118 protein-coding genes (2 of these 118 running past the window's edge) are annotated in these 115,343 nt (G+C 49.7%); 94 read left to right on the top strand and 24 right to left on the bottom strand.

What is annotated here, in order from left to right; all coding sequences use genetic code 11:
* The 9 genes from AC0YN0_RS22890 to AC0YN0_RS22850 form a co-directional block, all read left to right on the top strand.
* Positions 1 to 106, top strand: partial view of a cysteine peptidase family C39 domain-containing protein gene (locus tag AC0YN0_RS22890; RefSeq protein WP_475823337.1) — the final stretch only. 545 nt of this gene lie to the left of the window's left edge; 106 of the gene's 651 nt are visible here — the last part of the coding sequence; its start codon lies beyond the left edge, outside the window; it ends in the stop codon at positions 104 to 106.
* Entirely contained in the window at positions 103 to 768 is a 666-nt protein-coding gene (locus AC0YN0_RS22885) for a hypothetical protein (protein ID WP_475823336.1), read from the top strand. The genes AC0YN0_RS22890 and AC0YN0_RS22885 overlap by 4 nt, the downstream gene beginning before the upstream one ends.
* Positions 769 to 787: 19 nt before the next feature.
* On the top strand, positions 788 to 1,267 hold the full coding sequence (locus AC0YN0_RS22880; protein WP_475823335.1) for an arsenate reductase/protein-tyrosine-phosphatase family protein: 480 nt from the start codon (positions 788 to 790) through the stop codon (positions 1,265 to 1,267).
* A 266-nt stretch (positions 1,268 to 1,533) separates the two neighbouring features.
* Positions 1,534 to 1,986, top strand: a complete 453-nt coding sequence (locus AC0YN0_RS22875) for a VOC family protein (protein WP_475823334.1) — start codon at positions 1,534 to 1,536, stop codon at positions 1,984 to 1,986.
* A 30-nt stretch (positions 1,987 to 2,016) separates the two neighbouring features.
* Entirely contained in the window at positions 2,017 to 2,502 is a 486-nt protein-coding gene (locus AC0YN0_RS22870; RefSeq protein ID WP_475823333.1) for an NUDIX hydrolase, read from the top strand.
* A gap of 16 nt (positions 2,503 to 2,518) precedes the next feature.
* A complete protein-coding gene (locus tag AC0YN0_RS22865; protein WP_475823332.1) occupies positions 2,519 to 2,998 on the top strand; it encodes a DinB family protein in 480 nt (159 codons plus the stop codon).
* A gap of 35 nt (positions 2,999 to 3,033) precedes the next feature.
* Positions 3,034 to 3,561 carry a GNAT family N-acetyltransferase gene (locus AC0YN0_RS22860; protein ID WP_475823331.1) on the top strand — a complete coding sequence of 176 codons (528 nt, stop codon included), beginning with the start codon at positions 3,034 to 3,036 and terminating at the stop codon, positions 3,559 to 3,561.
* A 35-nt stretch (positions 3,562 to 3,596) separates the two neighbouring features.
* Positions 3,597 to 4,133, top strand: a complete 537-nt coding sequence (locus AC0YN0_RS22855) for a histidine phosphatase family protein (protein ID WP_475823330.1) — start codon at positions 3,597 to 3,599, stop codon at positions 4,131 to 4,133.
* A 352-nt stretch (positions 4,134 to 4,485) separates the two neighbouring features.
* Positions 4,486 to 5,145 (top strand): SGNH/GDSL hydrolase family protein, encoded by a 660-nt coding sequence (locus tag AC0YN0_RS22850; RefSeq protein WP_475823329.1) that lies wholly within the window; start codon positions 4,486 to 4,488, stop codon positions 5,143 to 5,145.
* Positions 5,146 to 5,253: 108 nt separating this feature from the next.
* Here AC0YN0_RS22850 and AC0YN0_RS22845 read toward each other — a convergent pair whose 3' ends face one another.
* Positions 5,254 to 5,907, bottom strand: coding sequence for a suppressor of fused domain protein (locus AC0YN0_RS22845; protein ID WP_475823328.1), 654 nt, complete (start codon positions 5,905 to 5,907; stop codon positions 5,254 to 5,256).
* Positions 5,908 to 6,009: 102 nt separating this feature from the next.
* On the opposite strand from AC0YN0_RS22845, the gene AC0YN0_RS22840 reads away from it, so the two are divergent.
* The 5 genes from AC0YN0_RS22840 to AC0YN0_RS22820 all read left to right on the top strand — a co-directional run bounded on the left by AC0YN0_RS22840 (position 6,010) and on the right by AC0YN0_RS22820 (position 9,611).
* A complete protein-coding gene (locus tag AC0YN0_RS22840; protein ID WP_475823327.1) occupies positions 6,010 to 6,402 on the top strand; it encodes a VOC family protein in 393 nt (130 codons plus the stop codon).
* 69 nt (positions 6,403 to 6,471) lie between these two features.
* Positions 6,472 to 7,206: a hypothetical protein gene (locus tag AC0YN0_RS22835; RefSeq protein ID WP_475823326.1), complete on the top strand. Its 735-nt coding sequence runs from the start codon at positions 6,472 to 6,474 to the stop codon at positions 7,204 to 7,206.
* 55 nt (positions 7,207 to 7,261) lie between these two features.
* On the top strand, positions 7,262 to 7,759 hold the full coding sequence (locus AC0YN0_RS22830) for a YcxB family protein (protein ID WP_475823325.1): 498 nt from the start codon (positions 7,262 to 7,264) through the stop codon (positions 7,757 to 7,759).
* 621 nt (positions 7,760 to 8,380) lie between these two features.
* Positions 8,381 to 8,941 carry an AAA family ATPase gene (locus tag AC0YN0_RS22825; RefSeq protein WP_475823324.1) on the top strand — a complete coding sequence of 187 codons (561 nt, stop codon included), beginning with the start codon at positions 8,381 to 8,383 and terminating at the stop codon, positions 8,939 to 8,941.
* A 25-nt stretch (positions 8,942 to 8,966) separates the two neighbouring features.
* Positions 8,967 to 9,611, top strand: a complete 645-nt coding sequence (locus tag AC0YN0_RS22820) for a pyridoxamine 5'-phosphate oxidase family protein (RefSeq protein WP_475823323.1) — start codon at positions 8,967 to 8,969, stop codon at positions 9,609 to 9,611.
* 68 nt (positions 9,612 to 9,679) lie between these two features.
* Here AC0YN0_RS22820 and AC0YN0_RS22815 read toward each other — a convergent pair whose 3' ends face one another.
* Positions 9,680 to 10,453 (bottom strand): VWA domain-containing protein, encoded by a 774-nt coding sequence (locus tag AC0YN0_RS22815; protein WP_475823322.1) that lies wholly within the window; start codon positions 10,451 to 10,453, stop codon positions 9,680 to 9,682.
* A 346-nt stretch (positions 10,454 to 10,799) separates the two neighbouring features.
* Complete coding sequence (locus tag AC0YN0_RS22810) at positions 10,800 to 11,738, bottom strand: helix-turn-helix domain-containing protein (RefSeq protein ID WP_475823321.1); 939 nt, start codon at positions 11,736 to 11,738, stop codon at positions 10,800 to 10,802.
* Positions 11,739 to 11,838: 100 nt separating this feature from the next.
* Here AC0YN0_RS22810 and AC0YN0_RS22805 point away from each other — a divergent pair, with 100 nt between their 5' ends.
* From AC0YN0_RS22805 to AC0YN0_RS22775, 7 genes are all read left to right on the top strand, one after another.
* Positions 11,839 to 12,897: a Gfo/Idh/MocA family protein gene (locus tag AC0YN0_RS22805; protein ID WP_475823320.1), complete on the top strand. Its 1,059-nt coding sequence runs from the start codon at positions 11,839 to 11,841 to the stop codon at positions 12,895 to 12,897.
* Positions 12,894 to 13,751, top strand: a complete 858-nt coding sequence (locus AC0YN0_RS22800) for a sugar phosphate isomerase/epimerase family protein (protein ID WP_475823319.1) — start codon at positions 12,894 to 12,896, stop codon at positions 13,749 to 13,751. Before AC0YN0_RS22805 ends, AC0YN0_RS22800 begins: the two co-directional genes overlap by 4 nt.
* A gap of 27 nt (positions 13,752 to 13,778) precedes the next feature.
* Entirely contained in the window at positions 13,779 to 14,669 is an 891-nt protein-coding gene (locus tag AC0YN0_RS22795; protein ID WP_475823318.1) for a sugar phosphate isomerase/epimerase family protein, read from the top strand.
* A 163-nt stretch (positions 14,670 to 14,832) separates the two neighbouring features.
* A complete protein-coding gene (locus AC0YN0_RS22790; protein ID WP_475823317.1) occupies positions 14,833 to 16,557 on the top strand; it encodes a methyl-accepting chemotaxis protein in 1,725 nt (574 codons plus the stop codon).
* A gap of 184 nt (positions 16,558 to 16,741) precedes the next feature.
* Positions 16,742 to 17,674, top strand: a complete 933-nt coding sequence (locus tag AC0YN0_RS22785) for a manganese-dependent inorganic pyrophosphatase (protein WP_475823316.1) — start codon at positions 16,742 to 16,744, stop codon at positions 17,672 to 17,674.
* 95 nt (positions 17,675 to 17,769) lie between these two features.
* Positions 17,770 to 18,078 (top strand): DUF6509 family protein, encoded by a 309-nt coding sequence (locus tag AC0YN0_RS22780; RefSeq protein ID WP_475823315.1) that lies wholly within the window; start codon positions 17,770 to 17,772, stop codon positions 18,076 to 18,078.
* A gap of 186 nt (positions 18,079 to 18,264) precedes the next feature.
* On the top strand, positions 18,265 to 19,233 hold the full coding sequence (locus tag AC0YN0_RS22775; protein WP_475823314.1) for a phosphotransferase family protein: 969 nt from the start codon (positions 18,265 to 18,267) through the stop codon (positions 19,231 to 19,233).
* A gap of 15 nt (positions 19,234 to 19,248) precedes the next feature.
* Here AC0YN0_RS22775 and AC0YN0_RS22770 read toward each other — a convergent pair whose 3' ends face one another.
* Positions 19,249 to 19,560, bottom strand: a complete 312-nt coding sequence (locus tag AC0YN0_RS22770) for a hypothetical protein (RefSeq protein WP_475823313.1) — start codon at positions 19,558 to 19,560, stop codon at positions 19,249 to 19,251.
* An 86-nt stretch (positions 19,561 to 19,646) separates the two neighbouring features.
* Between AC0YN0_RS22770 and AC0YN0_RS22765 the strand changes: the two genes are divergently transcribed.
* Positions 19,647 to 20,141: an SRPBCC family protein gene (locus tag AC0YN0_RS22765; protein ID WP_475823312.1), complete on the top strand. Its 495-nt coding sequence runs from the start codon at positions 19,647 to 19,649 to the stop codon at positions 20,139 to 20,141.
* Positions 20,142 to 20,246: 105 nt separating this feature from the next.
* On the opposite strand, the gene AC0YN0_RS22760 is transcribed toward AC0YN0_RS22765, so the two are convergent.
* Positions 20,247 to 24,368, bottom strand: coding sequence for an S-layer homology domain-containing protein (locus tag AC0YN0_RS22760; protein WP_475823311.1), 4,122 nt, complete (start codon positions 24,366 to 24,368; stop codon positions 20,247 to 20,249).
* Positions 24,369 to 24,705: 337 nt separating this feature from the next.
* Between AC0YN0_RS22760 and AC0YN0_RS22755 the strand changes: the two genes are divergently transcribed.
* Genes AC0YN0_RS22755 through pruA form a run of 3 tightly spaced genes read left to right on the top strand, consistent with a single transcriptional unit; the run spans position 24,706 to position 28,430 of the window.
* Positions 24,706 to 25,935, top strand: coding sequence for an ornithine--oxo-acid transaminase (locus AC0YN0_RS22755; protein WP_475823310.1), 1,230 nt, complete (start codon positions 24,706 to 24,708; stop codon positions 25,933 to 25,935).
* Positions 25,932 to 26,846, top strand: a complete 915-nt coding sequence (gene rocF, locus AC0YN0_RS22750) for an arginase (protein ID WP_475823309.1) — start codon at positions 25,932 to 25,934, stop codon at positions 26,844 to 26,846. The genes AC0YN0_RS22755 and rocF overlap by 4 nt, the downstream gene beginning before the upstream one ends.
* 36 nt (positions 26,847 to 26,882) lie before the next feature.
* Entirely contained in the window at positions 26,883 to 28,430 is a 1,548-nt protein-coding gene (pruA, locus tag AC0YN0_RS22745; RefSeq protein WP_475823308.1) for an L-glutamate gamma-semialdehyde dehydrogenase, read from the top strand.
* A gap of 215 nt (positions 28,431 to 28,645) precedes the next feature.
* Here pruA and AC0YN0_RS22740 read toward each other — a convergent pair whose 3' ends face one another.
* On the bottom strand, positions 28,646 to 29,290 hold the full coding sequence (locus AC0YN0_RS22740) for a metal-dependent hydrolase (RefSeq protein ID WP_475823307.1): 645 nt from the start codon (positions 29,288 to 29,290) through the stop codon (positions 28,646 to 28,648).
* A gap of 36 nt (positions 29,291 to 29,326) precedes the next feature.
* Positions 29,327 to 29,488, bottom strand: coding sequence for a hypothetical protein (locus AC0YN0_RS22735; protein WP_337100056.1), 162 nt, complete (start codon positions 29,486 to 29,488; stop codon positions 29,327 to 29,329).
* Positions 29,489 to 29,634: 146 nt separating this feature from the next.
* On the opposite strand from AC0YN0_RS22735, the gene AC0YN0_RS22730 reads away from it, so the two are divergent.
* The 6 genes from AC0YN0_RS22730 (at position 29,635) to AC0YN0_RS22705 (ending at position 36,506) form a co-directional block, all read left to right on the top strand.
* Positions 29,635 to 30,000 (top strand): ArsR/SmtB family transcription factor, encoded by a 366-nt coding sequence (locus AC0YN0_RS22730; RefSeq protein ID WP_337100055.1) that lies wholly within the window; start codon positions 29,635 to 29,637, stop codon positions 29,998 to 30,000.
* Positions 30,001 to 30,209: 209 nt separating this feature from the next.
* Positions 30,210 to 31,241, top strand: coding sequence for a LacI family DNA-binding transcriptional regulator (locus tag AC0YN0_RS22725; protein ID WP_475823306.1), 1,032 nt, complete (start codon positions 30,210 to 30,212; stop codon positions 31,239 to 31,241).
* A 30-nt stretch (positions 31,242 to 31,271) separates the two neighbouring features.
* Entirely contained in the window at positions 31,272 to 31,847 is a 576-nt protein-coding gene (locus tag AC0YN0_RS22720) for a glycerol-3-phosphate responsive antiterminator (protein ID WP_442052176.1), read from the top strand.
* A gap of 24 nt (positions 31,848 to 31,871) precedes the next feature.
* Positions 31,872 to 33,362 carry a glycerol kinase GlpK gene (gene glpK, locus AC0YN0_RS22715; RefSeq protein WP_475823305.1) on the top strand — a complete coding sequence of 497 codons (1,491 nt, stop codon included), beginning with the start codon at positions 31,872 to 31,874 and terminating at the stop codon, positions 33,360 to 33,362.
* A gap of 185 nt (positions 33,363 to 33,547) precedes the next feature.
* Positions 33,548 to 35,236 carry a glycerol-3-phosphate dehydrogenase/oxidase gene (locus tag AC0YN0_RS22710; RefSeq protein WP_475823304.1) on the top strand — a complete coding sequence of 563 codons (1,689 nt, stop codon included), beginning with the start codon at positions 33,548 to 33,550 and terminating at the stop codon, positions 35,234 to 35,236.
* Between the two features lie 169 nt (positions 35,237 to 35,405).
* The gene (locus AC0YN0_RS22705) at positions 35,406 to 36,506 is read left to right on the top strand and encodes a cation diffusion facilitator family transporter (RefSeq protein ID WP_475823303.1); all 1,101 of its coding nucleotides are present in this window, start codon (positions 35,406 to 35,408) and stop codon (positions 36,504 to 36,506) included.
* A gap of 123 nt (positions 36,507 to 36,629) precedes the next feature.
* Here AC0YN0_RS22705 and AC0YN0_RS22700 read toward each other — a convergent pair whose 3' ends face one another.
* Positions 36,630 to 37,760 carry an ABC transporter permease gene (locus tag AC0YN0_RS22700; RefSeq protein ID WP_475823302.1) on the bottom strand — a complete coding sequence of 377 codons (1,131 nt, stop codon included), beginning with the start codon at positions 37,758 to 37,760 and terminating at the stop codon, positions 36,630 to 36,632.
* A 1-nt stretch (position 37,761) separates the two neighbouring features.
* A complete protein-coding gene (locus AC0YN0_RS22695; RefSeq protein WP_475823301.1) occupies positions 37,762 to 38,691 on the bottom strand; it encodes an ABC transporter ATP-binding protein in 930 nt (309 codons plus the stop codon).
* Positions 38,692 to 39,128: 437 nt separating this feature from the next.
* Between AC0YN0_RS22695 and AC0YN0_RS22690 the strand changes: the two genes are divergently transcribed.
* From AC0YN0_RS22690 to AC0YN0_RS22490, 41 genes are all read left to right on the top strand, one after another.
* Positions 39,129 to 40,760, top strand: coding sequence for a type 2 periplasmic-binding domain-containing protein (locus AC0YN0_RS22690; RefSeq protein ID WP_475823300.1), 1,632 nt, complete (start codon positions 39,129 to 39,131; stop codon positions 40,758 to 40,760).
* A 26-nt stretch (positions 40,761 to 40,786) separates the two neighbouring features.
* Positions 40,787 to 41,746, top strand: coding sequence for an ABC transporter permease (locus AC0YN0_RS22685; protein ID WP_475823299.1), 960 nt, complete (start codon positions 40,787 to 40,789; stop codon positions 41,744 to 41,746).
* Positions 41,747 to 41,759: 13 nt separating this feature from the next.
* Complete coding sequence (locus AC0YN0_RS22680; protein WP_475823298.1) at positions 41,760 to 42,635, top strand: carbohydrate ABC transporter permease; 876 nt, start codon at positions 41,760 to 41,762, stop codon at positions 42,633 to 42,635.
* 54 nt (positions 42,636 to 42,689) lie between these two features.
* Positions 42,690 to 48,545 carry an S-layer homology domain-containing protein gene (locus tag AC0YN0_RS22675; RefSeq protein ID WP_475823297.1) on the top strand — a complete coding sequence of 1,952 codons (5,856 nt, stop codon included), beginning with the start codon at positions 42,690 to 42,692 and terminating at the stop codon, positions 48,543 to 48,545.
* Between the two features lie 538 nt (positions 48,546 to 49,083).
* Positions 49,084 to 50,142 (top strand): LacI family DNA-binding transcriptional regulator, encoded by a 1,059-nt coding sequence (locus AC0YN0_RS22670; protein WP_475823296.1) that lies wholly within the window; start codon positions 49,084 to 49,086, stop codon positions 50,140 to 50,142.
* A gap of 442 nt (positions 50,143 to 50,584) precedes the next feature.
* Positions 50,585 to 51,922, top strand: a complete 1,338-nt coding sequence (locus tag AC0YN0_RS22665) for an ABC transporter substrate-binding protein (protein ID WP_475823295.1) — start codon at positions 50,585 to 50,587, stop codon at positions 51,920 to 51,922.
* Between the two features lie 135 nt (positions 51,923 to 52,057).
* Positions 52,058 to 52,942 (top strand): carbohydrate ABC transporter permease, encoded by an 885-nt coding sequence (locus AC0YN0_RS22660; protein ID WP_475823294.1) that lies wholly within the window; start codon positions 52,058 to 52,060, stop codon positions 52,940 to 52,942.
* 3 nt (positions 52,943 to 52,945) lie between these two features.
* Positions 52,946 to 53,776, top strand: coding sequence for a carbohydrate ABC transporter permease (locus tag AC0YN0_RS22655; RefSeq protein WP_475823293.1), 831 nt, complete (start codon positions 52,946 to 52,948; stop codon positions 53,774 to 53,776).
* A gap of 12 nt (positions 53,777 to 53,788) precedes the next feature.
* On the top strand, positions 53,789 to 56,431 hold the full coding sequence (locus AC0YN0_RS22650; protein ID WP_475823292.1) for a glycoside hydrolase family 2 protein: 2,643 nt from the start codon (positions 53,789 to 53,791) through the stop codon (positions 56,429 to 56,431).
* A 26-nt stretch (positions 56,432 to 56,457) separates the two neighbouring features.
* The gene (locus AC0YN0_RS22645) at positions 56,458 to 57,738 is read left to right on the top strand and encodes a glycoside hydrolase 5 family protein (protein ID WP_475823291.1); all 1,281 of its coding nucleotides are present in this window, start codon (positions 56,458 to 56,460) and stop codon (positions 57,736 to 57,738) included.
* A 50-nt stretch (positions 57,739 to 57,788) separates the two neighbouring features.
* Positions 57,789 to 58,574 (top strand): alpha/beta hydrolase, encoded by a 786-nt coding sequence (locus tag AC0YN0_RS22640; RefSeq protein WP_475823482.1) that lies wholly within the window; start codon positions 57,789 to 57,791, stop codon positions 58,572 to 58,574.
* Positions 58,575 to 59,181: 607 nt separating this feature from the next.
* Positions 59,182 to 59,637 carry a hypothetical protein gene (locus AC0YN0_RS22635; protein WP_475823290.1) on the top strand — a complete coding sequence of 152 codons (456 nt, stop codon included), beginning with the start codon at positions 59,182 to 59,184 and terminating at the stop codon, positions 59,635 to 59,637.
* 15 nt (positions 59,638 to 59,652) lie between these two features.
* Complete coding sequence (locus AC0YN0_RS22630; RefSeq protein ID WP_475823289.1) at positions 59,653 to 60,279, top strand: hypothetical protein; 627 nt, start codon at positions 59,653 to 59,655, stop codon at positions 60,277 to 60,279.
* On the top strand, positions 60,276 to 60,830 hold the full coding sequence (locus tag AC0YN0_RS22625; protein ID WP_475823288.1) for a histidine phosphatase family protein: 555 nt from the start codon (positions 60,276 to 60,278) through the stop codon (positions 60,828 to 60,830). The genes AC0YN0_RS22630 and AC0YN0_RS22625 overlap by 4 nt, the downstream gene beginning before the upstream one ends.
* Complete coding sequence (locus tag AC0YN0_RS22620) at positions 60,805 to 61,302, top strand: HIT family protein (RefSeq protein ID WP_475823287.1); 498 nt, start codon at positions 60,805 to 60,807, stop codon at positions 61,300 to 61,302. Before AC0YN0_RS22625 ends, AC0YN0_RS22620 begins: the two co-directional genes overlap by 26 nt.
* A gap of 38 nt (positions 61,303 to 61,340) precedes the next feature.
* Positions 61,341 to 61,793 carry an NUDIX domain-containing protein gene (locus AC0YN0_RS22615; RefSeq protein ID WP_475823286.1) on the top strand — a complete coding sequence of 151 codons (453 nt, stop codon included), beginning with the start codon at positions 61,341 to 61,343 and terminating at the stop codon, positions 61,791 to 61,793.
* Between the two features lie 244 nt (positions 61,794 to 62,037).
* Positions 62,038 to 62,244: a hypothetical protein gene (locus tag AC0YN0_RS22610; RefSeq protein WP_475823285.1), complete on the top strand. Its 207-nt coding sequence runs from the start codon at positions 62,038 to 62,040 to the stop codon at positions 62,242 to 62,244.
* A gap of 220 nt (positions 62,245 to 62,464) precedes the next feature.
* Positions 62,465 to 62,830 (top strand): DUF1801 domain-containing protein, encoded by a 366-nt coding sequence (locus AC0YN0_RS22605; protein WP_475823284.1) that lies wholly within the window; start codon positions 62,465 to 62,467, stop codon positions 62,828 to 62,830.
* 21 nt (positions 62,831 to 62,851) lie between these two features.
* On the top strand, positions 62,852 to 63,379 hold the full coding sequence (locus AC0YN0_RS22600; RefSeq protein ID WP_475823282.1) for a GNAT family N-acetyltransferase: 528 nt from the start codon (positions 62,852 to 62,854) through the stop codon (positions 63,377 to 63,379).
* A gap of 59 nt (positions 63,380 to 63,438) precedes the next feature.
* Positions 63,439 to 63,867 carry a GNAT family N-acetyltransferase gene (locus tag AC0YN0_RS22595; protein WP_475823281.1) on the top strand — a complete coding sequence of 143 codons (429 nt, stop codon included), beginning with the start codon at positions 63,439 to 63,441 and terminating at the stop codon, positions 63,865 to 63,867.
* Between the two features lie 14 nt (positions 63,868 to 63,881).
* Positions 63,882 to 64,754 carry an aminoglycoside phosphotransferase family protein gene (locus AC0YN0_RS22590; RefSeq protein ID WP_475823280.1) on the top strand — a complete coding sequence of 291 codons (873 nt, stop codon included), beginning with the start codon at positions 63,882 to 63,884 and terminating at the stop codon, positions 64,752 to 64,754.
* Positions 64,755 to 64,860: 106 nt separating this feature from the next.
* Positions 64,861 to 65,349 carry a GNAT family N-acetyltransferase gene (locus tag AC0YN0_RS22585; protein ID WP_475823279.1) on the top strand — a complete coding sequence of 163 codons (489 nt, stop codon included), beginning with the start codon at positions 64,861 to 64,863 and terminating at the stop codon, positions 65,347 to 65,349.
* Between the two features lie 297 nt (positions 65,350 to 65,646).
* Positions 65,647 to 66,123, top strand: coding sequence for a hypothetical protein (locus AC0YN0_RS22580; RefSeq protein ID WP_475823278.1), 477 nt, complete (start codon positions 65,647 to 65,649; stop codon positions 66,121 to 66,123).
* 114 nt (positions 66,124 to 66,237) lie between these two features.
* The gene (locus AC0YN0_RS22575) at positions 66,238 to 66,744 is read left to right on the top strand and encodes a hypothetical protein (RefSeq protein WP_475823277.1); all 507 of its coding nucleotides are present in this window, start codon (positions 66,238 to 66,240) and stop codon (positions 66,742 to 66,744) included.
* Positions 66,745 to 66,761: 17 nt separating this feature from the next.
* Positions 66,762 to 67,166, top strand: a complete 405-nt coding sequence (locus AC0YN0_RS22570) for a GNAT family N-acetyltransferase (RefSeq protein ID WP_475823276.1) — start codon at positions 66,762 to 66,764, stop codon at positions 67,164 to 67,166.
* A 25-nt stretch (positions 67,167 to 67,191) separates the two neighbouring features.
* The gene (locus tag AC0YN0_RS22565) at positions 67,192 to 67,515 is read left to right on the top strand and encodes a hypothetical protein (RefSeq protein WP_475823275.1); all 324 of its coding nucleotides are present in this window, start codon (positions 67,192 to 67,194) and stop codon (positions 67,513 to 67,515) included.
* A gap of 30 nt (positions 67,516 to 67,545) precedes the next feature.
* Positions 67,546 to 68,094: a nucleotidyltransferase family protein gene (locus tag AC0YN0_RS22560; protein ID WP_475823481.1), complete on the top strand. Its 549-nt coding sequence runs from the start codon at positions 67,546 to 67,548 to the stop codon at positions 68,092 to 68,094.
* Between the two features lie 25 nt (positions 68,095 to 68,119).
* Positions 68,120 to 68,752: a hypothetical protein gene (locus AC0YN0_RS22555; RefSeq protein ID WP_475823274.1), complete on the top strand. Its 633-nt coding sequence runs from the start codon at positions 68,120 to 68,122 to the stop codon at positions 68,750 to 68,752.
* 17 nt (positions 68,753 to 68,769) lie between these two features.
* Positions 68,770 to 69,354 (top strand): hypothetical protein, encoded by a 585-nt coding sequence (locus tag AC0YN0_RS22550; RefSeq protein WP_475823273.1) that lies wholly within the window; start codon positions 68,770 to 68,772, stop codon positions 69,352 to 69,354.
* A 41-nt stretch (positions 69,355 to 69,395) separates the two neighbouring features.
* Positions 69,396 to 70,052, top strand: a complete 657-nt coding sequence (locus AC0YN0_RS22545) for an HAD family hydrolase (protein WP_475823272.1) — start codon at positions 69,396 to 69,398, stop codon at positions 70,050 to 70,052.
* 21 nt (positions 70,053 to 70,073) lie between these two features.
* The gene (locus AC0YN0_RS22540) at positions 70,074 to 70,202 is read left to right on the top strand and encodes a hypothetical protein (protein WP_475823271.1); all 129 of its coding nucleotides are present in this window, start codon (positions 70,074 to 70,076) and stop codon (positions 70,200 to 70,202) included.
* A 27-nt stretch (positions 70,203 to 70,229) separates the two neighbouring features.
* Positions 70,230 to 70,574, top strand: a complete 345-nt coding sequence (locus AC0YN0_RS22535) for a GNAT family N-acetyltransferase (RefSeq protein ID WP_475823270.1) — start codon at positions 70,230 to 70,232, stop codon at positions 70,572 to 70,574.
* A 26-nt stretch (positions 70,575 to 70,600) separates the two neighbouring features.
* Positions 70,601 to 71,182 carry a DJ-1/PfpI family protein gene (locus AC0YN0_RS22530; protein ID WP_475823269.1) on the top strand — a complete coding sequence of 194 codons (582 nt, stop codon included), beginning with the start codon at positions 70,601 to 70,603 and terminating at the stop codon, positions 71,180 to 71,182.
* A gap of 66 nt (positions 71,183 to 71,248) precedes the next feature.
* Positions 71,249 to 71,761, top strand: coding sequence for a P-loop NTPase family protein (locus AC0YN0_RS22525; protein WP_475823268.1), 513 nt, complete (start codon positions 71,249 to 71,251; stop codon positions 71,759 to 71,761).
* A 27-nt stretch (positions 71,762 to 71,788) separates the two neighbouring features.
* Positions 71,789 to 72,376 carry a CDP-diacylglycerol--glycerol-3-phosphate 3-phosphatidyltransferase gene (pgsA, locus tag AC0YN0_RS22520; RefSeq protein ID WP_475823267.1) on the top strand — a complete coding sequence of 196 codons (588 nt, stop codon included), beginning with the start codon at positions 71,789 to 71,791 and terminating at the stop codon, positions 72,374 to 72,376.
* Positions 72,377 to 72,412: 36 nt separating this feature from the next.
* A complete protein-coding gene (locus AC0YN0_RS22515) occupies positions 72,413 to 73,114 on the top strand; it encodes a class I SAM-dependent methyltransferase (RefSeq protein ID WP_475823266.1) in 702 nt (233 codons plus the stop codon).
* 19 nt (positions 73,115 to 73,133) lie between these two features.
* The gene (locus AC0YN0_RS22510; RefSeq protein WP_475823265.1) at positions 73,134 to 73,679 is read left to right on the top strand and encodes a GNAT family N-acetyltransferase; all 546 of its coding nucleotides are present in this window, start codon (positions 73,134 to 73,136) and stop codon (positions 73,677 to 73,679) included.
* A 160-nt stretch (positions 73,680 to 73,839) separates the two neighbouring features.
* Positions 73,840 to 74,775: an acetamidase/formamidase family protein gene (locus tag AC0YN0_RS22505; RefSeq protein WP_475823264.1), complete on the top strand. Its 936-nt coding sequence runs from the start codon at positions 73,840 to 73,842 to the stop codon at positions 74,773 to 74,775.
* Between the two features lie 32 nt (positions 74,776 to 74,807).
* Entirely contained in the window at positions 74,808 to 75,218 is a 411-nt protein-coding gene (locus tag AC0YN0_RS22500) for an NUDIX hydrolase (protein ID WP_475823263.1), read from the top strand.
* 12 nt (positions 75,219 to 75,230) lie between these two features.
* Positions 75,231 to 75,806, top strand: coding sequence for a GNAT family N-acetyltransferase (locus tag AC0YN0_RS22495; RefSeq protein WP_475823262.1), 576 nt, complete (start codon positions 75,231 to 75,233; stop codon positions 75,804 to 75,806).
* Between the two features lie 44 nt (positions 75,807 to 75,850).
* The gene (locus tag AC0YN0_RS22490; protein ID WP_475823261.1) at positions 75,851 to 76,267 is read left to right on the top strand and encodes a hypothetical protein; all 417 of its coding nucleotides are present in this window, start codon (positions 75,851 to 75,853) and stop codon (positions 76,265 to 76,267) included.
* A 79-nt stretch (positions 76,268 to 76,346) separates the two neighbouring features.
* On the opposite strand, the gene AC0YN0_RS22485 is transcribed toward AC0YN0_RS22490, so the two are convergent.
* Entirely contained in the window at positions 76,347 to 77,243 is an 897-nt protein-coding gene (locus AC0YN0_RS22485) for a hypothetical protein (RefSeq protein ID WP_475823260.1), read from the bottom strand.
* Positions 77,244 to 77,393: 150 nt separating this feature from the next.
* A complete protein-coding gene (locus AC0YN0_RS22480; protein WP_475823259.1) occupies positions 77,394 to 78,335 on the bottom strand; it encodes a ribose-phosphate diphosphokinase in 942 nt (313 codons plus the stop codon).
* Between the two features lie 74 nt (positions 78,336 to 78,409).
* Between AC0YN0_RS22480 and AC0YN0_RS22475 the strand changes: the two genes are divergently transcribed.
* Genes AC0YN0_RS22475 through AC0YN0_RS22465 form a run of 3 tightly spaced genes read left to right on the top strand, consistent with a single transcriptional unit; the run spans position 78,410 to position 79,536 of the window.
* On the top strand, positions 78,410 to 78,811 hold the full coding sequence (locus AC0YN0_RS22475) for a zinc ribbon domain-containing protein (RefSeq protein ID WP_475823258.1): 402 nt from the start codon (positions 78,410 to 78,412) through the stop codon (positions 78,809 to 78,811).
* A gap of 12 nt (positions 78,812 to 78,823) precedes the next feature.
* Positions 78,824 to 78,985: a hypothetical protein gene (locus tag AC0YN0_RS22470; RefSeq protein WP_475823257.1), complete on the top strand. Its 162-nt coding sequence runs from the start codon at positions 78,824 to 78,826 to the stop codon at positions 78,983 to 78,985.
* A 26-nt stretch (positions 78,986 to 79,011) separates the two neighbouring features.
* Positions 79,012 to 79,536 carry a YfiT family bacillithiol transferase gene (locus AC0YN0_RS22465; RefSeq protein WP_475823256.1) on the top strand — a complete coding sequence of 175 codons (525 nt, stop codon included), beginning with the start codon at positions 79,012 to 79,014 and terminating at the stop codon, positions 79,534 to 79,536.
* 560 nt (positions 79,537 to 80,096) lie between these two features.
* Here the strand turns inward: AC0YN0_RS22465 and AC0YN0_RS22460 are convergent.
* Complete coding sequence (locus tag AC0YN0_RS22460) at positions 80,097 to 82,181, bottom strand: beta-galactosidase (RefSeq protein ID WP_475823255.1); 2,085 nt, start codon at positions 82,179 to 82,181, stop codon at positions 80,097 to 80,099.
* Positions 82,182 to 82,330: 149 nt separating this feature from the next.
* Between AC0YN0_RS22460 and AC0YN0_RS22455 the strand changes: the two genes are divergently transcribed.
* The gene (locus AC0YN0_RS22455; RefSeq protein ID WP_475823254.1) at positions 82,331 to 83,188 is read left to right on the top strand and encodes a helix-turn-helix transcriptional regulator; all 858 of its coding nucleotides are present in this window, start codon (positions 82,331 to 82,333) and stop codon (positions 83,186 to 83,188) included.
* Positions 83,189 to 83,203: 15 nt separating this feature from the next.
* On the opposite strand, the gene AC0YN0_RS22450 is transcribed toward AC0YN0_RS22455, so the two are convergent.
* On the bottom strand, positions 83,204 to 84,091 hold the full coding sequence (locus AC0YN0_RS22450; RefSeq protein ID WP_475823253.1) for a VOC family protein: 888 nt from the start codon (positions 84,089 to 84,091) through the stop codon (positions 83,204 to 83,206).
* Positions 84,092 to 84,323: 232 nt separating this feature from the next.
* Positions 84,324 to 85,310, bottom strand: a complete 987-nt coding sequence (locus AC0YN0_RS22445) for a CapA family protein (RefSeq protein WP_475823252.1) — start codon at positions 85,308 to 85,310, stop codon at positions 84,324 to 84,326.
* A gap of 188 nt (positions 85,311 to 85,498) precedes the next feature.
* Here AC0YN0_RS22445 and AC0YN0_RS22440 point away from each other — a divergent pair, with 188 nt between their 5' ends.
* Positions 85,499 to 86,161, top strand: coding sequence for an SIMPL domain-containing protein (locus AC0YN0_RS22440; protein ID WP_475823251.1), 663 nt, complete (start codon positions 85,499 to 85,501; stop codon positions 86,159 to 86,161).
* Positions 86,162 to 86,257: 96 nt separating this feature from the next.
* On the opposite strand, the gene AC0YN0_RS22435 is transcribed toward AC0YN0_RS22440, so the two are convergent.
* Complete coding sequence (locus AC0YN0_RS22435) at positions 86,258 to 87,457, bottom strand: acyltransferase (protein WP_475823250.1); 1,200 nt, start codon at positions 87,455 to 87,457, stop codon at positions 86,258 to 86,260.
* A 168-nt stretch (positions 87,458 to 87,625) separates the two neighbouring features.
* Between AC0YN0_RS22435 and AC0YN0_RS22430 the strand changes: the two genes are divergently transcribed.
* Positions 87,626 to 88,537 carry an EamA family transporter gene (locus AC0YN0_RS22430; RefSeq protein WP_475823249.1) on the top strand — a complete coding sequence of 304 codons (912 nt, stop codon included), beginning with the start codon at positions 87,626 to 87,628 and terminating at the stop codon, positions 88,535 to 88,537.
* Between the two features lie 82 nt (positions 88,538 to 88,619).
* Here the strand turns inward: AC0YN0_RS22430 and AC0YN0_RS22425 are convergent, their stop codons facing one another.
* The 3 genes from AC0YN0_RS22425 to AC0YN0_RS22415 all read right to left on the bottom strand — a co-directional run bounded on the left by AC0YN0_RS22425 (position 88,620) and on the right by AC0YN0_RS22415 (position 90,137).
* Positions 88,620 to 88,814: a hypothetical protein gene (locus AC0YN0_RS22425; RefSeq protein ID WP_475823248.1), complete on the bottom strand. Its 195-nt coding sequence runs from the start codon at positions 88,812 to 88,814 to the stop codon at positions 88,620 to 88,622.
* Positions 88,815 to 88,997: 183 nt separating this feature from the next.
* Positions 88,998 to 89,165 carry a hypothetical protein gene (locus AC0YN0_RS22420; RefSeq protein WP_442050180.1) on the bottom strand — a complete coding sequence of 56 codons (168 nt, stop codon included), beginning with the start codon at positions 89,163 to 89,165 and terminating at the stop codon, positions 88,998 to 89,000.
* Between the two features lie 117 nt (positions 89,166 to 89,282).
* Entirely contained in the window at positions 89,283 to 90,137 is an 855-nt protein-coding gene (locus tag AC0YN0_RS22415; RefSeq protein ID WP_475823247.1) for a helix-turn-helix domain-containing protein, read from the bottom strand.
* A gap of 188 nt (positions 90,138 to 90,325) precedes the next feature.
* Between AC0YN0_RS22415 and AC0YN0_RS22410 the strand changes: the two genes are divergently transcribed.
* The 3 genes from AC0YN0_RS22410 to AC0YN0_RS22400 are packed head-to-tail and all read left to right on the top strand — an operon-like array spanning position 90,326 to position 94,402.
* Positions 90,326 to 91,813 carry a tagaturonate reductase gene (locus AC0YN0_RS22410; RefSeq protein WP_475823246.1) on the top strand — a complete coding sequence of 496 codons (1,488 nt, stop codon included), beginning with the start codon at positions 90,326 to 90,328 and terminating at the stop codon, positions 91,811 to 91,813.
* 3 nt (positions 91,814 to 91,816) lie between these two features.
* Entirely contained in the window at positions 91,817 to 93,337 is a 1,521-nt protein-coding gene (locus tag AC0YN0_RS22405) for a UxaA family hydrolase (RefSeq protein ID WP_475823245.1), read from the top strand.
* A 51-nt stretch (positions 93,338 to 93,388) separates the two neighbouring features.
* Positions 93,389 to 94,402: a zinc-binding alcohol dehydrogenase family protein gene (locus tag AC0YN0_RS22400; protein WP_475823244.1), complete on the top strand. Its 1,014-nt coding sequence runs from the start codon at positions 93,389 to 93,391 to the stop codon at positions 94,400 to 94,402.
* Between the two features lie 242 nt (positions 94,403 to 94,644).
* Here AC0YN0_RS22400 and AC0YN0_RS22395 read toward each other — a convergent pair whose 3' ends face one another.
* Together AC0YN0_RS22395 and AC0YN0_RS22390 are read right to left on the bottom strand one after the other, a co-directional pair.
* Positions 94,645 to 96,441: an ABC transporter ATP-binding protein gene (locus AC0YN0_RS22395; protein ID WP_475823243.1), complete on the bottom strand. Its 1,797-nt coding sequence runs from the start codon at positions 96,439 to 96,441 to the stop codon at positions 94,645 to 94,647.
* Between the two features lie 41 nt (positions 96,442 to 96,482).
* The gene (locus AC0YN0_RS22390) at positions 96,483 to 97,001 is read right to left on the bottom strand and encodes an N-acetyltransferase family protein (protein ID WP_475823242.1); all 519 of its coding nucleotides are present in this window, start codon (positions 96,999 to 97,001) and stop codon (positions 96,483 to 96,485) included.
* Positions 97,002 to 97,222: 221 nt separating this feature from the next.
* On the opposite strand from AC0YN0_RS22390, the gene AC0YN0_RS22385 reads away from it, so the two are divergent.
* The 7 genes from AC0YN0_RS22385 to AC0YN0_RS22355 all read left to right on the top strand — a co-directional run bounded on the left by AC0YN0_RS22385 (position 97,223) and on the right by AC0YN0_RS22355 (position 106,749).
* The gene (locus AC0YN0_RS22385; RefSeq protein WP_475823241.1) at positions 97,223 to 99,067 is read left to right on the top strand and encodes an ABC transporter ATP-binding protein; all 1,845 of its coding nucleotides are present in this window, start codon (positions 97,223 to 97,225) and stop codon (positions 99,065 to 99,067) included.
* Positions 99,051 to 100,763, top strand: a complete 1,713-nt coding sequence (locus AC0YN0_RS22380) for an ABC transporter ATP-binding protein (RefSeq protein ID WP_475823240.1) — start codon at positions 99,051 to 99,053, stop codon at positions 100,761 to 100,763. The genes AC0YN0_RS22385 and AC0YN0_RS22380 overlap by 17 nt, the downstream gene beginning before the upstream one ends.
* 173 nt (positions 100,764 to 100,936) lie before the next feature.
* Positions 100,937 to 103,231, top strand: coding sequence for an SBBP repeat-containing protein (locus tag AC0YN0_RS22375; protein WP_475823239.1), 2,295 nt, complete (start codon positions 100,937 to 100,939; stop codon positions 103,229 to 103,231).
* Between the two features lie 180 nt (positions 103,232 to 103,411).
* The gene (locus AC0YN0_RS22370; protein WP_475823238.1) at positions 103,412 to 104,329 is read left to right on the top strand and encodes a DUF4275 family protein; all 918 of its coding nucleotides are present in this window, start codon (positions 103,412 to 103,414) and stop codon (positions 104,327 to 104,329) included.
* Between the two features lie 66 nt (positions 104,330 to 104,395).
* Positions 104,396 to 105,133, top strand: coding sequence for an ABC transporter ATP-binding protein (locus AC0YN0_RS22365; protein ID WP_475823237.1), 738 nt, complete (start codon positions 104,396 to 104,398; stop codon positions 105,131 to 105,133).
* A gap of 3 nt (positions 105,134 to 105,136) precedes the next feature.
* Entirely contained in the window at positions 105,137 to 105,898 is a 762-nt protein-coding gene (locus AC0YN0_RS22360; RefSeq protein ID WP_475823236.1) for an ABC transporter permease, read from the top strand.
* A gap of 8 nt (positions 105,899 to 105,906) precedes the next feature.
* On the top strand, positions 105,907 to 106,749 hold the full coding sequence (locus AC0YN0_RS22355; RefSeq protein ID WP_475823235.1) for an MBL fold metallo-hydrolase: 843 nt from the start codon (positions 105,907 to 105,909) through the stop codon (positions 106,747 to 106,749).
* 40 nt (positions 106,750 to 106,789) lie between these two features.
* Here the strand turns inward: AC0YN0_RS22355 and AC0YN0_RS22350 are convergent, their stop codons facing one another.
* The gene (locus AC0YN0_RS22350) at positions 106,790 to 107,218 is read right to left on the bottom strand and encodes a DMT family transporter (RefSeq protein WP_475823234.1); all 429 of its coding nucleotides are present in this window, start codon (positions 107,216 to 107,218) and stop codon (positions 106,790 to 106,792) included.
* 65 nt (positions 107,219 to 107,283) lie between these two features.
* Complete coding sequence (locus AC0YN0_RS22345; protein ID WP_475823233.1) at positions 107,284 to 107,976, bottom strand: Crp/Fnr family transcriptional regulator; 693 nt, start codon at positions 107,974 to 107,976, stop codon at positions 107,284 to 107,286.
* 205 nt (positions 107,977 to 108,181) lie between these two features.
* Between AC0YN0_RS22345 and AC0YN0_RS22340 the strand changes: the two genes are divergently transcribed.
* The 3 genes from AC0YN0_RS22340 (at position 108,182) to AC0YN0_RS22330 (ending at position 111,567) form a co-directional block, all read left to right on the top strand.
* Positions 108,182 to 108,646 (top strand): divergent PAP2 family protein, encoded by a 465-nt coding sequence (locus tag AC0YN0_RS22340; RefSeq protein WP_442050194.1) that lies wholly within the window; start codon positions 108,182 to 108,184, stop codon positions 108,644 to 108,646.
* 98 nt (positions 108,647 to 108,744) lie between these two features.
* Positions 108,745 to 110,712, top strand: a complete 1,968-nt coding sequence (locus AC0YN0_RS22335) for a methyl-accepting chemotaxis protein (RefSeq protein ID WP_475823232.1) — start codon at positions 108,745 to 108,747, stop codon at positions 110,710 to 110,712.
* Between the two features lie 39 nt (positions 110,713 to 110,751).
* On the top strand, positions 110,752 to 111,567 hold the full coding sequence (locus AC0YN0_RS22330; RefSeq protein WP_475823231.1) for an alpha/beta hydrolase: 816 nt from the start codon (positions 110,752 to 110,754) through the stop codon (positions 111,565 to 111,567).
* A gap of 11 nt (positions 111,568 to 111,578) precedes the next feature.
* On the opposite strand, the gene AC0YN0_RS22325 is transcribed toward AC0YN0_RS22330, so the two are convergent.
* The gene (locus AC0YN0_RS22325) at positions 111,579 to 112,532 is read right to left on the bottom strand and encodes a TRM11 family SAM-dependent methyltransferase (protein ID WP_475823230.1); all 954 of its coding nucleotides are present in this window, start codon (positions 112,530 to 112,532) and stop codon (positions 111,579 to 111,581) included.
* Between the two features lie 169 nt (positions 112,533 to 112,701).
* Positions 112,702 to 113,136 (bottom strand): Lrp/AsnC family transcriptional regulator, encoded by a 435-nt coding sequence (locus AC0YN0_RS22320; RefSeq protein ID WP_475823229.1) that lies wholly within the window; start codon positions 113,134 to 113,136, stop codon positions 112,702 to 112,704.
* Between the two features lie 148 nt (positions 113,137 to 113,284).
* On the opposite strand from AC0YN0_RS22320, the gene AC0YN0_RS22315 reads away from it, so the two are divergent.
* From AC0YN0_RS22315 to AC0YN0_RS22305, 3 genes are all read left to right on the top strand, one after another.
* The gene (locus AC0YN0_RS22315; protein ID WP_475823228.1) at positions 113,285 to 114,112 is read left to right on the top strand and encodes an alpha/beta fold hydrolase; all 828 of its coding nucleotides are present in this window, start codon (positions 113,285 to 113,287) and stop codon (positions 114,110 to 114,112) included.
* A 72-nt stretch (positions 114,113 to 114,184) separates the two neighbouring features.
* Positions 114,185 to 114,478 carry a hypothetical protein gene (locus tag AC0YN0_RS22310; RefSeq protein ID WP_442050200.1) on the top strand — a complete coding sequence of 98 codons (294 nt, stop codon included), beginning with the start codon at positions 114,185 to 114,187 and terminating at the stop codon, positions 114,476 to 114,478.
* Between the two features lie 195 nt (positions 114,479 to 114,673).
* Positions 114,674 to 115,343 carry the start of a spore germination protein gene (locus tag AC0YN0_RS22305; RefSeq protein WP_475823227.1) on the top strand. 749 nt of this gene lie beyond the right edge of the window, so only the first 670 of its 1,419 coding nucleotides appear in the window; it begins with the start codon at positions 114,674 to 114,676; its stop codon lies beyond the right edge, outside the window.

The raw sequence follows: 115,343 nt of genomic DNA, 5'->3' as shown, positions 1-115,343 counted from the left end.
AACCTGGATGCCTTTTTGCAAGAACTCGTACATCGTAATACACCAAAAACAATCTAGTATGACGATGAGCCAAGAACAGAATAAGAAGGTGAGTCCAAATAGATGATTTCATTTCTGTTATCGATTTTGTTATATTCATCTCCCAGAATGGTATTTTCCAGTGATGAGATTGCTCAATTCGAAGAATTAACTCTAACCATTAAAGAGGGGCGTTTGATTAATGATCAGTTACCATTTCAAAAGTCTCGATTCCTAATGTATTTATCTTTGAATGGTAACTATGTTTTTCATGGCTCTAACAATCATAATATTGAATGCTTCGAACCCCGCGAACAAACTCTATATAACGGTAAAATGACGAAGGCCGTTTTTTCATCCTCAGACCCGATCTGGTCCATTTTTTTTGCCATATTCAATCGTAGCAGGTTAATCGGAAGTTTTAGAAATGGCTGTATTGTTGGCCGAAGCAAGAAATATCATTTTTATTCCATAAATGAATCCACCATGAAGAACAAGCCTTGGACAGAAGGGATGGTATACATCCTTCCAAAAGATAAATTCGTAACGTCAGGCCATGGGAAAATTCAATTTGATGAATGGATCTGTCATGAGCCAGTTGTACCAACCGGTAAGCTAAAAGTATCATTGGAAGATTTCCATTATCGGAATAGAATAGCGACACATAAAGATAAAGAATCATTGTTAAAGACATGGATATTTTATAAGGCAAGAGCCTCTCGGAGTCCTGAACACACAACGACGGTATAAGAAGATCGAAGCAATAAACGTGAAAGGGTTGATTCGTGTGAAAATTTTGTTCTTATGCACAGATAATTTTACTCGCAGTGTGATAGCTGAGTTTTGCGCTAAAAGTTATTTTAAGCAGAACAATATTACTGATGTTTTTATTGCTTCTTCAGGAATAAGAGCTAGCAGTGATATCAGTAAGTACTCAAATCTTCATTTTCAAATTATGAAGGACATGGGTATAGATACATCAGAGTTTAAGAGAACTCAGTTCAACGAAGATTCATTTATTAACTATGAGTACATCATCGGGATGAGCGATTTACATAAGGAGTATGTAAGGGAAGAGTACAACAAGGAAATTTATCTGTTCAATGAAATTTATAATGGGCGGAATACTCCTGTAAAGATTGGAGCTCCGGATAGCGTTGATTTTGAGGATAAGATGAAAGAACTAATTCTTTATTTTTATAATGCGATACCAGTATTATTGAACAATTTAAATAAGTTAAGAGCATGAGGAGATCTTCATACAGCAATAAAGGTGGCCGATCTGGAAAGATTAATAAAGATACAAATATACCATTACCAATATTTACAGGTAGTGGTATATTTGTATTGTCTGGAAGAACTGGCGTTCTATCAATAAAAATATAGGAGCTGATATTGGTAAGCTCGATTTCTAAGATAACTTGACTACAATGATTTGATAGATCACAAACACATTTGGCATCTTACTAATAAAGAAAGTAAAACTTTAAACCATAAGACCAAGGAGTGATTTCAGTGGAGCGTGAATTTTCATTTTCTCGTATTGGATATGTATATGTACCTACAACAAGAATCGATGCATCCATTGCATGGTACACGGAGAATTTGGATTTTAAGATAATGCAGAAGTTTCAGGACCGAGGTTCCTATTTAGCCGTTTTACATCATCCTCATTTGAATTCAATAGCTTTATTACTAATTGAAACCATAGATAAACAACCATTGGAAATAAAAAGGAATGGAAACTCATTTCCGATAATGGCACTAAACTGCCCGGATATCGAAAGAACCCATAAGTTGTTAAAGAACAAAGGAATTAACGTTGAAGATTTACATAGCCTTGGAGCTGGAGAAGCCAAATATTTTTATTTTAGAGATAATGAAGGCAACCTATTAGAAGCTGCTTGGTCGATATGGGATCCACAAGATGAATATAAAGAAGAATTTGTAGGACAAAGGAATTTATAAGATAAAAGACTTACTGAGAGGTTGATTATTATGTTTTATGTGAATACAAGAGCAATCATTGAAAGACATATTGATGGCCATATAGAAATCGTAGTTCAAAATAGAGTAAAACCGAATGAGCCAGTAACAATTGAACTTCCTGGCGGGCGAATTGAACCATTCGAATCATTAATACAAGCTTTGAAAAGAGAAGTGAAAGAAGAAACCGGCTTGGATCTTTCGGAAATTGAAGGAGAAGAATTAAGAATCGTTACTGAAGGAAATTACTTCGAGGTAGAATGTGTTAAACCTTTTGTAGCATTTCAAACTGTAAAAGGTCCGGTAGATTCCCTTGGTTACTATTTCAGATGTAAAGCAACCGGAGAATTGCTGGAATCAGGAGACGAAACAGCAGGCATTAGGTGGATCAAGCTAAGAGATTTAGTAGAGATGTTGGAAGATAATCCTCTACAATTTTCAGATATAGATCGAGCCGGTATTCAATATTATATAAACCAAATAACTCTGAATGAATAGTTAAGGAGGCTGCAGCATGTTGAAGCTATTCGAGTATAACTGGCAAGTCCGCCATGATTGGTTCAAATGGTGCGAAACGGTGAGTGAAGAAGAACTGCTGAAGAAACGTACAGGCGGCATAGGATATATCCTTCCTACGCTGTATCACATTGTTGCGGTCGAGTACGGCTGGATCTGCGGTGGAATACAAGAAAAAGCGATTGAAATTCCACCGTTCGAGGAAGTGGCTAGTGTGCAGCATATTATAGATTTCTCTGACCGTTGCCACGCGGAAGTTGCTAAATTTGTCTATGCTTGGAATGACAGCATGGAAGACCGCATTATGATTGATATCACGGATGAAGGGGAACGTGAGGCCCATAAATACGGCGAAGTCATGCGACATGTGATTGCCCACGAAATTCATCACATCGGCCAATTGTCTATATGGTCACGGGAAATCGGAAAGCAACCAGTTAATGCAAACTTTATTGGCAGAGGTTTATTCAATAATTAACGTCAGATCAATGCACTAGCAGCAGGGGGACAACGATGATAACGTATCAAACGATGCAACAGGTTGAGGTAGATAGATTGCTTGAAATAGACCGATCCGAATATATTGATTTAATTTACGAGCTAAGAAATGGTTCATTATTGGAGATTGAGTCAGGTCATGAGTGTCCGACTTGGACCAAAGAGATGATGGATGAAATACAAGAACGTTTTCTATTTGAGTTAGACAACGGCGGCATGGCTATAGGTGCATTTGATGAGGATAGACTAATCGGATTTGGTGTTCTTGCGCATAAATTTAGGGGAAAAGAATTAAATCAGCTTCAAGTCGACCTCATGTTTGTAACTAGAAATTATAGAAGACAAGGTATTGGAAGAAGAATTTTCAATATACTTAGCGAGGAAGCGAGAAGAAGAGGAGCTAAATATTTATATATATCTTCGACAGAAACAAGATCCGCAGTATCTTTTTATAAAAGCAACGGAAGCAAGATAACTTCTGAAATTGATGAAGAATTATATAATAAGGAGCCTAATGATATTCATATGGTAGTAGATCTTTGACTGCATAATTAACATTATTAGGAGGGGGACTTACTATGATTTATGTTGTAAGACATGGACAGACCGATTTGAACAAAGAAGGAAGACTTCAAGGAAGACAGGGCTTGCCACTAAATGAACAAGGCATTAAGCAAGCGGAATGTTTAAGAGATAAAATCGGGAATATTAAATTTGATTATGTCTATTCTTCCCCTCAAGAAAGGGCTATTCAAACGGCAGAGATTGTAACTGGAATGAGAACGAGGATTGACCAAAGACTTGATGTATTTGATTTGGGCGAGGCTGATAAACAACTTAAAGACGAGGTGAAAATGTCCGGGTTAGTACCTGACTCAGGTATTTATAATGGTGTAGAAGATATTAATGATTTCGTTAAGAGAGTTTTTGGATTTATGAAAGAACTTGAGATTGAATATGGAACAAGAGAAGTTAATATTGTAATTGCTGGACACAGATGTACGACTGGTTGTATTGGCGCATATTTTCGAGGGATCCCGGAGAATGGCAATGTACTGAAGTACTCTTCGGATAATGGCGACTATAAAATATATAATTTCAAATCGATCGGCTGACTTTTTTAGCTTAGGAGGAGAGTACGCTGGAATATATCTTTCCAATCCTGATTGTATTGGCTTTTCTTTTTACACTTGTAAGAATTGAAATTAATACAAAGAAAAAACTAGATAACGATGAAAGAATTATTGAACGTCTTGATTTGATTATAAAGGATCTTAAACAATCAAGAAGTGATGGTGATTGATATCTGATAATACCATGGATGGAGATATATTATTTTTCAAAAGACATTATACGTATTTCCTTCTATTACAGTATCATGGAAAGAGAGTGGCCTGAAGTAAGGTTGCGACTTGAAGGATTTATGGGACAAAAAAATCGGCAAACCAAAAGGAGGCATTTATAACGATGTTATTACAACCAAAATCAAAGCTCGTTATGATTGGAGATTCGATTACGGACTGTGACCGGGCTAGACCGCGTGGGGAAGGGCTTTTCGGAGCGATCGGGAAAGGTTATGTATCACTTGTTGATGCGCTGCTGACGGCGGCTTATCCGGAGTTTGGGATCCGTGTTGTGAATATGGGGACGGGCGGCAATACGGTGCGTGATTTGAATGAGCGTTGGCAGACGGACGTGCTGGATTTAAAACCGGACTGGCTATCGATCATGATCGGTATCAATGATGTTTGGCGTCAATACGATCTGCCTGCGCAGACTGAGCAGCATGTCTATATCGATGAATATGAAGACACACTTGAACAATTGGTCTCTAGCACGAGATCACAACTGCAAGGACTTGTATTGATGACTCCTTTCTATATCGAGCCGAACGAGGCAGATGCGATGCGCAGCACGATGGATCAGTATGGTAAGGTTGTCAAAAAGATCGCAGATAAGTATGATGCTCATTTCGTCGATACGCAGGCGGCATTTAACCAAGTCCTAACCCATATTTATCCGGGAACACTTGCTTGGGATCGCGTGCATCCGAACATGGCGGGACATGCAGTGATCGCGCGTGCTTTCCTAAAGGCGATCGGTTATGACTATAACCATACTCTATAAGAAGGTTAGCTTAAATTTTATATGATGGGAAGGCAGCGGCAGTTAGGAGATTTTTATTCTCGTCCATAACTTCCGCTGTTGTGATAAAGGTGATCGTCTAAATGAGTTCTAGAAGAGACCAAAAACTTTTTTACAAGTATTTTTGCGGTTTAGATTAACGACATCGTCCGTAGCTGCTTTTATTAGCTTCCCAAACAAAGCCTCCATACCATGTTTTAGCTTGTAGTCCATTTCCTCTTGGTAGATTGGGATCAAGGTGAAGAAGTGTACGACTTTTTCATTGGATAGATCCAAATTGAAAAAACCTTGTTTATCTTCAACGTCTGGTAGTGAAAGCAGCATACCTTGAAACTTCGAGTCTTCGCTATATGGTTTTATCGGATTACCGTTCGCGAGTGTATGCCCCAAGTATAGCCAGGTATCATGTTCATGTGGAAATCTGGCAAGTGTTTTGAGAGCGCGAATAGGCCAGTAATTGCGTTCGTCTTTAAAGGCTTCGTCCGATATCTTCCAAGAAGGCGGCAAGCAGATCATAAGCTCGGAATAACGGAATTCCTCCGCTCCATCAGGAACAGTCATAGGCAATTCGCTCATCCCATAAGTCACCAGTGTATAATAATTCCGTTTCGAGGTAGGTCCCACAACTATAATATCAATCGATACAATATCCGAAACGATTTCCCGAAAAACACCTTCGATTGGGCCGATATATTTTTCAACATGGCTACACATTATTTCATAGTTTTCTGTAGAATGAACCATAAGAATACCTCCACATTCAATATCATACTTATATGCTAAGTTTCGACAATTTAATTGATTATCCTTCCTTTTTATAGAAAACAGTATAAAGGAGTGATTAGGATGAAAGATGCTTTTCTAACAAAGTTAGAACATATGCAAATCCCAGTCAAAAACTTAAGCGAATCTATCAATTGGTATGTATCGAATCTCGGCTTCCAATTAGAAGGAAGGTCTGATGAACATCATCATGCTTTTTTGACATTGGAAGAAGGGCCTATGTTGATGCTGTGGGAAACCAAGGAAGAAACAAATGCTAACTTTATATTCAAAGGACAATTGATGCCTGTGTTGCTTTACAGCACCAATGACATACATAAATTACATGATCATTTGAAAGAAACTGGGGTAGAAATAACGTTTTATCAAGATGAAGGATTTGGGTGGGTTCTTAAATTCATTGATCTAAATGGGAACATGTGGGGAGTCATTCAAATTACTAATTCTGTGAATTGAGGAATTTTACTGATATCTCACAAGAGCAATAAAGGGGGGTTGAGTAAACCCTTCATTAGGAGCGAATACATGGACAGTATCTTTTCGAAGTGGAAGCAGTATTTTCTAAGCAATAATCAGAATCTCAATTATATTCATTGGGAGGATAACTATAGATTAGCACCAAATGAACGTGAAGTAATTACTAAGTCAATTCAACAATTTCAATTAGGTGAAAATTCAGAAGGAAAGTATTTAATAAAATGTGCAAAAAAATATGTGCTCAAAACTCAAGATCAGGATTACTATTATGCCCTGATAGAATTTATTAAAGAAGAGCAGCGACATGCTAGAGATTTAGGACGGTTCATGAGATTACAGGAAATATCACTCATTCGTAGTCATTGGGTGGATAATGCTTTTAGAAAGCTGCGTAGGTATGCAGGTTTAGAACTATCAGTTATTGTTTTGATAACTGCAGAAATTATTGCGAAGGTTTATTATAAAGCGTTAAAAAAATCTACAAATTCGGTAATATTAATAGATTTATGTAATCAAATATTAAATGATGAGGAGAAACATGTCCGATTCCAATCCGAAACGCTTTACCAAATTTCGAAAAATAGAATCTTAATCCTTAAAAATATATCAAGAGAATTTCATAGATTCCTATTTGAAGGAACGTTGATTGTAGTATGGCGTCAACATAAGTCTGTACTTAAGGCTGGAGGCTATACCTTCAAAAGTTACATTCAAGAATGTCGTCAAGAGTTTAAAGCGTCGAGGAAGATTGTTCTTAACTATAACTCAAACTGTCGTAGTTAAGGATAAGTTGATTGAGAGTTAATAAAGAACTTGAAATGTAGAAGGAGCTAGAGGGATGGAGAGTATTAAATTCACGTATGGAAATCATTTTAGCAGTGTTGCTAAGTTAATCTTATTCAATTCAATAAAGTATAGAATCATCCTGTCGTTAGAATTATTATTGTTTATTTGCTGTTTTGTGATTGCGATATGGTCTGACTCCCACACCTTACTTTACATTTCATTTGGCGTGTTAGCAACGATGCTCCTGAATGTCGTTTCCCAACTTGTAATCATACCTAACAAGATGGCAAAGGACCCGAAGTTTAATCAGCAAATTGAGATGAGTTTTGATTTGGAGAGCATTGAGTTGAGAGTGGATGAAGCTGCTTCTAAAGTGAAATGGAATTACTTTGAGAAGGTATGGGAGAATAACGATTACTACTTATTATTTCATAATAAAAAACAGTACTGGATCATACCAAAGAGGTCTATTAAAGATAGTGAGCAACATGTTCTTTTGAGGAATCACATCGCGATGAACCATCAAATTCGTTCTGGGATTATTCGCTGAAAGAATTAGTGATCTCAAGAAATTATAGTGAAGTAAGCCATTATTGAAGGAGGGAATGAGGAGCGTTGATCAATAGAAAATCGATTGGCGGCTTTGATTTTATTTTGTTTTCTATTGGAAAGAGCTCAAGTTGCATTTCGCATTTGCAGACATAGAAACAGATCATTATCCCTCAATTTCGTTCATCGTTCATGTAATTGACCACTCGTTCAGAGGATCAATAGATATATGGATAGAAAAGGATATCTTGCAGGAGTTTTATGATGATCTTAAACAAATGATAATGACTAGGGAAGGTAGATTGAACTTAACATCTATGAGTCCTGAAGAACTAGAGCTATCAATAATCAGTGAGAATAAAAAACAATTCTATATTAAATACTCAATAAAGAAAACTCGACCTGCCAATAATAAATTGTTGAATGAAACCTTATTGAGCGGATCATTTGAATATGATTCAGAATATTTATACGAATTGGAACAAGATGTACGAAACATAATGAAGTTATTTAAATGACAAATGTAAAACGGATATAAGGAGACTTATATGATCCAATCTGATGATTGGTTTTCTGAAAAAGAAGCTGGAATCTATGAATTTTTGAAAGGAGGACTACTACTATGAAACTTGTGATTATATTCGGGCCACAAGCGGTTGGTAAAATGACGGTAGGACAAGAGCTGGCCAAACGAACAAATTTGAAATTATTTCATAATCATATGACGATAGAGCTCGTTTCGCCGTTCTTCAGTTACGGGAGTCAGACTGGCAAACGATTGGTTGGTCTTTTTCGAGAAGAAATTTTCAAGGAAGTAGCGGCTAGTGAATTGGAAGGTTTGATTTTCACATATGTATGGGGTTTAGATATTCCCGCTGACTGGGAGTATATTGAGAACGTGAGCCGTATATTTGAATCTAAAGGCGGATCTGTGTGTTTCGTTGAGCTTGAAGCAGACGTTGAAGTAAGGCTGGAACGGAACAAGAGTGAAAATCGCTTATTGCACAAGCCTACTAAACAAAACGTTGAACGATCAGAACAGGATTTGTTAAGAACGATGGAATTGCATAGACTGAACTCGCATCCGGGTGAATTTGATGATCGCAATTACATGAAAATCAATAACACCAATCTTACCCCCGAAACGGTTGCTCGAATGATAGTAGAGAGATTTGGATTATAAAGAATGTAGTAATGAGGTGGAGAAAATGAAAGCCGTATTTAGCAATCAAATAACGTCGATTGATGAACTAGAATCATTGCGGTCTGAGATTGGTTACCCCGGTACGCTTGCTTCTAATAAAGTCATCCATGCTTTGGATTCTAATAGTATAGAGTTAATTAACAAGTCCTCTTTCATCGTGTTAGCAACATCTAATCATGAAGGCTTATGCGATGCTTCGCCAAGAGGAGATGCGCCTGGTTTTGTGCATGTGGTTGATGAGAAACACCTGTTCATCCCAGAACGACCGGGAAATAAGCGGATGGATTCCATACAAAATATTTTACAAAATCCCCACATCGGGATCATCTTTATGATTCCAGGTATGGAAGAGACTTTTCGGATAAACGGCAAAGCTTGTGTTACTCGAGATCCGGCATTACTAAGCGAAACGGCTGTGAATGGAAAGCTTCCGATAATGGGGATCGGAGTTGAAATCGAAGAGTGTTATATGCACTGCGCCAAAGCTTTTAAGCGTTCTGGATTATGGACACCGGAAAGCTGGCTGCCAACAAGTGAGTTGCCTTCTGCTTCAAAAATAATTGCTGCTCATGTTAGAGATAAAATGGCAGTTACAGAAGAGCAAGTTATGGATTCGCTAGAGGAGACTTATACGAAACGTTTGTATTAGCAATATAACCGTAAACAAATCCCCTCGGTCGACTGTCGACTACAAGGGGATTTGTTCGTTTATTGTGTTTACTGAATAAGCTGTTTGCTGCGCGCCTCGTTGATCCATGAAGGGAATTCACCGAGCAGCTTGTCGTACAGCTCGTCGTCGTTCATGCGGTCCAAGCTTCTGACGCTGAAGAAGTTGGCGTTGTCGATGAAGCGGCCGGACAAGTTGTCGAGCTTGTCCAGGAACGCGAACCTCTCGTTGCCGACGCCGACGAATTGGAAGAAGAGTCCGAGCTCGGAGGCAAGTCGTATCATTTCTTCGGTGTCGGCATCATCGAAGCAGTTGCCGTCCGTTACGAAGATCACATAGACCGGCACCTGATTGCGATAGGCCGATGCATCGATCGTGTAGTTCTGCTTGCCGCCGAGGCCGAAGAAGGAGCCGGTCTTGCCGCTCTTGCGGAGCGCCTTCGGGAAGTAGAAGTCAATAATGCGGCGAATGACGCCCGCATAGTTCGTGCCCGGTTCTAGCGGATACTTGCGAATGATCTCGCGGTCTACGAACTCGTAGAAATTGCTTTTGGCAATCTCGCCTGCAGCATGATCACGAACGCCGAACAGGAATACATCGGCTGCCTGATTGTCGTCGAAGTTCATTGCTAGTCCAAGCGTCCGCTCGCAGGTGCGCTGTACGACGCCTTTGCGGAACAGATCGCTCATCGAGCCTGAGATGTCGAGCGCTAGCGCCACGCGGGCGCGAACGCCGTTTAATCCTTTTTTGGTAAGAGAGATGGTAGCTTTCTTGGATAGGTCGATCAGACTTTCTTCTGCGCGTTTCCTTAGATCGATACTCATATGTGTCCTCCCTTGGAACGATTATGGTTCATCGTTACAGTACTACGGACAAATGATGATAGGGATGCAACAAATATGGAAAATACAGAACACAATGGAGAAGAAGTTGGAGTAGGGGAGCAGATAGTGAGGGGGTTCACTGATTGGTGAGGCTAATCTCACTAAATGGGGCTGTTATAAGTTGATCGCGGAAAATAGTGAGCCAAACCTCACTCGCCGTGAAGCTAGGTTCATGGCGAATGAGGTTTAACTCACTAATAGGCGAGCTAGACGTGAAAGCAGGGGAAAATAGTGAGGATGGGTCCATAAATAGTGAGGTCAACCTCACTATGTCACACTAGGTCTGCTAATTGCGTCGAAGCGAAGACGGGGACACCTTTTTGTTGCGCTTGAACGTGCGGCTGAAGTAGTAGATATCGCTGAAGCCGGTCGCTGCCGCAATCTCGGAGACGGTAAGCGACGTATGGCGCAGCAGATGGTCGGCCTGGTTCAACCGGGTAGCGGTCACGTATTCGGTGACCGTCTTGCCGCTAAGCTCCTTGAATAAGCGGCTGAAGTGATAGCGGCTGAGACCCGCCATATCCGAGAGCTGCTCTACGGTCAGCGCTTCCTGGTAATTGTCATCGATGTAGCTGAAGATCGGAGCGAATCGCTCGATGTTCTTCAAGCGCTCGTCGGATTCGTTCTCGGTCAGCACCGTGGCGACATGGCTGCGCAGCAGCAGCGTCAGCAGCCGGTACAGCTCGGACTTGATCGCCAGCTCATAGCCGAACTCGCGATGCTGAAGCTCGTGGATGATCGCAAGCATGCAAGCCGATGCCAGCTTGTCGTCGCGGATATGGTTATGCAGCAGAAGCCTGTTCTGCAGCATCGGAGTGATGAACTTGGTTTCGGCGTCGTCAACGGACTGGCTGTGCAGCAGAGAAACATCGGCGATGAGAGCATAGTAGAACAAATGGTCAGACATGCTGATCCCGGAGTGCAGTTCATTGCTATTGACGACGATGAGGTCGCCCTCGGCAGCGTGAATGGCCGTCCCGCCGCATTCAATGATTGCTTCGCCGGATACAAAATAAAGAAACTCCAAATGCTCATGCCAATGGCTCGTAAACAGCGTTTCGCCATTTTCGTTGAACGTCGTTCGATGTACCTTGATTGGAAAATGGGGGTTCGGCATGTCCATAGGCTCTCGCAGCGATTCGAAAAGATCCGTCAAGGTTTCATTCCACTCCCTCATGATTATGTAGATAATGCCTGCTGTCATATCGGCAGCACGATTGTACAAAAAAACCGCACACACTTGCATTGGTGAACTGCTATATTTTCATTATAATACGAAATTATAAGCTAGTCATACTACACAACAATTAGAGGAGAGATTGGCAATGAAAGCGGTCAAAATTGGAGTTATCGGAACAGGCTCTATCTCATCATGTCATCTTCAATCTTATCAAAATAATCCAAACGCCGAGCTTTACGCGGTATGCGATCTGAATGAGGAGCGTGCACAGAAGGCTGCCGACAAATACGGCGCTTCCAAAGTGTACACGGACTATCGCGAGCTGCTTGCCGATCCTGCGATTGAAGCGGTCAGCATCTGTACGTGGAACAACACGCATGCTGAGATCAGCATCGCTGCGCTTAACGCCGGCAAGCATGTGCTCGTTGAGAAGCCGCTCTGCCGCACGGTGGAAGACGCGCTTCTTGTTCAGGAGGCAGTTGCTTCATCCGGCAAGCTGCTGCAGGTCGGCTTCGTCCGCCGCTACGACTCCAATGCGCAATTGCTGCGCTCGATGGTCGATAAAGGCGAGTTCGGCGAGCTGTATTACGCGAAAGCGACAACAATCAGACGTCTTGGCAACCCAGGCGGCTGGTTCGCTGACAAGGAACGCTCCGGCGGCGGTCCGCTGATCGACATCGGCGTCCATGTCATCGACCTTTGCTGGTACATGATGGGCAGACCGAAAGCTGTATCTGTCAGCGCCAATACGTATCGCAAGCTGGGCAACCGCTCCAACGTGAAGAACCTGAGCTTCTACAAAGCGGCTGACTATGATCCGACGCAAAACACGGTGGAAGATCTCGCGAATGCGCTTATCCGCTTCGAAAATGGTGCTTCGCTGCTTGTTGATGTCAGCTTCACGCTTCATGCGAAGGACAATGAAGGCGCAGTTAAGCTATATGGCGACAAAGGCGGCTTTGAGATCGATCCGGAGATGGTGATCGTTACGGAGAAAGACGATACGATCCTGAATATTTATCCGCAAACCGATCACAAAGGATTCAACTTCGATAGCGCGTTCCAAAATGAAATCAATCATTTCGTCGATTGCGTGCAGCATGGTAAAACCCCGATCAGCCCGGTTGAAGACGGCGTTGAAATTATGAAAATTTTGTGCGGCATCTACGAATCCGCAGCAAAAGGTGCGGAGGTTCGTCTATGAAGCTAGGAATTAGCACATACAGTTTATACCAAGCACTGGGCTCCGGTGCGATGTCGGTCACGGACGTGATCGATTATGTTGCCGATCTGGGAGCGGAGCATGTCGAGATCGTCCCTCTTGGCTTCGATCTGACCAATAACCCAGAGCTGGTCGATACGATCCGCAATCATGCGGAGTCACGCGGCATTGAGCTTTCCAACTACGCGATCGGCGCGAACTTCGCCGATCTGGACGACGATGCTTTCGCGGCCGAGGTGGAACGCGTGAAGCGCGAGGTGGATATCGCGGCTGCCCTCGGCGTGAAGCGGATGCGTCATGATGTCGCTTCGTCGCCCGACACTTCGATCGGACATTTCCTGCAGCAGCTTCCGCGTCTAACGGAAGCTTGCCGCCAAGTTGCCGACTATGCGTTACAATACGGCATCACAACAAGCGTGGAGAATCATGGCTACTTCATTCAACATAGCGACCGCGTGAAGGCGCTCGTGCAAGCGGTTGACCGTCCGAACTTCAAGACGACGCTTGATGTCGGAAACTTCCTATGCGTGGACGAGAATCCCGTTGTAGCGGTAGCAAGCAATATCGGTCTCGCATCGATGCTGCATGTGAAGGACTTCTATTACCGTCCAGCGTCATACTCGGCGAGAGACGGCTGGTTCGGAACATCCGGCGGCAATTGGCTGCGCGGCGCTATCTCCGGTCACGGCGATATTGATATTCCGGAGGCGCTACGCAAAGTGAAGGAAGCCGGTTATGATGGTTATATATCGATTGAGTTCGAGGGTATGGAAGAGTGCCGTCTTGGCACAAGACTTGGCTTCGAATATGTGAAGCGTATATGGAATGAGCAATAATCCAATGAATAGCGAGGAGGAATCTTAATGGCTGCACCAATTATGACGAATAAAATTGGCGTTATCGTCGACAGCTTCCAGCTTGGCGTTAAGGAGGGCTTGCTTAAGGCGAAGCAGGTGGGAGCGGACGGCGTGCAAATGTATGCCGTATCGGGCGAGCTTGATCCTGCCAATCTATCTCCAGCTGCAAGACGCGAATGGCGTGCTTATATCGATTCGCTTGGCCTAGATGTATCGGCTTTGGTCGGTGATCTTGGCGGCCACGGCTTCCAAGACCCGGCGGCGAATCCGGCGAAAATCGAGAAGTCGAAGCGCATTATGGAGCTGGCGCTGGAGCTCGGTACGAACATCGTAACCACTCATATCGGCATCGTACCCGATGATACGAACAGCCGCATCTACGAAACGATGCATAAGGCTTGTGTAGAGCTAAGCGAATATGCCAACAGCATGAACAGTCACTTCGCTATTGAGACGGGTCCTGAGACGTCCGCACATTTGAAGTCGTTCCTTGATAGCCTTGGTTCGAGGGGCGTTGCGGTAAACTTCGATCCAGCCAACATGGTCATGGTGACCGGAGACGATCCAGTAGAGGGAGTCTATACGCTTAAAGATTATATCGTGCATACGCATGCGAAGGACGGCGTAAAGCTAGGGGATATCGATCCGCGCGATGTGTATGGGCAATTCGGCTACGAGAAGGAGCTCAATCACGAAGAGATCGCGAATATGGCCGAGTCGGGCTCTTCATTCCGCGAAGTTCCGCTCGGCGAGGGCGGAGTGAATTGGGACGGTTATTTGAAGGCGCTGCATGACATTGGATATAAGGGCTATCTGACGATCGAACGAGAGGTTGGCACGAATCCGGAAGCCGACATTAGCAAGGCTGTACAATTCCTTAAGCGCTACAGAGGATAATCAGATTTTGTTCGAAAAAAGATATTCGGTCGGCTTTCAATTGAGGAGCTGATTGAGTATCTTTTTTTTTGCGCATATCCTTTTGGAAAGAACGATAGCGTAAATGCCGTTGAATCTTGTAAAATAGTGTCAAACAGATGAAAGAAAGAACGGGGGATCTTTGTTGAATCGGTTATTAACGAGAATGGTCTTATTTTTCTCAAGCTTGATCGTGTTAGCGGGCGCAATACTAGGTTATACGATTTATGGGTCGGCTTCGGGATTAGTAGAAAATTCGTTAGGCGCACAGGCGCAGCTCGTGGCCGAGAGTGCGGCCCGTCTTGTCGATCCAGACGCCTATGCCGCCCTTAGTGCCGAGTCGGGCGAAACGGATTATTATTTCGAGCTTCGCGAGAAGATGAATGCGCTTCGAGAGACGAACGGACTTAAATATTTGTATACGCTTGCACAAACAGAGGGAGAGAACGGAGACAAGACGTATTATTATGTCGTCGATGGCGCACCGATGGATGTAGTGGAGGACGACTTCTCGCCGCTCGGCGAGCCGGAGGACAACCATTATCCGGGCATGGTAAAGGCGTTTGCCGAAGGCAAGACGCAGGTTGGCGAACTGACGAACGATGAAGAATACGGCGCTACGATTACCGCTTATGTGCCACTCTTGGCGAAGGACGGTACGATGCTCGGCATTGTAGGAGCCGACTTCGACGCTACGAACGTCTATGCGCTTATGGCCGACAATCGTCGGACGACCATCCTAGTGACGATCGGCATTATCGTTGCCGGCATTTTGCTCGTTGTCGTACTGGCCAGCTATTTGACAAGGCCGCTTATTCAATTGACTTCACATGTGGCAAAAGTAAGAGAAGGGGATATGACGGTAGAAATCCCTGTGAATCGCAAGGACGAGATCGGGCATTTGGCAAGCACCTTCCAGCAGCTCGTGACGAATACGCGTACCGTCATTCAGAGTATGCGAGACAGCTCGGAGCGGCTGCTGTCTGTCTCGGAGGACGTATCCAGCCATGCGCGCAGCACGGAGGAAGCAAGCCGCCTTATTTCGGCCAGCATCCATGAGGCTTCTGGCGGGGCCGACATTCAGGTTGTTCGCGCCGCCGATATGACCAAGGCTGTAGAGAGCATGACGCACAGCATGCTTCGCATTACGGAATCGTCGCAGGTCGTGGCGGACGTGGCCAGCGAGACGATGAAGCAGACGACGCGCGGCGGCGAATTGATCATCGACGTGACGGAAGAGATGAATGAGCTGCACCAGTCTGCGACGAAGATGCTTGCCGCGACGAAGCATCTTGAGAGCCGATCGGGTGAGATCGGCGAGATTACTTCGGTCATGGCCGACATCGCGGCGCAGACGAACCTGCTCGCCTTGAATGCGGCGATTGAGGCTGCCCACGCAGGAGAGAACGGACGGGGCTTCGCGGTTGTCGCCGAGCAAGTGCGCAAGCTTGCGAATCAATCGCAGGATTTCGCAACGCAGATATCGGTAATGATCAGCGATATTCTTGAGCAGACGACAAGCCTGTCGTCGGATATGGAGTCGAACGCGTCTCGCGTCGAGACGGGGCTTCAGCTTGTGAAGGACGCAGGCGATGCATTCCGCTTCATCGTGGACGGACTGGAGACGGTGAACGAGCAGCTCCAGGAAGTGTCCGCCGCTTCGGAGGAAGTATCGGCGGAATCGCAGGAAGTGGCGGCCTCCGTAGAAGAGATGGAGCGCATCTCCCGTCAATCGGCGCAGCATTTCGGAGGCATTGCCGACAATTCCGGCAACCAGATCGTATCGATGGAAGAGGTTCGTTCATCCTCGGAATCGATGCGGGCGTTATCTGCTGAATTGACATCACTTAACAAACGTTTTAGGGTGTAATTAAGGCGATCGGTCCTCCGTATCGGGTTTGGATTGTTATTTTTCGGTCATAATTCTGTGTATAAGTATAGGAATAAGATGGACTTAGCGGTATAATGTTGGTTAAATGCAGATCAGGTCGGGTAATGCCTCTCAGTATGGGGGCATCAGCCCGGCCTAATATAATGATTAAGGAGTATTCGAAATGACTAAAACGCTTATTTTCGGGCATAAAAACCCAGACACTGACACAATCACTTCGGCGATCGCTTACGCGGAACTGAAAGCAAAATTGGGTAAAGACGTTGAAGCTGTTCGCCTTGGCGAAGTTAACGGCGAAACGCAATACGCTCTGAACTATTTCGGTATCGAAGCACCGCGTCTTGTTGAGAATGTGGCTGACGAAGCGAAAGAAGTTATCTTGGTCGATCATAACGAGCGCCAACAAAGCGCGAATGACATTGATAAAGTACGTGTCGTAGAAGTTATCGATCACCACCGCATCGCTAACTTTGAGACAAGCGCACCGCTTTACTTCCGCGCTGAGCCTGTTGGCTGCACAGCTACAATCCTTAACAAATTGTATAAAGAGAACGGCGTAGCGATCCGCAAGGAAATCGCAGGGCTGATGCTTTCTGCTATCGTATCGGATTCCCTGTTGTTCAAGTCGCCGACTTGCACGGACGAGGACGTTGCAGCAGCTAACGAATTGGCGGCAATCGCAGGCGTTGACCCGCAAGTATACGGTCTTGCTATGTTGAAAGCCGGAGCTGACCTGAGCGACAAGTCGGTAGCGCAATTGATTTCCCTCGATGCGAAAGAATTCGCAATGGGCAGCTACAAAGTGGAGATCGCGCAAGTGAACGCGGTTGACGTGAACGACGTTCTTTCGAAACAAGCAGAAGTAGAAGCGGCTCTTAACGACATTATGGCGTCCAAAGGTCTTGACCTGTTCGTGTTCGTCGTAACAGACATCCTTAACAACGATTCCGTAGCGCTTGCGCTCGGCAACAAAGCCGGTGCGGTTGAGAAAGCTTACAATGTTACGCTTGCTGATAACAAAGCTGTACTTAAAGGCGTAGTTTCCCGCAAATCGCAAATCGTTCCTGTGCTGACAGAAACGCTTAGCAACCTGTAATCGTTTCGTATGATTAGCGACAGTCCGATGCTTGCTTCGCAAGTATTGGACTGCTTTTCTTTTTTGGATCGTAGACACACCTAGGAGTGGATGAGATGTTTGAAGTAACGGAATATAGCGTGGAGTTATTGAAGGATCCATTTGGTATTTTGACAGGGCAGCGTTATGAGTTCGTGCTTGACTTGGATATCGATGAAGAAGATGAGTTGTATTCGCCGGAGGGCGTCAGCCTTCGCGTGATTTACGTGGTCGATGGCGAGCAGTCGCGTATTGCGAAATACGAGTTTCTGACGCTCACGACCAATACGTATATCGACTTCGAATTGGAAGAGGACGAGCATGCATGGGTGGAAGCTTACTGCAAAGAATGCTTGGAAAATCCAGGCGAAGAGCAAAAGCAATAAGCGTATATAACGAGGACGTTTCATTCGTTAGCCTTCGGGCGGCTGATGGGGCGTTTTTTTGTGCTTTTTGGAAGGAATCCCACTGGCATTGGAGAATGAGTCAAGTAGCGCTAGTTAAGGTAAGAGCAGCAGACGACGGAGCAGGCAGCCATGCGCAACTATGAGCGAGGCAGGAGAGAGATCGCTATGGATAACGGAATGAAGCATAAGGTAACGAATGAACAATTGTCGCGCTTGATAGAGAGAACCTTCGGCGTTAACACTTTGCAAGTGGAGGAGCTATCGGACGGCTGGGCCAATACGGCTTACAGGATGGAGCTATCGAACGGGAAAACGGTTATTATGAAGGTTGCGCCGCTAGCAAGCGTGAAGATGATGAGCTATGAGAAGGGCTTAATGAAGACGGAAGTCGAGACCTTAAGACGGATGAAGGAGCTTGGCGGCATCCCGGTGCCTGACGTGCTAGCTTATGGCGTGGATGACGACATTGTTGGCAGTGATTTTTTTGTCATGGAGAAGCTGGAGGGCACAACTTATAACAAGCTGAAGGAAAGCATGTCTGAGGTGGAGCGTTATAGGATTGAGTTCGAGCTTGGACAATATAATTGGCGGATTAATGAGTTGACGGGCGAATGGTTCGGTTTATATGCGGACGATCAGGAGGGCGGGAGACAGAATCGCTCTTGGCGGGAAACGTTTCATAAGCTGATCCTGGACGTGCTGGAGGACGGGCGTGCTGCGGGATTTGCGTTGCCTATCGCTTATGAGGTGATCGAACAAGAAATCGCTGCCCGCTTGGATTGTTTGGATGAGGTCACCGTGCCGCGTCTGGTCCACTGGGATCTATGGTCTGGCAATGTGTTCGTTCAGGATGGACGAATTACCGGTATTATCGATTTTGAACGGGCATTATGGGGCGACCCGCTGATGGAGGTTTACTTTGGCCGCCTCAATCTATCCGAAGCTTTCCTGAAAGGGTATGGAAAGGACGGACTGACGGATGCCGAGAACAGCCGGAGAGCCCTGTACAGCCTATATTTGGACCTCATTCTAGCAATCGAATGCGCTTACCGTCTCTATGAGGAAAACGGTCACGTGGAGTGGACGAGGAACAACTTCGAGCAGGGCTGGGAGCAATTTTTGAAGTCAACGTAGCGGTAGAGCTTGAACTTAGGACAGCATAGCGTACCCAATAAGACCTATGATCGGGAGAACCCACACGAGAGGTACGAGGCCAACGATTACGGCAGCTTTCATTTTGTGAAAATGGTAGAACACCCAGCTTCCGCCAACGGAGAGCAGCAGCGGCAGAGGATAGATCCAGATGTAGATCGAGAGCAGCCACGGCCACAGCAATTTCTCCGAGCCAGGCGAATCGAACAACATAACCGACATGGCGGCTATGAACAGCCACGGCAACATAAAAATAATAAATACGATTTGACTTGTAATGAGCGTGATAAAAGCTTTCTTGCTTTTCAAATGAAACGACTCCCTTTGTTGTTTGGTCGTATTCCTTAACTTATTATGGCATTAAGCTATCATTACGTGAAGAGGAGAGATATTGCATGTTAGCTGTCATACAGAAAGCGGAAGCGGGTTATACGGCTAGATTCGAGCGTTACTGGACGCATTCCACGGAGGAGGTATGGTCCTGGCTGACGGACAACGATAAGCTGCCCATATGGTTTTCTGAGCTGCGGGTGGATGAACTGCGCGAAGGCGGAGTAATCAAGTTCGATATGCAGGACGGAACCTTCGAAGATATGGTTATTACGGAGCTGCGGACTGGCTCTGTGCTGGAGTATACGTGGGATACAGACCGCGTCCGATTCGAGCTTTATGAAGATGGCGTTGGCGGATGCAAGTTGGTTTTTACCGAGATTATAAAGTCGATTACGAGCCATACGCCGCGAGATATTGCCGGTTGGGACGTTTGTCTGGATGTCGTCGGTATGCTGCTGGACGGTGAAAAAGATGCCGTAACGTCCGAATTCCGCAAAGGAAAATGGGAAGTCAGGTATGAGCAATACGTCCGGATATTCGCAGAGCTGAACAATTGAATTAAATGCGTCGAATCGATTGAATGCTCAGGCTCAATATCAAAAAACGCCAGGATCTAGATAGATCCCGGCGTTTTTTTATGAGCAGTAAGAATACAGAAAACATTATTTAGATTTGTCTAGCATTCTAAGCAATAGAGTGACTGCCTCTGCGCGGCTCGTAAATTTGTTCGGAGCAAACAGGTTGCCAGGATAACCGGTGATCAATTCATTTTGCTCAGCGATTGCAATGATTTCGATTGCCCAAGGTTGGAAGTCACTTCGATCTGCAAAATGGCTGGTTGATGCATTATTTTTTGCTTCGAGTCCAAGTGCCCTTACGATCATGGCAACCATTTCCGTACGAGTTATTTCTCTGTTCGGCTGGAAACTTCCGTCTGCATATCCGCTTATAATACCGGCTTTGACTGAAATAGCAATCTCATCTTTCGCCCAATCGCCGATTTGCTCGGCATCAGTAAATGTGAGCTGAGATTCCGAGCCTTGAAGCTTCAAAGCGCGGACTAGCATAACCGCAAATTCAGCTCTAGTAACTGATTGCCCAGGCCGAAAAGTGCCATCCGAATTTCCTTCAACAATGCCTAGTGAAATGGCTTTCTCAATATTGTTCTGCGCCCAATGTCCAAGAACATCCTTCGGCGTTACAGGCGTTGTCGGTTCCGGTTCTTCTGGAGTAGGTGTTGGAGTTGGAGTTGGGGTTGGAGTAGGCGTAGGTGTAGGTGTAGGTGTAGTTCCACCGCTATTCCCATTTCCGTTCTCGTTCCCGTTCGAATTCGAGTCTCCAGACGCTTTCGCCCTTTTGACAATTAAGGTGTATGTTTTAGTTGTGCCGTCTTCGGCCGTTACGATCAGCGTTACGGTGTTATTGCCGACAGTGAGCCTCTCGCCGCCCGTCAAGGTCACCGTTGCTCTTGCGTCTACAAGCTGATAGGCAATATTGGCTACGGTCGTGCTGTGCGAAACCTGCACGTTATAGTTTATTTTGTCCGCAGTGAAGTTTGGTACAGCTTTTCCATTGACCTTCAGGTTAAGCAGATCAGCATTAGATGAAAGCGCGGCGCTCGCTCTGTTAACGGTGATCTGGTAATGCCTTTCTGTAGCATCAGGTCCCGCTACATCTACTCTCACCAAATTATCACCAACCTCGAGATTGTCGCCTCCGGTGATCGTGACGATGGCTCTTGAATCTGCAAGCATATAGGTGATTTCGGTTACTGTCGTGCTGTTAGGTACATGGACTGTATACATGAATTGATCGGTGGCAAATCCCTCGATTGACGTGCCGTTAACCTTCAGGTCAAGCAGGTCTGCGCCAGTTGGACGGTTTACTGTAATCGTAGTTGCTGCATGGAAGCCGCCTTCTGCTGTTGTAGCGGTGATCGTAGCGGTGCCAGCTGTGATTGCGGTAACAAATGCTTTGCCCGCTAGAACTTCTACGGTTGCAACTTCAGCATCGCTTGTTGTCCAAGCTACATTTTGATTGGTCGCATTGGAAGGAAGTACTGCTGCAATTAGCTCTGCCGTCTGGCCTTCAAGCAGGTCAAGCTGCTCGCTGCCCATCTCGATGCCGGTAACAGGTACTTCCAGCTCTTCTTGAACGTCATAGTGGAAGTTGGGAAGCGACTCTTTCCCTAATGAATCGGAAACCATAGCTTGAGAAAGCAGTAGTTCCGGGTTCGAACCGTTAGCTTCAACATGTAAGTTAACGATCGGAGCATCTGGTTCAATAGCAGTAACGGACGAGAGAATGATTCTTGTGTTGCCGTTATCGGTTTCATTACGAAGTACCGTTACGCCCTCTTGCGCAGGCACGATTGCTGTAATCGCAAGCTCGGAGCTTGTAAGCTCCAGGTCAATTGCTTTGGTGTCCAAGGCAAGGGTATCCAGCGAAACAGTATAGCTTTGTATTTCTTTACTCGTCCGATTGATAATTTTCGTAAGCATTAGATTGGAAGCATCTGCTTTGTTCTGATCCTGCTGTGGAACGAACATGCCGTTAATTACTTTGGAATCGCCGATCGGTTTATCTACTCCGAGTGCGGTTAGAATGGTGGCAGCAAGATCCTTTGTCGCTCCGCCTTGGAGCACCTTTTCTTTTCCCGAGTCATTAGCCACTGTGCGGCCGTTGGCAGCAAAGAAAATGGTTTTGGACAGCGGAGATTCAATAGCGTGATCGTATTGGTTGCCGCCTAATGTGTGATCGTCGTTTTCTACAGCGCCACCGTGGTCGGGAAGCATGACAATCAATGTATCGTCCAGTAGGTCATTTGTTTTTAACGTATTGTAGATTGAAGCTACATTTTTGTCTGTTTTGGTCCATTGCTCATAATATTTTTTGGTATAAAATCCGTAAGAATGCCCAGCATGATCAACATCATCGAATTGGAAAAAAATGAGCGATGTATCTTTTGCTTTGCCGCTGGCTGCATATTCAGCGAAAGCTTCCACATTAGCTTCATCGCTAATAGAGGTGCCCTCAACGCCAACCGAAGGCTCGATATGGCCGTTGATGACGTTGTTCCACGTAGCAAAAGCCGCTTGTTTCGTCCCCGGAAGCGCTTCTCTCAATTTTTTGAAAACAGTAGGATAAGAGGAAGTTTCGCTGTAAGTATAATTGCCGCTTTCGTAATTGCCAATCTTATGCTTGCTGTAGTCGACGCCGGTCATCATAGAACCCCAGTTAGGAGATGATACGGTAGGGATCGTCGTTTGAGCCGTATAGCTGGCAGCTCCGTTCTCGATAAGGCTTCGAATCGTCGGAATCGATAGACGCGCTCCGACCTCTTCTTTGACAGAGGTGAACGTTTCCCAATAAGGGGCAGTTGGAGTAACCGATACGCCACCTCCGTCAATTCCAATGACAACAACACGTTTGTAAGGTTGATACGTTGCTTTGTCTGCAATAGCCTGAGCGCTGTCTTGGTCGCCGTCCCCTGCAAGGGCGACATCACCGATCGTAACGTATCCGTCTTCGTTCAAATCCTCTGTATCCTTCGGGTGGATCTGGATGAGGGACGGCTGTGTGTTAAACGATTCAATTACGAGCGGAGTCGTGCCGTTCATAAATTCCGCTCTGCTGATCTCGAACTCACCTTGCCCTTCAGCAGCTTTGGTCACAAATTTGATCTCGGAAACCGTAGCGTTTTTGAATTCCAACGGGTTCGTCTGGTTGTAAACCTTGCCTGCCGTTAACTGCAGCTTGACTACTCCTGGTACGGAAGTATCTGCATCAATAGCGTTAGTCGCACTGTCAAATTCGAATAGATCGCTGTCATAGGCAAGCTCGACATTTACTTTATCGATTCTTGTACTCATAGCAGGGGTACGAAGGTCCAAGAGATAACGGAAAGTAGATCCTTGCACCGCATGCTGCGCTCCTTTCAAAATCATAGTGCCGTTGAATGGATCAAGCGCGACAGGAGGAGCCGAATTATAGATTTCCGCAACCTCATTGCTTGTAACGGCGCGCCGTAAAATTTGTACATCGTCCAGCGATACGTCTAAGTTGGAGGCGTAGTTGCCGGTACCGTCATTGCCGAGCATCGTGCTGAGGCCTGCATCGATTGTTCCTTTTAGTCCTTGAATGTCCATCGTGCTTGGAATGCTGTTGTAGTTATTTCCTCGTACTTTGGTGACATTAACGGGGCTTCCATCTTTATAAAAGTCGACTCGACCGCTTGTCCGATCATGTGAAATAACAATATGATGCCAACTGCCGTCAGCGACGTTAGGAATATCCGCGTCAAGCCGGCTTTCGCCTGCAGTTCGGTAATTCCAGCTTAACGTACTGTTTTTGAGGACAAGGGCATAGCCGGTATTTCCGCCGGTGCTCCAGTTCTTGTTAGCGATAACGGCTGGATCGGATGTAAGGCCGGGCGATTTGATCCAAAAGGACAAGGAGAAATTATCACTTGTGCCGAATTGAAGCGCGGCTGGGTTTCCCAAATTAACGTATTGTTTGATGGAATCTGTTTTTTTGAGATTGATTGCTTTTCCATTTCGACCCGTGACGTAAGTTGGATTACCGACTGCTGCAGCAGTAAGTGGGCTGGACGAGTTGTCTGTCAGATTGTTCTCGAATGGCATGTTCAAAACGAAATCTGAATTTGGAATTGCGGCGTGCGCGGTCTGCAAATAGGATTGCGGCAGATAGGGAAGGGTTGGCACTGTGAATGTAACTGCAGCGACTAGAGTAGCGGCAAGCAGCTTTTTTAGTGGTGCTTCCAAAACAGAATCACTCCTCAAAAGGTTATGGTTATCTAGAGTGATCATAGAGATGTTTTGTTAACTTAAGATTAAAAACACATTAAGATATTGTTTATTGTTGATTTTTATTGTTTTTAGTTTGTTTTCATGCGTGAAGCATAGTCATACATATAGTGTCTAATCATTGAAGCACCACTAGTGGGATGATTGGGGGATAGGGAGTATATGATTTCATGTTTGGAACCAAACTTTCTCATGTGGAAACAACTAGGCGCATAAAATGACAAAAAGAGCTCATGATGATTAGGTTTAGGAAAAGTGTTTGCTTCGCAAACACTGGAGGAGAGTGGAGTGGGAGATGAACAGGGCACATAATGGGATTGAACTGGCAGAGCGCTACGGAGCCCGCAATTATCACCCTTTACCGATTGTCATCAGCAGCGCCGAAGGCGTGTGGGTGCAGGATACGAGCGGCGCGCGTTACTTGGATATGCTTAGCGCCTACTCTGCTCTGAACCAAGGCCATCGCCATCCGCGGATCATTGCGGCTCTGAAGGAGCAAGCCGACAAAGTCACGATCACTTCAAGGGCGTTCCATAATGAAATGCTCGGTTTATTTTATGAGAAGCTTGCCGCTTATACGGGCAAGGAGCGTATTCTGCCGATGAACACTGGGGCAGAGGCCGTGGAGACGGCGGTGAAGGCAGCTAGGCGCTACGCCTATGATGTGAGAGGCATTGCCGACTCGAAGGCGGAAATTATCGTGTTCGAAGGCAACTTCCACGGCAGGACGCTGACGGCAACCTCTTTCTCGTCAACGCCGGAGTACCAGCGAGCGTTCGGGCCATTCACCCCCGGCTTCCGCATCATTCCTTACGGCGACCCGGACGCGCTAGCCGCCGCCTTCAGCGAGAATACGGCGGCTGTGCTCATCGAGCCGATCCAAGGCGAGGCGGGAATTCGAATCCCGCCGAACGGTTTCCTGCGGCATGCCGCGAGGTTATGCGCGGAGCATGGCGCGCTGCTGATCGCCGACGAGATCCAGACGGGCTTCGGCAGAACCGGGCAACGGTTCGCCTGCGACTGGGAGCAAGTCGTGCCGGATATTTATGTGCTCGGCAAAGCGCTCGGCGGCGGCGTGACGCCAATCTCTGCAATCGCCGCTGATGGGGCGATTATGGATGTGTTCGAGCCCGGCTCGCACGGCTCGACGTTCGGCGGCAATCCGCTCAGCTGCGCTGTCGCGACCGCGGCAATCGCCGTCATCGAGGAGGAGAAGCTTGCTGAACGTTCCGCCGAGCTAGGCGACTACATGCTGCAGAAGCTGAGCAGCATGTCCCACCCGGAAATTAAGGATATTAGAGGGCGGGGGCTGTTCATAGGCATCGAGCTTCATACATCAGCGCGTCCCTATTGCGAGAAGCTGATGCAGCTGGGCTTATTATGCAAGGAAACGCATGACTCGGTTATTCGCCTTGCTCCGCCGCTCATTATTACCGAAGCGGAGCTCGATTATGCGATCGAAAGATTGAGATCCGTATTCGGAAACGATTCTCTGTCCGAGGCGGGAGGTGACGAAGCATCATGACGCTGTCCCGCGTTGCCATTATTAAAGTTCCGTTCGATCTAGGCGCTGGAACGAGAGGGGCATCGTTAGGCCCTGATTGTCTGCTGCAGGATGCGGGATTAACCGAGAAGCTGAATTCGCTCTCGATTCCGTACGAAATCGCTGCAGAGGTCGTCGCGAGTATGGTGCCGGATGCATTCGACCCGGCTCAGCTGCCGCCTAATATGAAGCACACGGCCGAAGTGTATGCGATGAGCGACAGCCTTGCGGGGCAGGTGTCGGCCGCGGTCGCAAGCGGCGCCTTCCCGTTAGTGCTTGGGGGCGATCATAGTATCGCGATCGGCACGATTGCCGGACTCGCCGAGCATTACGCCAATATGGGCGTCATCTGGTTCGATGCCCACTCGGACATGAACACGGAGCATACGAGTCCGTCGGGCAATATCCACGGGATGTCGCTTGGCATCAGCTTAGGGAGAGGGTTCGATCCGCTTACGAAGCTTAGGGGCATCTGTCCGAAAATAAAACCGGAGCATGTCGCGATCGTCGGGGCCAGATCGCTTGATCCGGACGAGAAGCAGTTCATACGGTCGCTTGGCATCGCATGTTACACGATGCATGATATTGACCGGATGGGCATTGCCAGAGTCATGGATGAAGTCATCCGCCGCATGCAGCGCGAGACGGACGGCGTGCATATCAGCTTCGACATCGACAGCGTAGATCCGAGGGAAGCGCCCGGAACGGGAACTCCCGTCAAGGGGGGCTTAAGCTACCGGGAAGCGCATCTGGCGATGGAGCTGCTGTACCAAGCAGGGATCGCAACATCGGCCGAGCTGGTCGAGGTGAATCCGAGCCTTGATCAAGGGCTCAAAACAGCAACGCTTGCCGTAGAATTAATCGGATCTTTACTCGGTGATCAGATTTTGTAAGATGATTAGATTCTGTCCAGCAAGGGGGAAATGCTGATGCGGGAGCCTTATCAGAACGAACCGTTTACCGATTTCACGATTAGCGACCGAATTGACGAATTTCAAGAGGCGCTCCGCAAAGTAGAGTCGGAGCTAGGCAAGGAGTATTTGATTAAGATCGGCGCCGACCGGATCGAGACGACTACGAAGCGTCGTTCGATCAATCCGTCCCAGACGACCCAACTCGTCGGCATCGTATCGCAGGCCGATCAGGCACTCGCTAATAAAGCCATTCTAGCAGCGGCAGCGGCGTTCGATAACTGGAAACGCGTCGCGCCTTCGGCCCGTTCAAGAATGCTCTACAAGGCGGCAGCCAGCTTGCGCCGCCGCAAGCACGAATTCTCCGCATGGCTTGTCTACGAGGCGGGCAAAAGCTGGGCCGAGGCGGATGCGGATACGGCAGAAACGATCGACTTCATGGAGTATTACGGCCGGGAGATGGAGCGGCTGTCGGAACGGCAACCGATCGTTCCGTATCCCGGCGAGGATAATGAAGTGTTCTATATACCGTTAGGCGTGGGCGTTATTATCCCGCCGTGGAATTTTCCGCTGGCGATTATGGCCGGCATGACGATGGCGGCGATCGTGGCCGGCAACACGGTCGTATTGAAGCCGGCGAGCGCAACGGCAGTCGTTGCGGCGAAGTTCATTGAGCTGTTGGAGGAAGCGGGACTTCCGGACGGCGTCGTTAATTTTTTGCCGGGATCAGGCACGGAAATTGGCGATTACTTGGTGGAGCATCCGCTGACAAGATTTATTGGCTTCACCGGCTCGCGCGAAGTCGGGCTGCGCATTAATGAAAGGGCGGCAACCGTGCAGCAGGATCAGAAGTGGATTAAGCGCGTCGTCGCCGAGATGGGCGGCAAGGATACGATCATCGTCGACGAGGACTGCGATCTCGACTTGGCGGCGGAGGCTATAACGGTGTCGGCGTTCGGCTATGCCGGACAGAAATGCTCGGCTTGCTCAAGGGCAGTCGTCCTCGAAGCAGTGTATGATGCGGTCATCGCCAAAGTTATCGAACGGACGAAGCAGCTTAAGGTCGGCAAGGCTAATGAGCTTACTTCGCACATTGGACCGGTCATAGACGAGCGGGCTTACTTCAGTATCCTGAAATATATCGAGGTTGGGCGCAGCGAAGGCACTGTTGTCTACGGAGGAAGCAAAGGCGGGAACGGCGGATACTTTATCGAGCCGACGATTATTAAAGATGTTGAGCCGTATGCGCGCATCGCGCAGGAGGAGATATTCGGTCCGGTGCTGTCTTTCATCCGTGCCGCCAACTTCGAGGCGGCGATCGATATCGCCAACAATACGGAATACGGGCTGACGGGAGCGGTTATCTCCCGCAATCGCAGCAAGCTGGAGCAAGCGCGGGAACAGTTCCATGTCGGCAATCTCTACTTCAACCGCAAATGTACCGGCGCTCTCGTCGGTGTCCAGCCCTTCGGCGGTTTCAATATGTCGGGAACCAACTCGAAGGCGGGGGGACGCGATTACTTGCTGTTGTTCATGCAGTCGAAGGTGGTGACGGAACGGTTCTAGCTAGCGGGATCATACGTTGGCGGTTGCGGTCAGGAGGAGTAGAGTGAGTGAGGTAAATCTCATGCAGAGTGAGGCTAACCTCACTCTTTATGGAGGTTCTGAAGTGTTATAAACAAATAGTGAGGCAAATCTCACTCGCCATGATGCTAGGTTCATGGGAAATGAGGTTTGCCTCACTATTTGGCTTACCCCGAGTTGCCGAAGTCCTAAGTACGCTACACGCGCAGCTTGATCGATTTCTTATATAACGGATACAGCCATTTTACTCCGCTTGGCGTGAGGGAGTCCGCAACGAGATGAGACAAATAGCCAAGCGTGGCAACGACGGCGATCCCTTCTATCTGCAGATGCTGTTCCAAGCCCCAGCCGATCGCAGCCCAGATGAGCGTCGCCCATACGGTATGCGTCATGCCGCGATGCTTCAGCCAAGGGACCCATGCGACAAACAAACCGAAGCCGATGAGCCAATTCATCTGATAGGTGAAGCCGACATACATCAGGATACAGCCGACTACGCTCACAAGCGCGTTACGGATGGCGCCTTGTTTCATAACGAGGCCGAGCAGAAGCGCAGCAGCGCTGCTTCCAATGAGGATAGGGGAAACGGGATGACCCGTAAAAAATAAGTAAGCGATAATGCCGATAAACACGACGCCGCCCCATAACATAAGCTCGCGAATGAGCTTCGACAGCTTGCCAAGCTTGCTGCTCAGCATGCTTGTGCCGTCAAGATCGGCAGCTAATGCCGAGAAACCCGCAATACCGATGAATAACGCGGCATGCTGAAGCGTGAACGGATAATAGATTGATGCGGCTCCGCCAATTGCCGCTCCGATGGTTAGATGTGTTTTACCTGTCATAATTCCTCCTGTGACTGACTAGTCGCTGCTTGCTGTTCATAAATGTTCGTGGTTGACGCGTTCATTGCGTACCATCTGCTCCAGCTTCTCTACAATTTGATCATGCAGCGGGTCGCGCTTCAATAAGCCGAAGAACCGTCTGCGTTTTTGCTTTTTTAGAAGCTGCAGCAAATAGAGCTTTTCTTTAAGCGTGAACATAGGTCCACTTCCTTTCGCCTTGCTCGCTAGGGATAGCGATTACGCTTCATTATAGAGGAAAGATAAGCCGTTATGGAAGCGGTACACGGTACGAAACGAAACATGGTATAATAGCCTCACGAAATGATGGAGCGGGTGGGATGAAAATGGATAATCAATTAGCCGCTGCCTGCGAGGATACATGCGCCGGGACGGAAGCCGATATTGCGGACGTAAAAAGCAAGCTCGTGAGCGACGGGACAGCCGTGGAGCTGGCTGATCTGTTCAAGGCGCTCGGCGACCCGACGCGGGTGAAAATCATTCATGCGCTGCTGCAGTCGGAGCTATGCGTCCATGATTTGACCGAAGTGCTGGAGATGGGGCAGTCCGCGATCTCCCATCAGCTTAGGCTGCTGCGGAATATGCGGATCGTGAAGCGCAGAAAAGTAGGGAAAACGGTATTTTACTCGTTGGATGACGATCATGTGGAGCAAGTTTTCACGCTAACGCTACAACATTTAAAGCATGAATAAACGAAGAGGCGACCCGAAGGTAAGGGGTTTGCCTCTTTTTTAGTGGCGCTAGACTGCGGGGGGATCTATCTTTGGCAGGAACATAACAGCCGGTGGGTAAAATTATGAGTGATAATTTTACTTGATTTTTAGTAAAATAATCGTATATTTGTAGGTAGAGAAGTAGCGACGGCTGCGAACTGAACCGAAATGCAGGAAGGAAAGTTAGCATGGCTACCATAAAAGATATTGCGCAGCAAGCGAATGTGTCTATCGCAACCGTATCGCGCGTGCTCAATTATGATCCGGGCATTTCCGTTACGGATGAGACGCGGAAGCGGATTTTCGAGGTTGCGCAGAAGCTGAACTATAAGACGCTCCGAGAGCGAAACGGGAGCGGGCAAGCGCAGACTAAGGAACGTTACCGGATTGGCCTCGTAAGCTGGTACTCGGAGCAAGAGGAGATGCTGGATCCGTATTACTTGGCGATTCGGCTTGGCGCGGAGAAGGAATGCTTCCAGCGGCAGATCGAGATGGTGAAGCTGTTCGTCCAAGGCGGCGACTCGACTTCTGATTGGTTAGGCGAGCCGCTCGACGGCATTGTCGCGATCGGTCGTTTCGAGAAGGATGATCTGGAGCGTTTTCCCGAAGGCATGACGAATATCGTGTTCGTTGATTCGTCGCCGGAGGAGAATCGATTCGATTCGGTTGTTATCGACCTGCGCAAATCGGTGTTCGAGGTGCTCGACTATTTGGTTGGGCTAGGCCATACGGAAATTGGTTATATTGGCGGGCATAATAAGGTGAACAACAAGCGGGTGCAGGATGAGAGAGAGCTTGCATTCGTAGAGCGGCTTACCGTACAAGACATTTATAATCCGGCATTTGTATATACGGGCGACAATCTGTACGCCGAAGAAGGCTACAAGCTAATGAAAGCTGCGATAGAAGGCGGCAAGCTGCCGACGGCTTTTTTTATCGAAAACGATTCGATGGCTGTTGGCGCGCTGAGAGCGCTGCACGAGGCCAAGCTGCAAGCTCCGCATGATATCTCGATCGTTGGCTGCAACGACATTCCCATCTCCGCATATATGCAGCCGCCGCTGACAACCGTTAAGGTGCACATGGAGCATATGGGCGAGACAGCAGTGGAATTGCTTGCGGATCGGATGGCTGGGGGCAGGGATATTGCAAGAAAAATCGTTTTGCCCGCCAGACTGTTGGAGCGGGAGAGCAGCGGTCGTCCGAGGCGGAATGACTAGCGGATATCGCATAAGAACGGAGTCGATTACATGCCATTATTGACAGTAGGCCAGAGCGTTCTGCCGGCTGTGCGCAAACAGAAGGATGTGGAGGCGGTTCTTGCCACTCCTTATACGTATATGGTGCTTCTAGGCGGCCATCTGGGTCAATTAAAGCCGCTTGTCGACCTGGCTGGTCAGCATGGCAAGAAGGTGCTGCTGCACGCCGATCTGATCGATGGACTGAAAAACGATGAGTATGCAGCGGAGTTTCTATGCCAATCCATTAGACCGGCAGGTCTGATCTCGACGCGTTCCACCGTGATCGGAAGGACGAAAAAAAACGGGCTGATTGCTATACAGCGGCTGTTTCTCATAGATTCGGATGCGATCGAGCACAGCTATACGCTGCTCGAGAAGACGCAGCCCGATTACATCGAAGTACTGCCGGGCATTATGCCCGATATGATACGCGAGGTTAAGGAACGGAGCGGGATTCCGATCATTGCCGGCGGGCTTATTCGGACTGCGGGCGACGTATCGAATGCGCTCGCGGCAGGCGCTTCCGCGATTACGACTTCACGCAAGGAGCTTTGGCAAAATTTCAGTACAGGCAATGAACTATAGATACTTCTTGGGGAGGAATATCGGATGGACAAATACATGCTGGCGCTCGACCAAGGCACGACGAGCACAAGGGCGCTGCTGGTCGATCACAGCGGCCATATTGTCGATATGGTACGCGAGGAGCTTCCGCTCGTATACCCGGAGCCTGGCTCCGTAGAAGCCGATGCGTCATTTATATGGGAATCAGCTAAAAAAGTAATTACAGGCTTGCTTGCGAAGACAGGTATTGCAGTGGGACAGATTGCCGGCATCGGCATTACGAATCAGCGGGAGACAACCGTCGTCTGGGATAAGGCGACAGGTGAGCCGATTCATCACGCCATTGTATGGCAATCTCGCCAAACGACGCCGATATGCGAGCAGCTCAAGGCAGACGGCCATGAGCGCGCGTTCCATACGCGGACTGGCTTGCTGATCGACGCCTACTTCTCCGGCACGAAGGTGAAGTGGCTGCTTGATCACGTGGATGGAGCAAGAGAGCGAGCGGAACGCGGAGAGCTGCTGTTCGGCACAATCGATAGCTGGCTCGTCTGGAAGCTGACAGGCGGAGCTGTACATGTGACGGATGTGACGAATGCGTCCCGTACGATGGTGTTCAATATACACGATCGCCGCTGGGACGATGAGCTGCTGCGCATACTGGATATTCCGGCTTCTATGCTGCCCGAGGTTCGCTCCTCGTCGGAAGTTTATGGTCATGTTGCCCCCGAGCTATTCGGAGCGTCGATTCCAATTGCGGGCATGGCCGGGGATCAGCAAGCGGCTTTGTTCGGACAGACGGCGTTCGATAAAGGCTGCACGAAAAATACGTACGGCACAGGTTGCTTCATGTTGATGAACACGGGCGAGCAAGCGATCGTGTCCGATCGCGGCTTGCTGACGACCATCGCATGGGAAGTCGACGGCAAGCTGGAATACGCGCTTGAAGGCAGCGTATTCGTAGCGGGCGCAGCCATTCAATGGCTGCGTGACGGGCTGGAGTTGATTGAATCGGCAAGCGAAACCGAGGCGCTGGCCGAGCAGGTGGAATCGACGGACGGTGTCTACGTCGTACCCGCATTCGTTGGACTCGGCACGCCGTATTGGAACAGCGATGTCCGCGGTGCGGCATTCGGGCTGACGCGCGGGACGTCGAAGGCTCATTTTGTACGCGCCGTACTGGAATCGCTCGCTTATCAAACGAAGGACGTGCTCTCGGTCATGATCGAGGAGTCGGGTCTTGAGCTGCAAGCACTATCGGTCGATGGCGGCGCGATCGGCAACAACCTGCTTATGCAGTTCCAAAGCGATCTTCTAGGAGTACCGGTGGAGCGGCCGCTCGTGAGCGAGTCGACGGCGCTTGGCGCAGCTTACTTGGCAGGGCTCGCTACCGGCTTCTGGAGCAGCAAGGAGGAGCTTGCTGCCCTTCGTCAAGTGGAGCGGGTGTTCGAACCGGGCATGGAACATTCGAGAAGGCAAGAGCTGTACGATGGTTGGCACCGCGCGGTAAAGGCTGCCATGGCATTTGCCAAGTAATCATGTTATAATAACGACAAGTTAATAACGGTTGGAGACACGGAGAAACCATGATAGCCGCTTTCGTACCCTCGTTTGAGGGGGAGAGCGGTTAACGTGGTTTCTTTTTTTGTTGCATTTAGGAGTAACGAAATGCGATCAACAGAACAATAATAGGTATAGAGCGCTGGGAGGCTGCGGAAAATATGAATACGGATACGAAAGAAACGGCTTTTGCCGCGCAAAATAGGGAACTTCGATTAGAAGAGATGACACGCATGGAGCTGGACCTGCTCGTCATTGGCGGCGGCATTACAGGCGCCGGCATCGCGCTTGATGCGGTAACGAGAGGGCTTCGCGTTGCTGTCGTGGAAATGCAGGATTTTGCGGCTGGCACATCGAGTCGTTCGACGAAGCTTGTGCATGGCGGTCTTCGCTACTTGAAGCAATTGGAGATTAACGTCGTGGCCGAGGTGGGCAAGGAGCGGGCGATCGTATATGAGAACGGGCCGCATGTGACGACGCCGGAGTGGATGCTGCTGCCGCTTTACAAAGGGGGCACATTCGGCAAGTTCTCGACGTCCATCGGACTGCGCGTCTATGATTTTCTAGCTGGCGTCAAGAGGCAAGAGCGCCGCAAAATGCTTAGCGCCGAGGAAGCGCTGCGCAGAGAGCCGTTATTGAAGCGCGACGGATTAAAGGGCGGCGGCTACTATGTGGAATATAGAACGGACGATGCTCGCCTGACGATCGAAGTAATGAAAAGAGCGTTTGAGCTAGGGGCGCTTGCCGTTAACTATGCCAAAGTGGATAACCTGCTCTACAACAGCGGCGGCGTAGTAGAAGGCGCTGCGGTACGGGATATGATCAGCGGCAAGACGTATGACGTCCGGGCGGCGAAAGTGATTAATGCGACAGGTCCGTGGGTAGATGAGCTGCGGGAAAAAGACGGCTCCAAACAAGGCAAGACGCTGCGTCTGACGAAAGGCGTCCATCTTGTATTCGACGGCGAACGATTCCCGCTTAAGCAAGCGGTGTACTTCGACACTCCGGACGGACGGATGGTATTCGCGATTCCGCGCGAGGGCAAAACGTACTTCGGTACGACCGATACGAATTATAAGGGAGATACGGCAACGCCTGTCATGACGATGGAGGATCGAGACTACTTGCTGCAAGCGGCGAACTTCATGTTCCCGCAAATGAAGCTTGTCGTTGCCGACGTGGAATCAAGCTGGGCCGGGCTAAGGCCGTTAATTCAGCAAGAAGGCAAGTCGCCTTCGGAAATATCGCGCCGCGACGAGATCTTCGTATCGAACTCGGGTTTCATTTCAATTGCGGGCGGCAAGCTGACGGGCTATCGTAAGATGGCTGAGACGGTCGTAGATAAAGCGGTCGAGCTGCTGCGCAAGGACGGAGGGGCTATCGGCATAGGCCGCAGCGATACGAAGGAGCTGCGCATGTCGGGCGGCGATACGGGCGGATCGGCTGGATTCGCAGCCTATGTAGCTGCTCAGGTGAAGAAAGGGATGGCTGCAGGCTTGAAGGAAAGCGAAGCGCGTATGATTGCGGAAAAATACGGCTCGAACGCCGAGAAGCTATACGCACTCGCTAATGTAGTCACGGCGAAGTGGGCAACCTCCCACAAGCTGCCGCTAGTGCTTGCCATACAGCTCCGTTATTCGATGGAGGAAGAAATGACGGTGAAGCCGGAGGATTTCTTCATCCGCAGAACCGGCGATCTATTCTTCCGGATTGGGGAAGTACGCAAGTGGAAAGGCGCTGTAATTCCCGCAATGGCTCAGCAATTGGGATGGACGGCAGAGCAGCAGGCGCAGTACAGCAAGGATCTGGAGCGGAAGCTGGCTGAGGCAGTCGAAGCGCCGAAGCAATAACAATAGGGGAGAGGCTGGCGCATTTGAGCGTCGGCTTCTTTTTTTTTATTGTGTGAAATTGGGCAATATAAGTTGCGGAACAAGCAAATTATTCATATAATACATATGAGCATGTATTCATATATTATTCAATGTCGAATTCATAAGAGCAAGTTGGGGGAGATTTAACATGGGCGAGAAACCGCGTGAACGATTAAGCAGCAGCAAGGCCGGCAATAAAGAGGAAGGTTGTGCAGAGAGCCACGAGCACTCGCATGAGTCTCATGAACATAGCGATGGATGCAATCATAGCGCTGATCATGCTCATAAGCCAAGTAAGGACCGTAGTCACAATCATAACCACAGTCATAGTCACGGCGGACATAGCCATCACGGACACAGCCACCATGGGCATTCCCATGGACCGAACAATAAAGCGGGGCTGCTGTTCGCCTTCGTCATAACGGCGGGCATTATGGTGCTGGAATTCGTCGGCGGCCTCGTGACGAATTCGCTGGCGCTGCTCTCCGATTCCGGGCATATGCTTAGCGATGCGGCTGCGCTTGCGCTTAGTCTCGCCGCGATGTGGTTCGCCGCAAGACCGTCCTCTGCCAAGCGAACATTCGGCTTCCATCGCTTCGAAATATTAGCTGCCCTGCTTAACGGCGTATCGCTGTTCGTCATCTCCGGCTTCATTATCGCGGAAGCGATCAAGCGTTTCTGGGAACCGCCGACTGTAGCGAGCGGATCGATGATGATCATCGCAGGTATCGGCTTGCTGGCGAACCTTGCGAGCGCATGGTTCCTCATGCGCAAAGGCGACGTAAAGGATAATCTGAATGTTCGCAGCGCCTACTTGCATGTCATCGGCGACGCGATTGGCTCCGTAGGCGCGATAATTGCCGGGCTGCTTATGCTGTTGTTCTCGTGGTACATCGCCGATCCGATTATAAGCGTTATTGTCGCGCTGCTCATTCTGAAAAGCGCATGGGGCATCATCAACTCCACCGTTCATATTCTGATGGAAGGCACGCCGCACAGTATTGATGCGGATGAAGTTAAAGCAACTTTGCTCGGCGTAACAGGCGTTAGCGATGTGCATGATCTTCATATCTGGACGATTACGTCCGGCATCGATTCGTTAAGCTGCCATCTTATTATTCGCGATGATGCGGACAGTCAGGCCGTCCTGCGCGAGGCATTGAAGCTAATCGAGGAGCGATACGGCATCGACCACGCCACGATTCAGGTGGAGAACTCATCCTTACGGCATGCCGAGCTGCGGGTATAAAAAAGACAAACGCCTCTCTTCCCATCGCATAGCAGCGATGAGGAAGAGGGGCGTTTTTGGCATCGGCATGTTTAACTGGAATTTCTCCCGTTAATTAAAGCGATTACGGTTACGGCTTTACGCTCATCGCGCTTCTTCGCTAATCGATTTCGTTCGGTATACCTGAGCGCCGACAAGGAAGGAAACGACGCCCCATAGCGCCATGATGCCCATGCCCAACCAGAAGGCGCCGTTCGTAACGCTCTCCGCATAGATGAGGCCGTCGCGTATGCCGTCCACAAAGTAAGTAAGCGGAAGCACCTGCGTCACCGGCTGCAGCCATTGCGGCAATTGCTCAAGCGGGAAGAAGACGCCGCTTAGGAACATCATAAGCATGCTGGCGATATTCGCCATGCCCATATAGGCTTCGATCGTCTTGCTGAACGACGAGAATAAGTAGCCCATCGCATTGAAGACGAGAGCGCCGGCGAAGAAAGCGACAGCAAGACTGAAAATATTAATATGCAAGGAAGCGCCGAAGCCGTATACACCGATCAGTGACAAAATGACGATCTGCACGATGCCGAGCATCAAGCGCACAAGCATGCTGGCGAGACCGTACAGGCCCATCTTGGCCGGCGTCATTCGAAGCCTCTTCAACAATCCGCGCCTGCGTAAGTCGACGAGCTCAACCATGCCGAACAATCCGCCCTGCGCGACGGATAAGCCGATCATGCCCGTAAGCAGGAAGTCCTCGTATTTCAAGTCTGCTGCGCCGGAAGTGACGGAAGAAATCGTCATGCCGATTACCGGCTCTGCTCCCGCTGCCTCTAGATTGGCTTGTTGAATGAACTTATCCAATACGCCGGAGACAACCTGAGTCGTTACGCTTCGTTCGTTCTTCGTATTGACGATGAGCTCCAGGTTGGAAGCATCCTCCGATTCCGGCAATATGATCAATGCGTCTACATCCTCGTTTTTCAGCCAATCCAGTCCCTGCTCCTTGCTGACCGGCGTTTCTTCCTTCAGCTCAAACACGGGAACTTGGCGCAGCTGTTCGAGCAATTGCCCGGATTCGGTTGTCTGAGCAGGCTGAGATACAGCGATGGTCGCCTTGAAATCATCGTCCCCGCCGCCAGTGAAGATGATCATAAACAGCACCATTAGAATAATGGGGAAGAAAATATTCCAAAACCATACCTGCTTCTCGCGGAACATCATCTTAATCTGAGCAACGAACATTTTGTTGAATTGCTTCACGCCGTTACCGTTCAACTCAATCCCTCCATTCCTTGCCGGTGAAGGCGATGAATACGTCCTCGAGGCTCATCTCTCGAATGGAGATTTGCTGAGTGCGATAGCCGCGATCCTTCGTGAAGCCGAACAGATCGTACAACGTCTCCTCCGGCTGCGCCGTCCATATGCACAAGGTTGAACCTTCCCGACTCACCCGTGCGACCGCAGGATGCAAGAGTGCCATCTGCTCGGTCACCGCCGCTGCCTTCTCCCCGTCCAATAGCGACAGCCGCACCTCGCGTTCCTTCGTCAGCCGATCGATCAGCGCCGATGGTGTATCGAGCGATACGATCTTCCCTTGGTCGACGATACAGACCCGGTCGCTAAGCTTCTCGGCCTCTTCCATGTAGTGAGTCGTAAGTATTGTCGTCTTGCCGAGCTCCTTCAGCTTCAGGATGATGTCCCAAATATTGCGCCGCGCCTGCGGATCAAGCCCCGTTGTCGGTTCATCGAGGAAAATGACAGTCGGATCGTTGATCATGGCGAGGCCGATCGCGAGCCTCTGCCGCTGTCCGCCGGACAGTTTTTTCACATGTTTATTGCGTTGGTCGGTCAAGTTAATCATTTCGAGCACTTCTGCAGTCGGAGTCGCTTTGGGGTAAAAGGAGGCGAATAAGTCGAGGTTTTCCTGGACGGTCAATAGATCAAATAGAGCCCCGGACTGCGGCTGTACGCCGATCGTCATTTTGATCTGGTCGCTGTTGCGCTTCCAGTCGAGCGAGCCGAAGGCAATGCTGCCTCTATCGGGCGTCTGGAGCCCTTCAATCATCTCGAGCGTCGTCGTCTTGCCTGCGCCATTCGGTCCGATGATCGTAAATATTTCTCCGGCTTCGACCGAGAAGCTAATGTCCTCGACCGCCGTAACCGCCCCGAACGTCTTGTGCAGGTGGTTCACTTCCAATACGGGCATAAGGCTTACCTCTCCTTCATGTTCGATTGGCTATACAGAACGATTGTAAAATAACCCAGCAACTCCTCCCAGCGTCCACAGGACGTTATTTGACTCCGTCTGTAGGAGGAGAGAGGGGATAGGGTATATAACTTAAATTTCAACTAAATTCAACTTAAAGTTAACGACATAAAATTTAGCAAACAAGATGAATCGATTTGAAAGTTGTTTTCAAGCGGCGTTTTGATTGATACACCCCGTGTAATAAGGGATTTCCATCAATGAATTGGTATTTAGCTATATAAACAAAATTACAACTTAAATAAATTTGTTAAAATATTTGTTTACAAATACGAAACGAAATAATACAATGAAGTTGCTAATGTAAGCGTGTTCAATTAAAAGTTGAAACTTTTGTTGAAATGCTTGCTCAATACGAACGAAGCGGGGGATTGGCAATGAAGAAGAGGAATGCAGTTATTACGGCGTCGCTGGCGGCTATGCTGGCGTTGTCGGCGTGCTCGGGCAACTCAGGTTCAGGCAATAATGTAAACGGTAACAAGAATGGCAACGATCCAGCCGCAACGAATGATGCGGCAACGGATAAGCCGGCCGCGCCGCTTGCCATCAGCATGGCGCTGATGGCCGGGCCGAAGACGCCGGATTCGTGGGCCGAGAAGACGCTGGAGGAACAGCTTGCGGCTAGTATGGGCAGAAAGGTTGACGTGCAGCCGGTGTTCCTGCCGGATTGGTCGGAGCTTAATACGAAGATCAACCTGCTCATGAGCGCGAAGGATACGCGCCCCGGCATTCTATGGACGGGCGATACGAAGGAGTTTTTGAAGTGGATCGACGCGGGCGTCGTTCAAGACGTAACGCCTTCGCTTCAGAAGTACGGCAAAGAAATCATTAATTATTATTCGAAGGATACGTTGTTCTACCACTGGGACAGCAGCGGCAAAATGTTCCGCATTCCCGGCGACGTACCGGAAGCGAGCTACATGACAACGATTCTGCGCAAGGATTGGCTCGATAACCTCGGCTTGCAAGTGCCTAAGACGCTGGACGAGTACGTCGCGGTGCTGCGCGCGTTCGCGAACGACGATCCGGACGGCAACGGCAAGAAGGACACCTACGGCTTGTCCGGCGACAACTATTACCGCAGTCTTGCTCCCTTCTTCTATGCCTACGGCGTCGATGTGGAAAACTTCATTAAACAAGAAGACGGAAGCGTGAAGTTCGGCTCGGTTATGCCGGAAGTGAAGCCTGTGCTGGAGCTGCTGCAGACGCTCTATAAGGAAGGCGTTATCGACCCGCGCATGTCGACGGCGGCGAACAGCGACGACGAGAAGGTTAACGAGATTTTCGCATCGGGCAAGGTCGGTTCGTTCTACCGCTTCGTCGATTATTTCAATCCGGGCAACTCGGCAGCCATTTCGTTCAAGAAGCTGAACCCGACAGGCGAATATATCGCGATCGATCCCGTTACAGGACCAGACGGCTTCGGTTCGGATCAACCCGATCCGCGCATTGGCTGGTGTTACTTGGTCGTAACGGATGGGGCCGATGCGGACAGCGCCGTTCAAGTGCTGAACACGATGGCAACACCGGATACATTCAAGCTCCTCGCGTTCGGCAAGGAAGGCGAGCATTACGAGATGAAGGACGGCATCTTCACGCCGACCATTACGCCGGACGAAGGCAATAAGCTCGGACTTGGCAACTTCGGCTGGTATATTCAGCGCAAGGACGCGGCGAATATCAAGAACGTACCTGCCGTTACGGAGCTGTTCGAGAAGAAGCTGGAGACGTCGCAGCCGATGCGCGACAAGATCGTTGTATTCAAAGCGCTCGACAGACCGGAGTGGGACAAATATTCGGCGGACATCAAGAAAGCGCGCGACGAGTTGTTCTGGCTCATCATTACGGGCAAGAAGCCGGCAAGCGCGTTCGACGACTTCGTGAAGCAATACGAGAAGCTCGGCGGCAAACAGATCGACGAGGAAGCTGCCGGCCTATTCGAGAAGCAGCAGCAGGATTATGTCGAGTACGACAAATGGTATGAGACGAACATTGAGCCGTTCAAATAAACCGGCAAGGCAGGAGGGGAAGCGGAATGGAGGCATTAAGAGAGACGTCGCCTATCGTCAGTAAGACCAGCGTTGCCTCCAGAAGGACGCTGTGGAAGGACCTGGTACGGGACAAATATTTGTATCTGCTTCTGTTGCCGGGTCTGCTGCTCATTCTCGTATTTCGGTATGCGCCGATGTACGGCATTGTCATCGCCTTTCAGGATTACAACATTTTCAAGGGAGTAGGAGGGAGCGAGTGGGTTGAATTGGATCAATTCACCCGCTTGTTCAGTTCCCCCGATTTCTACGAAATATTGCGCAACACGGTGCTCATCAGCCTATACAAGCTGGCAGCCTCCTTCACGATTCCGATCGTGCTGTCGCTGCTGCTGAACGAGCTGAGGCATCTCGCGTTCAAACGAGTGACGCAATCGATCATCTATTTGCCGCATTTCGTGTCCTGGGTTATTTTCTCGGGCGTCATCATTTCTTTCCTGAATCCGGTAGACGGCCTGATTAATACGGTGATTGCGAAGTTTGGCGGGAATCCGATCGATTTTCTCGGGAACACCTCCTACTTCCGCTCGATACTCGTCATTAGCGACGTGTACAAAGAGGTAGGTTGGGGAACGATCATCTATCTGGCGGCGATTGCCGGGGTGAACGCCGATCTGTACGAGGCGGCCCGCATGGACGGCGCGAACAAAGCTCGCCAAATGTGGCATGTGACGCTGCCGGCTATCCGACCCGTCATTATTATTTTGGTCATCCTCAGTCTCGCGAACATCCTGGAGGCCGGCTTCCAGCAAGTGTTCTTGCTCTACAGCCCGCTCGTCTACGAGGTTGGCGACATTATCGATACGTATGTGTATAGGGTCGGCATACAGGAAGCGAACTACAGCTATGCAACGGCGGCCGGCCTGTTCAAGTCGCTTGTGGCTATGGTGCTGATCGTGTCCGTCAACAAGCTGGTGAAGCTGAGCGGGCAGGATGGCCTGTGGTAAAGGAGGAGCAAACTTGAGTCTATCTGTAGGCGAGAAAATTTTTTCGTACGTGAACTATTTGTTCTTCATCGCAGTCATGCTGCTGATGCTTTATCCGTTCTGGTATATGGTAATGGGCTCGTTCAGCGATCCGGTATATGTGGCAGACGGCGGCTTCTTCTTGAAGCCGGCCGGCTTCTCGGTCTCGGCTTATGAGGCGGTGCTGCAAAATGTGTCGATCTTGTCGGGCTTCAAAGTAACGGTTATTACGACGATCGGCGGAACGGTTATCGGTACGTTCCTTACGGCGACGACCGCTTATGCGATCTCGAAGCGGAGGCTTCGCGGCAGAATGCTCTTCTCGTTCCTCATTCTGTTCACGATGCTGTTCAGCGGCGGTCTTATTCCGTCTTATCTGCTGATTAAGGAACTGCATATGATCGATACCTATTGGGCGCTTATACTGCCGGCTGCGATAGGGGCGTGGAATATTTTCGTCATGCAGAGCTTCTTCCGCGGCATTCCCGATGAGTTGGAGGAAGCGGCGAAGATCGACGGGGCGAATGACTTGACCGTCTTCTTCCGCATCGTGCTTCCGCTGTCGAATGCGGTAATGGCCACGATTGGGCTATTCATTGCGGTCTGGTATTGGAACGACTTCTTCTCGTCGGTGCTGTATGTGACGGAGAAGGATATGTGGCAGTTGCAGATGGTGCTGAAGGATCTGATCAGCAATACGTCCGCTGCCATTATGCAGGCGGGCATATCGGTCAGTTACCAAGGAGACGTGAACGAGTTCACGATTAAGATGGCTTCGATTATCGTGTCGAGCATCCCGATTCTGCTCGTGTACCCTTTTTTGCAAAAACATTTTGTCAAAGGGGCGCTTATCGGGTCGGTGAAAGGTTGAGATGGCGGATTGCGGCTTATGCGGATAGAAAGGCAATAAAGGAGGAATACGGTTTTGAGAAAAATAACATGGTTAACGCTTATCGTGCTTTTGTTCAATACGATTGCAGTAGGGGCGGTTTCTGCGGCCGAGGAGCAGGGGGAGACCGGAGAAGCGTGGAGATCGGTGCTGGACGGCTTCGTCGAGGTTGATGCGGAGACGAAAGATACGCTGACGCTGAACGGAGAACTGTTCCGGTTCGCGTCGCTCAATTATCCGGGAGGCATTAGCGATACGCCGTTCGCGCAGGAGGATGCGATTCGCACGCTGGCGGAGATGGGCGGCAAAGTGACGCGCAGCTATGTGCTGCCGGTTAAGCGATATGACAATTCGAATGTTTCGAGCGCTTATGTGCTGGGACCGGACGAGGACGGGGTCATGCAGTTCGACGAAGAGAACTTCAAGAAGCTCGACCGTTTGCTTGCCTTGGCGAATCAATACGGCGTGCGGGTCATCATCCCGTTCGTTGACCAATGGCAGTGGACCGGCGGCATCGAGAGCTATGCGGCGTTCCGCGGCTACCCGATCTCGGGCGATGCGGCGAACGACCCTGACGCATGGAATTTCTACACGGATCCTGCGATCAAAGCGGATTTCAAGCAGGTCATCAGCTATACGATGAACCGCGTCAACTCATACACGGGCGTGGTGTACAAGGAAGATCCGGCGATTCTTGCCTGGGAGACGGGCAACGAGCTTGGCGGCTACAACCAGGATAAATTCCCGCAGGCGTGGACGACCGAGATGGCGGCGTATATTCAGTCTGAGCAGCCGGAGCAGCTAGTGTTGGACGGACGGTTCGCGATCCATCCGGATTCGCTCGCGGATCCGAATATCGACGTGGTGGGGAACCATTTTTATACGGGCAATTTTATCGATAAAATCAATGCGGACCGCGCTTCGGCGACGGGCAAGAAACCTTATATTCTCGGCGAATTCGGCTTGTATACGAAGGCGGCTCCGGTCGACGCGCTGTTCAATACGGCGCTGCAGAACGGTACGAGCGGCGTCATGATTTGGAGTCTTCGCCCGCATAAGGACGACGGCGGCTTCCTTTGGCATGACGAGGACCCGGGCAACTGGTCTTCCTATCATTGGCCTGGCTTCTCTTCCGGCGATTGGTATGACGAGACGAACATTATACGCACGGTTTATAAGTACGCGCACTATATGAATATCGATGATAGAGAGAAAGATAGCGACGTACCGGCTATTCCCGTCCCTGCGAATGCGCCCGTGCTGTTCGATATCGATTCGGTCGCGAATATGAAATGGATGGGCTCGGTCGGTGCGGCGGGCTACGAGGTTCAGCGCTCTAGAGACGGTAACGATTGGGTAACGGTGGAGGAGAGCTTCTCCGATGGCGGCAGAGCGGGAACGCCTGCGTTCCATGACGAGTTGGCGATTACCGGCGAGCATTACTACTACCGCGTAAGAGGCGTTAATGAGAGCGGGGCGTCCGATTGGTCGAATGTCGTAGAGACGACGGCGACGCATATCGTAACGGATGAGCTTAGCTTGCTCTATAACGATAACGAGAAGCGGAAAGTATATGCTTACGATCATTCTGCAAATCTCGTAACGAATGCAGATGTATGGAATGAGCAAGGTGTCGGCTTCAAGGCTTCGGTAACGGGAGCCGAGTTCGGATATTTGACTTACGGCTCGCCTGTGCCGATTCATCGTCTTGCGGTGAAAACGCTTGGAGGCGGCGTGCCGCAGTTTATGATCTCCGCGACGAATGGCGGGTTTGCAGAGGCGCCCGAGGAGAGTGTCTCCGTAGCTGATGATGCGGATGGAAAAGTGTATACGCTGTCGGATTTGCCAGCGGATACACGTTTCGTGAAGCTGCTCATCCCGGGAAATTCCTCGCTTCGCGTAGATCGCGTGGAACTGGAGTATTTGTATGACGGGGAAGGTTATGTGCCGCTTGAACCGATAACGCGCGGCGGCTTTATCGTGGATTCCGAATTTGCGGAGTTACCAGATGCGATGAGCGCGAATATGGCAGTGGTGGATGGAGCGCTGACGGTAGAAGACGCCGAGGCGGGATATGTGCAGTACCGTACGGGCGGCGACATTAATTCGTATCGGGTCATGAGTAAATCCGCGGCGGCTGGCGCTGCTCCGCTAACCTTCGAGGCTTCGCTTGACGGCGTGCACTTCACGGAGGTGCAGTCTGCGGTACAGTCGATCGTGAACGAGGATGACAGCGTAACGACGATTTATTCCGATTTTGCCGTGAAGACGGGCACTCGTTACTTGAAAGTGAGTTTCCCGGCAGGATCGGGGGACGATGGGTTGACCGTTACGCGGGTGGAAATCGGTTATGGCAAGCATATGATTCCGCTCACCGATAAACCGCCAGTTAACGTGCTGGAGGATGGGGAGTATTACTTCGGCAACGATGAGAAGTTGAAGGAAGCCTATACGGCAGATGCCGGCGGCGACGCTATTGAAGCATCCATTGAGAGTGTCGTCAAAAACGGTGGAAGCTACGGCATGAAGGTGGAATACGGCTTTGACGCCAATTATTATGCCGGATTGACGAAGGAGCTCGGAGGAGCGGATTTGTCCGGCTTCGATGCCTTGCAGGCATGGGTAACACCGGATGACTCAGGCAACAAGCTGCGTTTCAGATTCAAGCTGGGCGACAATTCCGTATGGGAAGCGGAGAAGGCGCTGTCCGGAACGGAAGGGCGCACGATTCAGATCAAGTATGATGAATTCGAGCAGACTTCTTGGGATACGCCGGTCGCGGGTATGGATATGGGCGACGTTCAGTCGTTCTCCATCTATGTCAGCTCCGATGCTGCGGCAAGCGCGAACGGCGGCACGATCTACTTGGACGACATTCGGGTGGCGAGCGCGACGAAGCTGGACAATTACGAGAGCTACGGCGGCTACGATACGCTTGTGCAGAAGGCATACAGCCGGAATTCGGGCGGCGGCAAGTTCGATGTGTCGCTTACGGGCGAGCACAAATCGGAAGGCGCTTACGGGCTTAAGCTCGATTACGATGTAGCTGCGGCCGGTTATGCTGGCGCCACGCTGAACCCGAATTACTTGAACCTGTCGGGTTATGACGGATTCTCGATGTGGTTCAAACCGGACGACTCGTATAACAAGCTCGTCATTCAGTTCACGACGGAGGACGGGAAGTTCTGGGAGACGTCGACGACGATCAAAGGAACGGACGCAAGGCTGATGTACGTGCCGTTCGCGAAGTTCAGACATCCGAGCTGGTATGGCGGGGACGCAAATGCCGTGCCGGATGCCAGCAAGAACATTATTGCATTCTCCATCTATATCAACAAGGATGAAGGGAAAACGAAAGCGACCTCGGGCACGGTGTATATCGACGACATTAACGGCGCTCTGTTCAACGAGCGATTGGCGGATGCGTCGGTGACGATTAACGATGCGGAAGAGGCAGAGGTAGTAGCAGCGTTTCCTTACACGGTAAGCGGAACAGGTCCAGCGGGCGAGTATGTCACGATCCGAGTCGGACAGCAGCAGTTCAATGCTCTGATTAATGAAGAAGGTGCTTGGAGCTATGACATTCCGCGTATGGTGAACGGGGAAGGCCGCGAGATTCGCGCGGCGATCGAGCTGTATGACGAGACGGCTATTGTCTCGGATAGGATAACGGTGAATGTGAACGTACCGGGCAATACGTATCAGGAAATCGAGAACGGCGGCGGCACGGAAGAGCCTCCGGTCGATACGACCAATTACAGCTTGAACGGCAGCTTCGATGAAGTCGTCGATGCGGCCGCATGGCCATTGCTGCCTAAGCATTGGACGCATAAGGATGCAGAGGGTAATAATATCACGAACGGCATCGTGAAGCTGGAGGGCAACGCGCGTACGGGCGACTACAAGCTCGTTCATTATAACGGCAGCCCTTATGAGGCCATCTCTTCGCAGAAGGTGACGGGCTTGGCTGAAGGAATCTATGAGCTGACCGCTTGGACGCGCTCGAAGGACGGCAATCCCCAGCTTGCGGAGATGACGGCTGCGGCGTCTGGTGAGGCTGCGGTGAGCGAACCGATCGAAGCGGGTGAAGGCGCATGGTTGAAGCAGACGATAACGGGCATCGCAGTTACGGATGGCGAGCTTACGATCGCGTTCCGCTCGAAGAGCACCGCGGGCGACTTCTGGATCTCCGTCGACGATGTGTCGCTGACGAAGATCGGCAACATCAACTACGCGGTTAACGGCGGCTTCGAGAGCTTCACGGTAGACGCGTCGTCTGGCGCGATGCTGCCAGACTCATGGGTTAGCGTGAATGAAGCGGGAGATGTTGTGACGGACGGCACGGCCAAGACGGAAGCATCGGCGTCCAGCCATTCCGGCAGCTATCAGCTCGCTCATTGGAAAGACGTTGCCTATAAGATTATGACGTCGCAGGAAGTGACGGGTTTGAAGGAAGGCACGTATGAGCTGCGGGCTTGGACGAGATCGAAGGGCGGCCAGGCGAAGGCGGAAATGAGAGCGAGCGGTTACGGCGGCGCGATGCTTAGCGATGCCATTGAGCAAGGTGAATCCACTTGGGTACAGCAGCGTATTAGCGGCATTCAGGTGAAGAATGGCAAGCTTACGATTTCGTTCTACTCGGATTCGGTTGCGGGAAGCTGGATCGTTGCCGACGATGTAGAGCTGATCCGTACCGGTAATCTGACGGGCGGCGGACCTGGGGACGGCGAAGGCGAAGAGTCCGGCGGAGGCAACTCGGGCGGGGGAACAGCGCCTGAAGAGACCGGCAAGCCAAAAGCTTACTCACAAGCCGATATCGCTGCAGCAATGAAAGATGACGTATTGTCGCTAGCTGCGAATGCGTTTGGCATTCAAGTTCCTGCAGGCGCTGCAGAGTGGATCGGCGATGCTGATCTTGCCGTGGCTGGAGCGGGAGCGAAGCTTGTTATTCCGGCTGAGGTATTGAGGCATTTGGCAGCGCTTGTTAAGGAAGAAGAGCGAGGTAATGCCTTCATTACGATCAAAATGGTCAAAGCGGATGCTGACCGTATTGCGAAGCTATTGGCATCGGCAAGCGCGAACCATGCTGCGGAGCTTATTGCCGCAGGCGAGTTCTACGACTTTGAATTGTCCGTTACTAATGCAGCGGGCGAAGTTAAGCAGCTATCTGCCTTCGCTGCGCCAATTACAGTGAAGCTGAAAGCTTCATCTAGCGTTGCGGACGGATTTATCGGGCTCTACTATGTTAGCGGCGATGGACGTATCGTATATGCCGGCAATGGTAAGGAAGGCACATCGCTTAGCGCGAATGTGAACCATTTCAGCACGTATGGCATCATACGCTACAACAAAAAATTCACCGATGTGCCAACCTCGCACTGGGCAAGCGCTGCGGTGCAGGAGCTCGCGGCGAAGCAAGTGATTGAGGGTGTAAGTTCGACTTCGTTCGCGCCTAACGCGACCGTGACGCGTGCGCAATTCGCAGCAATGCTCGTCCGCGCGTTGGGCTGGGAAGCGACAGGCACGTCGACGTTTGCCGATGTGGCTGGCGATAGCTGGTATTCGGCCGCGGTAGCGACGGCTGTTCGCGGCGGTATCGTGAATGGCCGCAGCGCGACAACGTTCGCGCCGAACGAGACGATTACGCGCGAGGAGATGGCGGTTATGCTCATGCGCGCTTATTCGAAGCGCAGCGGTACGCCAGCGCCTGCAGTTGCCGAGCCGGCAGCGTTCAAGGATGCTGCTGCTATTAGCGGCTGGGCGAAGGCGGCTGTTGATGCAGCCTTCGAACTGAAGCTGCTGCAAGGCGACAGCAAGGGCAGCTTCCTTCCGCGCGGCAATGCAACCAGAGCCGAAAGCGCACAAGTCATTTACAAGCTGTTCCAGCAATAGCGGCAGCGTCTGATAAGGGGACCGGGAATATGCCCGGTCTCCCTTTTTGGGTTAGGGCATGCTCACGAAGAATGTCGCTACTGCTAAGCACACCAGCGACACCTCAGCACGCCAGTGACACCATCATTGCGGACACATATGACCTTAACTGTTGCGTTCCGGCCCAAATGAATCGCCTAACGGACTCACAAGACACTAATTGCTCGGGAATAAACTAATTAGGCCTGAAAATAGTGGAATGGAGCTCTATGAGGTCAACTGTGTCCGCAAGTGATAGGAATGAGCGAAAAAGCCGCTATTAGGGTTTGTGATGTCCGTAAACATTGGTTTTATGCAGGAGGCGCGAATAGGGTCTGTGTGTTTGTAAGCTGAAGTCTGATTTAGGTAGGCGGATAGAGGCAGCTGCAAGGCGTACGGATGCTTTTGTGTGTGCATGTGCAATATTTTTTTGGCTAATTGTGTGTTATGTGTTGAAATTTGTTGAAGGATTCTATATTGTATGTAATTAAGAGAGATGAACTGGGAGGAGGGATTACGGTTGCTTAAGAAAGTTACGCTCCAAATGATTGCGGACAAGCTCGACGTCTCGAAGGCGCTCGTCTCGAAGGCGTTGTCCAACGATCCGGCGGTCAACGAGGGAACGAAGGAAACGATCTGGGAGACGGCCGAGGCGATGGGTTATCGATTGAAAAATCCGCGCAGGCCAGCTCCGTCCGCACGTACCGGCAATCTCGCCGTATTGATGCCTCGCGCCTATTTGGACGATATGGAATATTGGGGCAAGGTCATTCATGGCATCGAGAAGGAGCTGGCGAATCATAGCTTCAGCATGATTCTGTCGAGCATTGATATCGCGCTCCAGCCAAGAGAGGGGCTTCCTTCAAGTATTTACGAGAATAAGGTGGACGGCGCCGTCGTGATGGGACATCTGCCGGACAGCTATATCGAGGCGCTCAAGGCAAGCAGCTTCCCCTTCGTGATGGTGGATGCGAATTTGCTTGATGCGTCGATCGATCATGTGCTGGCGAACAACTTCCTTGGCGCTTATCAAGCGACGGAATATTTGCTTGCGGCCGGTCACCGAAGACTTGGCTTCGTAGGCGATGCGGATACGTCGTGGAGCTTCAGGGAGCGGAGCCGCGGCTTCGAGGAAGCGATCCGGGATTTCAACCGGAAGGGCACGGCGGCCGAGAAGGGGAAAGCGAGCTTCTGCAGCATTGAAGGCATTGGCGTCAGCGGCAAAGGCATGTACGTAGCGGACGAGTTCGATATGGCGCTGCAGGAGCAGGTGAAGGGAACAGATCCCGTCACCGGTCTGTTCTGCGCGAATGACTTGACCGCTTTCGAAGCGCTGAAGGCGCTGGGCAAAGCAGGCCTAAGCTGTCCGAGCGACGTATCGATCATCGGCTTCGACGATCTGACGCTGACCGAATTCATGCATCCAAAGCTTACGACGGTTCGCGTACCAAAGGCCGATATCGGCAGCCGCGCCGCGCTTATGATCATACGCCGGATCGAGAACCCCGACAGCACGCCGGAGCATGTATTGCTGTCAACGACACTGATGGAGCGCGCCTCGGTCAAAGAGATCGAGTAGCGTTAAAGTATTAAACTAGAGGAACACCTGTCATCGCGGCAGGTGTTTTTTTGCGTGGATTTGTAGCAGATATTAGAGAAAATAACGGGATTGCCTCCCGCTAATTCGACGGAATATCGAGACTACAGAAAAATAACTGGATTCTCTCCCGTTAATTTCAGCAATCTATCGAGTTAATGAAAATTCCAACTGAATTAACGGGAGTTAATCCAGCTATTACATGAACAGGGGGAGAACGTGGTGAAATAACAGCAGTGTTTCCAGTTATTTTGTGGGACGGTAGTTTGCCGGTTCGTGAGAAGCGGAGAAATCGGCGGCTAACCTACGGAAGAACTTAGAAATATAAATTTAGTTAAATTAAATTAAAATATGTTGAATTAAAAGTTTCAGTATGTTAAAGTTCATAAGTGTAATCGATAATAATTTTTTAGGGGGAAACACCATGAAAAAATCGATGTTGTCTTTACTGACGATTGTCATGCTGACGGTTATTCTGGCAGCGTGCGGCGGCAACGGAAACGGCAATAGTGGTAACGGCAATGGCAAGAACGAGGGCAGCAACAGCAACAATACCAGCACGAACGCTCCGGCGAACAACGGCGGCGGTGAAGAAGCTGGCGGCGAAGACATTAGCGGCACGATCACTTTCCTGACGAACCGTACGGACATGGTTGACAAGGAGTACGTGGACTACGCAAAACGCTTCAAAGAAAAATATCCGAACGCGGACGTGAAGTTCGAGGCGGTTACCGATCTGGACCAAACGACGAAGATTCGTATCGCTTCCGGCGAGTTCCCTGACGTTGTGCTTATTCCGACAGTTCCGAACTCGGACCTACCGAAATATTTTGCCCCGCTGGACGACTTGGGTCTGAACGACCGCATCTACTTCAAAGACTATAAAGCCTATGACGGCAAAGTATACGGGATCTCGGCAGGCGCGACGACGACTGGCATCGTGTACAACAAGAAAGCGTTTACAGATGCGGGCATTACGGCCGTTCCGAAAACGCTCGACGAGTTCTACGCAGCAGCCGAGAAGCTGAAAGCAAAAGGCATCGTGCCGTTGGCATCCAACTTCAAGGATCAATGGCCGCTCTACCCATGGGGTTCTGAAGTGCCGACTTCGATCGCCGGCAATGCGAATCTGAACAATGAGCGCAAAGATTCCGACGCTCCTTACCAGATGGACAACGCTTACGGTCAAGGGATGACGATTATCCGCACGATGTACGAGAAAGGCTACCTGGAGCCGGACGTTAACTCGACGAACTGGGAGCAATCGAAGAAGGATGTAGCAAGCGGCAAGTTCGCGATGTTCATGCTTGGCAACTGGGTTATTCCGCAAGTGGTTCAAAGCGGTACGACGGACGACAATGTCGGCTTCTTCCCACTACCGTATGACAATTCCGGCAAGCTGAACGTTGCACTTGCTCCGGACTGGGGCTATGGCGTCAACAAAGACAGCAAAAACCTCGCAACGGCTAAAGCGTTCGTGAAATGGATGCTGGAGGAATCAGGCTTCGACGACTTCGCGGGCTTCATTCCGGTACTGAAGGACAAAGCGCCGAACGTGGCTCAATTGGCTGAATTCAACAGCTTCAATCCGACTTATATCGAAGCCGTATCCGATGATGAAGTAACGACGCAAATCGTGAATAAAGCTCAAATTACGAAGGAAGCGTTCGCTCAAGAGTTCGTGCTGGCGAAGGATCCGCAGAAGATTCTCGACAAGTACAACGCAGAGTGGGCAAAAGCGAAAAAAGCGATCGTAAAGTAAGGCAAGGCGCTTAAACGCAGCTTCGAGAGGCGAAGGTGGGTTATCGGGCGGGAATGCCGGGTAATCCACCTTCTTGCTTTGAGCGGCTGAATGTATCCGCCCTCGTAATGAAAGGAAATGGAGTGAACCTATTCTATGAACAGCATGCCCTACAAAACGCAGCGAAAGCTTATACTCGTGAGTTTCCTCGCGATTCCGCTCGCGCTGCTCTTGTTATTCACGTATTATCCAGCCGTCCGACTCGTCTACCTGAGCTTCACCGACTGGGACGGCATCAGCGATGCGAGCCATTGGCTCGGCTTCGAGAACTATAAGGAAGTATTCAGAAATCCAGACTTGTTCGGCGTATTTCTGCATCAGATTCCATACGTCATTATCGGTATTATTCAGAACATTATCGCAATTCTATTTGCCGTTATTCTCAATTCGACACTTCGAGGAAGAAACGTGTTCCGCGTCATGCTCTTTCTTCCCTTTATTATGAACGCAGTGGCTGTCGCCTTTATGTTCCAATATGTGTTCGATACGACGAACGGCTCGCTGAACGCGATCCTCGGCTTCCTTGGCCTGGAGTCGCTGCAGCAAAGCTGGCTTGGCAATACGTCGATCGTTAACTTTTCGCTCGCGTCGATCGGCTTTTGGCGCTTCATGGGCTATAACATGGTCATCTACTTGGGCGCGATGCAGTCGATTCCGGGCGATATGTACGAGGCCGCCAAGATCGACGGATCGAATCGATTCCAGACTTTATGGTACCTCACACTGCCTAACTTGACGAAAATCATTCAGCTTAACATGTTCCTAACCTTGAGCGGGGCGCTAGCGGTATTCGATCTGCCATTCGTGCTGACGAAGGGCGGACCGGCCGGTGCCAGCGAGACGTTCCTCATGAAGACGATCGAGACGGCTTTCCAATTCAACAACTTCGGCTTGGCATCGGCGATGAGCGTCGTGCTGCTGCTCATTACCGCGATCATACTGGGCATCCAGAATACAGTCATCAACCGGAAGGGGGAATAACGCATGTCGGCGAAAAAATGGGATTTGGTCCACGGGCTGAAGTACGTCCTGCTGGCAGTCGCGGTGTTCGTCGTGCTGTTCCCGCCTTACGTCGTGTTCGTCAACGCATTCAAAGGCGAGAACGAGAACGCAAGCCCGTTCGCGCTTCCGAAGAGCTTCTTCAACTTCGACAACTTCGCCACGGTCATCGACCGGGCGAACATCATTGATGCTTTTGGCAATACGCTCGTTATTGTTGTCGCTTCCTTGATCGGCAACGTGATATTAGGCACGATGGTTGCTTATGCGGTGGGACGGATTGATTTTCGCGGCAAAAATGTCGTGTTGGGCGCATTCCTAGTCGCTACGATCATCCCGACGATTACGACGCAGGTCGTCGTCTTCTCCCTGATCCAGTCGCTGGGTTTGTACAATTCACTCGGCGCGCCGATTCTATTGTTTATTGGAGCGGACGTCATCCAGATCTATATCTATCTACAGTTTATCAAGAACATCCCGTACGAGCTCGACGAGAGCGGCATGATGGACGGGGCGAGTTTATTCCGTATCTATAGAAGCATTATTTTCCCATTGCTTGGGCCTGCGACGGCGACGCTTATTATTTTGAAAACGATCAATATATACAACGAGCTGTACATTCCGTTCCTCTATATGCCGAAGCAGGAGCTGGTCGTCGTGTCGACGTCGATCATGCGCTTCGCCGGCAACAACCAGGCGGAATGGGGCTTTATATGCGCGGCCATTCTGATCATTATGGTTCCAACCGTGCTGCTGTACCTTTTTCTGCAAAAGTATATTTTCTCTGGTGTCATGAACGGCGCCGTGAAGGGCTAGGGGGGATGGGCTATGCCTAAGGAGTTGTCGCTTCGCGGATGCCATTGGGAGCTGAAGGGCTTCTGGCCTTGGGTTCCGCTGAAGGGGACGAGCATGGAGATCGGCAACGAGCTGCTCGGCGTGACGGAATGGATGCCGGCGACCGTACCGGGAGGCGTTCATCAGGACTTGTTCCGGGCTGGGCTCATCGAGAACCCGTACGAGGACTTGAGCAGCATCCGCTGCGAATGGGTCGAAAATCGGTGGTGGGTGTATCGAACCGAGTTCGCGATGCCAGCTATTGAAGCTTCGGCGCATGCCGTCGATCTTGTATGCAAAGGAGTCGATTACGAGGCGCTTATCTATTGGAATGGCAGGTTGCTTGGGGAGCATCGCGGGATGTATGAGCCTGCCCAATTTCCGGTAACGGGTCTGAGCGCGGAGGGCGAGAGCGTAGAATTGCTCATCGTGCTGAAGCATGCTCCCGACGAGATGGGGCAGATCGGCAAAACCTCGGAAACGTTCACGCAGAAAAGCCGCTTCAATTATAAGTGGGATTTCTCTACGCGGCTCGTGAATATTGGCTTGTGGGACGATGTCGTACTAGAGGTTAAACAAGCCTATTCGATTGATGAAGTGGCTGTTCATACGGATGTGGATGCGGTAAGCGGGCGAGGCTTGGTCGATATGCGCTTCACAGTTGATTCGACTGCCGGGAATGGAGATACTGCTGTTGGTGATCAGCCGAAGCTGCATGTGACGGTTGTTAGCCCAGAGGGCAAGGAAGTCGGAAGCTGCGTAGCGGATGTCGTAGTGGGTTCTAGTTTGGAAAAGGTGACGTTCCAGATTGCGATCGACAATCCGCAGCTTTGGTATCCCAACGGCTACGGCGAGCAGCCGCTATATGAGCTGCATGCGCGGATAATCGGCCGCGGTGTGTTATATGACGCTTGGGAGCAGCGGGTCGGCATCCGATCTATTGCTTATGTGCAGAACGAGGACAGCTCGGATGACGCCTTGCCTTATACGATTGTCATCAATGGGCAGCGCATCTATATTCGCGGGGCGAACGTGACGCCGCTCGACCATCTATACGGCAACGTCGGAGCTGAGCGTTATGAATGGCTCGTTCATCTGGCTAAGAAAGCGAATATGAACATGCTCCGCATATGGGGCGGCGGCATTATCGAGAAGCCGTATTTGTATGAACTGTGCGACCGGCATGGGCTGATGATCTGGCAGGAGTTCATCCAGTCGAGCTCCGGGGTCGACAACGAGCCGTCCAAGAAGCCGGCATTTCTGGAGCTAATTAGTCGGACTGCAGTGCAGGCGCTTAAGACACGGCGCAACCATGTTAGTCTCGCCGTATGGAGCGGCGGGAATGAGCTGATGAGCGCGCCGAACGTCCCGTCCACCTACGAGGACGAGAATCTGGCGATGCTGAAGGCGCTCGTCGCCGAGCATGACGGGCAACGGCTGTTCCTGCCGACATCGGCGTCGGGGCCAGTGCAATATATCACGCATGAGAAGGGCTTCAGCCATGATGTGCACGGCCATTGGAAGTATCAAGGAAATCCCGGACATTACGAGCTGTACAGCGATGCCGACCATCTCTTCCATAGCGAGTTCGGCGTCGACGGCTTAAGCTCGGTGAAGAGCATACGCAAGTTCATCGGCGAGCGCTGGCGTGAGCCGGTATCGATGAGGGATAGTCTCGTCTGGCGGCATCACGGGGAATGGTGGGATACGTATGACCGCGATCTAGAGATGTTCGGCTCGATCGAATCGCTCCCGCTATTCGCGGATATGAGCCAGTGGATGCAAGCCGAGGGCTTACGATTTATTCTGGAGGCCAATCGGCGAAGGGCGTTCCGCAATAGCGGCAGTCTCATCTGGCAGTTGAACGAGCCATGGCCGAATGTAAGCTGCACGAATCTCGTTGATTACTACAACGAGACGAAGATGGCGTATTATTGGGCTCGCCATTCATTCGCGCCGAATCATGCGTGGATCAGCTATCGCAAGCTTCATTATGCAACTGGGGAACGGTTGACGTTGCCCGTCTATGCAGCAACGGATGGGATCAGCGTACCGGTGACCGTCCATGCGGAGGTACTGAATACGGCAGGAGCGCTGCTTCATAGTGGCACATGGTCGGGGATAAGCCGACCTGACGCTGTCGTATGTCTAGGCGAGCTTGATTGCCCGGTGCCTTCAACGGATGACGGTCTCTTCTACGTTAGACTTCGTATGGGGTTACCGGATAGAAGCGTGGACTCATTAGTTCCTTATATTTTCTCCACGCATGAAGGGGCACTGTATGAACCAGCTTTGACGCAGGGCAATGCGGCAATTGCAATGACGGCGCTGGAGACGTGGCGGCTGGTTTCCGCCGAAGTTGGCGCAGGCGCTAGCGTGCTGGAACGGAGTTACTTGATCGAGAATAAAGGAACGACAGCAGCGCTTCATACTTATCCGCAAGAGAAAACAGATCTGTATTGGATCACAGCAAGCGATGCCTACTTCACTTTATTTCCCGGGGAAAGTCGCATTGTTCGCATGATCTGCCGGAGGAAGGCGGGAGAACTGTTTTTGACGGAGGATGGCGAGCAATCAGCGCAGGGAGAGATTTTGCCGGAAATAAAGATATATGCTTTTGGCAGCAACGATGATTAATTACAAATAGCAAGGATTGATTAGATATGAGTTCAACTACATTTGTAACAAGAGAAGGCTCGCGTCTGATGTTAGACGGCAAGTCGTTCCGCTTCGCCGGTCCCAATATATACTGGCTTGGGCTGGATGAGAACGTGAACGGCGTAGATTGGCCGACTCCTTATCGGGTGATCGATGCGCTCGATACGGCGCTTGAGATGGGGGCGAATATTGTTCGCTCCCATACGCTCGGCGCGTCGCAGGGCAATCCGAAGGCGATTATGCCCGAGCCCGGCGTGTATAACGAGGAAGCGTTCCGCCGTGTCGACTTCGCCATTGCCGAGGCGGGGAAGCGCGGGTTGAAGCTCATTATTCCTTTCGTCTGCAACTGGGATTACTATCACGGCGGAAGGCTGACCTTCGCACGTTGGAACGGCTTGGACGATGCCGATCAATTCTATACGAACGAAGGCTGCATACGAATGTTCAAGGCTTACGTCGAACAGGTCATTACTCGCGTAAACACGGTAACAGGCGTTGCTTACAAGGATGACCCTACGATTATGGCGTGGGAGCTTGGCAATGAGTTGAACAACGCAACCGTGGAGTGGGTAACGGATATTGCGAGCTATATTAAGAGCTTGGATGGCAACCATCTCGTCGCGCACGGCAAGCAGTTCCATCTGGATGCCGATAAGCTTGAGGTAGAGTGCCTGGACATTATGGATGTTCATTACTATCCGGCATCGGCTGAGAAAACGGTAGCGGACGCGCGTGCGGTACAGGCGGCGGGCAAGGTATACATCCAAGGCGAATACGGCTGGCCGGATGCCGATCTATGGGCATTCACTGCTGCTGCCGAGGCGGAAGAAGCAGTAACGGGTACGCTGTTCTGGTCGTTATTCCCGCATGGCGATAACGGCGGTTATGTTCAACATTATGACGGCTTCTCCGTCCATTATCCAGGAACGGGTATTAACGAAGACGTTTTGAATCGGGTGCAAGAGTTGCGGGGCCATGCGTTCCGCATGAGGGGCTTAGAGGTGGCGGAGCATGTTGTGCCGCAGCCACCGGATATTTTGCAAGCGGGTTTGGTGCTTGTGCTGCGCGGATCTGCCGGCAGTGCCTACTATACAGTCGAGCGTTCGACGGCTAGCGAGGAAGGACCGTGGATGGTCGTCTACGACAAGCGCGAAGCCGATCATGCCGAGAGTTGGATCGATCCGACTCGCGTGCATACGAAAGCCGCTTTTTATAGAGTGAAGGCACATAATCTATCCGGTATAGCCGGTTCGTATTCGGACGTTTACTTCTCGTCTCCTTTCTAGTAGAACTAGAGTTAGAGGTTAAGAGAGAGGAATGATGCGTCTTGGCACTAATGCAGGTAGAATTGTTCGCGGAGTCGTTAGGGATGGCAACCTCGGTTGACGTCATTGTCCCCCAGCAGTCTGTTGGCGGGAGAGGATTAGAGGGCGAGTGCAGAAAGCCTGCCTATCCGGTACTATACTTGCTGCACGGCGCGTCGGATAACCATACAGCATGGCGTAGAAATACGGCTATCGAGCGTTATGCGTCCGATCTAGGATTGGTCGTCGTCATGCCTTCCGTCCATTACAGCTTTTATGCGAATCAGAAACGGGGTCTCGATTACTTCACCTACGTCGGCGAGGAACTGCCGGAGCTGATGAGGCAGTTCTTCCCGCTATCGAACCGAAGAGAAGATACGTTCGTTGCGGGGTTATCCATGGGAGGCTACGGCGCATTCAAGCTCGGTATTACGTATCCCGAGCGCTTCGCTGCCGTTGCCAGTCTATCCGGCAGCCTTAGTCAGCGGAATCGACTGATCGACAGTCCTGCTGCAGCTCATTCCATTCTGCTGCGAATGGCGAAGTTATCGCTCGGGACCGTTGAAGAATACGATCGCAGCGAGAACGACTTGTCCTGGTTGCTCGAAGAGCGGCTTGAGGCGGGCGTGAAGCTTCCTAGCTTCTATCAGGCTTGCGGCACGGCCGATCATAACTTTGAAGTGAATAAAGCTTTCCATGAGCAGTTCGCGAATCGAATCGATCTGACTTATGAAGAGTACGAAGGCCGCGGCCACGATTGGGCGTTTTGGGATATGACTGTCCAGCGCACACTTCAGTGGCTGCCTATTGGAAAATAGACAAAGACCGCATTTCCTTGCGCTTGCAGCGCGAGGAGATGCGGTTTTTTGCTGCGAGGGCACAATTAACGAACATACCAGTTTCTTTGTATTGGAATAGAGGGAATTACTCCTGTTATTTATTTGAATAACAAGTGGAAATGCAGAATAACTGGAATTTCTCAAGTTATTTTCTGTGATATTCCCCCATCTGATTGAAGATCGATGATATTAACGGGAGGTATTCCATCTATTTAATAAAAAGTAGACGGGGAGCACTGAAATAACGGGAGAAATTCCAGCTAATCTAGTGCAAAGTATTTTATTCGAATGCTGATTGGTCAGTCATAGTTGATTTGCTGCTGAAACTGCCTTTTTATTGTATTCCAAAAAATGCACAACTGGTATACTGGAAGGATAATTCCATGGAACTTATTGTAACGAAAAGGTGATCTTGTATTTTAGCTGATTAGGCTTCTGATACTCTTGGAAATGGCGTAATGGAAAGTCCAAAGTACAGATTCATTGAGTGACATTTTATGGGGAATGAGCTAATTCATTGTGAGACAGTTTAAAGTTTCTAACGCATATTCAAATAGAAGCAATTATTGAAATTGGATGTGACTCTATGGATGAAAGATTGGTTACATGCACAAGTATTGGTGTGTATGGCCACGCAATAACAAGAGGTAATGTTTATCTAGTCGTAGCAGAAGATGAGGATAAATATAGAGTGATAGGAAACCACAATAAAAGAGTGTGGATCAGCAAGGATTATTTCACAGAGGGAGAGGTTGAGGTCCCCGTCCTTGGACACTGGAAATTTGATGATGATTTAGACGACTTTGATCTCATTGAAGTAACGATGATTTTTAGTAATGGAGAAAGACGTTGGTGCCTTATAACGACGCCGCAAAGATTAGTAAGATATTTCGAGAAACCCAATCTAGAACCTCCAGGATTCAATATTAAACATCTAATCATTGTAAAGAGTATGAGTAAAGAAGATGTTGATCTAACATTGAAACACCTGGACGAACAAGGGGAATTAAAGAAAGCAACAATACCTTTAAATACACTGTGACAAAAGGAGGCAGTTATGAGGATAAAAACAAGATACATTGTGTTGGTTGTCGTATTGCTGGTCACTGTGACGTTTATTATATTTCTGCTATCGTCCAAGCAAGATAAGCTTACTCATCATTCGGTCGTCAACGAGACCATCATTCAGACTAAAACGTTTAGCGTAAGCGCAGATTCGACAGACTATATCACCTCGTCCAAGGGAGTTGTGTTTGTTAAAGGAGACGGCGATAAAGTTGAAGGTATGCAGATTGTTGCACAGATTGAAATTGATCCTGATGATTGGGGTGGAGTTTCTTTTTTATTGCCTGCTCACTGGGTTGTTTCGAACATCACGAGCAGCTATCCCGAGAATGTAAACAACACTAAGCCTTTTGAGCACATATCAACATTGACAACGGCAGACACAGATGTGGAATGGACCACGAGCATTGAAATAGGAAGAGATCGGAGCTATCTGCTAACAGCAGGCGGAACCGGAAGGGTTGTAATCGATGTTGTGCCCGATGAAAACATAAATCCGACTGAGGCCATTCAAATAGGAGTAGCTGTTGGATCTGCCATTAGAAACGGGTACAAAGTTGTAGGTACTGATCATATTAAAATACCTATATCCATTGCCCAAAAGGAAGTGGCACAATGAAGAAGATTTATCTTGTTAGACACTGCAAGGCAGAAGGACAAGAACCGGAGGCACCATTAACAGAGCAAGGACAGGAGGACGCTGAACGTACGATTGTAGACTTTTTTGAGGATAAAAAGATCGAAATCATTGTTTCAAGTCCGTATGTGCGTGCTATAGATACGATCAAACCGTTTTCGAAGTTGATTGGAAGAGAGATCTCAATCGACGAACGATTAAAGGAAAGAGTCCTAAGCACTGCTGAGCTTGTTGATTGGCTTATAAAGTTAGAACAAACCTATGATGATCTGGATATAAAGTTTGAAGGTGGAGAGACATCAAACGAAGCAATGAGAAGAGGAGTAGCGGTAATCGATGAGCTACTAGAGTTGCCGGCAACAAATGTTGTGGTCGTAACTCATGGAGCATTATTATCTCTGATCATCAGACATTACGCTAAGAATTTTGGGTTTAAAGAATGGAAGAAAATGAAGAACCCAGATATCTACTGCTTAGAAGTGAGCGAAAAGGAGATTACAGTGCATAATGCCGAGACAAATTACATTGGCTGATGGAAGACTAGTTGAGGTTGAATGTTTGAGCTGCGCTTTGACCAGCGGCTTAATTGCTCCTACTGGTGGAGTGATCTATGAGTCGGATAATTTCCACGTTCATCAGGATGTAGCTTATCCCATTAGAGGATTAGTTATTTTGGCCTCGAAGAGACACTTCTACTGCATGGATGAATTAACCGATGAAGAGCAGCTGGAGTATATATCATTGATTCACAAGATCAGGAAGGAACAACGAAATCGACTGGGAATCGACAAGGTCTATTACTTCTATAATGAGGACACTACGCACCATTTTCATTTATGGATGGTTCCCAGATATGAATGGATGTATCAATTAGGAAATTCTGTGGAATCATTAAGGCCTGTTTTGCTGCATGCAAGGAATCATTTGAATGACGAAGAGAATACGAAGAGCGTTACGGAAGGAATAGATATTTTAAGAGCAGGCATGAGCGATTTTGGAAAATAGATCTACGTAAGTTCAAAATCAGTTAGGAGATGGATGAGATGTTAACGCCTATCGATGAAATCCCAACAGATAAGAGAATTGCCGGAATTCACAGTGTACCTATTACCGATGATGGTTTGATTATTATGGTGTGGGACAAGAATGAAAAGGGCCTAACGACTATTGGAGGAAGATTAGAGGGAAATGAGGATATAAATACCGCATTAGATCGCGAAACAGTCGAAGAAGCAGGCATTATTCTGGATGCAGTTAGAATTCCGATTGCAGCTTGGTATTGGGAAAATACAGACACTTATACGGTATTTGTTATTGCTCGCGTCAGCCGATATGTTCCGATGCCTGAAGGATTCGAAACGACGGGCAGGGTGGTTATGAACTTTGAAACTGCACGACAAATGGTCGCCCGTATAGAGGGGAGCGGCCCTCGAATAGAAGTACTCCATTTGGCTGAACAAGCTTATAAGAATTTAGTGAATAGCAGCTCAACATGACGATGTCGGAGTACTATTACGAAAACGAATGGACTGGTGCTCAGCAATGGGAAGTTATAGAAGCTCAATCCGATTATTGCTTATTAATTCTATTTTCTTTTCCTTACTTACAGCAACTCAAGTCATTCTGAATTATACGAACCAGCGAACCATAATAACAATAATATTTTTAGTTCTCTTCTTAGCCTATGTGGTGCTTACTATAGTAATATCACTTGATTTAATTAAGAAGGATTTAAAGACGATGACGGTTCGAGTGTCACAGGTAAATGAAGAAATTATAAAAGTAATCAAACCAAATGGAAAAATTCGAAGAATACGAATCTTAAGAAGTGAGATCGGGAAATACGATGTCGGACAAGAACTGGAATTAAGCTTAACGAAACGAATGAGACAAATTGTGAACGTAGAAATTGCTCTTGCTCCGCTGCAAACAGACATTCTAAAATGAGCGCCCTTTGCTAGTATTTTTGGATCGTTAAATCATTCTTATTATCTAGTTGGAGTTAGAAATATATTTGGCAACTTTGTGCTTCTCTCTCTTACCGCTTGCACTCTTTTTTTATTCAGCATTAGCCACTATGCTTATAGATAATACCAAAGTTTTCAAGGAAGGATGAGCACTAATAGCTGCTAATAAACGTTCTGGTCAGGAAAAAGTAGCTGAGTTTATGAATGCACTCGAGCATCCAATGAAGGAAGTCATTGAGGAAGTTCGCGCATTGATTCTAAGTGTGGATGTCCAAATTACAGAACAAATCAAATGGAATGCGCCTAGTTTTTGTTTCAATAATGACGATCGAATCACCTTTAACCTTCAGGGGAAAGGTTTTATTCGGCTTGTTTTCCATACAGGGGCTAAGGTACAACAGAATATAGACATCAAGTCTCAATTAGAGGATACTTCTAGGCTGCTAGAGTGGGCGGCGGCAGACAGAGCCATAATTAAATTAACGAGTATGAATGATGTTGAGACCATTAGAGCAGAACTTGCAGATACGGTAGCCAAATGGTTTGAAGCAACAACTAAAAAGTAGAGATATGAAAGGGGACTGGTTATGCGCATCGAAACGGAGAGACTGATCCTTCGCAATTTCATATATGAGGATTGGAAGCAAGTGCATGAATACGCATCCAAGGATGAGGTAACGCAGTATACCATTTGGGGACCGAATACAGAAGAGGACACTAAACGATACGTAGAGGAGCAAATAAGCAAGCAACAAGCAGAGGGCAGAACCGACTATGAATTCGCTGTTGTTCTGAAAGATTCTAACTTTCTCATAGGCGGCTGCGGTATTTATGTGGCGGATCATAACGCTGAAGTCGGATACAGCTTTAATCCGGATTATTGGGGAAAAGGGTATGCGACAGAAGCAGCGCATGCGATATTGAAGCTAGGATTTGAAACCTTTCATGTTCATCGGATATATGCAACTTGTCGTCCTGGCAATCTTCCTTCTGCGAATGTAATGAAGAGATTAGGAATGAAACAAGAAGGACATCTAAGAGAGCATTTGTGGTTCAAAGGAAGGTTTCATGATTCGTATTTGTTCTCCATTCTAAAAAATGAATTCGGTTCGTAGTCGTTCATCACATGGAGAAGGCAGAGAACAATATTAACGGAAATTAGAGGGTGAATGGAATGAGTAGCGAGTACATCACATTAAATAGAATTCCTACATTGGCAGAATATAAAGCGCTATGTGTTTCGGTTGGCTGGGAAGAGTACATGAACTTTGATGTGGCAGAAGACTCCTTAAAACAATCCTTATTCGGTGTTGTCATTCAATATGAGGATGAGATCGTTGGGATGGGGAGAGTAGTAGGAGACGGCAAAATCTACTTCTACATTCAAGATATTGCTGTCAAACCCGAGCATCAGGGCAAGGGGATCGGTAATAAAATAATGGCTGCTATCCAACAGTTTCTCAAGGAAAATGCACCGGATAAATCATTTGTAGGCTTGTTTGCGGCTAGCGGAAAAGAGTCGTTTTACAATAAATTCGGGATCAATAAGCATGATGGCATGACGGGCATGTTCGGAGTCGTTCATGGCGGCGAACTGATGTGAAAGGAAGTAAGCCAATGCAGAATCGATTAAGAAACGTGGATTGGATGGTAAAGAGCGAGGTTGTGGATTCACTGTTAGACGATAGCAGCTCGATTACTTTCGTACCGTTGGATGCTGGTCTTGAAGCAGAAGTAACAAAGATTTGTTCAAGTGAATCTAACTATGTTCTAAAGGTATGGAATCGATCCTCGAAGCCCAATGTAGGCAATCAGTATAGGCTGTTAGAGGCACTGCGTAATCAAGGATTGTCGGTCTCGCAACCTATTGGCTGGGGCATCGATAAAGAGATGAATCAGGTATTATTGACGAGTTATGATGGGACTCCCGTTAGGAAAGTGAATCAATCATCTCTCAAAAAACTTGCCAAAATATTAACCGGCATACATAGCTATCCTTTAGATCAACTGGATTCATCGATACTTCAGAGGCATGATTTTGTCGGTTATTTTTACCCGTCGGTAGAAGAACATTTGGATATTAAGGATGTACTGCTTACACTCTTAGAAAAGAGTGACATCAAACAGAATACCATCATTCACGGTGATTATAACTTAGGCAATATACTCGATAATGATGGTAAATATACGATTATTGATTGGACCAATGGCCAGCTCGGTGACCCAAGATACGATATGGCGTGGTCCATTATTTTAATAAGGATTTATGTGGGGGAGAGGTATGGCTCAGTCTTTCAATCGGCCTGTCTTGCTGAAAGTCATTACACCAAAGAAGAGCTGGAGCTGTTCGAGGCCATTGCTTGCCTGAGGTGGGTGTTGCTTAATCGGATTGCCGATCTTCCTAGAGGGAAGGATACGATTGCAAGGGTGAGAAGCATTATGAAGAACAGTGAGTACTTAGATGAAAGCTTGCTAGCGAATTTAAGATAGTGAGTGTCCCATGACTATGCGGATTCGAACGGAAAATCAGGCTGACTACGCTCAGGTGCACCAAGTTCGGATAAAACAAATACGATATACGTTTAGGAGTGATCCTATGGATGTTTCATTAGAAATGATCGGGGAAGACGGCTTGGCTGCGCTGGGTAAGCTCGTCGAATTGGCTGCTTATGATTTGTCTGAGCTAAGCGGCAGCGACATTCATGAGAACGGTATGTTCGTGATGAACTTTGATTCGAGAAATTGGTTTGATGATAGCAACATGGACTTATATTTTATTAGATATGATGGGAAAATTGCAGGCTTCGCCGTGGTTAGAATCATTCCGGAGGAAGAAATCAATTATTTCAATCATTTTTTTGTTTTGCGAAAATATCGAAATAAGAAAATAGGCAAGGATGCGGCTATCAAAGTATTTAATCGTTACTTAGGTAAATGGCGAGTAAGTCAATTCGATTGGAATTTGCCTGCGCAGCAGTTTTGGAGAAAAATGCTTAAAGAGTACATCGGCGATAACTATGTGGAGACAAGAAGAAAAGACAATAAAGGCCCAATGCAGGAGTTTGAGAGGGAGACAATCGAATGACTACGACTATCTACATGGTCAGACATGCTGAATCACCGTATGAGGAAGGCAGCGAACGGACCCGAGGGCTTTCGGTTGATGGAGAGAGGAAAGCCGGGCAAGCTTCAGAGTTGTTAATTAATGAAGCGAACCGACAAGCCCGATGTATACAAGCTTGAGTTCGAAGGATTGGAATTAAAAGCAGTAACTCGACTATGGGATGTTCAAAAAGTGTGAATTGGTAATTAGAAAGTGTTAGGAGATTAATCTATTAGCATTAGATGGTTACTGGCGAGTACCTACAGAAGGGCGGCTATTATGCATAAAAGGAAAAATAATTTAGCAACTTATTTAATTGTTGTACTTATCATTTTGATTTTGGTCATTGCGGCATTGTTTAATAAACCGGATGCCAATGAATCGGACAACAATGTCGTGCACCTTACGTTGTCTGAACAGGATGAGCCTATTGTTTGGAATAATCTCAAACTAAGCGTCGGCCAGCAGGAGGGTCCTGGAGATTATGTTAGCATTCCTAATCATTCGGAGATAACAGCTACAGAATCGATCATCTTGCCAGCAGGGGAGGCTACGATGATTCGGTTCGTACATGGTGGATCGGCTGTAAATCCAGTACCGGACGTCGTTATGTATTGGATTTACATCCAAAGGCCGATTCAGGGCAAGCCGGATATGATGAGAACCTATTACCTGGAGGGACAAGTGGTAGGTGACAATGAGCAGCAGGCAAGAGAAAAATTCGTTCAATTCGCACAGTCTTGGAAAGTTGATTAGCGAAATATTTGTTAATGATATTCGCCTTTGAATGGGTTACAATTCCATTTGAGGGCTGTTTTTATTTATCTGAAAAGGGCGATATTGGATGCAGTTCGAGGAGGATGGGATACCTTGAAAGCTACATTAACGAAAGCGAATCTTGAGTCGCCACAGCTCAGTTGGAAGTGTATTGAACCGATGCTGCTTTCTGTTCGGGCAAAGGATTTGGCGACTAAAGCGGCAGTGTATAACGAGTTGAACGAGGGCCAGCGTGCGCTATTTTTGTTTTACGCGTTTCATAACCATGTTCATTCTGTCGCGGAATTTTATTGGTTCACGGCTTACTCTATGATTGAACTGAGATCTTGGGACGGGCTTAAGAATGGTTTGCAGTATTTAAACAATGAGGATTTAGTAAGTTTACTGGAGCGTATAGAGCATCTGATTATAAGCACGAACAAGACTGGTGAGCAAGGACTCATGGTCTCTCCGTCTGATGTAGAGGAAGACAAGGTGTTGTTCCAAAGAGTGGAGGAGCTATACGTCGAATATAAGTCGGCTGCTCCAAAAGCAATTGCTAAGATGAACGAAAATATACGAAACAACATGGTTGACTATATAGAGTTAAAAAACGATTAGCTTAAATAGAAAAGGGGATGGCAACATTGATTACTTATTTAGTGAACAAGTCGCTTCAGGCTTCGGAGGTTGCAGAAGTATTTAAAGCATCAGGGATTAAGAGACCGCACGAGGACTTGGAACGAATCCAAAGGATGATAGACAACGCCGATATTACGATTAGCGCATGGGATGATGACAAGTTGATTGGAATCGCGCGAGCACTGACGGATTACTCTTATTGCTGCTACCTGTCCGATCTAGCCGTAGATCTGAACTATCAACATCAAGGAATCGGTAAAGCTTTAGTTCAAAAACTTCAAGATGTTTTAGGTGATGAGACCTCCCTTGTTTTGCTTTCCGCGCCAGGGGCGGTAGATTTCTATCCTCGAATCGGTTTCGAAAAGTCAGAGAGAGCTTTTGTAATCGCTAGAAAGAAATAAGTATAGCTATGGGGTGCTGGCTAAGTTGGATATTGCAACATATGGGTTGTGGATATATTTGCTGTATCTAATAACTCCTTGGTTGTTTGGTTATAAAATACTCTCCATGCTTTACCTCAAATACGGCGGCAAAGGAATGAGTATAGCCTCTGTAATTATATTTAATATTATCTTTTATACTGTTGGTATCGTATTGTGGCTGACCTTTTGTTTTACAGCGGGGATAGGCTTGTCCATAGAAACGTTGCCCTTAGGAGGAGTTCTTCTAAGTGGTTTTGCTTCCATAATAGCTGCAATTATTATGTTAGGTGTATTCCTTTGGCGGTATAGAGATAGAAAGTCTGTTTAATAAGAGCTGGAGATGATTTTCTTGCAAGAATTGTTGTTAAAAGATAAGTTGATTCAAATCCTGCTGGAGAAAGAATACCTGCCCAGAGATCTGCGTATCGTCCAACAATTGGGTCTTCCTAGTTGGTGTATATCAGCCGGCTATGTACGTAATTATGTGTGGGATCATTTGCACGGCTATGAGCAATCAACTCCATTAAACGATGTTGATGTTGTTTATTATGATTCTACCGATATTGAGGAACAAACGGAGAAGAGATGGGAATCTATCTTACTCGAGAGCAATCCACATTACAATTGGTCGGTGAAAAACCAAGCCAGAATGCATCTCCGCAATCTAGCAGAGCCGTACCATTCAGTAGAGGATGCCATGAAAAGATGGCCCGAGACGGTTACGGCTCTAGGCATCTATCTGAATGCCGACGATCAGATCGAGGTTATCGCGCCGCATGGGTTGGGTGACTTATTCGATCTAGTAATAAGAAAAAGTCCGTATTTTCTGGATAAGGATTATTTCTACCAAAGAGTTGAGAGCAAGGGATGGCTTAAGACTTGGCCGCAACTGACGCTTATTGAATAGACATAGGTTAAGGTGAGTGAAGCAAATGATAACGTTATATCGACCAGTTGGATTATACGAAATGAAATTAATGTTAGATGGAGATTTAAAAGGCTTTCCGCCACGTTTGCCTGAACAGCCTATCTTCTATCCGGTCTTGAATAAGCCCTACGCTGATCAAATTGCTCGATCCTGGAACACAAAGGATAAATTTTCAGGGTATGTCGGGTTCGTGACAGAGTTCAAAGTAGAGAGTCCATTCATTGATCAGTTTGAAGAACAAGTGGTTGGATCGGGCATGCATAATGAGCTATGGATTCCATCGGAGCAGGTAGAGGAGCTTAACCAAAACATTGCAGGGCGCATCCAACTTGTTGATGCGTTCTATGGAATTGACTATAAGGGACTCGAGCAGGAAGGGAACACACTCGATAATAAATCGTTAGTTGAGCAATTTATATTTTGGGTAGATAAGATGAGTACCAATATAAATGATAGTAAGCTACTCATAAGAGAGCATTGGCAACAGATCTACATGAACGCTTGTTACTGGAACAAGACTGATTTTGTGGAATTTGGCATTTCCGAACAGGTTAAAGCAGATACACTATCGTCTATAATACATTGCTGGGACGAGCTTTTCCCAGATTTCAATTTATTCTTAGGCACAATTGAATGATGACCTGGAGGTCTATTTTGAGACAGTTAGCGTTTGTTTGTGTAATCGTTTGTTGTACTCTCATTATCCAGGCGTGCGGAAGGCAGTATTCCAAAGAGCCGATTGTCGTTGATTTACCTCCGACATATGACCTTCATACGGAGCAGTTCGATCCGAGCGAGCCGTTTAATCCGGTACCCCTAACTTTAGAGAAAATGGAGGGTCAGACTTCGTACACGTACAATAATGACCACGAGGCTAGGGATGAAATGCTAGGAATTGATATGAACTGGAACGATTCGAAATTCGATATTGTTTACTTCGACAATCTAGATGTCAAAATGCTTGAGCAGCTTTATATTAATGGTTTTATCAATCCTGAAGACCGGCAAAATAACTCTCCTTCGGTAGCAGAAATATTCAAATTTATGATGTTGTATCCGCAAGTTACGGCTAGCGGCTACATTGTGAGTCCTAAACGGGATGATCATCGAATAACGATTGATGCGTTAGCAGTATCGACACAATATGCAACGAAGGGGCTCAAGAAGGAGTTCGAGGAATTTTGTCAAAACGCTGATGAGCTATCGCTGACGAATGGTCTATACAGCTGGTGGGACTAAAACTATTGAATTGAACTTCATGGCGAGGTGAATGCGAGACGATGATTAAAGCGTTGATCTTTGATTTTGACGGCACAATTATTGATACGGAGACACCATGGTACCTTGCGTTCCAAGAGGTATACGGCAGCTATGGCGTAGAGCTTCCTATGGAGCTATGGGGCAAATGTATAGGAACGACATTCGCAGAGTTTGATCCGTATGAGTATCTCGGACAATGCTTGAATAAGCCTATTGATCGCGACGACATTACGGCCAAGTCCAAAGAGTACTACAAGAAGCACATGGATAAGCAGGTACTTCGCGAGGGAGTTATAGACTACCTGTCGCTCGCTAGGAACAAGGGGCTTCGTACGGCAATTGCTTCGAGCTCATCCCTGGAATGGATTCATAAATATATGGACAAATATGATCTGATCGATAGGTTCGACGTTGTTGTTGCTAGAGATCATGTTATACAGGTGAAGCCTAGTCCTGAACTGTATTTGAAGGCAATCGAATTGCTGGATATTGAGCCGACGGAAGCGATTGCGATTGAGGATTCATTGAATGGACTTAGGGCGGCAAAGGCTGCGGGGCTATATTGCGTCGTTACTCCCAATGAAGTCACTAAAGCTATGAAGTTTGAAAGTTATGATATGCGCGTTGATTCACTGAGTCAAATAAGCTTGGATCAATTACTTACTACTTTCAGCTAATAGGGCAGGAGGCACGGGAATTTGATTGTAGACACAGATGTTGTTATTAGAGAGGCGAAGCATGAGGATGCGGGGACCATTCTAAACCTATGGCAGTCCTCCGCGCGTTGGCTGCTGGCGAATGGGATTAAGCAGTGGCGGCCGGAGTAATTTCATCTTGAGCAGGTCATTGAATTTATGAACGATGGCTCGAATATGTATTTGGCAGAGCTGAACGGTGTTCCAGTAGGGACTTATGTGATTACATGGTCGGATCCTTATATTTGGCAAGAGCTTGATAGCACGGATGCGGGATATATTCACAGATTTGCAGTTAATCGCGATTATAAAGGGTCAGGGATTGGCAGTTGTTTGATTCGTTCGGCTGAGGAGCAAATACGGAAACGCGGCAAGTCACTCGTTAGGCTGGACTGCATGGCGGCGAATCCGAGGCTGAATCAGTATTATCGAGATTTGGGCTTCAAGTATGTAAGAAGATTGGATAGCGAGGGTTGGAGTGCGAACCTATACGAGAAGAAGTAAGAGGAACAATTAAGGGGGCCTTCTGTATGAAAATCGCTTTGGTTGTGTTCAACGGCATAACGTTTCTGGACCTCATAGGTTTTTATGATGTAATCTATCGATTAAATTTGTTCGAACAGGCGAAGGGGACGTCATGGGATTTTTGCGGGCTTCAAGAGGAGATTACGGACGAGCTGGGGCTTGTCATTAAAGTCAATAAGATCAAGCCTGATCTTTCTGAATATGACATGTTATTCGTGCCGGGCGGCATGGGAACTCGCCAGCTTAGATTCGACGAGGAGTTCATTGCATGGCTGAAGGGTGCGCAGGGAGCACAACACGTCATTTCCGTCTGCACGGGTGCGTTGCTGCTTGGCGCTGCTGGTTTCCTAGAAGAAAAGAGAGCAACGACTAATCCAAGCGCTTACGAGCTTCTCGAGCCCTATTGCAAGGAAGTTATCAAGTCCAGGATTGTAAAGGACGGTAATGTGATTACAGGCGGTGGCGTATCCACATCCATCGATCTCGCTTTGTATATCGTTGGACTGTTGGTTTCCGAAGAGGCTGTTCATATAATCAAGAAACAAATCGATTATCCGTATGAGACAGAGGGGATTGTTGAGTTTTAGCGCGATTCATTATCCGAGGGAGATAGGCCTTACCATGAGAGCCTAATCGTCGAAGGAGTTGGTTGCTTGAAAATACGTATCATCGGTTCTTGCGGCAGCGGGAAGTCATTTATTGCGAAGCAGTTGTCCCAGCAGTATGGAATCCCTTATTGCGAGCTGGATAATATCGTGTGGGATAGAAGCGAAGATGCCTTGAAGTATCCGGAAGAAGTGAGGGACGCGAAGCTGGGTGAAGTTTTAAACGGTGCGTCGTGGATCGTGGAGGGCGTTCACTACAAGTGGGGGCAAGACACTTTTAAGGAAGCGGATTTTATTTTTGTGTTAAGGCCGAATAGGCTCGCACGCGATTCGCGGGTTATTTGGCGGTTCGTGAAGGTGAGATTCGGATTAGAGACATGGAATTATAAGCAAACATTTAGAAATCTGTTACAAATGATTTTTGAATGGAATAGAGGTTATGACCGTGAAGGCATCCAGCAGGTGCTGAATTTGACTGACGTGCATGCTGAGAAGAGGTTTATTGTGAAGCGAAATCAGGAAATTCTGAAGATTTTGGGGCAGCGTTCGGATGCTTCATAACTATTCCGAATAAGAAGGAGAATACCAATGAATCTCGCTAACAAAATAACGCTAGTACGAATATTCCTTATCCCGCTGCTCATCATCGTCTTACAACCGTACCCCCTTTGGTTAGAAAATAAAATGCCAGTGTTCGCCCATCTTAATGAATGGGGCATGATCTATGCCGCAGTTCTATTTTTGCTTACGGCGGCAACGGATAAGCTGGATGGTTATATCGCGAGAAAGTACAGCATGGTTACTAATTTCGGCAAATTGCTTGATCCGCTCGCTGACAAGCTACTGATTTCAGTTGCGCTTATTATGCTTGTATGTCTTCATATGGTGCCAAGCTGGATGGCTGTGATTATCATCGGTAGAGAAGTTGTCATTACAGCCATTCGAGTAGCAGCTTCTCACAAAGGTATCGCATTAGCAGCCGATAAGCATGGCAAGATCAAAATGGTATTTCAAGTTATTGCTATTGCCGCAGTCATGCTTAACAATTCCCCTTATATATCTCTAACAAACTTTCCTATCGATATCGCTCTAATGTTCATTGCGGTGACGCTAACCATATACTCCGGGTACAATTATCTCAGAATGAATTACGAGAGACTGGATTTGAAAATATAAAGGCAGCATGCACACCACTAACCATGAGGTGAGGCCGTGAATAGAGTCGAGAAAATACGAAACGAAGAGAAGAAATACCATAATGCTTGCTATGAAGAGCATAAATTATTCGAGCCGGGCTCATGGCTGCATAGGCCGGTCCAGACGGTCCTTGAAGTGCTGGAACAGTTCAAGGATTATAAACAACTGAACGTGCTTGATCTAGGTGCGGGGATTGGACGGAATAGCATTCCTATTGCTCAATCGTTGGTTGGGAGACAAGGCAGAGTCGTATGCGTGGACTTGTTACAATCCGCTATTGCTGGTCTATTGGAGAATAGCAAGCAATTTGGAGTAGAGTCGTATATCGACGCGAGGTTGTCTGATATTGAGCATTTCAACATAACTTCTTCTGAGTATGACTTCATAGTAGCTGTATCTGCTCTTGAACATGTAAGCTCGGAAGCGGTACTTGCAGACAAGTTAAGCGAGATGGTTCGCGGGACGAAGCAGGGCGGTATCCATTGCATCATTATAGGCTCGAATATCCAAGAGTTTGTGCTTCATAACAATGCGGAGCTGGACCCGATGTTTGAAGTGAACATATCCACGGAGCGCATGTTGGAATTGTTGGACGTACAGTATGCAGGCTGGGACGTGCAGAGAAGACATGTGAGAACACTTGTTTACGATATTGATAGAAACGGCATACCTGTTAAGCTGACGACTGATTGCATCACTTTCGTAGCTAAGAGATAAGCGGGAGGAGAACTAAGGAATGGAGATCGAATTACAGCCGCTTGATCGATCGGAGTTGCCTATCATTGCGGATGCTGTGAGCGCTCAGGATAGAGATTTCATGTACCTATGGGCAGGCAGCACGTATGCCTATCCATTAACAATTGAACAAATGGAACAGCACTATAGCAAGGGGACTCACTCCATTGAAGCGGGCGTACTTCTATACAAAATCGTTGATTGCGAGACACAGCGAATGATAGGATCTGTGCAACTTGGTCGAATCGATTCCATCCGCAAGGAAGCGGTGGTCGGCAGATTCCTCATTCATTCGGAGCAAGATAGAGGCCTCGGCATAGGCACGAAAGTGCTTCAGTCATTAGTGCGCGTCGGATTTGAGGAGCTTGATCTCGAGCGGATCCTCCTTAATGTGTACCATATTAATGTACGAGCTATACGCTGCTATGAGAAAGTAGGCTTTCGCAAAACGTATTCAAAGAGGAAGCTGTATCAGGCGTTGAACGGCGAATATTGGAATGGCATGGAAATGACATTGGAAAAACAAGCATGGATGGCTGTCGATTGAGCCAAATATGAAAAATTCATTTGGAACAGTTAGGCATGTGTAAGAAAACAATGTGCCAATAAGATTTAGTTAGGCAGGATGTTAGCCAGCTTAAAGAGCGCTTAGGAAGGAAGAAGCTGAAGAATGGAAGAGTCACCATTGATTATTGGGAGGCGACTGTATGGCTAAGCATCATATCCAATTAGAACAAGCTGCGCTGATTGGTTCTTTTACGACAGAAGCAACACCGATTATTTCGGTGGTTTCCGGCGATTCTTTGCGATTCGAGACACTGGATGCAGGCTGGGGGAAAGGCACAAGCAATAAGGACCGTTTTAAACCCTTTTCAAGAAGAGAGAAGCTCGACGGCGGTCACGCGTTGATAGGTCCTATCTATGTGGAACAGGCGAAAAAGGGCATGACGCTGGGTATCACGTTCAACGAGATCATACCTGGTTCTTATGGATTCACCGCAGCCGGACAGTATCCGAATTGGCAAAATCAAATGCTTCACTTGACCGAATATGAGGAAATAACGTTAGATTGGAAGCTAGATAATAAAAGGATGGAAGGTACATGCCGAATCAGAGACAACGCCTATACCGTTGGGCTTAAGCCTTTCATGGGAGTTATCGGCATGCCGCCTAATGAAGCAGACATTCATTCGACTTGGCCTCCTCGATTCTGCGGAGGGAACCTCGATTGCAAAGAGCTGGTAGCGGGAAGCACTTTATATTTGCCGATTCCGGTTGACGGAGCATATCTTGCGATAGGAGACGGACATGCCCAGCAGGGGGATGGCGAAGTGAGCTGCCAAGCTATTGAATGTCCAATGGAACTGGTTGATGTTACGGTTGAATTATTACAAAACCAGACCTTGAAAAATCCGAGAGCGAATACGCCGTCAGGATGGATTACGTTTGGATTCCATGAGGACCTAAATGAAGCAACTGTACAGGCATTAGATGACATGCTCGACCTGATGGGAGAGTTGTACGGTTTGAACCGAGTGGAGGCGATTGCACTAGGCAGTGCTGTTATCGATCTTAGAATAACGCAGATTGTGAATGGCGTTAAGGGTGTTCACGCTGTTTTGCCTCATGATGTATTCAAATAAAGCAAGGTAATTGAGAAGAGGGATTGGCGGACATGGACGGGTGGTATGAATGGAATGAAATCGATCAGGACCTTATGAAGTTCGCTGTTATAATTGCACGGTTCAATGGGCAATTCGTGATTATCAAAAATCGTAAACGAGGCGGCTGGGAGATTCCGGGCGGAAACCGTGAGCCGGGAGAAGCGATATTGGATACCGCAAGACGGGAGCTGTACGAAGAAACGGGAGCGATTCAATTTGAAATAGCACCATTCGGAATTTATTTATGGAGAGGCAGCTATGGCATGGTATTCGCAGCGGAGATCAAAGAGTTTGCGAGTTTGCCTAATTATGAAATAGATGAAATGAAGTTCGTGGATTCATTGCCGGAAGGCTTGAACTTCGGCGACATGTTCTATCTTTTCGTAGAGAAGTGGATAGCATATACAGAGCAAATGCAGTGAGGAGCAAACCTAATGATTCTTTTCCAAAATCAAGAGCTAAGCATCCGAACACTTGAGCCTAATGATGCGGTATTGCTGGAGAAGTGGCTCTCTAACCCTGTTGTACTGGAATATTACGAGGGGAGAGATCGTCCGCATGACCATGCGCTCATTCAGCAGCATTTCTATGATGAGGCGGATACAACCACTCGATGTGTCATTCTATATGAATCGGTAGCAATTGGGTATATACAATTTTACGAGATTGATGAAGAAGAAAAAGAGGAATATGGCTACGGTGAATTCAGCGGCAACATATTCGGGATGGATCAATTCATAGGAGAACCGACGTACTGGAATCGAGGGATTGGCTCGCGATTAATCAAGGATACGGTTCAATACCTCATTGAACAACACCGAGCTGCTCGGATCGTAATGGACCCTCAAGCTTGGAACGCGAGGGCGATTAGGGTGTATGAGAAGTGTGGTTTCATTAAGAAGAAGCTGCTACCGCAGCATGAGCTTCATGAAGGCGAATATCGGGATTGTTGGTTGATTGAATACGATAGAGATAGAGATAAAGATAAAGGATTATTGCGATTGAGATAGAATGGTTATAGTTAAAAATTGTATATATGAGGGAGGCACTCTCAATGTTTAAATTATTGAAAAGTATCGCAGTTTTTTCTCTGATATCCATGCTTCTAGTGCATCCGGTGTCGGCAGAAGCGAAAACAGTGAAGTTAAAGGTAACATTAGTGAGCATGGAGTTAGTTGAAAATAACCATGTAGGCAATGAGTGGTATGCGGCCGCGTATGTGAATGGCAAGGAAGTCAAAACAGGAAGCACGGTTACGCTGACCTTGAAAACGACAGACAGCATCAAGCTTAAAGCGTACGCCGAGGAGCAGGATAAGATCCCTGAATCGGGAACGGCGACGTTGTCCGTCAAAGCGGCTAACGTAACGAAAACGATAAGCAAATCATTAAAGGTAACGGTAACGGAAAATAGAGGAAGATATTCTGGCAATAGCGCCGATTGGAAATTCACTTTCAAAATACAAAAATAAGAAAGAAAACCAACTCTGCTGTACCCGTTCAGTAGATTTGGTTTTTTTTCCAATAGGATGATTGTCGATCGAGGTTCCGTTAACTCAGTCTTTGCTGCAGCATCGCACCCAACTCATCCGTCGTTTCCCATACGATTGGACGAATAAGCGAATGATGGACTATTTGACTGGCGTCTACGCGACTGTGGTTAATCGTCCATACGACGTTGATTTTTTTGCCGTTTGCATATCCTGCATCAAAAAACAGTTCAGGCGCATCGGCGTTAACGTCAGCAATAACGAGCTTGCTTTCCGCAATTTGCTGAGGCGTAGGATGATCCTCGCGCCTGTGGCCGGAATAATTGACTAACCTTGGCAAGTATCCGCACTGCTCAAGCTTGGGCAATAAGTTATCCGACCAGTCGGCAAACTCATCCGGGCTGCCGGCGATCAGGACGAAACAAGGCTTCATCTTTCTGCCTGCGGCTCTCGTCACTGCCTCGCTCCAGCCTTTCTCAGTCAGCTTGAACCTCATTCCTTCCCGATCGATGAGCTGCTCTTCTCTTAGCTTCTCGATGATATACACAAGCTCTTGCATGGTGGGCGAATACGTTAAATTAAAGTGTTGGCTTAGCGGATGGATCATAACCGCATCTCCGGCTTTGTCGGAATGCCTGTACAAATATTGGAGCAAGCGTGCGCCCTTCTCCTCTACGGAAACCGGTATGGCAGAGCTATTGCGAATCGAATCCAAGTCTTCGAAAGTCAGTGAAACAGACTCGCCGCAATCGGTCATCTCGCGAATGTAGCCGGATATACTTGTATAGAGCTGCATCTTAATCGGATTCGACAAGGCATGGATTAGCTCATAGCTTTCTCTATGAAGACTGTAATTGCCGTCGGGCGCACAATAGCAGTCATTGTAAATGTCATAATCGCTCTCTGTTGCAACGTATACGAGAGCGCTGCAAAATAAACAACGTTTTTTCTCCATCATGGTTGCCCCCTCTACGATTAAACTTTCGATCATCATAGCGGATATAGGGGGTAATGTCCGATTAATAATTTTTAACCTTCCACATTCTAGGTATAAAAAAACTGCCCCAAAGCAGATTTTACCTGCCTAGGGACAGCTTATTCCGAACATTTACGAACCCGATTTAAACAACGTTGCTATCGATCCGCCTTCGGTAATAATCTTAATCGCTGTTGCGATAATCGGCGACATCGGAAGCACGATGAATTTATCGGAATGGTTCTCGTCAATGGCGATCGTGTCCGTAATGACGACCTCGCGAATATTCGGATGCGTCAGCTTGCCAATCGCGTTGTCTGAGAACACGCCATGGGTCGCGCATATGTAAGCATCGTGAGCGCCTTTTTTCTTAAGCGCCTCGACGACATTGACGATCGTGCTGCCCGTATCGATCAAATCTTCAATGATAATCGGCGTCATGCCTTCGACATCGCCGATAATATGCGTAATCTCGGACTGATTGTGGGCAGGGCGGTTTTTGATCATGATCGCAAACGGACAATTCAGACGACCTGCCAGTTTCTCGGCGGTAGTTGCCCGTCCTGCATCGGGAGAGACGACAACCGGGTTCGTTATTTTTTTGCGTGTTAGATAGTCAATGATTAAATCGAGCGCGGTCAAATGATCGACCGGTATGTCGAAAAATCCTTGTATCGGGTCGGCATGCAAATCGACGGTTATAATGCGATTCGCGCCGACTGTGGTGAGCACATCTGCAACGAGTTTGGCTGAAATCGGTTCGCGAGGCGCGGACTTACGTTCCTGCCGGGCATAGCCATAGTAGGGCATAACGATATTGACCGTTTTGGCGGATGCGCGTTTGGCGGCGTCGACCATAATGAGCATTTCAATTAAATGTTCATTAACGGGATGGGACAGCGATTGGACGATAAACACATCGCATGCCCGAATGGACTCGCCGTAGGAAACATGAATTTCGCCGCTTTGTTGGCGGGATATAGCGACATCTCCAAGCGGAATGTTCAGCTCTTTGCACAATTGTTCAGCTAACGGTTTGTTAGAGGAACCGGAAAATATTTTAACCTTTTGCACCTGTGATCCTCCTAATGAAAGACAGCATTCTTTTTTTCAATCATAACAAACTAAGGAAGGGAGAACAAATCATTATGATCGAATGCCCTTGGTGTCATAACGAAGTCGAGATCGTGAACAAACGTTGCCCGAAGTGCCGACAACGGCTGTATGAGGTTCAGGATGCGGATTTTGACGATGTTGCAGACGAATTGATGGATGGCCGACAACAAGATCCAGCCTACCAGGAGCTGCCGCTCAGCGTGGAGGATCACATCATAAGCCGCTTTACATGCGTGAAGTGCAAGTGCGAGGAGTGCAGTATCAAGGAGGTCGCGATGACTGGTACGGGGCTCAGCAAGCTGATGGATATCCAGCATAACCATTATCTATTCGTCTCTTGTCTGGATTGCGGATATGTTGAGGTGTACGATCCGGATATTTTGCGCCAGAAGAAGAGCGGCAAGCTCGGAACGGGTTTGGACATTTTATTTTAAGGGTGATTAGGATTGATAGAGGGGCTAACCGTTCGAATGGGCTTGGCGACGTCAAAGCTTATGTGCTGGTCGATCATAGATATCGGAGTGATCGATTGGAATGAAGCCGGTCGGAAGTTCTGGGCATCGTTAGGGTTTAAGGAGAGAAGCGTGCAGATGCGCTTGGAGGAATAACCATTATATCAAGGGAGAGACACAACATGGATCTTAGATACCCAATTGGAAAATTCGAGTTTGCAGGAGAATGCTCAACGTCTCAGAGAGAGCAATGGATTAGCGAAATTGAGGCACTGCCAGCAAGAGTAGTGGAAGCTGTTGCTGGCCTGACCGAAGAGCAATTGAACTTACCATATCGTGACGGGGGTTGGACAGTACGTCAGGTCGTGCATCACCTTGCGGACAGCCATATGAACAGTTTGACGAGATTCAAGCTTGCGCTGACTGAGGACGAGCCGACGATTAAGCCTTATTACGAGGATCGTTGGGCGGAGCTTGAGGATTCGGTTAGTTTAGACATCGCGGTTTCCATTACATTGGTGGAATCGCTGCATAAGCGATGGGTTGTGTTGTTGAAGGCGATGAAAGAAGCGGATTTCGAGCGTTCGTTCATTCATCCGGAATCGAAGAAGACGATCCGTCTTGATTATAACGTTGGGTTGTACGCTTGGCACGGTAATCATCATGTTGCACACATTACGTCTCTTCGAGATCGACTTAACATATAGGCGCGCGCCGACGGGTCGACAGAATAGGCGGAGAAAGCCGTCCTATTCGCGCAAACATAGGTTACTGGGAGAGATAGGATGGGAAATCCATCTTTATGGTCGCCGCGGAATGCGCAAGTTGAAGGGAAAGTGGGGCTGATGGACAGAATAGGCGGAGAAAGCCGTCCTATTCTGGCAAACAGAGGTTACTGGGAAGAGATAGGATGGGAAATCCATCTTATGGTCGGTGCGGAATGTGCAAGTTGATGGGAAAGCAGCGTTGGTGGACAGAATAGGCGGAGAAAGCCGTCCTATTCGCGCAAACATAGGTTACTGGGAAGAGATAGGATGGGAAATCCATCTTATGGTCGGCGCGGAATGCGCAAGTTGATGGGAAAGTGGCGCTGATGGACAGAATAGGCGGAGAAAGCCGTCCTATTTGCGCAAACATAAGTTACTGGGAAGAGATAGGATGGGAAATCCATCTTATGGTCGAAGATGAACATCCAGAAAAGGAGTAGAAGCGAAGAAGCCTCCAGCAGCTGCTATTTAAGCTGTGATGGAGGCTTCTTCGTTTTTCTTTAGCTCAATACAACAACGCCGTAACCTTCGAGCGTAACCTCGCCGCTAAGCTGCCGCCCTGTAAGCAGGTCGGTCTTCGGCTGGCTGATCGTGACAACAGCCGGCTGCTCGCTGTAGTTGAGCAGGAAGTGGAGCGGACCGCTTTCGTCCTCGCGCACCGCAAGCTCGACTTGCATTGGCAGCTGCAGCCATTCCTGCGTTGGCGATGCAAGCCGCAGCAGATCGATGATTTGATCTGCCGCTGCATCGTTGAACACCGCGCCATAGTACCATGCTTCGCCTGCGCCAAGGCGATTGCGCGTGACGGCAGGTTTGCCCGCATAATGATCGTTCGCATACCTTGCAAGAACCTCCACCGTATCAGCCTCAGGCAGCAGCACATCGTTGAACGAGTCTGCGCCAGTCACAACCGATTCGCCGCTCGCAGACTTCTGCTCCCAGGTCATCGACATAGGTGCGCGAGTTCCCTTAACCATCGTGAACTCTTCTACGGAAATACCGCATAACCCGGCCGCAGCGCCTGGGAATGGTCGCATATAGCAATGACCGCGCTCATCCTTGTAGCCGGTACGGCAGCCGAAGATGACGATGCCGCCTTCTCTCACGTATTGCTCCAGCAACGCGGCCGTTTCGTCGCGCATAATGGTCGGATGCGGATAGACAAGCACCTTATAGCGCTGCAAATCGGTAAGCGTTGTCCCCGCGCGCATGAATAACGTATCGCTAGGAATGTGGCGATATTGCAAAGCTTTGAACCACGCTTTGCCGCTGGCCCAAGCGAACGGCCCATGCCAAATATCGTATTCGCCATCCCACTCGTTGTCGTAGTCGCGAACCAAAGCGATGTTCGCCGTGTAGCGGGTGCTGGCGATACGGTTGCCGGCAGCAGCGAGCTCTGCGCCGATCTGACCGGCCTCGCGCACGCGGCGATTCGGCTGGTTGTGGTAATCGTTAAGGCCATGCCAATAGATTTCGGTGCCGAACGTCGCAGTCCGCCAGCGGAAGTAAAGCACCATATTCGCGCCATGCGCGATCGATTGATACGTCCATAGACGCATTTGTCCCGGCTTAGGAGACGGCATATCCATTTTGTTCACCCAGCCGCCCGGACCGGCCTGCTGCTCCATGATGCAGAAGTTCGGTGAGATCGAGCGAACAGCGCCGAGCGACTGACTCCAGCCTCTGTCGGCAAGCGGATTGACCTCGTTCGGATCAAAGTAAATAGTCGAGAACTGCGGATATGAATCGTAGCTGAAGAAATCGAGCAGCTCATCAGTCATTTGGTGATTATTAAGATGCCCGAACAAGCCGTTCGTCGTTACCCAATGGTTCGGAGCTAGCTCGCGCAAAATATCGGCCTGAACCTTCGCGAATGATATCGTATTATCGGAAATAAACCGTTTCTCGTCGAGCGCCAGATGCGGATTCGGCTGCTTGCCTCCTGGACCGATTCGCGGAAGAAATACTTGTTCCCAGTCCGAATACGTCTGGCTCCAGAACACGGTCCCCCATGCCTCATTCAAACGGTCCAGCGTTTCATACTTTGCCTTCACCCAAGCGCGGAAGGCAATATGATCCGCTTCCGCATAGAACTCTCCGATCTCGCAGTTGAACTCGTTGTCGATCTGCCAGCCGATGACTGCCGGATGATTCTTATATTGCTCGGCCATCTTCCGTGTAATAATGGCGGACAGCTCACGGTATTTCGGGCTGCTGTAGTTATAGTGACGGCGAAGGCCATGCTGCATGACGACGCCTTCTACCGTGGCGTTAAGCACCTCAGGGTAACGGTGTGTCAGCCAAGCTGGCGGCGTAGCAGTAGGCGTGCCGAGGATCACTTTCAGACCATGCTTATGCGCTAGATCAAGCGCGCGATCGAATAGTCCAAATTCAAATACGCCCTCTTGCGGTTCGAAGATTGACCATGCGAATTCGGCAACTCGGATGACCGTGAAGCCTAGCTCGCGCATCCGGCGGAAGTCGTCCTCCCATAGCTCTTCCTTCCAATGCTCAGGGTAATAGCAGACGCCAAGCTTGAACTCCTCCAGCGCTTTATCATGTGGGTTAGTACTCGTTATATTCATTGTAACTTCCTCCTTGGGTATCGCTCTAGTGTGACTATATTGCGGTTGTAGTGTATATTAATCATTGTAAAAACGATATGTAGAATCGTAAATAATAATATACTGCTTTTGATATTAGAATATTGCGGAGTTGGACAGTAGGGGGCCGAATGATGCTGGAGCATTTCGTATTACCGAAGCCGGCGTTCTCTGAATATGTGTGCTACCCGGATTCGCTCGGAAGGTACAACGACTATCCACAGCATGCTGAGCGAAGAGAACAAGGACAAATGATGGATTACAATCTGCATTTCATCTTTAGTGGAAGCGGGTATGCAGTGAACAATACAGGAGGCGAAAAGCTGCTGCTGAAGGCGGGTGACGGATTCCTGTTTCCGCGCGGCGCTTACCAGCAATACGGGACGATCCCCGAAGATACTTGGGATGTGCGGTGGATTCATTTCGACACAACGATTCAATTGCCTCATCTGAGGGAAGCAGAGGATTTCGGGAGCTGGTTCTTCACCTTCTCCAACAAGGAGAGGTTCAAGCAACTGACGGAGGAGATGTACGGGCTATGCCGTCCGTTCGAAACGAGGAATGAGCCGCGTCTATCGGCGCTGCTCTACGAAATATTAGTGGAGCTCGCTCAGCATTCGGTGCGGCTCGAGGGCTCGGCTGGATTGGAGAAGCAAAACGTGATTCGCGCCGCAGCCGACCAAATCCGCCATCGCTGCGAGGAAGGCTGGACGCTTGAGCGTATGGCGGCGCTATCGGGCTACAGCGCGTTTCACTTTCTGAGGTTGTTTCAACAGGTAATGGGCAAGACGCCGAATCATTATGTGACGGAATGCCGCCTCGTTGCAGCGAAGCTATTGCTCGCCACCACTTTGCTGCCGATAACGGAAATTGCCGCCCGAACGGGCTTTTCGCAGACGAGCTACTTCATCCGTGTATTCCGCGCGGCGGAAGGCGTTTCGCCGAAGCAATACCGTACGATACGCGGACAAAGCGCGGGCAGGACATAGAACGTTCCAACTGGTTTACCTGCGATACCGCAGGCGAATCTCGATACCAGTCGGGTCATAAGCGATGGCGATTTCGCCTCTCTCTGTAACCGTAATACCATTGCTGCGCAGATGCTCTAGCAACTGCTTGCGAGCTTCCGCATTCGGGAACACAATCGTATAGTAGTCTAATCCGACGGAATCCGCCCCTAGCAAGCTAGCGCCGACGCCAGCCCATACGTTCATCCCGATATGGTGATGATAGCCGCCGGCGGAAATGAACAGTGCCTGCATCGTTTCCTTATAGTCACCGACGATGTCGAAGCCGAATTTGTCGATATAAAACGCACGCGAGGACCCGAGGTCGCTGACATGAAGATGGATATGGCCCATGACAGTTCCGAACGGCAGTCCGCTCCAATGTTCCCCTTGGCTTGCTGCAAGCAGGCTATCCCAGTTAATCGGGGCGTTAGCCATGACGTAATCACCTTTGGCGTCACGCTGCCATTCCTCGCGCGGTCGATCGGCGTATATTTCAATGCCGTGATGATCGGGATCGGAGATGTAAAGCGCTTCGCTCACAAGATGATCGGCTTGTCCGATGGGAATACCGGCCGAAGTTAGATGGCGGGCAACAAGCGATAACGACTTGCGATCAGGAAGCAAGAGAGCGAAGTGGTACAGCCCGGCATGCGAACGTCTTCTTGGAATGACCGCGTGCGGAATTTCTTCCAGCACGAGCAAAATTTTTGCGGCTTCTTCATTTTCGCTCGCTACGCCAAGCATGGCAGATTGACCATCATCGCTGTGCACGAGCAGCTTTAATCCTACAATATCCTCATAGAAGCGGATCGAACGCTCCAGATTGCTAACTCGAAGCTTAACCTCGCCAAGTGAAATCGATTGATTTAATGGAGTCGTCATTTCACTGCTCCTTCCTAATTTCATATCCTAATACTTACTTATAATAAGTATATAACTTATAGTAATCTAAGTAAACATGCAAATGCAACTTCACCGTACCCTTTATTCGTTCTATTGAAAACAATTAGATTCCTATTCTATTTGGATTATTATGCCGGCATCGCCTTTGAATATACGCGGCGCCCTGCGGCGAGGCAGCGCGCCCGTAATAATATATTCGCTAGTCTTGGCCTTATTGGAGTGTTCGTCGAGATTCGGTGACGAGTCTGAACGTTTTTTGACCATTCAGCTTAAACGATCTAGCAATCGTTGGAATGCGGCCTACCCTTACGATGTCAGTCGAACCCTTCGCATCCTTCGTAATCGTAAGCTTAAGGATCATCGCTCGAATCGTATCTATCCTGTTATGCAGCTTATGCGAGAGGAAGTTGCCGAGGGAGTAAGCTGCGACTCTCGTCTTGACTACGCCATATTTGTCTCTCACTTTGCTTGTCACTACGGGCTGAAGCACATGCGGGTGAGCACCTAATACGACGTTCGCGCCATGCTTGAAGCATAAGGCGACGAGGCGGCGCTGCTCGGCGTTTTGCCGGGTGCGGTATTCCGTTCCAAAGTGAAGGCAGACGATCACAAAGTCGCTCTTCCTCCGGATTCGGTCGATATCTGCGGCAATTCGCCGAGGCTCGATAAGATTAACTTTATGCGGCTGAGAAACTGGCATACGATTCGTCCCGTACGTATAGGATAGAATGCCGATATCGATGCCTTTGACGCGCATAATGAGCTGTCTGCGGGATTCTTCTAATGATCTTGCTGTGCCCGTATGTTTAATGCCTAGGCTGTCCAAAATGCCTAAAGTCCGGTTCAGCCCATACATGCCGCCGTCGGCACAATGGTTGTTGGCCGTCGTCATGACGTGGAAGCCTGTTTTTTTCAGCGTGGAAGCAAGCTCATCGGGACAGTTGAACAGCGGGTTGCCGGTTCGCTTGTTGCGAAGCTCGTATCGGCCTACCCGATTCGGATTGCTGCCGAACCATGGCGTGCCCGAGAATGTCGTCTCCAGATTGCCGATAAGCAAGTCGTTGTTGCGCAGTTGAGGAGCGACGCCGGCGAATATAGGGCCGAAGGCGTAACGGCTCGTTCGCCCGATTCTAGCAGAATCTATGATCGGATTTTTCATAAGCAAATCGCCAATCGCCCCGATAGTAATGGTAGTCAATGGTTCACCTCTCCCAAGTACAAGATGTAATACTTTATTCGAACAGGCGTACCGTGCGCGCGGTATACGACTAGGAGGGTGAAACATATATATGGAGCAATTCGTTAGAGTGTATAGACCCATAGTAATCAGCAAATAGCTTGGAAGTAGAAGGGAGCTGGCACATGAACGGATATGGAGGAACGCCCATGGGAGGCGTTGCACCTGCATTCGTGCAGAGAAATCCAGGGACGATTGAGGTGATCGGAGAAGGAACAGCTACGGCGCCTGCCGACCGCTCTATCATCGATCTTGGCGTAGTCACGGAAGGAACGGAGCTTCAGAGCGTTCAAGCGGACAATGCGAAGATTGCTACTGAGGTTATTGAAGCGCTGCTAGAATTAGGTATCCCGCGCGAGAAGCTGCAGACGCAGGATTACCGAATCGATACGATGTATGATTTCGTTGACGGGAAGCAGGTGTTTCGCGGCTATCAGGTGACCAATATGCTGCAAGTAACGGTGGATCAGGTCGCGCAGACCGGCGCTGTGGTAGATTCTGCTGTCGCAAGCGGAGCTAATTCCGTGACCAGCATTCGGCTGACAACCTCACAGCCTTCGCTCTACGAGCATCAGGCGCTGTCGAATGCGGTAAGAGATGCCGCCCAGCGAGCGATCACAGTAGCGCAGACACTCGGCGTCGTCATTTCGAGCGTGCCGCTCGAAGTGCAGCAATTGCCTCGGGCGAGCGGCCCGATTCCGATGTTCAAGGCGGCCTCATTCGCCGCGGACAGCGTTGCGACGCCGATTGAGGCAGGGACGCTTACCGTTAACTCGTCCGTACGGGCGAAGTATGTGATCGTGCAAGCGTAGGTGTAACGGTGGCGTTATAGCCTAATTCGTACGGATAATTACAAAATCATTATAGCGAAGAGGCCGCTTCTGAGAGCAGCCTCTTCTTTTTTTTGCCTATAAGGTTGTTATGGCTCCGGGAGGTGCCGTGCTATGAGGCGCGGTTTGCTTATTTGTTGGAAGGGGACCGAACAGCAGCCAGTGCCACTTCCATTTCGCGCTAAGCGAAACAATCAGCCATGGGAGGCTAAGGGCAATGATGAACCCTATTGCCATCGAGAGATGGTAGAGAAGCGAGCTTCCGCCAGTTGGCATGAGCCGGTTGTAGTAGGTAACGATAGGATGGAGCAGGTAGATGCCGAAGGACGTTGCGCCGATATGAAGGAGCGCGCGAACGAATACCTTATTCCACCTGTCGTAGATCCAGTGCGAGAGCTGAATGAGCACGAGGCCTGCCGTTACGCATTGCACCTCATTTACGTATTCCAATTGCTTCGATGTAATAAGGAAATGACCATACACATTCATATGATAGCCGTTCATCACCATATAAATGCCGCTGCCTAGGAACAACGTCCAAAGCGCGATCCAAGCTGCTATTTTGCCAGCCGAGGCATTCTGCTTCTGAATCTTAATCCAGCCTGCCAGCTTCAAGTAATGGATTCCGATAAACGCTCCTGCCGCAAAATAAAACATATAAGTTAGCGAATAGCTAGCGGCATATTTCAAATGGTACATAGGTACGATCTTATAAATGAACACCCACTGTACGAGCAGTCCGATCCAGATGATATGATTGCTAAGAAAGGGGAATCGCTTTAGGGCGCGTAGCATAAGAGGCGCAAGCAGATAGAACTGAATGATGATGATGACAAAATACAGATGCGTATACGTTTTGCCGATTAGAAGCTTGTCCCAGAATATGGGATCGGTGAAATAACCGATAAACGTCTTCAGATCGACGAAGCCCGGACCGACCACCTTAACGAAAGCCCAATAGAGAAATGAGAATAGGACGAATGGAATAGCCAGCTTCGTAATGCGTTTTTTGTAAAATTGCCCGGTCGATCTTAACGTCCATGGTTTCCCGTAATAGTTGTAGAACAGTACGAAACCGCTTAAGAAGATGAAGACGGGTACGGCAAATTTGGAGAACAAGTTGAGAAAAACATAAACCGGATAAAAGGATGATGAATGGTCGTAGCTGCTTACAGCCGACGAAGTGGAATGGATCATAACGACCGCCATAATGCCGATTGCTCTGACAATGTCCAGCTCGGGTAGATGCGGTTTTTTTGATGTCTGCGTTACCGGCATAAGAATCCCCTTTAATTAGTGAGTGAGTCAAACTCGTAATCCTATCAATGGTAGTATTATACAATAAGGATGTAACGATTCCAATTGAGAGAGCAGACAAATTCGCTAACGCCTGCTATGATAGAACACGACAACAGGGCATTTAGGGAAGGGGTCTAATGGTAACTCATGTGGTTGACGTATTCGGTCCTTGCGGCATTTAGCTTCGGCTTGCGAGGCATCCTCTATCATTATACAAGTCAAAAACCGCTTAACCGCAATTTGCTGTTATGCGGCACCTTCACGATGGGTGCGGTTATAAGCATCGTGTGCGCGCTGCTATATTCGTCCCATTGGTCGACGGCGGCGCTCGTCGGCATTCAAATGGGATTGTTCTCGTTCGGCGCGAATGCGAGCATGTTCAAAGGGTTCGCCGTAGGCAAAGCATCTTTGGTGGCGATATTGACCGCGCTGCCCTCGATCGTCGTCGTTGTCGTCGCCTTCGCGATATGGAACGAGCGGCTGCACGCTATGCAACTGATCGCCTTCGCCATTATCGTTGGCGGCATCCTGCTCGTTCGGTATTCGAACGATATTTCGCTGCGCAACCTGCAGGGCGCCCAGTGGGGGTTGCTAGCGATGCTGCTGTTCGCGGGCAATGATCTCACTGGCAAATGGTCGACGCTGCTGGAAGCGGAGCTGTTCCCTACGCTATTCTATATGTTCGTCACCGGCGCAAGCTGCTTCGGTGTCTGGTGGCTGCGTGACCGTCAGCGCGAGCAAGGCAGCGTATCGCGTGACGGTGAGGAGGTAGCCGTCGTGGCGGCGGCAAGCGAGAAGATGGGCGCAGCCTGGAGTCCGCGTCGGACGTTTCTCGTTGGCATGGCGGTCGGCATCACGAACGTCGTTGGCATGATGTTCATCGTGACCGCCTTCGACTTGGGCAAGGCGGGACTCGTATCCGCTGTGACGGCGCTTAACGTGCTGATCGTCCTGCTGTATACGAGACTGGTCGTGAAGGAAGTATTCTCTCGTACGGAGCTGATCGGTATCGTGCTGGCGTTTGCCGGCATCGTGTTAATGCGGTTGTTCGGAGCGTGAGGGAATACAATAGCAACACTAAAAAGGACAGTCCTTGTTAGCCGCCGTTAAGGCGGGCATAGGACTGTCCTATTTGTATTTATTAGCTGCGAGTCGGTACGCTCTGTCCTCCAGGACGAATGCGAACGACGCCAATCTCCGAAGCGTTTATGGCGAATGCGTTGCCGCCTTGATTAATCGTAGCGCTGGCGCCTTGCTTCACATGAACGTTCGTCGTGCCGTTCGACCATTTGGTCGTATTCGTCTGACGCGAATGTTTGCGTTTATTCGGTTTCATGCGGTCACCCCCTTTCTTACCACATCAGAATGTTTAAGTGTTTTACAGCGATAAAGCGTAAAGAAGATCATTCAGATTGGCGATAAAAACTTCCGCTTAAACGCGGTCGCACATCCCAGAATTACTCCGATTGGAGTTTTTCTCACGGAGCATGCTCTTCATGACTCTGTCAGGCGGGAGTGACTAGCGGCGCCTTGGCTTTTCCGTCTTGAAGATTTTCACATTAAGCGCGTTGCTCGCAAGGACGTTGCCGTCGAACGCTTTGGCTGATGCCAATTGCTCGATTTTGATGACGAGATATTTGTTTTTGCCGACGCGATATTTGTACGTTTTCACATTCGAACGAAGCATGTACAACCTCCTTGCCGTACGGATCGGTGTTGAACTACAGCATATGTGGGAGGCGGACGTGCCGTAACGGCAAGTAACCAACACCATCACTAGAGTCATGCTCGAACGGGAGAGCAGCTAGATTTTCTTGTAACGGGCGGGGGTTAAGCCGGTCATCTTCTTGAACATGCGGTGAAAATGGGGCAAGCTCTCGAACCCGCACAGCTGCGCGATCTCAGCGATAGGCGAGTCTGTCTCGGCAAGCAGCTCCTTCGCGCGAATAATGCGCTTCGTCGTTACGTATTCGGTGACGTTAAGGCCGGTCAGCTTCTTGAACAGACGCGAGAAGTGAGAGGGGGTAACGGCCGCGCGCGCGGCAAGCTGGGCTAACCCGAGCGGTTCGCCCAAGTTCTCGTCGATGATTGCGAGGATACTCGTCATCCAATGCGGCGCGATCGAGGAAGCCGCTTGGAATTGCTCGGTCGCGCTCATCATTCGGTTGACAAGCAACAGCAACTGCTGCAGCTGGATGAGCGAAGCGTGCCTGTAGCCTGGAGTTTTATCCTTATGCTCGCTATGAATGCTTTCGATAAAGGATTCGATCTGTACGCGGTCGGCATCCGTAGTCAGCAGCTTATAGCGCCGTTGCCGCTTCGCAAGCTCGAAGCAGCGCATATAGGAGAACGTATCGCCGAGCGTCGAGCCGTGAACGAGCGTGCCGCTGAAGAAGAGAGCGGTCGAGAGCTTCGGATCGACAGCATCAGGGAATGAGCGGTGGATCGTATTGCCGGGAATGAGCAGCAGATCGCCGGGCTCGGCAGCGACGAAAGTCTGATCAATGAAAAAGGTGCCGCTGCCGCTATAGATGTAGACGATCTCATGCCAGTCATGCAGATGGTCGGGCAGCTCGTTCTGCGCACTCTTGGAGTCGCGGTAGACGTATTCGAACGGGAAAGCGGTGCTGGCGTCGAATTGCTTGCGATAGGGGTTCATCGGTTCAGATGGATACCTCCAAATGGTTGTCGTTAAACAGTCAATGAGATTGTATCAAATATCAAAAAAGAGTACAAATAAGCGCTTTCTGAACATTTCATGCACGGATATTGTTTTTTATAATGAAGAAGAAAGCAGATACTGTCCCAACAAGATTCGTATCCAAATACGAAGGAGTTTGATAGACAATGACAACGATAATGAACCGCAAGGTTTTGCATACAGAACAGGTGGAGGCAAGTGAGCTGCTTGCGAGCAGCAAGATTAGAGTGCTTCAGATCGGCGAGGGTAACTTCCTTCGCGGGTTTGTGGATTGGATGCTGCATGAATGCCGGAGGCAAGGGTTATACGACGGGGCGGTTGCAGTGACGCAGCCGCGCCCTGGAGGCAAGCCGAAGATCGACGCGCTGGCAGCGCAGGACGGATTGTATACGCTGGTCATCCGCGGATTGGAGCGGGGCGAGCGCGTCTCGCGCACCGAAGTGATTCAAGTATTCTCACAGGTGTTCGATCCGTATTCGAATTGGGATGCTTGGCTGGCGCTGGCGGAAAGCGAGGATCTTGAGGTCGTCGTATCGAATACGACGGAGGCAGGACTTGCTTATAGGCCTGAAGCGCTTGTTGACGGGCAGCCGATTCAATCGTATCCCGGCAAGCTGGCTCAGTTTTTGTACCGGCGGTATGTTGCTTTTGAAGGAGATTCGGCTCGAGGTCTTGTGTGCCTGCCGTGCGAGCTGCTGGAGCGCAACGGCGACGAGCTGCGCGAATGCGTGCTTCGCTACAGCGAAGATTGGGGATTTCCAGAGGCGTTCAAGCAATGGGTTCGCGAACATAACCGGTTTCTGAATTCGCTTGTTGACCGCATTGTGACGGGTTATCCCGATGCAGAGCAGGCGGAAGCGTGGTTCGACGAATGGGGCTACTCCGATCCGATGCTGACGACGGCTGAGCCTTATCACTTCTGGGCCATAGAAGCCGAGCCGGAGCTTGAGCGACTGCTGCCGCTTCGCGCGGCGGGGCTTAACGTCCACTGGGTCGACGATCTGAAGCCGTATCAGCTTCGGAAGGTGCGCATCCTGAACGGAGCACACACGTTGATGACGCCGCTTGGCTTGCTCTACGGCATTCCACAGGTAAGAGAAGCGATGGAGCATGACACACTTGGCAAGCTCGTTCGCGAGACCGTAGAGAAGGAGATTATTCCTGCGCTGCCGATAGCCGCGGAAGAGCTTGCAGCTTATGCGGATACGGTATATGAACGGTTTCTGAATCCGTATATTTTCCACAGGCTTGCCGACATTGCCATGAATAGTCTGAGCAAATTCAAAGTTAGGCTTCTGCCTACTCTGCTGTACTATGCGGAAGGCGGGGAGCCATTGCCGGATGGCCTTATGAAAGGATTCGCAGGTTTGCTTCGTTATTACAAAGTGGAGCGGGTTAGCGATGGTTTTAGAGGGAATACGCTTGCTGGCGAGTCCTATATAGTTCGTGACGATGCAGGTCAATTGGATATCATTGCAGCATTGTGGGAGAAGGCGCAGTCTGAAGACTGGCCGCTGGAACAGACGGTAGGAAGCTTGCTTGGTATTCGCGATATATGGGGGCAGGACTTGGCTGCCGCGCATCCGCAGCTCGTCATAGCGCTTGCCGCAATTATTGCAGAAATGGAGGCATGAGTGATGAACAGCTGGATCAGACTGCATGAGGACGATCATGTCGTTATTGCGCTTAAACCTTTTGCCAAGGGGGAAACGCTGACTCTCGAAGAGCGTGAAGGGAAGCCGGTGTTGCTTGAAGTAACGGAAGAAGTGCCGAAGGGTCACAAAATATTGACGAAGCCGGTAAGCGAGGGCGGAGACGTCCTGAAGTTCGGCTATTCCATCGGCAAGGCGAAAGCCGATCTTGCCCCGGGCAGCTGGGTGCATACGCACAATATGGGGACGGGACTCAAAGGGGTTCTTGATTATACGTACGAGCCAGCGGCGCGTGAAGCGGCGAAGGCGGTGACAGCGGCAGCTTCCTACGCCGATCGGACGTTTCAAGGTTATGTGCGAGACAATGGCGAGGTTGGCATTCGCAATGAAATATGGATCATAAATACGGTAGGCTGCATTAATAAGACGTGCGAGATCGTTGCGAGAAGAGCGAACGCGATCTATGACGGCCGCGTTGACGGCGTATTCCACTTCGCGCATCCGTTCGGCTGTTCTCAGCTTGGCGACGATCTTGTTCATACGCAGAAGCTGCTGGCTTCGCTCGTTAATCATCCGAATGCGGCGGGCGTGCTCGTTATCGGACTTGGCTGCGAGAACAATCAGATCGATTCTTTCAAGGCGGCGATCGGCGAGCATAGTTCAGAACGCATCAAGTTCCTGAAGTCGCAGGAGGCGGAGGACGAGATCGAGGAAGCGCTGGAGCTGATCGATGAACTGGTCGCCTATGCGGAGAAGTTCAAGCGCGAGCCTGTTCCCGTATCGAAGCTGAAGCTGGGCCTGAAGTGCGGCGGCTCGGACGGCCTTTCAGGCATTACGGCTAATCCCCTCGTCGGCGCGGTGTCCGATCGGCTGATTGGAGCCGGCGGCACGGCCATTCTGACGGAAGTGCCGGAGATGTTCGGCGCCGAGACGATTCTGATGAACCGCGCTGCGGATGAGCAAGTATTCGGCGATATCGTTCATTTGATTAACGATTTCAAGCACTATTTTATGAAGCATAACCAGGAGATTTATGAGAACCCGTCGCCGGGCAACAAAGCGGGCGGCATCAGTACGCTGGAAGAAAAGTCGCTTGGCTGCACGCAGAAGGGCGGTCATGCAACGGTGACCGACGTCGTGGCTTACGGCAAGCGCGTAACGCAGACCGGGCTTAATCTGCTGGAAGCGCCCGGCAACGACTTGGTATCGGTTACTGCGTTATCGGCCGGCGGGGCGCACATTGTCCTGTTCACGACGGGCAGAGGCACGCCTTTTGGCGGACCGGTGCCGACGGTGAAGATCGCGACGAACAGCGAGCTTGCCGAGCGGAAGAAGAACTGGATCGACTTCAATGCAGGCAGACTGCTTGAGGATATGAGCATGGAGTCGATGACCGATGAGCTATGGGAGCAGCTAATCCGCTTAGCTTCCGGAGAGTCGCAGACGCATAATGAGCGCAACGGATTTAAGGAGATCGCGATTTTCAAGGACGGCGTTATTTTGTAGGACAGAGTAAGTACGAAAGGCAGACATTACGTTATAAAGGGGCGCAGTAAGGTGAAAGCGATCATTTGTGATCAAATAGATAAGCTGGAATTAGTGGAGCATAATGAACCCTCTCTTGGACATGGAGAAGCTATCGTTCGAATTCGACGGATCGGCATCTGCGGTACGGATCTGCATGCTTACAAGGGGAATCAGCCGTTCTTCACGTATCCGCGAGTGCTCGGGCATGAGCTGTCCGGCATCGTCGAGCAAGTCGATGTTTCGAGCGGCAGTGTGAAGGTTGGCGATCAGGTTAGCATCATTCCTTATATGCACTGCGGCCATTGCGTTGCATGCCGAAGAGGGAAAACGAACTGTTGTACCGATATGAAGGTGCTAGGTGTCCATATCGATGGCGGCATGCGCGAGCGTATCGCCGTTCCCGTATCGCATCTGCTCGTCGTGAACGAGCTGTCGCTGGATGAAGCGGCGCTGCTTGAGCCGCTAAGCATCGGCGCGCATGCGGTGCGCCGCTCTGGTCTTGGCGAGGGCGATACGGCGCTTGTCATCGGCTCAGGCCCAATCGGCCTTGGCGTCATGGCATTCGCGAAGCATCAAGGCGCGAAAGTAATCGCGATGGATATTCAGGAGGAGCGTCTCGCCTTCTGCAGACAGTGGGCGAAAGTAGACGAGACGGTTAACGCGCTGGAAAATGCGAAAGCGCGGGTGGCGGAACTGACGGACGGCGATTATCCGACCGTTGTGTTCGATGCGACCGGCAATGCGCGTTCGATGCAAACCTCGTTCGACTTCGTCTCGCATGGCGGAACGTTAGTGTATGTCGGCCTCGTGAAGGCGGATCTAACGTTCAACGATCCGGACTTCCACAAGCGCGAGATTACGCTCATGGGCAGCCGCAACGCGACGCCGGAAGACTTCGCGGCCGTTAAGGCCGCCGTCCAGAGCGGCAGCATCGACGCGTGCAGCTACATTACGCACCGCATCCCGTTCGCGGAGCTGCCGGCTCGCTTCGACGACTTGCTGAAGCCGGAGTCGAAGGTCATTAAGGCGATGACCGAGCTGTAATCGCTAAGCCCAGGTAGAAGTAGACAAAAGGCCCGTTGAGGGCCTTTTGTTTTTGTTCTTTGAGCATCGAAGCAGGGAAGCAGCAGGAATAGGATGGAAAATCCATCTTAAGGCAGGAAACCATGGTTAGTTTGTTGGAGATAGGATGAGAAATCCAGCTTATTCGGCACGGGGATGGGGGAAGGAGCTCAGTCGCGCCAACCGTCGAAGGCATAGAACGGAAAATCCCTCCTCCGCCCCGGTCAGAACGCAGCCGTTGCCAGCTTCTCCCCGCTTTGCTTGTCCCAGTAGCTGCGGAAGCGGCCGTTCTGGCTTAGCAGCTGCTCTGCCGTGCCGCTCTCCACGACTTCGCCTTGCTCGATGAAGACGATATAATCAGCGTCGCGAATCGTGGACAAGCGGTGCGCGATAATGATCTTCGTGCAATGGGATGCCCACTCGCCGAGATCGCGCTGGAACGACGCTTCCGTCTCAACGTCAAGCGCCGAGGTAGGCTCGTCCAAGATAAGCAGCGATGCGTCGCGAAGAATCGCGCGCGCAATCGACAAGCGCTGCTTCTGGCCGTGCGACAGCTTAATGCCGCGCTCGCCGATCTCTGAATCGTAGCCGCTGGGCAGCGCCTCGATAAACTCGTAAGCTTGCGCCAGCTTGGCGGCTCTAATGATCTCCTCGCGTGAAGCGCCCGGCTTGCCGATCTCGATATTCTCGATAACCGTGCCATCGAACAAAAAGATATCTTGCGACACAAGCGCCATACGCGACCGGATAGAGGCGATCGAGTATTCCCCAATAGGCTCGCCGTTCAACGAAATCGTTCCTTCATTCGGCTCATAGAATCGATACAACAGCTTGACGATTGTGCTCTTGCCGGCGCCGCTTGGCCCGACCAGTGCGAGAGAGCCGCCGGCAGGAATTGAGAACGATAGATTATGGAGCGTATCCCTCCCGTCAACATACTGGAAGGCGACCTGCTGGTAGGATACAGTTGGCGCCCCAGGCGCAAGCGTTATACCCGAAGTGATGTTCTCTTCCGGCATTTCCATGACCTCGAACAGCCGCTTCGCTCCGGCCAATGACTGCTGCAGATTGTTGATCGTATCCACCATAACGGTGAACGGCTCGGCAACCTTCCCTAGCAGCGTGATGAAGGCGACGAGTCCGCCGACGCCGATCTCTCCCGAGGCCATAAGCGCCGCTCCAACCCCTATGCCGGCCAAATAGCCGACCTGACTCGGCAAGTCCTTGACGATGGAACGAATCGTGCTAATATTGGTCAGCAGTACGTTGTAAGCGACGCCTTTGCGCTGAATATCGGCCATTCGCCCATCTACATGCTCCTCCATTTGATTGGACTTTACTTCGCGAATGCCATGCAGCGTTTCGCCAATGGTGAAGAAGACGTCTCGCGTTACGCGGTTTTGCAGCTGCGCCGCCTCTTTGAACTTAGATTTAAGCACAAGGCTGCTCAGCAATTGCAGCGGGCCGATGGCTATCGCGATTATGCCGAGAATGGGATGGACGGATAACAAATAAATGCCTACGAATAAGAAGGATATCGGCAAAGCAATCAGCTTCTGCACATCGTATACAATGAAGTTTTTGGCTATTTCGAGCTCGTGATGCATAACATTTACGGAGTTCGAGCTATGGTTGTTTTCGTGGAAAGCTAGCGGCAGACGCTGCAAATGGTTCAGGATGTTGCGCCGCATTTCGTAGACAACCGATTCATTCAGTGCCGAACGAAGCCAGTTGTTGATGAAGGTCAGCAATAATTGCAGCAGAGCGATGATGGAGAAGGTGACGAGCAAGCCGATAAGCGAGTCACGAGCGATGTCGGGAGCCTGGTCAAATAACTGTTTGCTCGTATCCGCGAACAGCAGCGCCGCAGCCGTCAATAGGAGCTGGGAGCTCACCGCGAACACATAATACCATTTGTACGTCTTAACGATGAAGAGCAAGCTGCGGAACGTGCGATCCTGCAGCAGCGACCATACCGATTCTCTCTTCGAGCGATTGTTCTGATTGTTCTCTTCCGACATAGTAACCTCCGATTATTGGACAGCATGCACCTCTAAATCACTCACTTCAAAAGACGAAGCGATTTCCAGCCTATTGCAAGCTCGATGAATGTTTCTTCTCCGATCAGTAGCTCCTTGCGATCGAACACTTCCCCTCCCAGCCGCTTATAGAAGTCGACCGCGCTATTTTGCTCCAGCACCCATAACATGAACGAGCGATAGCCCATCCGGCGAAAATAGTCGACCATCTCCCCCGCCAGCCTTGCACCGATGCCTTGGCCCTGGTAGCCGCTAAGAAGATAGATCGAATACAATTCAGCTTCATAGCCGTATTCGGGACTTCTCGGCGCTCCGCCGCTGACGAACCCGACAATAGAACCAGCGTCATTTACGGCCGCATAGATGACGCTGCTCCGATTAAGCTGCTCGAAGAAACGAATCCAGCCTGCCTCCCTCGCCTTCACATCCAGATTAGCCAAGTATTCATCAGAGATGATGCCTTGATAAGCCGTTCTCCAGCTATCCACATGAACCTGTGCAATAGCAGCGGTGTCTTCAATAGAAGCTTCTCTTATTCGCAAGAATATCGCCTCCTATTTGTCATTATCCACCATTCGCGGTCTAAACGTTGATTCCTTCTGACAGCTGCAAACAATCGGCCGTAATTGTGCAATCGGTAAACCATTTATATAGCTGTTTTGTACATTGACAAAGCTAGGCAGCGGAATTAAGATGTACTTCTGTTACCAAAAATTAGGGTGTTAAAAACACATCATGACAGCACTAGTCAGGGGGGATAACGATGCGCGACAACCGTGCTACAGCATCGGAGAGCATCAAAGAACGGTGGCAAGCAGAAAAGGCGCAGCACAAGACGAATATGGAGCTGTCGAGGCGCTCCTATATATGGGCGCTCAAGTTCGCGTTGCCGTTCAAAAAGCAGATTGCATGGCTAGCCGTATGCGGCATTATGGCGGTGAGCGGAGAGACGCTGACGCCGAAGATGATTCAATACGTAATTGACCATGTTGTCGTGAACAAGGATAAGGCATTATTTTTCACTATTATTGCAGCGCTTACAATTGTCAATCTTCTTATGCTGATCGCCAAAAACTATCGCAACCTGCTGCAAAGAACGATCGGCGAGCTCGCCTCGCGGGATATGCAGACGGCGATCTTCAAGCATTTGCGCAAGCTTGGCTTCGCGCATTACGAGCGTCATCCCGCAGGCGAGACGCTATCGATGTTCAACTCCGAGGTCGCATCCGTTCAGAAAATATACCGTAACTTCCTGCCCGGCGTCATCGACAACCTGTTGTTTGTGGCCGTTGCGATCGTGATGCTGCTGACCATTAGTCCGTGGCTGTCGGTCATCATGCTTCCGACCTTTGCCCTCTATTACTTATTCGGGCCTTACTTCGAGAGGAAGGCCTCCCAATATGGCCGAATGGGCGGCCAGTCCAGAATCGAGTACAACCAATCCATATACGAGACGATATCGGGTATGCGGGAATTCAGAGCCTTCGGCTCGCAGCCTTGGTACCATGAGCGCACGCTCGGCAAGCATAAGAATTGGTCGCACTATTATTTGCTCGCTTCTACGTACAGCTTCGGGCGCGGCAGCTTCCGGCGGTTCACCTTCTATCTGGGCGCCGTCGCGCTGTTCATCCTCGGCTACTATTCGCTGAAGAACAACTGGATTACGCTCGGGGGGTTCATCGCTTTCACCTTGCTGTATATGACGACGATGTTCCGCCTCACGATGCTCGTGACGATGCTCACAGAACAGAAGCTCGTTATTCATCAGACTGTGCCCTTATTTGAATTCATGCATAAGAAAATCGAGATCGACGACCCCGAGGAGCCTATCGAGCTGGAGCAAGTACGCGGAGGCCTGACGTTCGAGGACGTGTACTTCGGATATCCGGAGCAGCCGCCCGTCATTAACGGCTTCAGTCTCAATATCAAGCCGGGCGAGAAGGTCGCCTTTGTCGGCGCGAGCGGTAACGGCAAGACGACGATGTTCAAAATGATCGGCCGGTTCTACGACCCAACCTCCGGCATCATTAGGCTGGACGGCGTGCCGATTAACCAAATGACGCTTGGACAGCTGCGAGAGTCGGTCGGCTATGTGTTCCAAGAGACCTATCTGTTCGGCTCATCGGTTAAGGAGAACATCCGCTTCGGCAAGCCGGAAGCGTCAGACGAAGAAGTGATCGCCGCGGCGAAGGCTGCCTACGCGCATGATTTCATCATGCAGCTGCCGGAGGGTTACGACACGCTAGTTGGCGAACGCGGCATGAAGCTGTCCGGCGGGCAGAAGCAGCGCATCTCGATTGCGCGCATGTTCGCGAAGCAGCCGGCTGTCATTTTGCTCGACGAGGCAACCTCTTCGCTCGATAACGTGAGCGAGGCCGAGGTGCAGCGGGCGCTCGATGAGGTGCTGGAAGACCGGACAACGATCGCGATCGCACATCGGTTGTCGACGGTTAAGCATTTTGATACGATCGTCGTCATTCATGAGGGCCGAGTTGCCGAAGCCGGCAGCTACGACGAGCTGATCGCTCGCCGAGGGCTGCTCTACCAGCTCGAAGCAGGACAGTCAGGTCTAACGGAAGAGAGGCTGGCGCATGAAGAAGTACGTTAAGTTCATTACATCCCATATCATCATGCTGCGGGGGGCGTATCTGATTGCGCTGCTCTATCTCGCTATTGAATCGGTATCCAACTATACGCTTGTCTATATCCAAAAAATATTAATCGACGACGTCTTCGGCGAGCGCAGGTATGAGCTGCTGCCCATCGTCATCGGGGTGTTCGCTCTGGCGGGCACGGTGTACGCGCTTATGTTCACCGTAACGAGCCGAAGGCTCATCAAGAACGAGTTCAAAGCGAGCCGATTATTGCTCAGCCGCATGCTGAAGCGGCTTGAGCACGTGCCCGTGGAGAAGTTCCAAAGCGAGCGTACGGGCAAATACGTGTACACCTTCACGCAGGATCTGTTCCTAAGCGCGAGCGTGCTCGGCTGGCAAATTCCGCGCGGCATTCAGGAAGCCATCAATCTATGCATCCTCATGACGATTATCGGACTGTCGAGTCCGATGCTGCTGCTTATGATCGTAGGGTTATGCGCCATCTATGTGCTGATCGGTTATTACTTCACGCCGAAGCTTAAGGCAGCGGCTCGCCAAGTAGCGGAGAAACGGGCTGCGCTGCTCGTCCAAATCGAGGAAGGCGTTGCATCGACGCGCGAGGTCGTTGCCTATCACAGGTTGAAGTGGGAAGAGCAGCTATATATGAAAATGTTCTCAGAGTACTTCGACAGGGTGATGGAGGAAGGCAAGCTCATCAACCGTCAAGTGCGGTTCAGCGATCCGCTGAAATGGGGCATCGGGCTTCTCGTACTCGGCTACGGAGGGGTGCAACTTATCGCTAACCAGATGTCGGTCGGCACATTCGTTATCTTGTTCCAGTTCTCCACGCAGCTATCGGATGCGTTCTATAACTTCTTTCAATTTTTCATGAATCTATCGTCGCAGATGGCGAATGTGGATCGCGTGCAACGTATTTTATCGTTGGAACAGCATGATCCCGGCGAGAAGGCGATGGACAACAGAATCGAGACGCTATCGTTCGAGCAGGCGAACTTCCAGTATTCGCCTGACCTGCCAGAGGTCATTAAAGGCTTCAGCGCGGAGCTGCCTATCGGACGCAAGATTGCATTCGTAGGCACGAGCGGCGGGGGGAAGTCGACAATCGCACAGCTTCTTATTCGATTCTACGATACGACGGCAGGCAAGATGCTGCTGAACGGCGAGGATGCGAATCGTTATAACCGCGAGCAGTGGTCGCGCAACGTAGCGATCGTGTTTCAAGATCCCTACATGTTTTCCGATACGATCAGAGAAAACCTGATGCTTGGCCGAGCGGTGGCTACGGAGACGGAGATCGAGGAAGCGTGCCGCATCGCTCAAATACATGATTTCATCCTGTCGCTGCCGGAAGGCTACGACACGAATATCGGGGAGCGCGGCATCAAGCTGTCCGGCGGCCAGCGCCAGCGGATCGCTATCGCGAGAGCGATCGTTGGCGATCCGCAAATATTAGTGCTCGACGAAGCGACCTCGGCGCTCGATCTGGAGACGGAACGGCAGCTGCTTGCGGCGCTCGAAGAGCGGAGGCAGGGGCTGACGACGATCATGATCGCGCACCGTCTGTCGACGATCGAGAACGCGGACATTATTTTCGTCATGGATGAAGGCTCGCTAGCCGAGACCGGCACGCATGACGAGTTGCTGGCAAGGGGACGCGTCTATCAGCAACTGCTTACGGCGCAGCAATAACTAAAATAGGGAATATACGTATAGGCGCATGTCAGAGATGGCATGCGTCTATTGTTATGCCTGCCAATCGCACAAGCAATCTGTTCCTGCCTAACATAACCATATAGGGTATATATGCCGCACGTCCAAAGAATTTCGGATCATCATCATATACAGTTACGAGGAGGATGCACTTGCAGCCCAAGGGAGAGATGAAACGGACGACAGTCGAAGCGTACGGGAAGCTTCCTCTTGCGTTTATTCCGAATGCCGGACAAGAGGATAGGCAAATCGCTTATTATGCCGAAGGGAACGGCTTTCGTTTCGACTTTCTAGCTGATCAAGTAAGAATGACCTTTCATGATACGAAGCCAAAACTGGAACAGGCGCAGAACATCAAGGGAGTTATTTTAACCTGGCGATTTGTGGGGGCAACAGCCCATATAACAACGGAAGGAACTGCTCCGGAGGGCGGAAAGATCAATTATTTACGCGGAAGAAACCCGCAGCAACATTTCACGAATCTTCCGCTTTACCGCGAAGTCGCGTATCGGCAAGTATGGCCAGGCATTGACGTCGTTTTCCGTGGAAGCGAAGGAAAGCTTAAATATGATGTGGTGCTTCAGCCAGGCGCCCGTGTAACGGACATCCGATTGGAATGCGCGGGGGCAAGCGATGCCCGGATTGATGAGGAAGGCAATCTGCAGATTCATACGCCATTTGGAATATTCACGGATTTGAGGCCGATCGCTTTTCAACAAGTGAATGGTATTCAAAAGCAGATAGGCTGCGTTTTTTCATTACAGGCTGAAGAAAACGGCAGCGATTCGATCGGATTTGAGTTAACGGAGCCTATCGATCTCGAGCTTCCATTGGTCATTGATCCGATCTTGCTGTACTCGACTTATCTCGGAGGAAGCGGATTTGACTCGGGCAATGCTATTGCGGTCGACATCGAAGGCAATGCCTATGTGACGGGCTCCACGCAGTCTGCTAATTTCCCGACGACGCCCGGTGCATTCGATACGGTATTGTCAGGCAGTTCGAATGCTTTCGTCACGAAGCTTAATGCCGATGGGTCCGCGCTGATTTATTCGACTTATCTGGGTGGAAACAATTCCGATACCGGTGAAGGGATTGCAGTCGATGCGGAAGGCCATGCATATATCGTCGGAAGCACGACATCGACCGATTTTCCTACCACGCCAGGCGCGATCTCAAGTACGCTGTCCGGGCCCGAGGATGCGTTCGTGACCAAATTGAATGCCGCTGGAACGGCGCTGCTCTACTCGACTTATCTTGGGGGCAGCGGGCTTGAACTCGCTGGAGGGATAGCGATCGACGTCTTCGGCAACGCCTACGTGACAGGGCTGACCCAGTCTGCCGATTTTCCAACGACGCCCGGCGCGTTCGACGTCATCCTTGACGGCGGCGAAGGTGCGTTCGTATCGAAATTGAATCCAACAGGTACGGCGCTCGTCTATTCTACTTATCTCGGAGGAAGCGGCGATGAAGACGGTACGGCGATTACGGTGGATTCGTCAGGCAACGCGTATGTCACAGGGACAACAAGTTCGCTTGATTTCCCGGTAACGGCTGGCGCGTTTGATACGAGCTTTAACGGTATTATTGATGTATTCGTGACGAAGTTCAACGCAACCGGAACGGCACTTATTTATTCGACCTATCTCGGAGGCAGTCTAGCCGACGATTCCAGCGGCATCGCGATCGACGCTTCCGGCAGCGCCTATATTGTCGGTTTCACCCAGTCGGCTAATTATCCGACGACCCCGGGTTCATTCAAGCCTACCTTTAACGCTTCGGGAAGTTTTGACGGCTTTGTCACGAAACTGAACGAGACGGGGACAGCGCTTGTCTATTCTACTTTCCTCGGAGGAGAGAACGATGATTTCGGTGTCGGAATCGGAGTTGATCCGTTCGGCAACGCCTATGTGACCGGAAGGACGGATTCGACCGATTTTCCAACGACGCCAGGTGCCTTCGATACCGAGCTGAACGGACTCCAGGATGCGTTTATTACCCGAATCAGCTTGACCGGCTCCGACTTGCTATACTCCACGTATTTGGGCGGGAGCAATGACGATGTCGCTTTAGGCATTGCCGTAGACCGTTTTGCGAACGCTTATGTTACAGGGCAGACGACTTCGGCAGATTTCCCAGTCACGCCAAGCGGCTTCGATAGAACGCTGGGCAGTATTTTGCAGCGGGATGCGTTCGTTGTTAAACTAGGCGAGGTTGTTGCGCAAGGCCCGCAGGGACCGCAAGGCGTGCAAGGTCCGCAAGGAATTCCTGGTTCTCAAGGCGAACCGGGCATACAAGGTCCACAGGGGCCGAGGGGACTTCGAGGACTGCGAGGAAGGCGCATACGAGTGAAAAGGAAAAAATGCGCTGCAAAAAAACGGACCCATAAGAAGTCTTGTTGCCGCAAAAAGCGCTGCTCCTCTCATACCCCGCATCGGCGCAGGTAGTATTATCGCAGGCGACAATGCCGAAACATCGTCTAATCCGCTAACAATGTTGGATTTGTGAAACAACCTAAGGTCCATAATCGTTCAATATAGATAACGACAAATCTTAGGTTAAGCGCACAAATCCAACATAGGTATAGCGAGTCTATGACGATCATGTTTCGCGCGGGGAGGACGATTATGTTTTCGAACAAAAGACATATTCATATCGATGGTGAAGGCTGGAGCTGGACAGAGGGGGACGACAACGCGAACGTAAGCGTCGTAGTGACGTTTCCTGATGCAACGCGCTGGCTGTGCCATTTTTACACACTCAAAAATATTCAGTCGATTCGTGAGGACACGATAAGCCTAGGTAACCGCAAGTATATGTGGCCCGCCTCTAATCCGCTTATCATCGTCGATACGATTAGCCGAGCCCATATTGAAGAAGTGGTCGATGATAGCATTAAAGACGGGACGTTCGGCTTTGTGTTTGAATATTTCGGAGGGGTGTACGAACATGATCGGAAGGGGTTGCCCGAGGGCTTCCTTGCGGATGATGCCAAAATCGAATCGCCTGAGATCGTGTTGAGGCATGCTGCCGACCTTCATCAACTGCTGGAGCAATCAACGGAAGCGGTTAAGAGAGCGGTCAAGCAGTGGCTCTTCGGAGACCCGAACGCGATGCAAGAAACATATATGCTTGGTTATTTGTATCGTCTTGAAGAGAAAGGCATACATGCCACTTTAGAGAGGGACAAGGCGCAGGAGCTCAGAGACAGATGGGAGTGGCTTTTTGCCCGAGGCATAGATCAAACATTCAAGAAGGAAATCTATTTGGAGCAATACTTATGGCACTTATTCAGTTATGGGAAGCTGTCTGGCCTTGTGGGAGCTGAGGCGGAGGAGGCGTTCCATACACAGAAGAAGGGAGAGTGCTACCTCTTTTATCAGAACCGAGATCATGCGCTATACATACCTGATGCGTCTCGTCTAACCGCAGATCTCTTGCGCGATGAACAAGATGTGTACGTGGTGGATCGAGATTTCAGGTGGACGTACGTGAACACACATGAATCTGATCTCGGTCCATACTTCTATCATCGAAAGCAATAAAGACACAGCATTTGACCCTGCCGTTACCGTTATTGCTATAATGGTAAGACAGAACGGAGGGATGCTGTGGTTCCGATCTTGCAACTGATGGATATTAGGAAGTACCGGAACGGGGAAGAGAAAACCCCTTTGTTCACAAGCGTGAATGCCGAAGTGGCTGAGCCGGACAGCATTGCGCTGCTAGGCGTATCCGGGCAAGGAAAGAGCACGCTGCTTCGCATTATTTCCTTATTGGATGCGCCTGACGGCGGAGAGATCCGCTTCCAGCATAAACCGCAGGCGAAGACGGATCCGCGGCAATGGCGGATGAATGTGTGTTACATAGCTCAGCAGTCGGTGATGCTGCCGGGAACGATTGACGATAACTTAAGGACGGCAAGCCTACTTCATACAAAGTCCTATGACCGTCAGCTTGCTGATCGTCTGCGGGAGCAACTGGGACTTGACGGGCTCGATCCCGCGAAGAAAGCGTCCGAGCTGTCAGGCGGCGAGAAACAGCGCGTATCGCTGCTCCGCTCGTTGCTGCTGCGCCCGCAGGTGCTGCTGCTCGATGAAGTGACGGCTTCCCTCGACAAGGCGAGCAAGCAGCGCGTGGAGGATGTGCTGCTTGAATGGCATCGCCAAGAGGGGACGACGCTTATATGGGTGACGCATGACTTGGAGCAGGCGCTTCAAGTGAGCCGCACGGTATGGTTCATGGCAGAGGGGACGCTGCTGGAGCAAGGCGCCTCGGACACTTTTTTTCGGCAGCCAGCTACAGAAGCGGGACGCCAGTATGTTCGCGCTTCGGAAAGCGGGGAATAGCGGATGTCATTCTTAGCGCTTAGCTTTACGCTGCTGTTCGTTATGATAACCATGCTGGTATCGGTGTGGCAGAAGCTTGGCCTGGAACGGGACATTGCAATCGGCACGATACGTTCTGCGGTACAACTGCTGCTCGTAGGGTATGTGCTGCAATACGTGTTCCATACGAAAAATATGCTGCTGATTGCTCTGATCGTTATATTCATGCTTACGATCGCTTGCCTGAATGCCGCGAAGAGAGGGGCAGGCCTGAGGCGGATTGTATGGCGGGTTGCCGTAGCGATCGGCACGACGGAGCTGCTCATGATGGGACTGCTGATCGGCTTCGGCATTATCGAAGCAACGGCGCAATATATCATTCCGATCAGCGGGATGACGATCGGCAATGCGATGGTCGTAGCAGGTCTCTTCCTCAATCAGATGAAGCAGGAGGTGGAAGCCTCCAAAGGCGAGATCGAGGTGCTGCTGTCGCTAGGCGCAACGGCGAAGCAGGCGATGGCCGGCGTTACGAAGCGGGCTGTCAAGTCGAGCATGATTCCGACGATTGACGGGATGAAGACCGTCGGCCTCGTTCAGCTTCCGGGCATGATGACAGGCATGATTATCGCGGGGGCGGACCCGGTCGATGCGGTGCGCTACCAGATTCTGATCGTATTCGCCTTCGCCAGCTCGGCGGCCGTGACGAGCATCATTCTGAGCTTGCTCAGTTATCGGTTATGGTTTACAAAAGATCTGCGGCTTCAAATTCCAGTACAAAAAGGATGATCGTTGAAATGAACGTATATAAAAGCGGGAATGAACTGCTAAGTCAGATCGAGAGGACGAAGCTTACGGATCAGGCGCTAGCGTTATGGGCATTGGGGCAGGAAGGTTTCCTGGTGAAATGGGAGGAGCACACGATATTGTTCGATCCCTACTTGAGCGATTGGGTATTCGAGAGCAGCGGGCCGCCATGGTCGCGCGCATTCGCTCCGCCGCTTGCGCCGTCTCAGTGCGGCTTTGTCGATTATGTCGTATGCTCGCATCATCATGAGGATCATATGGACAAGCAGACGCTGCAAGCGATTGGACAGTCGCAAGCGACGAAGTTCATCGTGCCGAAAGCGCATCTTGCGCTTATGAAGGAATGGGGCTTCCGCGATGAGCAGCTAATCGGCATATCTCATGGACAGACGCTTGAATTAGCGGAAGGTTTGAAGCTGGAGGCGCATGCCGCGAAGCATGAGCAATTCGAGACGGACGAAGCGGGCGAGCATAAGTTTCTTGGCTTCGTTGCCAGCTTCGGCGACATCCAGCTGTACCATGCGGGAGATACGGTCGGTTTCCCTGAGCTAGTGGAGTGGCTTAGACCTAAGCTTATCGATATCGCGATGCTGCCGATTAACGGGCGCGACTTCGTCCGCAATTCCGCAGGAATCGTCGGCAACTGCAACTATCGCGAGGCCGTTGAGATTGCTGTCCAGATTCAAGCAGACCTGCTCATACCGATGCATTACGGCCTTTTCCCGCACAATGATGAGAATCCGTCTTACTTTGTCGATTATGTGTATCAGAATTACCGGGCGCAGAAGTTCCATATGTTCGCGCCTGGCGAGCGGTTTATTTACATGAAGTAATTGAATGCAGTGCGTGCCAAGGGGGCGTCTTCCCTCTCCCTCACTTGAGCTTGAACACGATAACGCCGGCAATCATAATGGCAATACCGAACAGCTTATTCATCGTAAAAGGAACTTTCTCGATTCCGAATAATCCGAAGCTGTCGATTAGCAGCGCGACGATAAGCTGTGCAATGAGCAGCAAGGCAACTGAGTAGGCCGGGCCAAGCGCTGTAATGCCCTTCATGACAGAGAAGACGATGATGACGCCGAGTGAGCCCCCAAGCCAGTACAACTTATTAACGGTCATTAGCTTCGAGAAGCTGCCATCCTTTAACATCAGCATGATAAGTAGCGATAGAACAAAGCCGGTTCCGTGAACGAATGTATTCGTCATCCAGAAGCCGGCTTTCTCGCTTAATCGCGTATTGAAGACACTTTGAATGCTGACGAAGATGCCGCCAAGCAATGAATAGATGATGCCCATCATTAGCTACCCCTCCTCTTATTTTCGCACAACTCTTCAGTCTGATTATTACCTTCATACTTTGTCCTTTATTGATAAAGATTGCCGCTAGCCAGCTCTTTCATTCGCTGCATATCCCGAATAACGATGCTTCCGCGCTTGCGGACGATGACGCCCTCCTTCTCCAGCTTCGTAATGATTCGATTCAAGTGACGATAGCTCGTTCCGAGCAGCTCGGCAAGCTCAGTGAGCTTCTCGGTTCTCATCTCATCGCGCTTTGGCTGAATGCAAGCCTCCGGTGATATTGACAACAAATAGCTGGCGAGCCTGTTCTCGACCGGATAAAGCAGATTGAGGCTGGAGGCGTTCGCGGCTGTATAGAGCTTATGGCTGAGCAATTGGATGATATAGGTAAGGAAACGGGGATCGTGACAGGAACGCGCTCTTAACACATCCGTCTTAATGGCTATGAATAAGCTTTGGCCAACCGATTCTACGGTACAGCGTACGGGATAGCCGGTCATAAGCTCCATGTCGCCGATGACGGCGAGCGGCTCGTTGAACCGAAGAAGGACAGACTTGCCGTTCGGAAGCAAGGTGTACACTTTGATCTTGCCTTTCACGAGCAAGTAGAGATGCTGGAGCTGATCTCCGGCTGCGCATAACGCTTGCCCCTTCTCATAGGTCAGCAGCTTCATTTCCTTAATCGTCTCTTCATCGAATATCGCTTCCAGCCGATGCGCCTTCACATATTGGGCGATACGGGAATGATCTTGTTCCATTGCTGTAAGCTCCTCCACTCTGCCGCTTGCTTTTCATTGTAGAAATTGCAGCTGTTATTCAAAAGGACATATGTCCTAAATGACTCACAAAAAAAATAACACGCTAGTACAGCCGCCTACAAGCGGCAAGTACGATTCATGATTTGAAGACCGGCAGGGCAAGCTGAAAATGAAGCAAGGAGTGACGATAAGGGGGCATGATGACATGACAAATAGAGGATTAGTGACGGCATTAATTGCGGTAGGTACGGCGCAGGTATTGAAGCTTCCTTTGCATAAAGCGACGACCGGAGTATGGGATCTTCGCCAATTAATCGGCTCGGGCGGCATGCCAAGCTCACATTCGAGCGGCGTCAGCGCCTTGGCCGCGTATACGGCAACGAAATACGGAGTAAAGACGCCTGAATTCGCGATAAGCGCCATGCTGGGAATTGTCGTGATGTACGATGCGATGAATATTCGCAGACATGCTGGAGAGATCGCCATTCAAGTGAATGATCTGGATGCGGATGTAGAGCGATTGGCAGGCGGTCATCCCGGCGTGTATCATACACGGAGAAGCGAGCGCTTGAAGGAAAGTCTAGGTCATCAGCCTAGAGAGGTGTACGCGGGCGCCGCGTTAGGCGCGCTAATTGGTTGCCTTGGCGCATTGACGGCTCGAAGAACATAATAAAAATATTAAAAATTTGTAGAATACTGTCGATATATTCCATAGCAATTGAGCCTTTACGCTTAATTGACATCATTTATGGAAAGATCGGTGCATCTATGAGGAGCCTAAAGTCCAAACTTATTATTTTTATTTCATCCTTGCTCATCATTATGTTAGCAGCACTAGGTTTATCGAACTTCTTGGCAACGTCCAAGCTGATAAACGAGCAGACGGATAAGGAAATTGCTTTGCGTTCGGGACTTATCGTGGACGATATTGAAAATTTTCTGCAAGTGAAAATGAAATTGCTCGAAACGTTCGCCAAGAACTCGGCATCCTACTACGGGGACAATCAGAAGGAGCTTGCATTCATTCAATCGGCAGTAGCGAGTACCCCTGAGCTTAAGTCGATGGTGTATTCGCCTGACATGATAGGCAAAACCTCCATTTCTCATGCAGGCGCTCAGGTGGATTTGTCCGAGCGCCCATACATAAAGGATCTGAGCGAAGGGAAGATCGCTATATCGAATCCGCTGATCGACAAGATCGACAGCAAGCTCGCTATCGTCATCGCCGCTCCGATCATGATTCAGGACAAGCCTGCCGGATTCCTTGCTTCGTCGATTGCGATCGACGATCTGCTTAGCGCTGTCTCTGCAGAGCAATTCGGCGAGACGGGTTACGCTTCTATGTTCGATGCCAGCGGCGTTACGGTCGCGCATCCGGACAAAGATACCATCATGACGAAGAACATCAAAGATTATGGTATTCCGGAAATCGAGGATGCTTATCAGAAGGCGCTCGGCGGTGAGCAAGGCAAGCTTGAATATGGCCATGACGGAAAAGACTATATCGGTTACTACACAACGACATTCAACAGCTGGGTGCTGCTCGTTAGCGCGCCTAAGGATGAATTGGACGACGGGGTGCAGACGCTGTTAACGAATACCGTGTGGCTGTCGCTATTATTCGTGATTATCGGCATCGCTGTCACGTATTTCTTATCGCAGACGCTCGTTCGTCCGATCCGGAAGCTGAACACTGCCATTCAAGCGGCTGCGACAGGAAACCTCACCCAAAGCCTTGCCACGAAGGGCAAGGACGAGATCGCGCAAGCAAGCATAAGCTTCAATCAAATGCTTGCCTCGCAGCGTCGGGCGCTGTCAGATGTGAGTCAAGCATCGTTCCAGCTGGCTGCGGCTTCAGAACAAACGTCAGCCAGCGCGAGACAGACCTCAGACGCAACCTCCTACATCGCCACTTCGATCGAACAGATTATGTCCGGTACGGAGCAGCAGGTAGTATCCGTTGAACAAAGCCATCAGCTTGCTTCGGGCATATTGGAGCATGTGACCCATATTGCCGATCTGAGCAACAACGTTGCGAACGAAGTAACGTCGACCTATGAGGTGTCATCCGCAGGCGAGAAGGCGATTCAAGGAGCCATCGGACAGATGGGGATGATCGCAGAGACGGTTCATCAATTATCGAGTGAATTCCATCACGTTGGCGAGAGCTCTAAGGAAATCCAAGGCATCGTGGAGCTCATTACCTCGATTGCGAAGCAGACGAATATGCTTGCGCTTAACGCAGCGATTGAAGCATCAAGAGCAGGAGAGAGCGGGCGGGGCTTCGCGGTCGTCGCGCAAGAGGTTAGGAAGCTGGCCGAGCAATCGAGCGATGCTGCGGAGCGTATTGCGACGATCATTCAATCGGTGCAAAGCGGCATAAATGTAACGGAACAGACGATCGGCCATGCTACGAAAGAAGTGAAGTCAGGAATTGAAGTCATTGATTCAGCGGGCGCATTGTTCGAAAATATTAAGTTCTCAGTAGGCAATGTCGTTGAGCAGGTTAGCCAAGTATCGGTAGCTGCGAAGCAAGTGGCTTCCGACACATCGACAATGGTGGAATCGATCTCGCTTATATCTGGCGCTGCAGAAGGAAATGCGGCCGGAACGCAGAATGTATCAGCATCGGCGGAAGAGCAATTGGCCGCGATGGAGGAAATTACAGCTTCCTCCGAAGCGTTGTCCAGCATGGCGGAAGAGCTTCAGCTCATGCTTGGCAAGTTCAAGCTCTAAGCCGATCATGCAACAGCAGACGGGAAAGAGGGGGACTTGATGAAAGTGGAGGAGAAAGAAGAACAATGGTTATGGCCATATGGAGCTCCGCATGCGAAGGGTGATACGAAGGAAGATCGTCCAGCCCTAACACCGTATTTGGTACCGGGAGAGAATCGCCCGGCCGTCGTTATCTGTCCCGGCGGAGGCTACGGAATGCGTGCTTATCATGAGGGCGAGCCGATAGCCCAGTGGCTGAATACACTTGGCATCTCCGCGTTCGTTCTGCGCTATCGGGTAGCGCCTTATCAATACCCTTGCGCGCTGTTAGACGCTCAGCGTGCAATAAAGACGGTACGACATGATGCGAAGCGCTTCGGCGTTGATCCGAAGCGAATCGGTTTGCTAGGTTTCTCTGCTGGCGGTCACTTGACGGCGAATGCAGGGACGGATTACGACAAAGGCAATCCGAAGGCGGAGGACCCTATTGAACGTCAGTCGAGCAGGCCGGATCTGCTCGTTCTCTGTTACCCTGTCATTACGATGACCGATCCGTATACGCACGCCGGATCAAGATCGAATCTTTTAGGTGAGGCGGCGAGCTCCGATCACGGCATGATGGAGCGTCATAGCGCGGAGCTGAACGTAACGGCCGATACGCCGCCGACGTTCCTATGGCATACGTCAGACGACGCAGGCGTACCGGTAGAGAACAGCCTGCTGATGGCTGGCGCGTTGCGCAAACATGGCGTCTTGTTCGACCTGCATGTGTATGCGAAGGGCAAGCACGGTCTAGGACTAGCCGAAGATGAGCTTCATACTCGAGGGTGGACCGATGCCTGCGCTTCTTGGCTAGCCTATAACGGCTTCGAATAGCATCGAAAGCGCTATTCGCAGACGATCACTTGTCTAATGAAATGGCTTTTGCGGACGATGCCGCGATCTCGTATGACGAATCCGGCGTCCGCAATCATTTCGTCGATTGTATCGACCGTAATAATAACGGCTTTGTCCGCGACCCGGCGAGCTTGCTGGAGCAGGCTGAACTGCGCTTCGGGCGTCGATGTCGAGAAATGATTATAGGGCATGTCCATAATCGCCACATCATAATGTTTGGTTATATCGGCAATATCGCTGAACGCCACGTCGGTAACGTAACCGAAGTGAGCGACATTATCCCGCGCGCCCTTCGCAATGAAAGGGTTGTAATCGCTGCCCTCGATATCGATCCCCATCGACAACGCTTCAACAAGCACCGTTCCTATTCCGCAGCATGGATCGATGACCTTCACGCCCTCAATCTTCGGCGCTGCAATATTGGCCACCGCTCGCGCGACACGCGTACTGAGCGCAATGGAATAATTTTGCGGCTTTTTCATGTGATCGAGCCATATCGCTTTGCTCTTGGTGTAGTAGCCTAAGTACCAGCGTCCGCCTAAGGTGACAAGTCCGTAAGTGACGTCAGGACGGTGAACATCGGCTTCTCCCTCAATGCTTAGGCCGATGTCTCTTTCAATGCCGCGTTGTCTGTCATAATCCCACTTGTCAGCGGCGTCAAGATCATTGGTTTTGACGAAAATCACCTTGAAGGTCGCGTCCCCCATATGAATCTGCTTCGCGAGCTCGACGACTTCATCGAGCTGCTCGCTTGCGTAAATCACCTCGATTCGTTCTTTCAGAAACGGGCTGCGGTCGGGATGAACCTCGATCGGACTGGCGATAAGGCTAGCCTCGGTGTCTTCCCCGAAGAAGGAACGCATCTCGAGACGGCATAAGGATTGCTCCTCTTCACGATAGGCATAGGTGTATATGAATAATGGCGACTGTTCGTTAACTGTCAATGGGTTCGCATCCTCTTCATCATCGTTATCACATTCATTTATAAGTTTAAGGTATGACACAACGATAGCTTCTAACGGCGCAAAAAGCAAAAGTGTTTATCGAATGGTACATAAGCCAAAACAGACAGTCGTCCCGCTGGACCGACTGTCTGTTCGTTTGTTGACCGATTTATTGCGTGCTTGGGACAAGACTTTTATCCTCGAATCTTGTAGAGAGCACGACAAGGGTCGATGAAAACCCGAAGGCGTTGCAGTTTTCAAGGAAGATTTCCAACGTTTCGCTTGTTTCGGTTACAACCTTCATTAAGTAATTGTATTCTCCGCTGGTTCTGTAAAAATCGATGATCTCAGGGGCCGACTCGCCAAAAGCTTCGAACTCCTTGCAGTTGTTTGACTTAAACAGCACGAACGCGGTTGTATACTTGCCGAGCTTAGATGGGGAAAGCTCTGCTCGATAACCCGTTATGACCCCTTGCTCCTCCAGCTTCCGAATTCGTTCCGTTACGGCTGGCTGTGACATCGCGATCATTCGACTCATCTCGGAAATAGTCATTCTCGCATTGTCATGAAGTTTTGACAAAATCTTATAATCGATCTGATCCATAATCAGAGCACCTCATTTTATAAAGTTAGGATCCGGAAACAACGATAGAATTAAGTTTTCAGGCCCCAAACGCCTTCATAATCTCATTCAAATTGTAGGTTAATTCCAATAAAATGTCACTAATAACCAGTGAGGGGGAATGAGAACGATGGCTATAAAATTAAACGAAAGCAGAATGACGGATGAGATAAACTTTATTACAACTGGAGATGGCTTTCGGATAGCTTATCGAATCGAAGGAGCGGACGATAAACCCGTATTGATGCTTGCGAACTCCATCGCCACCACGATGAACATGTGGGATGGCCAGCTAGCTGAATTTACCCGCCATTTCCGCGTGCTTCGCTACGACTACCGTGGGCATGGCGACTCGGATACGCCTGACGGTCCGTACTCGTTCGATAGACTGGGAAGAGACGTAATCGAACTGCTCGACGCGCTTCATATCGACCGCGTGCATTTCCTCGGGCTGTCGCTAGGCGGTGTCATCGGACAATGGCTTGGCATCTACGCTCCCGAGCGTATTCATCGTCTGATTCTGAGCAATACCGCCTCCTACTTGGGGCCGCCCGAGCAATGGGAGGGGCTAATCGCCTCTGTGCTGCAACCTGAGAACTTGAGCGAGTTCGCCGATATGTTCATGAAGAACTGGTTCCCTTCGCATATGCTGGAGTCGGAGAATGCGCTTGTCGCGTCATTTCGCAACATGGTTCTTGCTACTCGTCCGCAGGGAATCGCGGGAAGCTGGGCCGCGATACGCGACATGGATATGCGCCGCACGGTCACGCTTATCAACAACCCGACTCTGGTCATTGCCGGACAATATGATACAGTGACGCTTCCCAGCCACAGCGAATGGATCGCCGATGCGGTACAGAATGCGAAGCTCGTCATGCTGCCTGCCGTTCACATGTCGAATGTAGAGTATGAAACCGAATTCCTTCGTGCAGTGTTCGAATTCCTTCTTATTGATTGACCCTTATTGCAAGAAATAACGAGCAATATGTTACAATAGGGGCAGTGAAGTCAATGAGGAGATGATTAAGAAATGAGCAAGGAGCAACAGGGAGAGCAAGTAAACGAGCAGGAGCTGCTTCAATATATAACGGAGGAGACAGGACTTGAAGCAGCGGCTGTTAAGCTGGTGCTTGGACATGCCCAGGCGTTTATTAATAGCGCCAAAGCAAATGCCAAAGGCGAGGTAGATATCGACAGCGACGATCTGGTCGATTATATTCTCGGCCGCCGCGATGTGAAGCTCAATGAGCTTCAAGTAGAATCGATTCTTGACGCCGAGATGGACTACTTAACGGACAAGGGTCTCGCCGGCTACATTGATTAAGCGGCAGACAGTCCGTCAGCAAAGGAAGTAATTCATAACTGAAAAAGACATGATTCCCCGAGAGCATAGATAACTAATGCTATGTGCGCAGGGACGTGTCTTTTTTTTTTGGCGTGGATCGAGCTTAAGGGCGCATATGGAATAAAAGGTGCATACACCCATTTGTTCAAGGGAATACTCCTCAGGGGTGATGTAATGGCGTCGCAGAAGCAGCAAACAACAAGGGAAGAGAACGGATTCGACCAGCAGCTTGCCCAAAATATAGAAAGACTGAGACAAGAGTTTGGCAACAGCCCGGATTATGTCATTAGATCTTACACGCGCAGCCATCCCCCTATATTTAGTGCTGCTGCTGTCTACAATACGAATTTGGCCGATGAGCAAGCGGTGGAAGGCTTGATCGAGAAGCTGTTCGGAGCAGATCTGAACGGAACGGGTATCGATGACAGCAACGCGGCGCCGTTAGAATGGGCGGCAACGAGGGCAGCGCTGGCAAGCAGCACAATCGTTACGCCGAACTGGGATATGGTCGTTGATGCAGCCGTAGCAGGCGATACCGTATGGTTCATCGACGGCTGCACGGATGCGATTGTCGTATCGACGAGAGGGATGGAATGGCGTACGATCTCGGAGTCGACGACTCAGCTTGTCATTCGCGGACCGAAGGACAGCTTCACGGAGTCGATCAGCACGAATATATCGTTAATCCGCCGCCGTATTCGCAATAAGACGTTATGGCTTGAACGATTCTCGATCGGCAATCTGACCGCAACGAATGTGTCTATGCTCTATTTAAAGGGAATCGCGAATGAGCGAACGATACAGGAGCTAAGGCGGCGCATGAATGCGATTCGAGAGGACGGCA

Source organism: Paenibacillus sp. J22P218, from assembly GCF_056269195.1.
The sequence above is the reverse complement of the archived record's forward strand: the minus strand, read 5'-3'. Positions and strand labels throughout refer to the sequence as shown.

Coding starts and splice junctions, on each gene's coding strand:
- AC0YN0_RS22885 (WP_475823336.1), top strand. CDS start 103: ATGATTTCATTTCTGTTATCGATTTTGTTATATTCATCTCCCAGAATG.
- AC0YN0_RS22870 (WP_475823333.1), top strand. CDS start 2,017: ATGTTTTATGTGAATACAAGAGCAATCATTGAAAGACATATTGATGGC.
- AC0YN0_RS22865 (WP_475823332.1), top strand. CDS start 2,519: ATGTTGAAGCTATTCGAGTATAACTGGCAAGTCCGCCATGATTGGTTC.
- AC0YN0_RS22860 (WP_475823331.1), top strand. CDS start 3,034: ATGATAACGTATCAAACGATGCAACAGGTTGAGGTAGATAGATTGCTT.
- AC0YN0_RS22855 (WP_475823330.1), top strand. CDS start 3,597: ATGATTTATGTTGTAAGACATGGACAGACCGATTTGAACAAAGAAGGA.
- AC0YN0_RS22850 (WP_475823329.1), top strand. CDS start 4,486: ATGTTATTACAACCAAAATCAAAGCTCGTTATGATTGGAGATTCGATT.
- AC0YN0_RS22845 (WP_475823328.1), bottom strand. CDS start 5,907: ATGGTTCATTCTACAGAAAACTATGAAATAATGTGTAGCCATGTTGAA.
- AC0YN0_RS22840 (WP_475823327.1), top strand. CDS start 6,010: ATGAAAGATGCTTTTCTAACAAAGTTAGAACATATGCAAATCCCAGTC.
- AC0YN0_RS22835 (WP_475823326.1), top strand. CDS start 6,472: ATGGACAGTATCTTTTCGAAGTGGAAGCAGTATTTTCTAAGCAATAAT.
- AC0YN0_RS22830 (WP_475823325.1), top strand. CDS start 7,262: ATGGAGAGTATTAAATTCACGTATGGAAATCATTTTAGCAGTGTTGCT.
- AC0YN0_RS22825 (WP_475823324.1), top strand. CDS start 8,381: ATGAAACTTGTGATTATATTCGGGCCACAAGCGGTTGGTAAAATGACG.
- AC0YN0_RS22820 (WP_475823323.1), top strand. CDS start 8,967: ATGAAAGCCGTATTTAGCAATCAAATAACGTCGATTGATGAACTAGAA.
- AC0YN0_RS22815 (WP_475823322.1), bottom strand. CDS start 10,453: ATGAGTATCGATCTAAGGAAACGCGCAGAAGAAAGTCTGATCGACCTA.
- AC0YN0_RS22805 (WP_475823320.1), top strand. CDS start 11,839: ATGAAAGCGGTCAAAATTGGAGTTATCGGAACAGGCTCTATCTCATCA.
- AC0YN0_RS22800 (WP_475823319.1), top strand. CDS start 12,894: ATGAAGCTAGGAATTAGCACATACAGTTTATACCAAGCACTGGGCTCC.
- AC0YN0_RS22795 (WP_475823318.1), top strand. CDS start 13,779: ATGGCTGCACCAATTATGACGAATAAAATTGGCGTTATCGTCGACAGC.
- AC0YN0_RS22785 (WP_475823316.1), top strand. CDS start 16,742: ATGACTAAAACGCTTATTTTCGGGCATAAAAACCCAGACACTGACACA.
- AC0YN0_RS22780 (WP_475823315.1), top strand. CDS start 17,770: ATGTTTGAAGTAACGGAATATAGCGTGGAGTTATTGAAGGATCCATTT.
- AC0YN0_RS22775 (WP_475823314.1), top strand. CDS start 18,265: ATGGATAACGGAATGAAGCATAAGGTAACGAATGAACAATTGTCGCGC.
- AC0YN0_RS22765 (WP_475823312.1), top strand. CDS start 19,647: ATGTTAGCTGTCATACAGAAAGCGGAAGCGGGTTATACGGCTAGATTC.
- AC0YN0_RS22755 (WP_475823310.1), top strand. CDS start 24,706: ATGAACAGGGCACATAATGGGATTGAACTGGCAGAGCGCTACGGAGCC.
- rocF (WP_475823309.1), top strand. CDS start 25,932: ATGACGCTGTCCCGCGTTGCCATTATTAAAGTTCCGTTCGATCTAGGC.
- pruA (WP_475823308.1), top strand. CDS start 26,883: ATGCGGGAGCCTTATCAGAACGAACCGTTTACCGATTTCACGATTAGC.
- AC0YN0_RS22740 (WP_475823307.1), bottom strand. CDS start 29,290: ATGACAGGTAAAACACATCTAACCATCGGAGCGGCAATTGGCGGAGCC.
- AC0YN0_RS22735 (WP_337100056.1), bottom strand. CDS start 29,488: ATGTTCACGCTTAAAGAAAAGCTCTATTTGCTGCAGCTTCTAAAAAAG.
- AC0YN0_RS22730 (WP_337100055.1), top strand. CDS start 29,635: ATGGATAATCAATTAGCCGCTGCCTGCGAGGATACATGCGCCGGGACG.
- AC0YN0_RS22725 (WP_475823306.1), top strand. CDS start 30,210: ATGGCTACCATAAAAGATATTGCGCAGCAAGCGAATGTGTCTATCGCA.
- AC0YN0_RS22720 (WP_442052176.1), top strand. CDS start 31,272: ATGCCATTATTGACAGTAGGCCAGAGCGTTCTGCCGGCTGTGCGCAAA.
- glpK (WP_475823305.1), top strand. CDS start 31,872: ATGGACAAATACATGCTGGCGCTCGACCAAGGCACGACGAGCACAAGG.
- AC0YN0_RS22710 (WP_475823304.1), top strand. CDS start 33,548: ATGAATACGGATACGAAAGAAACGGCTTTTGCCGCGCAAAATAGGGAA.
- AC0YN0_RS22705 (WP_475823303.1), top strand. CDS start 35,406: ATGGGCGAGAAACCGCGTGAACGATTAAGCAGCAGCAAGGCCGGCAAT.
- AC0YN0_RS22695 (WP_475823301.1), bottom strand. CDS start 38,691: ATGCCCGTATTGGAAGTGAACCACCTGCACAAGACGTTCGGGGCGGTT.
- AC0YN0_RS22690 (WP_475823300.1), top strand. CDS start 39,129: ATGAAGAAGAGGAATGCAGTTATTACGGCGTCGCTGGCGGCTATGCTG.
- AC0YN0_RS22685 (WP_475823299.1), top strand. CDS start 40,787: ATGGAGGCATTAAGAGAGACGTCGCCTATCGTCAGTAAGACCAGCGTT.
- AC0YN0_RS22665 (WP_475823295.1), top strand. CDS start 50,585: ATGAAAAAATCGATGTTGTCTTTACTGACGATTGTCATGCTGACGGTT.
- AC0YN0_RS22660 (WP_475823294.1), top strand. CDS start 52,058: ATGAACAGCATGCCCTACAAAACGCAGCGAAAGCTTATACTCGTGAGT.
- AC0YN0_RS22655 (WP_475823293.1), top strand. CDS start 52,946: ATGTCGGCGAAAAAATGGGATTTGGTCCACGGGCTGAAGTACGTCCTG.
- AC0YN0_RS22650 (WP_475823292.1), top strand. CDS start 53,789: ATGCCTAAGGAGTTGTCGCTTCGCGGATGCCATTGGGAGCTGAAGGGC.
- AC0YN0_RS22645 (WP_475823291.1), top strand. CDS start 56,458: ATGAGTTCAACTACATTTGTAACAAGAGAAGGCTCGCGTCTGATGTTA.
- AC0YN0_RS22640 (WP_475823482.1), top strand. CDS start 57,789: ATGCAGGTAGAATTGTTCGCGGAGTCGTTAGGGATGGCAACCTCGGTT.
- AC0YN0_RS22635 (WP_475823290.1), top strand. CDS start 59,182: ATGGATGAAAGATTGGTTACATGCACAAGTATTGGTGTGTATGGCCAC.
- AC0YN0_RS22630 (WP_475823289.1), top strand. CDS start 59,653: ATGAGGATAAAAACAAGATACATTGTGTTGGTTGTCGTATTGCTGGTC.
- AC0YN0_RS22625 (WP_475823288.1), top strand. CDS start 60,276: ATGAAGAAGATTTATCTTGTTAGACACTGCAAGGCAGAAGGACAAGAA.
- AC0YN0_RS22620 (WP_475823287.1), top strand. CDS start 60,805: ATGCCGAGACAAATTACATTGGCTGATGGAAGACTAGTTGAGGTTGAA.
- AC0YN0_RS22615 (WP_475823286.1), top strand. CDS start 61,341: ATGTTAACGCCTATCGATGAAATCCCAACAGATAAGAGAATTGCCGGA.
- AC0YN0_RS22610 (WP_475823285.1), top strand. CDS start 62,038: ATGACGGTTCGAGTGTCACAGGTAAATGAAGAAATTATAAAAGTAATC.
- AC0YN0_RS22605 (WP_475823284.1), top strand. CDS start 62,465: ATGAATGCACTCGAGCATCCAATGAAGGAAGTCATTGAGGAAGTTCGC.
- AC0YN0_RS22600 (WP_475823282.1), top strand. CDS start 62,852: ATGCGCATCGAAACGGAGAGACTGATCCTTCGCAATTTCATATATGAG.
- AC0YN0_RS22595 (WP_475823281.1), top strand. CDS start 63,439: ATGAGTAGCGAGTACATCACATTAAATAGAATTCCTACATTGGCAGAA.
- AC0YN0_RS22590 (WP_475823280.1), top strand. CDS start 63,882: ATGCAGAATCGATTAAGAAACGTGGATTGGATGGTAAAGAGCGAGGTT.
- AC0YN0_RS22585 (WP_475823279.1), top strand. CDS start 64,861: ATGGATGTTTCATTAGAAATGATCGGGGAAGACGGCTTGGCTGCGCTG.
- AC0YN0_RS22580 (WP_475823278.1), top strand. CDS start 65,647: ATGCATAAAAGGAAAAATAATTTAGCAACTTATTTAATTGTTGTACTT.
- AC0YN0_RS22570 (WP_475823276.1), top strand. CDS start 66,762: ATGGCAACATTGATTACTTATTTAGTGAACAAGTCGCTTCAGGCTTCG.
- AC0YN0_RS22555 (WP_475823274.1), top strand. CDS start 68,120: ATGATAACGTTATATCGACCAGTTGGATTATACGAAATGAAATTAATG.
- AC0YN0_RS22545 (WP_475823272.1), top strand. CDS start 69,396: ATGATTAAAGCGTTGATCTTTGATTTTGACGGCACAATTATTGATACG.
- AC0YN0_RS22535 (WP_475823270.1), top strand. CDS start 70,230: ATGAACGATGGCTCGAATATGTATTTGGCAGAGCTGAACGGTGTTCCA.
- AC0YN0_RS22530 (WP_475823269.1), top strand. CDS start 70,601: ATGAAAATCGCTTTGGTTGTGTTCAACGGCATAACGTTTCTGGACCTC.
- pgsA (WP_475823267.1), top strand. CDS start 71,789: ATGAATCTCGCTAACAAAATAACGCTAGTACGAATATTCCTTATCCCG.
- AC0YN0_RS22510 (WP_475823265.1), top strand. CDS start 73,134: ATGGAGATCGAATTACAGCCGCTTGATCGATCGGAGTTGCCTATCATT.
- AC0YN0_RS22505 (WP_475823264.1), top strand. CDS start 73,840: ATGGCTAAGCATCATATCCAATTAGAACAAGCTGCGCTGATTGGTTCT.
- AC0YN0_RS22500 (WP_475823263.1), top strand. CDS start 74,808: ATGGACGGGTGGTATGAATGGAATGAAATCGATCAGGACCTTATGAAG.
- AC0YN0_RS22495 (WP_475823262.1), top strand. CDS start 75,231: ATGATTCTTTTCCAAAATCAAGAGCTAAGCATCCGAACACTTGAGCCT.
- AC0YN0_RS22490 (WP_475823261.1), top strand. CDS start 75,851: ATGTTTAAATTATTGAAAAGTATCGCAGTTTTTTCTCTGATATCCATG.
- AC0YN0_RS22485 (WP_475823260.1), bottom strand. CDS start 77,243: ATGATGGAGAAAAAACGTTGTTTATTTTGCAGCGCTCTCGTATACGTT.
- AC0YN0_RS22475 (WP_475823258.1), top strand. CDS start 78,410: ATGATCGAATGCCCTTGGTGTCATAACGAAGTCGAGATCGTGAACAAA.
- AC0YN0_RS22465 (WP_475823256.1), top strand. CDS start 79,012: ATGGATCTTAGATACCCAATTGGAAAATTCGAGTTTGCAGGAGAATGC.
- AC0YN0_RS22460 (WP_475823255.1), bottom strand. CDS start 82,181: ATGAATATAACGAGTACTAACCCACATGATAAAGCGCTGGAGGAGTTC.
- AC0YN0_RS22455 (WP_475823254.1), top strand. CDS start 82,331: ATGATGCTGGAGCATTTCGTATTACCGAAGCCGGCGTTCTCTGAATAT.
- AC0YN0_RS22450 (WP_475823253.1), bottom strand. CDS start 84,091: ATGACGACTCCATTAAATCAATCGATTTCACTTGGCGAGGTTAAGCTT.
- AC0YN0_RS22440 (WP_475823251.1), top strand. CDS start 85,499: ATGGGAGGCGTTGCACCTGCATTCGTGCAGAGAAATCCAGGGACGATT.
- AC0YN0_RS22435 (WP_475823250.1), bottom strand. CDS start 87,457: ATGCCGGTAACGCAGACATCAAAAAAACCGCATCTACCCGAGCTGGAC.
- AC0YN0_RS22430 (WP_475823249.1), top strand. CDS start 87,626: ATGTGGTTGACGTATTCGGTCCTTGCGGCATTTAGCTTCGGCTTGCGA.
- AC0YN0_RS22425 (WP_475823248.1), bottom strand. CDS start 88,814: ATGAAACCGAATAAACGCAAACATTCGCGTCAGACGAATACGACCAAA.
- AC0YN0_RS22420 (WP_442050180.1), bottom strand. CDS start 89,165: ATGCTTCGTTCGAATGTGAAAACGTACAAATATCGCGTCGGCAAAAAC.
- AC0YN0_RS22415 (WP_475823247.1), bottom strand. CDS start 90,137: ATGAACCCCTATCGCAAGCAATTCGACGCCAGCACCGCTTTCCCGTTC.
- AC0YN0_RS22410 (WP_475823246.1), top strand. CDS start 90,326: ATGACAACGATAATGAACCGCAAGGTTTTGCATACAGAACAGGTGGAG.
- AC0YN0_RS22405 (WP_475823245.1), top strand. CDS start 91,817: ATGAACAGCTGGATCAGACTGCATGAGGACGATCATGTCGTTATTGCG.
- AC0YN0_RS22395 (WP_475823243.1), bottom strand. CDS start 96,441: ATGTCGGAAGAGAACAATCAGAACAATCGCTCGAAGAGAGAATCGGTA.
- AC0YN0_RS22385 (WP_475823241.1), top strand. CDS start 97,223: ATGCGCGACAACCGTGCTACAGCATCGGAGAGCATCAAAGAACGGTGG.
- AC0YN0_RS22380 (WP_475823240.1), top strand. CDS start 99,051: ATGAAGAAGTACGTTAAGTTCATTACATCCCATATCATCATGCTGCGG.
- AC0YN0_RS22370 (WP_475823238.1), top strand. CDS start 103,412: ATGTTTTCGAACAAAAGACATATTCATATCGATGGTGAAGGCTGGAGC.
- AC0YN0_RS22360 (WP_475823236.1), top strand. CDS start 105,137: ATGTCATTCTTAGCGCTTAGCTTTACGCTGCTGTTCGTTATGATAACC.
- AC0YN0_RS22355 (WP_475823235.1), top strand. CDS start 105,907: ATGAACGTATATAAAAGCGGGAATGAACTGCTAAGTCAGATCGAGAGG.
- AC0YN0_RS22350 (WP_475823234.1), bottom strand. CDS start 107,218: ATGATGGGCATCATCTATTCATTGCTTGGCGGCATCTTCGTCAGCATT.
- AC0YN0_RS22345 (WP_475823233.1), bottom strand. CDS start 107,976: ATGGAACAAGATCATTCCCGTATCGCCCAATATGTGAAGGCGCATCGG.
- AC0YN0_RS22340 (WP_442050194.1), top strand. CDS start 108,182: ATGACAAATAGAGGATTAGTGACGGCATTAATTGCGGTAGGTACGGCG.
- AC0YN0_RS22335 (WP_475823232.1), top strand. CDS start 108,745: ATGAGGAGCCTAAAGTCCAAACTTATTATTTTTATTTCATCCTTGCTC.
- AC0YN0_RS22330 (WP_475823231.1), top strand. CDS start 110,752: ATGAAAGTGGAGGAGAAAGAAGAACAATGGTTATGGCCATATGGAGCT.
- AC0YN0_RS22320 (WP_475823229.1), bottom strand. CDS start 113,136: ATGGATCAGATCGATTATAAGATTTTGTCAAAACTTCATGACAATGCG.
- AC0YN0_RS22315 (WP_475823228.1), top strand. CDS start 113,285: ATGGCTATAAAATTAAACGAAAGCAGAATGACGGATGAGATAAACTTT.
- AC0YN0_RS22310 (WP_442050200.1), top strand. CDS start 114,185: ATGAGCAAGGAGCAACAGGGAGAGCAAGTAAACGAGCAGGAGCTGCTT.